The organism is Marinobacter sp. AN1 (genome assembly GCF_026013985.1).
Classification (GTDB): Bacteria; Pseudomonadota; Gammaproteobacteria; order Pseudomonadales; family Oleiphilaceae; genus Marinobacter; species Marinobacter segnicrescens.
Genome location: NZ_CP110342.1, coordinates 4181906 through 4297248, shown reverse-complemented (window position 1 = coordinate 4297248; position 115343 = coordinate 4181906). Strand labels below are relative to the sequence as shown.

Sequence of the window (115343 nt, the reverse complement as noted above, 5' to 3'; positions counted from 1 at the left end):
TCCAGTAGGACTCGATTACTCAACTCACGCAATGAATACGATTAAAATCCTTTAAAAATAAAAAGTTGCAGATGTGCCGGGATGGCTTCTCGTACTTATGGGTGGTGATTCGCAATTTCAAGGGCCGTTAGTCACGACAGAACCGGCAACCGGTGCCGGTCGTATGTCTTCGCAATCAGCCGGTTGGAGTGTAAAGGTTATGCAAACCCCTGTTTTTGCGACACGTAGTGGTGGTTTCGGTCACCGTATCTGGGTATTTTTGACGGTACTCATTCTTGCCGGTTGCGCCAGTCCGTCCATTGACGACTACAGCAATCGTGCACCTGAGCTGGTTCCGGATCAGTTTTTCCGGGGATCGCTGATCGCCCGGGGAGTGGTCAAGGACTTCTCGGGTGCGGTCATTCGTACCTTTGATGCGGACATCCAGGCCAGCTGGGACGACGCTGGCGTCGGTACCCTGGACGAAGTGTTCCGGTTCGACGACGGCGAGGTAGATACCCGGGTCTGGACCCTCACCCCGGAAGACGGTGGTTACCGTGCAGAGGCCGGGGACGTTGTGGAGCCGGGCTTCATGACCTGGCGTGGCAACGCCCTCAACATGAATTATGTCCTGCGGGTACCATACGGAGACGGCACCATTGATGTACGCATGGATGACTGGATGTACCTGGTGACACCGGACACCCTGATCAATGAGACCGCCATGAGTAAGTGGGGCATACCGGTGGGAGAAGTCGTGCTGGTCATCAGGCGCACCGGTGATACCGATAACAACTGAAACTGATGTAAACAGGTAGTCGTTCCTATGTGGAAACAGTGGCTGACCGCCATCGTGCTGGTGGCAATTGCAGTGGGTGGCGCCTGGATCTGGCGCTCCATGGACTCCGGGACGGGTGCCGAAGAAAGTACCCAGTCCTCCGCCAGTGCCGTGAATGTGGTATCGCCGGAACGGGATATGGTCCGTGACCAGGTCAGCGCAGTGGGCAGCCTGCAGGCACTGGAGGCAGTGGAACTCACCACCGAAGTCAGCGGCCGCGTGGTGAAACATAACCTGGCGGCCGGCCAGCGTGTGGACAAGGGCGAGCTGCTGCTGCAACTCGATGATCGCCAGGCTACGGCGGACCTTCGTGTTATCGAATCACAGCTGGCCGACGCCCGTCGCCAGTTCGAGCGTGCCAACCGGCTACGTTCCAACAACAGTATTTCCCAGTCCCAGGTGGACGAGTTGCGTACCGCGGTGGACGTGGCCCTCGCCGAGCGGGAGGCTGCCCGTGTGCGCCTGGAGAACCACCGGATTGTCGCTCCCTTCAGTGGCGTGCTGGGTCTATCGGACCTGAGCGTGGGCGCCTATGTGACGCCCGGTACCGCCATCACTACGCTGGATGCAACGGATCAGATGGAGCTCACCTTCTCGGTACCGGAACGCTTCCTGGGGCAGGTGTCCCTGGGCCAGGTGGTCCGCGGTAACTCCCCGGCGTGGCCGGAGGAGATATTCCATGGCGAGCTCGTGGAGCTGGGCACCCGCATCAGTGAACTGAGCCGGTCCCTGCCAGTGCGGGCTCTGATTGATAACCCGGAAGGCCGGTTACGCCCCGGCCAGTTCATGTCCGCAAGCCTGACCCTGCGCGAGCGCGAAGCGTTGGTCATTCCGGAACAGGCGGTGCTGATTCGGGGTGACGACAAGTACGTGTTTCTCGCCGAAGACGGCGTAGCCCAGCGTACCCGGGTAACACTGGGCTCGCGCATGCCAGGACTGGTGGAAGTGGTCAGTGGTATCAGCGATAGTGACCGGGTGATTATTACCGGCCAGGATCGCCTCAGCAGCGGCGACCGGGTGGAAATCAAGGATGAAGGCAACGCCATACCGGATAACCGTTTCCAGGCCATGGAGTCCTGATCCATGGTGCTGTCCGATGTGTCCATCAAGCGACCGGTCTTTGCCACGGTACTCAGCCTGCTGATCGTGGTGTTCGGGGTTGCTGCCCTGCTGGATCTGCCGGTGCGGGAATACCCCGACATCGACCCTCCGATCGTCTCCATATCTACCGATTACACCGGCGCGGCTGCGGAAGTGGTGGATACCCAGATTACCCAGATCGTAGAAGGTGCGATCAGTGGCATCGAAGGCATTCGTTCAATCGAGTCCTCCACCGAACAGGGTGAATCCCGCACCAGTATTGAGTTCAACATCTCCCGGGATGTGGACATCGCCGCCAACGACGTACGTGATGCCGTATCCCGTATTGCGGATCAACTACCGGAAGAAGCCGACGCCCCGGTCGTCCAGAAGGCCGATTCCGATGCCCGGCCCATGATGTGGATAACCCTGCGCAGTCAAGTCTGGGACAGCGCCGAGCTGAGTGACTTCGCGGACCGGGTTTTGGTCGACCGCCTGTCAGTGCTTGATGGCGTGGCCGATGTGCGTATCGGGGGTGAACGCCGATATGCCATACGGGTATGGCTGGAAAGGGACCGGCTCGCCGCGCGGAATATTACCGTGGCGGAGGTGGAGCGGGCCTTGCGGGCCAATAATGTGGAGTTACCGGCGGGGTCGGTGGACTCGTCCACCCGTAACTTTACGGTACGTGCCGAGGGACGCCTCAGTGACGTGGAACAGTTCCGTAACCTGGTCGTGCGCCGTGATAACAACGACCTGATACGGCTGGGTGAAGTGGCTAACGTGCAGATGGGCGTGGAGTCGGATGTCAGTCGCCTGCGGGCGAACGGTGAAACCGCCATAGGCATGGGCGTTATTCGCCAGTCCAAGGCCAATACCGTGGCCGTCTCCGATGCCGTGCGGAAAGAACTGGTGAATATCCGGGAAACCCTGCCGCCGGAGGTAACCATCGCCGAGAGCTACGACGAGTCCATTTTTATCCGGGCATCCATCCGGGAGGTCATCACCACCCTGGCCATTGCGGTGTCCCTGGTGATCCTGGTGATTTTCCTGTTCCTTCGTTCCTGGCGGGCCACGCTGATTCCCGCGGTGACCATACCGGTAGCCGTTATTGGCGCCTTTATCGGGCTGGGTTTCCTGGGCTTCTCCATCAACGTGCTCACCCTGCTGGCCATTATCCTGGCCATCGGCCTGGTGGTGGATGATGCCATCGTCATGCTGGAGAACATCCAGCGTCGCATCGACAACGGTGAGCCGCCATTACTGGCATCGTTCCGTGGCGCCAAGCAGGTGGCCTTTGCCATCATCGCAACCACGCTGACCCTGGTAGCGGTGTTTATCCCCATATCCTTCATGGGCGGCAACATCGGCCGCCTGTTTGCCGAGTTCGGTTTCACCCTGGCCGCAGCGGTGGTCTTCTCCAGCTTCGTCGCGCTGACCCTGGCCCCCATGCTTTGCTCCAAGTGGTTACGGCACAGCCCGGAATCCGCTGAAGGCCATCGGCTGTGGGCGGCCAGCGAGAAGGCCCTCAACGGCCTGACAAACGGATATTCCCGGCTGCTGCGGTTTTCCCTGCGCCAGCCCGGGCTGATCATCGGCCTGGGCCTTGCCGGTCTGGTCGTGGCCGTTGTGGTTTTCCCGAAGCTGCCCCAGGAGCTGGCACCCATTGAGGATCGTGGTGTGATTATCATGCCGACCGACGCACCCCGGGGGTCGACGGTCGAGTACACTGACCACTACGTTCGCCAGGCGGAAGAGAGACTGCTGCCCTACCTGGACGAAGGCATTGCCAACCGGTTGCTGTCCATCGTCGGTTTCCGGGATGAAGAGGACAATGCTTTCATGATCATGGGCCTGGAGGAATGGGACCAGCGGGATGTAAAGCAGCAGCAGATCACCAGCGAGATCCGTAACAAGCTGTCCGATATTTCCGGGGTGCGGGTAATTGCGGTCAATCCGCCGGGTCTTGGCCAACGGGGCTTTAACCAGCCGGTAGAGTTCGTGGTAGCGGGGCCCGACTATGATGCAGTCCAGCAGTGGAGTGAGGAAATCGTCAGCAAGGCGAAGGAAAACCCCCGGCTTCTCAACGTTGATACCGATTTCGAGCTGACCCGTCCGGAACTGCGAGTCACCATTGACCGTGAACGGGCAGCGGACCTGGATATCACCGTGGAGGATGTGGGCCTGACCCTGCAGACCATGCTGGCGTCACGCCAGGTGACGACCTACCTGGACCGGGGACAGGAATACGATGTGATCGTCCAGGCTACGGATGCGGACCGGGCGACACCGTCCGACCTGAGCCAGATTTTCATGCGGCCGAGGGAGGGTGGCGACCTCATCCCCCTGGCAGCCCTGGTGAATATGGAGGAGATCGGCGCCAACCCGGATCTGCGCCGGATTGATCGCTTGCCGGCGGTGGTCATCAGCGCCTCGTTGGCGGATGGCTACGACCTGGGCAGCGCCCTGAATTACCTGAACAACCTGGCAGCTGACAACCTGCCCCCGGAAGCCCGGATCAGTTACAAGGGGCTGAGCCAGGAGTTCCAGGAATCCTCCAATGCCATCTATCTGACCTTTGGCCTGGCGTTCATCATCGTCTTCCTGGTGCTCGCGGCCCAGTTTGAAAGCTGGATCCATCCCCTGATCATCATGCTCACGGTACCCCTTGCGGTCACCGGCGCGTTGATGGCCCTGTACTGGTCAGGCATCAGCCTGAACATCTACAGCCAGATCGGCATCGTTATGCTGCTGGGCCTGATGGCCAAGAACGGGATTCTGATGGTGGAGTTCGCCAACCAGTTGCGGGATCAGGGCTATAACGTGCGGGATGCGATCCTGGAAGGCTCGATTCTGCGCTTCCGGCCAGTGCTGATGACCACCATATCCACGGTGTTCGGTGCGGTACCCCTGGTGATCGCGACCGGCGCCGGTGCAGAGAGTCGCGCCGCTATTGGTATGGTGATCCTCGGTGGCCTGGTGTTTGCCACCACCCTGACCCTGTTCCTGATTCCCGTGCTGTATGACCTGCTTGCCCGGTTTGCCAAGTCGGCTAACGCGGTTGAGAGGGAGCTGGAGCGGGAGGAACAAGCAGAACGGTCTGGCGGTAATGGCGCCTTTTCAGCTGCCCAGAGCCCGGAACGGCCCATCGAATGACGTCATGGCACACCTTGCTCATCTTCGGGCTGGATGTGCGGTACTTTGACGTGTCGGTGGGTTCTTGTCTCAATTAACCCGGAATTCTGTGGATAAAATCATGGATAATCTGGGAATGAACTTTTGATAAATTCAAATTTTATCTTTAAAAACAATAAATAAGAGGTTTAAAAGTTCCATTTTTGAGCTTGTCGTTCTGTGGATAACTCTCTTGAAAAGTTTTGTGAACAGTTTTTTTCAAGCCCATGAATTACCGGGATAATTAGGTAAATTCACGTACCTCAACCAAGCCGCCCTCTACAATCCCGTCCTGTCTGGTTAAAATTTACCCACTGACACTGCAAAGCCATTGCACTTGCAGGTATACTGCCCTGCTGATTTTTTCCCCGCTTTCGAGGTGATTCTGTGGATTTTCCGACCCGTTTCGACGTCATTGTCATTGGTGGTGGCCATGCCGGTACCGAGGCCGCCCTGGCCGCGGCCCGCATGGGCTCGCAGACACTGCTGCTGACCCATAACATCGAGACCCTGGGCCAGATGTCCTGCAACCCGGCCATTGGTGGCATCGGCAAGAGCCACCTGGTCAAGGAAATCGACGCCCTCGGCGGCGCCATGGCGAAGGCGACGGACCACGCCGGCATACAGTTCCGTGTACTTAACAGCCGCAAGGGACCGGCGGTGCGTGCCACCCGCGCCCAGGCTGACCGGGTGCTGTACAAGGCGGCAATCCGTGAGATCCTGGAGAACCAGCCCAACCTGATGCTGTTCCAGCAGGCTGCCGATGACCTGGTGGTGGAAAACGACCGGGTGACCGGGGTGGTTACCAACACCGGCATTCGCTTCAATGCAAAAACCGTTGTGCTCACCACCGGTACCTTCCTGGGTGGCGTTATCCACATCGGCATGCAGAACCATGCCGGCGGTCGTGCCGGCGATGCGCCCGCCAATGCGCTGGCAAAACGTTTACGGGAGCTGCCCTTTAACGTCGGCCGCCTGAAAACCGGCACCCCGCCCCGCATTGACGCCCGCACGGTGGATTTCTCAGTGATGGACGAACAGTGGGGTGACAACCCGACGCCGGTGATGTCCTTTATGGGCTCCCGGGACCAGCATCCCCGTCAGGTATGCTGCTACGTCACCCGCACCACTGCCGAAACCCATGACATCATCCGCAGTGGCTTTGACCGCTCGCCCATGTTTGCCGGTGAGATCGAAGGCGTGGGTCCCCGGTACTGTCCCTCCATCGAGGACAAGGTGAATCGGTTTGCAGACAAGGACTCCCACCAGATCTTCGTGGAGCCGGAGGGGCTGAATACCCACGAGCTCTATCCCAACGGTATCTCCACCAGCCTGCCGTTTGATATCCAGATTGCGGCGGTGCGTTCGATCCCGGGTTTCGAGAACGCCCATATTACCCGTCCGGGTTATGCGATTGAGTATGATTACCTGAATCCCCAGGATCTGCGTCATACCCTGGAGACCAAGTTTATTGGCGGCCTGTTCTTCGCCGGCCAGATCAACGGCACCACCGGCTATGAAGAGGCTGGCGCCCAGGGCCTGCTCGCGGGTCTGAATGCTTCCCTCCAGGCCCAGGACAAGGAACCCTGGTATCCACGCCGGGACGAAGCCTATATCGGCGTACTGGTGGATGACCTGATCACCATGGGCACCTCCGAACCTTATCGCATGTTCACCAGCCGCGCGGAATACCGTCTGATCCTGCGCGAAGACAACGCCGACCTGCGACTGACCGAAGCCGGTTATCACCTGGGCCTGGTGGATGAGGCGCGCTGGTCGCGCTTCAATGAAAAACGGGAGGCCATCGCCATTGAGCGCCAGCGCCTGGAAACCACCCGTATCCATCCGGACACGGATCAGTCATCGATCGCTGATGGCTACCTGAAGCAGCCAATGAACCGGGACAATACCCTGGCGGAGCTGCTGCGTCGGCCGGAGATCAGCTATAGCGAGATCGCCGAGATCGGCGGTCAGCGTGCCGGCGCCGATGACGTTGAGCAGCAGGTGGAGATTGAGATCAAGTATGAAGGCTATATTTCCCGGCAGGAGGATGAGATCGAGCGCCTGCGTCGGAACGAGGAAACCCGCCTGCCGGATGACTTTGACTTTGATGCTGTGGGCGGCCTGTCCAATGAGATCCGCCAGAAACTCAAGGACGTGCGCCCGGAAACCATCGCCCAGGCCTCCCGCATCCAGGGCGTAACCCCGGCCGCGGTCTCCCAGTTGCTGGTGCACCTGAAAAAGCGGGACCTGCTCCGCAAGCAGTCGGCCTGACGGAGGGCCGGCATGAGCGAGGCATTATGGCAGCGGCAATTGTCCGATGGACTGGCCGCCATGGAACTGGACTTGTCCACAGGCCAGCAACAACAACTGCTGGCCTTTCTGGCGCTGCTGAACAAATGGAACCGGGCGTATAATCTCACTGCTGTGCGGGAGCCCCGCCAGATGGTGCCCCGGCAATTGCTCGACAGCCTGACCCTGGTGCCCTTCCTCAGCGCGGACCAGGTACTGGACGTGGGCGCCGGCGGTGGCCTGCCGGGGATTCCCCTGGCGATTGCCTGCCCCGGGCGTCAGTTCACCCTGCTGGACAGTAACAGCAAGAAAACCCGCTTCCTCACCCAGTGCAAGCTGGAGCTTCGGCTGGATAACGTTGAAGTGATTCATGGTCGTGCCGAGGATTGCGAGCTATCGCAACGGTTCCGGCAAATTACCAGCCGGGCCTTTACCGCACTGCCCAACCTGGTGACCTGGTGCGCAGACCTGCTGGCGGGTGACGGCCAGTTCCTTGCCATGAAAGGTCAGTTCCCGGATGATGAAGTGTCTTCCCTGCCAGCAGGCTGGCAGCTGGCCGAACACCATCGCCTGGACTACCCGGGCTGCGATGGCGAGCGCCATTTGCTGGTGATCAGCCGGATATCGGCACCACAGGATTCCACAACAGGAGGCTAGCCATGGCTCGCGTTATCGCCGTGACCAACCAGAAAGGAGGGGTCGGCAAGACCACCACCTGCGTCAATCTGGCGGCCTCCCTGGCAGCCACCAAGCGCCGTGTACTGTTGGTGGACATGGACCCCCAGGGGAATGCCACCATGGGCAGTGGCGTGGACAAGAATGGTGTGCAGCTGTCCGGCTATGACGTACTGACGAAACGGGCCGGTGCCAGCGAGGTAATCGTGTCTGTGGAAAACGGCGGCTTCGACCTGCTGCCGGCCAATGGCGATCTCACGGCGGCGGAAGTGGAGCTGATGAACGAGATCGGCCGCGAACACCGGCTGCGGCTTTGTCTGAATACCATTCGTGAAAACTACGATTACATCCTGATCGACTGTCCGCCTTCCCTGAATCTGCTGACCGTGAATGCCCTGTCCGCTGCAGATACCGTGCTGATTCCCATGCAGTGCGAGTACTACGCCCTGGAGGGCCTGGCGGCCCTGATGAACACGATCGAGCAGATCCAGGAAACGGTAAACCCGGACCTGCAGATCGAGGGCATCCTTCGTACCATGTACGATCCCCGCAACAGCCTGACCCTCGACGTGTCTGGTCAGCTGTCGGAATACTTTGGCGACAAGGTCTACAAGGCCGTGATCCCCCGCAATGTCCGGCTGGCAGAAGCGCCAAGTTACGGACTGCCTGCCCTGAAGTATGACCGCGCCTCCAAGGGTGCGGTGGCATACCTGGCCCTGGCCGGTGAGATGGTTCGGCGCCATGGCAGCCGCAAGACGACGGGCAGCGTTGCGGTGTAACATAGGGCGCCTTGACGACCGACGAATTCTTCATTGTGGATAAATGACAACGACCATGGCGGCAAAGAAACGAGGATTGGGTGAACGGGGTCTCGGTGCCCTGCTGGCGAACTCCCGGGTGAACCTGGAAGAGGAACCCCGCAGCCACGATGGCGAACTGCGGGAGATTCCCATCGACCTGATCCAGCGTGGCCGCTACCAGCCCCGCCGTGATATGGACCCGGCTGCCCTGCAAGAGCTGGCGGACTCCATCCGGCAACAGGGTATCATGCAGCCGGTGGTGGTCCGCCCGGTCCAGGAAGGCCGCTATGAGCTGATTGCCGGCGAACGCCGCTGGCGTGCTGCCCAGCTTGCGGAACTGGACCGCATGCCCGCGATTGTCCGTGAAGTGCCGGACGAAGCTGCCATCGCCATGGCGCTGATCGAAAATATCCAGCGTGAAAACCTTAACCCCATCGAGGAAGCCTTTGCCCTGCAACGCCTCCAGGACGAGTTCGGGCTGACCCAGGCAGAGGTCGCAGAAGCGGTCGGCAAGTCACGCACCACCATTACCAACCTTTTGCGCCTGATTGGCCTGTCTGAAGACGTGCGTATCATGCTTGAGCATGGCGACCTGGAGATGGGGCATGGCCGCGCCATGCTGTCACTGCCACCGGAGCAGCAACTGCAGGTTGCCCGGCAGGTCGTCGCAAAGTCCCTGTCCGTTCGTCAGACGGAAGCGCTGGTGCGTCGGATACAGAGCGAAACACCCGGAAAGAAGCCCCGTAAGGGCGCCGTTGACCCCAACATCCGGGCGTTGCAGGATGACCTGGCCGAACGTCTCGGCGCCCGGGTCTCTATCGATCATGGCCAGCGAGGCAAGGGTAAACTGGTTATCGAATACAGTTCGCTCGATGAACTGGATGGAATCCTGGGCCACATCCGCTGATCGTCATTTTATTTTGCCGGCTTTGCACTTCCCTTTTTGAAACAGGTTTTCATATGGAATACCACATCTCGTGATAAGAAGTGGTATCAGGCACAAGTTGTGTAAATCGCGTCAGAAGGGCGCCTGAAGTGGCCAAAAAACCACCAGATTTTCGCACTGCCTGAGTTGAACAGCTTTCGGTTAACACATATAATTCCCGCGCTTGGAATAGCGGCAGGTTTTCAGTCATGGCAAAGTCCGGACATCGTCTTAACCGGGTGCCGCTGCTCCGCTGGCTGGTCATTGAAACGACAGCCATCGTTGTGATGGCCCTCTTGTGGGCCACTCAGGGTGTTCTGGCCGGTTATTCCGCCCTGGTTGGCGGTCTTATTTTTCTGGTGCCAAACACCTGGTTTGCCTACCAGGTTTACAAGGTTGAAGGGGCACGGAACATGTCCCGGATGGTAGGTAACCTGTTCAGGGCGGAGTCGATCAAGATCGCCCTTACCGCAGTCTTTTTTGCGGCCGTTTTCAACTTGATGGAGCCGATCCATGTGCCGGCTCTGTTATTCACTTTTGCTGTGATGGTTGTGATGGGCGCAGCCCTGCGCTGGTTCATGCGGCCAAAACCACAGCGATGACTGGACGAGAAGCAGTATGGCAGCTGATACCCCAGTAGATTACATAAAGCACCACCTCACCAACCTGACCTATGGCAAGTTGCCTGAAGGCTATGAGCGTGCGGACGGTTCCGTGGTCGAGGAGACCACCTGGACCATGGCCCGTACCGCCCAGGAAGCCGCAGACATGGGCTTCATGGCCGTGCATGTGGATACCATGGGCTGGTCTATCGCCATGGGCGTGCTGTTCCTCGGTCTGTTCCGCTTTGCCGCGAAGAAGGCCACATCCGGCCAGCCTGGCGGCCTCCAGAACATGGTTGAGATGACCGTCGAGTTTGTTCAGGGCATTGTCCGTGACGTCTTCCACGGCAACAATCCTCTGATTGCACCGCTGGCGCTGACCATGTTCGTGTGGATCCTGCTGATGAATACCCTCAAGCTGATCCCGGTCGACTACATTCCCACTATCGCCCATGCCATGGGGCTTGAATACTTCAAGATTGTTCCGACTACCGACCCCAATGGCACCTTCGGTATCTCTATCGGTGTGTTCCTGTTGATCCTGTTCTACAGCTTCAAGGTCAAGGGTCCGGGTGGCTTCCTCAAGGAACTGTCGTTCACGCCGTTTAATCACTGGGCGCTAGTGCCTTTCAACCTGGTGCTGGAACTGCTCGCGCTGATCATCAAGCCGGTCAGCCTCGCACTGCGGCTATTCGGTAACATGTACGCCGGTGAGGTTGTGTTCATCCTTATCGCTCTGCTACCACTGTGGATCCAGTGGACGCTGAACGTGCCCTGGGCGATCTTCCATATCCTGGTTGTTACCCTGCAGGCCTTTATCTTTACAACGCTGGCTGTGGTCTACCTCAGCGCAGCACACGAAGACCACTGATACATTTTCAATCAATAACCCTTAACCATCTGAGAAAACTGAGGAGCCTTCAATGGAAATGGTATTTATCGCAGCTGCACTGATCATCGGTCTGGGTGCCCTGGGCGCTGGTATCGGCTTTGGTCTGCTGGGCGGCAAACTGCTCGAGTCCACTGCACGTCAGCCGGAAATGGCTAACCAGCTGCAAACCAAGACCTTCATCATGGCCGGTCTGCTGGACGCGGTACCCATGATCGGCGTTGGTATCGCGATGTACCTGATCTTCGTTGTTGCTGGTTAATTTCGGCCGTCAAGGACGGGCGCCAGAGACCGGCGCCCGGTTTTACGGACACCAGGACGCAACGAATAGCTAGAGGTATATTGCCGTGAATATAAACCTTACGTTGATAGGGCAATCGATTGCCTTCGCTATTTTCGTCTGGTTCTGCGTCAAGTACGTCTGGCCTCCGATTACCGAGGCCATGAACGCACGCCAGAAAAAAATAGCCGATGGTCTGTCTGCTGCAGACCGCGCTTCGCTGGACCTTGAGCTGGCTCAGGAAAAGGCCGCCCAGGAACTGCGCACCGCGAAGGAAGAAGCCGCTGCCCTGATCGAACAGGCCAACAAGCGGGCAAGCCAGATTGTCGAAGACTCCAAGAGCGAGGCTCGCACCGAGGGTCAGAAACTCATCGATCAGGCCCATGCTGAAATCGAGCAGGAACGTGTCAAGGCGCGTGATGCCCTGCGGGCTGAAGTGGCTGCCCTGGCCGTCGCCGGCGCCGAGAAGATCCTGGAAAAATCTGTCGATGCCAACGCACACAGCGAGATGCTGGACAAGCTCGCTGCCGAACTTTAAACGAGGTTCATCATGGCAGAACTGACAACGCTGGCACGCCCCTACGCCCGGGCAGCCTTCGAGACTGCGGAGAGCCAGGGTTCCCTGGCTCACTGGTCCGAGGTGCTGACACTGGCCGGACAGGTGACTGCCAACAGCGACGTGAAAGAGCTTCTCGCGCATCCGGGTGTCGACCGGTCAACCAAGGCAGACATCATTCTCGAATTTGCCGGTACCGAGGTTTCCGAACCGGTCCGCAACTTCTTCGCCATTCTCGCTGAAAGAGGCCGTCTCGCGCTGCTTCCGCAAATATCCGAATTGTTCCGCAAGTTCCGTGCGGACCTGGAACGCACCGTCGAGATCGATGTCACCGCAGCCTTTGAGCTGACGGAAGAACAGCAACAGAAACTGGCCGAGGCCCTGTCGAAGAAACTCGAGCGGCAGGTAACGCTTTCCACCCAGGCAGACAAGGCCCTGATCGGCGGCGTTATCGTACGCACCGGCGACATGGTGATCGACGCCTCTGTACGTGGAAAGCTGGAAAAACTCGCCGACACACTGGGCGCCTGATTTCAGCACAAGGTTTGAGGACAAAGGCATGCAGCAACTGAATCCATCCGAGATCAGTGACATCATCAAGAAGAGAATCGAAAAGCTCGATATCTCTTCCGAAGCAAAGAATGAAGGCACCATTCTGTCGGTTTCCGACGGTATCGTGCTGATCCACGGTCTTGCCGACGTCATGTACGGTGAGATGATTGAATTCGCCAACGGCACCTTCGGCATGGCTCTGAACCTGGAGCGCGATTCCGTTGGTGCGGTTGTACTGGGTGACTACGAAGACCTGGCCGAGGGCCAGAAAGTCCGTTGTACCGGTCGTATCCTGGAAGTCCCGGTTGGCCCGGAACTGATGGGTCGCGTGGTCGACGGTCTGGGTAACCCGATCGACGGCAAGGGTGATCTGGGTACGTCCCTGACTTCCCCGGTCGAGAAAGTGGCGCCCGGCGTTATCGCCCGTCAGTCTGTTGACGAGCCGGTTCAGACTGGTCTCAAGGCCATCGACACCATGGTGCCGATCGGTCGCGGTCAGCGTGAGCTGATCATCGGTGACCGTCAGATTGGTAAGACCGCTGTCGCCATCGACGCGATCATCAACCAGAAGAACACTGGCATCAAGTGTATCTATGTGGCAGTGGGCCAGAAGCAGTCCTCCATTGCTGCCGTAGTGCGCAAGCTGGAAGAGCATGGCGCCATGGACCACACCATCGTGGTCGCCGCCGGTGCCGCCGATCCTGCATCCATGCAGTTCCTGGCTCCGTACTCCGGTACCTCCATGGGCGAGTACTTCCGTGACCGTGGTGAAGACGCCCTGATCATCTATGATGACTTGTCCAAGCAGGCTGTGGCCTATCGCCAGATCTCCCTGCTGCTGCGTCGTCCGCCGGGCCGTGAAGCCTACCCGGGTGACGTTTTCTATCTGCACTCCCGTCTGCTGGAGCGTGCGTCCCGTGTCAATGCGGACTACGTTGAGAAGCTGACCAACGGTGAAGTGAAAGGCCAGACCGGTTCCCTGACCGCACTGCCGATCATCGAGACCCAGGCTGGTGATGTTTCTGCGTTCGTTCCGACCAACGTGATCTCCATCACTGACGGTCAGATCTTCCTGGAAACCAACCTGTTCAACTCCGGTATCCGTCCGGCGATGAACGCCGGTATCTCCGTATCCCGGGTTGGTGGTTCCGCCCAGACCAAGATCATGAAGAAGCTCGGCGGTAACATCCGTCTGGCCCTGGCTCAGTACCGGGAACTGGCGGCTTTCGCCCAGTTCGCTTCCGACCTTGACGAAGCAACCCGTAAGCAGCTCGAGCACGGTCAGCGCGTTACCGAGCTGATGAAGCAGAACCAGTACAGCCCGATGACCGTTGCGGAAATGGGCACCGTACTGTTCGCAGCTAACGAAGGCTTCCTGGACGACGTCGATGTCGAGAAAGTGGTCAAGTTCGAAGCGCAGCTCCTGGACTGGATGCGTGCCGAACAGAAAGAACTGCTCGACAAGATCGGCGCTGAAGGGAACTACAACGACGATATTATCGCCGGCCTGAAAGCTGCTCTGGAGAAATTCAAGACCACTCAAAGCTGGTAAATCCCCTGGCCCGCCCCGTTGCGGGCCAAGTGGTTCACATGAGTGTCTAACTTGAAAAGGCAGTGACTTATGGCCGTCGGAAAAGAAATACGTAACCAGATCGGAAGCATCAAGAGCACGCAGAAGATCACCTCCGCCATGGAAATGGTGGCGGCGAGCAAGATGCGTAAGGCTCAGGAACGTATGCAGGCGACCCGCCCGTATGCGGAAAAGATGCGTCAGGTTATTGGGCATATCGCGCTGGCCAATCCGGAGTACCGTCACAGTTTCCTGATGGATCGTGAGGTTAACCGGGTCGGTTTCATCGTGATTTCCTCTGACCGGGGACTGTGTGGTGGCCTGAACAGTAACCTGTTCCGGCTGCTGGTCCGTGAAATGCGTGACTGGAAAAACAAGGGTGTTGAGTCCGACATCTGTGCAATCGGTCAGAAAGGCGCCTCGTTTTTCCGCAACTATGGCGGCAACGTTGTCGCGGCACTGACCCACCTGGGCGACACCCCCAGCGCGGAACAGCTTATCGGTAACGTCAAGGTAATGCTGGACGCGTTCGAGGAAGGTCGTATCGACCGGCTGTACGTGGTTCACAACGAGTTTGTGAACACCATGACCCAGCAGCCGAAGGTGGAGCAGCTGTTGCCCTTGCCGCCGAGCGAAGACGAAGAGATCAGAAGCCAGTGGGATTATCTCTATGAGCCTGCCGCGGCTCCAATCCTGGATGGCCTTCTGCCACGTTACATCGAGTCCCAGGTTTACCAGGGCGTGGTGGAAAATCTGGCCTGCGAACAGGCTGCCCGGATGATTGCCATGAAGAGCGCAACCGACAACGCCGGCAGCATTATTGATGAGCTCCAGTTGGCCTATAACAAGGCCCGTCAGGCAGCCATCACCCAGGAAATTTCGGAGATTGTGAGCGGCGCGGCTTCGGTCTGACCCGGATCACGATCCAACTGGCTTTAGTGACTATTGAGATAACGAGGAACCGAGCATGAGTAGCGGACACATCGTTCAGATCATTGGCGCGGTTATCGACGTGGAATTTCCGCGTGACTCCGTACCCAACGTGTATGACGCACTGCTGCTTGAAGGTGGCGAAACAACTCTGGAAGTCCAGCAGCAGCTGGGTGACGGCATTGTTCGTACCATCGCCATGGGCAGCACCGAAGGCCTCAAGCGTGGCCTGAAAGCAGAAAATACCGGCAAGCCGATTTCGGTGCCGGTTGGTACCCCCACTCTGGGCCGTATCATGGACGTTCTGGGCCGTCCCATCGACGAACAGGGCGAGATCGGCGAAGAAGAGCGCTGGGGAATCCATCGCAAGGCTCCGGGCTATGCCGACCAGGCGGCCTCCGCCGACCTGCTGGAAACCGGCATCAAGGTTATCGACCTGATCTGCCCGTTCGCCAAGGGTGGTAAGGTTGGCCTGTTCGGTGGTGCCGGCGTGGGCAAGACCGTAAACATGATGGAACTGATCAACAACATCGCGAAAGAACACTCCGGTCTCTCCGTATTCGCGGGTGTTGGTGAGCGGACCCGGGAAGGTAACGACTTCTACTACGAAATGAAGGAGTCCAACGTTCTCGACAAGGTGGCCATGGTTTACGGCCAGATGAACGAACCCCCCGGAAACCGTCTGCGGGTAGCACTGACCGGCCTGACCATGGCCGAGAAGTTCCGTGACGAAGGTCGTGACGTACTGTTGTTCGTTGACAACATCTACCGTTACACGCTGGCCGGTACCGAGGTATCCGCTTTGCTTGGCCGGATGCCTTCCGCGGTAGGTTACCAGCCGACCCTGGCCCAGGAGATGGGTGAGCTGCAGGAGCGTATTACCTCCACCAAGACCGGCTCTATCACTTCTATCCAGGCGGTATACGTGCCGGCGGACGACCTGACTGATCCGTCTCCTGCCACCACATTCTCTCACCTGGACGCAACCGTGGTACTGAGCCGTGACATCGCCTCCAAGGGTATCTACCCGGCGATTGATCCGCTGGATTCCACCTCCCGCCAGCTGGATCCGCTGGTGATCGGTGAAGAGCACTACGAAGTCGCCCGTGGCGTGCAGACCAACCTGCAGCGTTACAAGGAACTGAAGGACATCATCGCCATCCTGGGTATGGATGAACTGTCAGAGGAAGACAAGCTGACCGTTGCCCGCGCCCGTAAGATTGAGCGTTTCCTGTCCCAGCCGTTCCACGTTGCTGAGGTATTTACCGGCTCTCCCGGCAAGTACGTTTCCCTTAAGGAAACCATCAGCAGCTTCAAGGGCATTCTCAATGGTGACTACGACGACCTGCCTGAGCAGGCCTTCTATATGTGCGGTACCATTGAGGAAGCGGTCGAGAAGGCGAAGGAACTGAAGTCCAAGGGTGACAAGTAAGTCACCCTCCCTTCGCTGACCGACCTGAGAGGCAACCGAGATGGCTATGACTGTACATTGTGACGTCGTAAGTGCCGAAGAAAAGATCTACTCCGGCCTGGTGGAAATGCTGATCGCCAATGGCACCGAGGGTGAGTTGGGTATCCAGCCCGGCCACGCACCGTTGCTGACTGCGCTGAAGCCCGGCCCTGTCCGCTTCTTCAAGCAGGGTGGTGAGGAAGAGATCATCTATGTCTCGGGTGGCTACCTGGAGGTTCAGCCCTCCGTTGTCACCCTGCTGGCTGACACCGCTGTCCGTGCCAAGGACGTGGATGAAGCCGCAGCGCTGGAAGCCCAGCGAGAGGCCGAGAAGGCACTGGCGAACAAGACTGGTGAGTTCGAGTACTCTCGCGCCGCTGCCGAACTGGCAGAGGCGGTTGCACAGCTCCGTACCCTGGAAAAGCTGCGCAAGAAAGTACGCTGATACCGTTCCTCTGGAACGGGCTCACCCGGGCCGCATCATCGTGGCGTACCGGCCGGATTTGAATCTGGCGGGTACTGTCATCGTGAGTGCGGCTTTTTTTGTTAGAGAATGACCCGATTACACAGAACTCAGGGACCAGCCATGACAGCCCCGCTCCACGTGATCATCCTGGCCGCCGGCCAGGGCTCCCGCATGAAATCCAGCCTGCCAAAGGTACTCCACAAGGTGGCTGGCAGGTCCATGTTGCACCATGTCATGGATACCGCCCGCACACTGGGCGCGGAAGGCATCCACGGTGTTATCGGCCATGGTGCAGATCAGGTAAAAGCGGTCACTCCGGCGGCTGACGTCACCTGGGCGTTGCAGGAGCAGCAGTTGGGTACCGGCCATGCTGTGGCGCAGGCGTTGCCGGTGGTGCCCGATGGAGCCGTTGTGCTGGTCCTTTATGGCGATGTGCCGCTCATCAATCCGGAAACCCTGGTGGCCCTGGTGTCCCGGGTGAACCAGCAGAGCCTTGGGCTGCTCACTGTCGACCTGGCCAACCCGGATGGTTATGGCCGCATCCTGCGAAATGAGCAGGGCAAGGTGATCGCCATCGTTGAACAGAAAGATGCAACCGAATCCCAGAAAGCGATCTGTGAGGTGAATACTGGCATCCTGGCGGTGACCTTGGATCACCTGAAGCGCTGGTTGCCGCAACTGTCCAACAGTAATGCCCAGGGCGAGTATTATCTGACCGATATTATCGCCATGGCGGCGGGGGAAGGCATGACCATCGAAGTGGCCCAGCCTTCCCACGAACAGGAAGTGCAGGGTGTGAATAACCGTCTGCAACTATCAGTGCTGGAGCGCTGGTATCAACGCTGTGAGGCGGAGCGCCTGATGACCGAAGGCGCCACTCTGGCCGATCCGGACCGGATCGACGTGCGGGGTAACCTGACCGTCGGCCAGGATGTGCTGATCGATGTGAACGTGGTGTTTGAGGGCGAGGTAACCCTTGGTAATAACGTGTCCATCGGCCCTAACTGCCTGATCCGGGACGCCCGGCTGGCTGATAACGTCACCGTGCACGCCAACTCCGTGATCGAAGGTGCGGACGTGGCCGAGCAGTGCCAGATCGGCCCCTTTGCCCGGTTGCGCCCGGGCACGCGCCTGGCCCGTACTGCGAAGGTGGGCAACTTTGTGGAAACCAAGAAGGCCGAGGTGGGCGAGGGTAGCAAGATCAATCACCTGAGCTACGTCGGCGACGCCACCCTTGGCCGTAATGTGAATGTGGGTGCAGGCACCATTACCTGTAATTATGATGGGGTGAACAAGTTCCAGACGGTGTTGGGAGATAACGTATTCGTGGGTTCCAACACCGCGCTTGTAGCACCGGTCTCGGTGGCAGCGGACGCGGTTATTGGCGCCGGTTCCACCATTACTACCGACGTAGCGGAAAAAGACCTGGCCGTGGCCCGAGGTCGACAACGGAATATCAAGGGCTGGAAGCGGCCTGAAAAGAAAGCCTGACCTGACTCAAGAGCGGAAGAATCTTATGTGCGGCATTGTTGGAGCAGTCTCGCAAAGGGACGTTGAAGGGATCCTGCTGGAAGGGCTGCGACGCCTTGAATATCGGGGTTACGACTCCGCCGGCCTGGCCACCCTGAACGGGGAAGGTAACATCCACCGGGCCCGTGAACTGGGCAAGGTGGCCGCGCTCGCCGACTCCATTGCTGCCCAGCCATCACCGGGCCCGATCGGCATCGCCCATACCCGCTGGGCGACCCATGGCGAGCCTTCACGTATCAATGCCCACCCCCATATGTCCGGCGATCGCCTGGCCATTGTCCACAACGGCATCATCGAGAACTATCAGGAACTCCGGGAAGCGCTGCGGGCAGAGGGCTACGAGTTTACCTCCCAGACCGACACTGAAGTGGTTGCCCACCTGATCGAAAAGCAGTACCGCAACGAGCAGGACCTCTTCAAGGCCGTTCGTGCGGCGATCAGCCAACTACGCGGGGCCTTCGCCCTGGCAGTCCTCCATGCGGATGAACCGGACCACCTGGTGGTCTGCAGAGAGGGTAGCCCGCTGGTGATTGGTGTGGGTATTGGCGAAAATTTCATCGCTTCCGATCAGCTGGCACTGTTGCCGGTCACCGACCGTTTCATGTTCCTGGAGGAAGGGGACATTGCCGATGTGCGCCGGGATCGGATCGATATAGTCGATCGGAACGGTCAAACCGCCGAGCGGGAAGTGACCCGTTTCGAACACGGCCATGATGCGGCCGACAAGGGTGAGTATCGCCACTATATGCTGAAGGAAATCCACGAGCAGCCGGCGGTTATCAAGGCCACCATGGAAGGCCGTCTCACCGACAGCCACGTGCTTGAGCAGGCCCTGGGTACAGACGCTGGAAAATTGCTGGAAAATGTCCGTCACGTCCAGATCATCGCCTGTGGTACGAGTTACCACGCTGGCATGGTCGCGCGCTACTGGATCGAGGAGCTGGCGGGTGTTCCCTGTTCCGTGGAAGTGGCCTCCGAGTTCCGCTACCGCAAGCACGTGATCCAGCCGGACACCCTGTTCCTCTGTATCTCCCAGTCCGGCGAAACCGCCGACACCCTGGCCGCCCTGCGCCAGGCCAAGAAGGCGGGGTTCCGCGCCGCCCTGGCGATTTGTAACGTACCGGGCAGCTCACTGGTGCGGGAGTCGGACCTGGTGATCATGACCCAGGCTGGCCCGGAAATCGGCGTGGCCTCCACCAAGGCCTTTACCACCCAGCTGACTGCACTGCTGATCTTCACCCTGGCTCTGGCCCGGCACAATGGCCTGTCGGAGGAAAAGGAAGCCGAAATCGTCCAGGCCCTTAAACTGGTACCTGGCCAGGTAGCGGATGTACTCGCGCTGGATGACGCCATCGCCGAGCTCAGCGAAGCCTTCGTGGACAAGCACCACAGCCTGTTCCTGGGGCGTGGCTCCCAGTTCCCGGTGGCCCTGGAAGGCGCCCTGAAACTGAAGGAAATCTCCTACATCCACGCCGAGGCCTACCCGGCCGGCGAGCTCAAGCACGGCCCCCTGGCACTGGTTGACAGTGAAATGCCCGTGGTCACCGTTGCCCCCAATAACGACCTGGTGGAAAAGCTCAAATCCAACCTGGAGGAAGTCCGCGCCCGGGGTGGTGAGCTGTTCGTCTTCGCTGATCGCGAGGCCGATGTGAAGTCCGAAGACGGCATCCACGTCATGCAGATCCCATCGGTCCATCCGATTACGGCACCCATTGTCTTCACGGTACCGCTGCAGCTGCTGTCCTACCACGTGGCAGTACTGAAGGGCACGGATGTGGACCAGCCCAGGAACCTGGCGAAAAGTGTGACGGTGGAGTAAGTAAGGATTGTCCGAATTGAATAGGATGCCCGGGGCCTGAGAGTGATTTCAGGCCCATTCTTCATGAAGAAGACTGACTCAGGGAAGTCCCCCAGACCACAAGGAGGTCATTATGGCGTTCTACCACACCCAGTCCGAGGTCCGGCTGGCCGTTACCCGCTTTCTTGAAGTTGCCTACAACACAGACGGTGAAGTTACCTCCAGGCTATTGAAGTCGACCGGCCCAGTGACCGTTGCTGTCGATCATCACGGGAATGCCTCAATCAGCGGAAATGCTGGCCGACTAACCTTTAGTGTTTCGGAAGCTTTGCAGGACCTGGGCATGCAATTGCGCGTAGCGGATGTATCAATGCATGTCGATGATGAGGGCATGATTGAATTCACCGCCAATTTCCGCTTTTTGAGAGCGGCAAGCGCGAGCACCCGTGGTCGCATAGATGTTGAAAAGCTAATAACCTCCTGCTCTGGATTGCTTTGCCGTGCTGCAAGAGCCCTGAAAGGCGCAGGAGCAGCCAGAGATAAACAGCTGCAGGAGGCGCTCCAATGAAGCCTCGCATACTGCTGGATTTTGCTCTGATTGCTTCAATATCGCTGGCAACTGGCTGCACCACAAAAACAACCACGCCGGAACTTGCCTGGCAGTCATACCTGGAATTTGAGCAAGGGCTCGAAAAAGAAGGACTCGACTTGGATTTCGAGCCGTACTTTACAGCTAGCGCGTATGCCGATATTGCGGAGGCGGATGCCGATGACCTTCCCTATGTGAAGGAGATGCTAGCCTATCCCTGGTATTTTGAGGAGACTTTCTCTCACTCGGAAAAGCCGATGCCCAATGGTAGCTGTCTGACAATCAACGGCAGAACCGACCATGGTGATATTGGCTCCCTTTCGATCGAGTTCCTCGAGCGGAACGGCCTGAAGATGAACGAAGCCAACCTGTTGTTTGTTGATTCGATGGATGAGCTACCCAGCCAGGCCCAGTGTCCGGACGAGAGCCGACTCTGAACAGCCGCAGGCTGGCCCCAAGGGCAACGCACAGGGATGTGCTTTGCAAAGGCTTTGGCGAGGATGGACTGGGTAAGGTTGTTGACACATAAGTCCGTTCAGGTGTCGAAAAAGTTGCTTACCCTGCTGAATAGCTTGGCAGCGTCGTGATCCTCCGCCAGAACCGCACAGCCAACTCTATTCCTCTGCCAATAATTCGTTGCGCCAAGGTCCGGCGAGTTTTTATTGGCTGGCACAAGAATGAGCGATAAGGTGGGTACGCTCTTGATGTCTCGAAGGGAATCCCGGTAGATATGAGCGGACGCCATTGAATCCAGGATTCTTGCTTTGCTCGCAGTGTACTTGCTGTCGAGACATATAAATGTCCTCTTCTCACCCTCCACGATTTCTAACAGCATGTCTGGTCGCCGCTCCCTGGAAACTGAGAAGTACCCGTATCGGTTTGGTGTTTCAAGGGACGGACAAGTCATCTGGAAAAAGAGAGCTATTCGCTTCGAGCCCGATTGGCCCCGGAGAATCAGATCTGCAGATACCGGGCTCTGCTCCAATTGCCACTCGTAATCCGGGTATCGGGATTGGAGAGCCTTCGCGAAAGCCACAAAACACCAAACCTCATATATCTCCCATGTGGGCGCAAGGTAGTGCTGCTCATCGCCCCCCATATCCGAGAGGCCCTGGCGCAAAATTCGGATGCCAGCCAGATAGGTCATGTTGTAGTGCGGATGGCCGGAAACGGCATTGAGATCCGCAACCCCTCGTTTGCCGATGCTCGCACTCACGAAAGGCTCGCTCCGTGCGATTCGCCCCAACTGCTTGTCTATAGATTTTAAAAAACGAATACGCCGCGGTAACCGCACTTGTAGGTCGGTTTCCGTTTCCGGTCCTGAAACCCTCAAGTCTTGAAGCTCTGAAAGCATGGATCGCACAAGCCTGCGCACTTCGATCAATTGGCGCGTCATCAGCCGGTTAGCAGGGTTATCCATGGATGGTTCATGAAAGGGAACATCCAGATTGCATTGCTCCGGAGCAAGAGGTGGTTCAGCGTCAAGGTCTCCGGATAATGCTGAAAGCAAGGCAGGGTTGGCGGTCAAGCGCTGTACCGTAATTCGATCAATCCTTTTGGCCATATGAAGCGGCATCTGTTCACGGCGGCTGCTCAGTCGAACGATAGGCCGGTGTTGGATAGCCCTCAGTCCAGATAGGTAACGATCAATGAACTGCCGAAGTCTGGCATAACGAAGCCACAGCGAAACGAACCCGGACCGACCGCTTAAGTTTTGCATAGCCGGTTCAGTTCCAGTGGCCAACTGCGGCATGAAATCGATGATCTGTTGGAGATATTGATTGAACTGATCTCGACCGGATTTATGTGGAGCTGGGGATACGTCTACCTGATAGCGAATCGGATGTGACAATTCAGGCAACTCCAGCTCCAGGCCAACCTCGCCGGCGAAAAAGCCCGGTTCCCAGACCCAGTTTTGCCCGGTGTCATCCACATTCAGTAGGGCATCATCGACATAGCACCTGGCATTTTGATCAGGAATGCCGATCAGATAGGTTTGAGCTTCACTCAGCTCCAGCAGAGTCCGCTCAGTATCCAGGTAACCGAGCGGTTCGTTTGCGGCCGTTGACGCGAAAACGGGTAGTTTCATATCAGCGCCAGAATCGCATCATTCCAGTATCTGCAAGGTCAGATTTCAGTGACTCAACTTTGGCACGGCATCGCTTCAGGTCGTAGTCAGCCAGAACCGAAATCAGCTTCACCAAGGACTCGTGCAGCCTCTGGCTCTCGGAGCCCCTCAACTTCGGAAGCACCCGTGCGTAGATAACATCGTCCAGCGCTTGGGATAGCTCGATGTCAGGCGTTTGCTGTGCCAGAGAAAGGTAGGACAACACATCTTCCACGGTGCGCCAGCCAAAGTGCAGTCGCTCGGTTTCCAGTGCTGCGAGAAGATCAGTGAGGCAACTTTTCACCCGAGCCAGAACCTGCTCATTCAGTCCGAACTTTTGCCAGTTCGGATAAGACTGCAGATTGATATCCCAGAACTCCATGGTAAACGCACGATCCAGCACTTTGTCGGAAATGCCATGGGTGGTTTCGTCCATGTTGACTGTGCCGATGAAAGCCACGTTACTGGGGAATGGGATAGTGTTTGGCACTCCATCAAAGGATTTTCCTTCATTATGCAGTCGCAAGTGTTCCCCTGTTTCCATTGCAGACAGAACGGGGGCGAAATACTGCTCTGGGTGAGACAGGTTCATCTCGTCCAGGATCGCAATGAAAGGTTGGCCAGGAGAATTGGCGGCTTGAAGCAGAAAATCCAGCAATGGGGAGCGTACATAGTTGTCCGGCCGTAATGGGTTAATGTGTCCGAACAGTGGGGATGGGTCATACCACCCAGGCTGCACCGCCTGGACAAACACATGCTTGTCTGCCGGAAGCCCGAACTGCTCCGACAGCGCTTGCCCATATCGTTGAGCCAGAAGTGTTTTACCTGACCCAGACAGGCCAGCGAGGATGGCAAAATGCCTCCGTTCGTGGGACCACAGTCCAAAATGTAGCTGGCTTACGAGTCTGGCAGAAAAAGCAGTGCTGGCAGTTACGGCTTTGATGAGGGAGCCTTGATCGATACAACCTATATCCAAAGACGCGTCATCGCCATCTACTGCATCACCCTCTTCCCCGAGATCCTCGGGATCGAGGAATTCCGGCTCCCAGTGAATCTGGGCTGCCCATTCCTTGCCGGTTTCAGTGAGTGAGAACAGCCCATTCTCCGAGTTTTGGACCAGATCAAAGCCTTTTAGCCATTTGATGATGCTTCCGGGCATAAAGTTCGAGGTCCAGCCGGAATTCACCTTCCTAAGCAGGCTGTATAGCTGACGGCTGGTTTGGTCTTCTTTCCCCAACGCCAAAAGAACGTGATCGATACCGAGCACCCGTGTCAGAAAGATCGGGATCAGTTCTCGGGGATCTTTAGTATCCAGATACAGCTGTCCACGAGTGGTTTTCGTGACAATACCTTCGTGTTCCTCGATGACATAGAACTCATTCTTCAGAACATTTACCGTCGTCCGCAGGCTGCTCTCCCGGTAATCTGGAAACTCCGACCTGAGAAAATCAATGAGCTCGTCACGTCGAACTCCATCCTCAACAAAGCTCAGTGCTTTGATCAGGGTAGCAATACCGCCACGAATGCTCGTCAGGCCCTTACGTCTTTGAATCGCAGGCAGCGGTTTCAGCTTCACTTCACCCTTATCATCAGCCTCCTCAGCCACCGTTTCGGTATGGGAGCCCTGAACATGCCCTTCATAGACAAACCAGGGCAGTGTCATACGTTCGGCAAGCGCCTTGGATGAGCTTTCTACCGGGCCCAATAGCTGTTCCAAACGCCGCATCAGATCATGTTGGCAAGTGACCACTTTTGGCCGGCGGGAGGAATCGCCAAACCAGGCCCTGTGACATTCCTGAGCCATAAGGTCATAGGTGATAGTGCTGAAATAGCGTGGGTAGAGGGCGGCCATTACCCGACAGATTTTCACCCACGCAATCCGATTAGTGTACTTCTTCATCCGTGTAGCGATTTCGTCATGGAAGGCTTGGAGCCGCGTGATTCGGGCTTCCGAACTTTCAGGTAGTGGCTTTAGCGACTCCCCCGCTATCCAGGATCTGAATTCAGGATCCTCAAGAGCGGCTGATATATTGACCGTACCCATTCCCACACCACTGACGGCGTTCTCCTCCCAAAGCTTCTGCTGAAATTCGAGAGTTTTGCGGGTCTCCAGATCTGCCCCTTCAACATACTCAAGAAAATCCGCCAAGCTGGAAAGCCACTCAGGATTTCGCTCACTGGGGGAGATGCCGTCCAGAATGGTTTTGAGTTCTGTGTCTTTAGAGAGATCGGAGTGCACAAGCTAATCCTTTTATTCTTGGGGAGGTGTTCGGGTACCGGGTTTTGGGAGGCCAGATTGAAGGCCGTCAATGTGCTCGAATAAATCAGCGTTGACCTCCTGCCACAGCGGATCAAGGATGAATTCAATCCCCTCGCGCCTAGCCATTTTGGCGGCTGGAACGAAGTCGCTGTCTCCGGCCACCAGAATGATCGTATCCACCTGCTGCTTGAGTGTCAGTGACGCGATATCGATGCCGATCCGCATATCTACGCCTTTCTGATGGAGCCCCAAACTCACGGTACCGCCATCCAGAGAGCTCCAAAGGTCTCTCAAATTTAAAAGGCTTTGTGTCTGTTCGGGAGTTAGGGTGAGGTTTGTCTCATCTGGCATAGCATCGCCCTCAGGCGAAGGAATTTGATCAAGCGCAGACAGCCACTCACGGGTTTTCAGGAGCTTTTTTGTATATCGGGGATTAATGGTCCAGTCGCGATCCTTATTCACTTTGCCCAGCCTCAGAGCAACTTTTCGCTGCTTTCTGAGTGCATCAAACAGTTCGTGACGGTACTTGGCGACATCGGACTTGGCAAAATCGATAGCACGATTATCGATGGGATGGTGGGCTTTGCCGTCATAGGGCAATGCATCGTAGAAGAAGATCCGGTAGACATGCTGGTGCCACTGTCGGCTACTATCGCCAGTCAGAAACCTGATGTGCTGCTTGCACATGCGGCGGATGCAGTCGGTTACCTTGGTTACGGTATCGCAGCCATCGGCATTGACGAGTTTGGGAAGGCGTTTAAGGAAGAAGCCACCATCGATAAGGATGGCAATGTTGCGGTGGCTCATGGCTGACTCCCGAAAGCAGGGATTTTCGAGAGCCTAGAAATAAGAAAGCCCCAGGGGATCGGCGCACCCTCCGGATGTGTGAGGGGGCTTACTGCCAAGGGGCGGATGTGTTGCGAAGTTTGGTAGTCAGACCCGCTGTTGTCAAGTGTCCTTGACGGGATATGCCGATAACGTCCGTGTTGCATGATGTCGCCTTTTCTCTCAGATTATTTTTAAATCTCTGAATTACAGAGGTTAGTTCAGAGGGAAGTTAAACGGTAGTCCGCTTGCTTCGGGTTTTCTTCGCCGGCTTCAACACCGCCCGCTCCGCCTTGATTCGCTCCAGCAGCGCCATTGCCCGGTAAGCTCGCCCCTACAAAATTGCCGGGAGCAATTTTGGACAGCCTTACTGACCAACCCTGCGAACACTGATCACTTCTTCCTCAATAATTGCCTGTCCTTTGCTGGGACATACAATTATTTGCGGGTTATATGCGTACAGGTACAAGTAACCATCGGTTACTTGCCAGACCGAGCCATCAGATAGCTGGAATAGCTCATCCCTTTTGCCCAGAAATGGAACGGGTTCGATGATTTCTGCTTTGAAGCATTCCTGAGCCCGCTGAGGAATCCTGGCCCCTACCTCAACCCTCGGTCTGCGTGCGTTATCCGTTGCGTTCGGGGAGCCCGCTGTAGCCTGACAATGGGCTATCATTGCCCTGAACTCAGGCACCGTCATCGTTGCCTGGTGTTTCCAGCTGCCTGTTGCCAGAGTCCTGCAAGCTGGATTCTTAGGGTCGTGGGGGCGACTGAGCACGGCGCAAGCCTGGGTCTCAAGCCGGCGTTGAACAACATTTCCGGTTGTCGCATTACACGGGTGGCCGGGGCCACGTGAAGCTGTATTTCGGCTTTCCCGGCTAGCCGGAGCGTCATTGGCTACCGGCAGGTCCGGGCCTATTTTCATGCCTTTACCGGAATCCCAAACCCTCACATCCTCTTTTTTCTGGTCCAGCTGAGGGCAGTTCCCCTGAACGTAGGAAACTGAACCGTCTGCGGCCACGCATTTTGAAACGGCGAGCGCATGCGCGGAGAACACGAAAAGCAGACAGCAGCATACAGCCAGCCACATCCGGCTATACCTGAACGACGATACCTGACGACTCACCGCCATGGGCCTTTCCTCCCTTTACGACTCTCTGGCATTATGATTTCTGTCCAGCCAGTGGCATTTTTGTGATGAGTGATTTGCGGAATCTCAGGATTTAGCCCGTTCCCGTGTTTTCTTCGCCGGCTTTGCGGCCGACCGCTCCGCCTTGATCCGCTCCAGCAACGCCTCCGCACTGTTCTCCCCGCTGATCAGCTCCGGGTTGTCCTTGCGCCACTGCTCGGTGAGCTCACCCCGGAACGCCTTGGCCAGGATCGACTGGGTGAGGTTGTTGACGCGGGTCAGGGCGTTGTTGACCTGTTGTTCGATGCGGTCGGCATGGGCGAAGAGCTGGGCTACCTGCCGGACGATCTCGGTTTGTTCGGAAACTGTTGGAAGCGCCACCTTCATTAATTTCAAATCTTTGCCAGAGATTCCCTTTTGTCCGGACGTTGATTTCACGAGAGAGTAAATATACTCGCGAGCCTCAAAGCTTGCGGCGAATATTTCGAGAAATTCGGGGATTACTTGCGCTTTGTCCACCCGTACACGAATCAGCTTGTCTGGATAGAGAAGAGTGTCGTGGTTGAGTTGCGAAACTCGCGCGCAAACGCCGACAAACTCGATACTTCCGTTATACCGAGTGAACAGTAAATCATTAGGTTGGAGCGAATAGCGTTTCTCGTCTTTTTCCGACACTTCTAAGTGCCGGATATCAACTTGATCTAATGAAAACGGCCTAACAGAACTGATTCGTAAAATTGGGTGTCCGCGTCCATCTTCATTTGGTTTCGGAGATAGCCCGTTGCGCATCTCGTGAATGATTTCTGATAGTTGGCGGCTTTCGTAAGGAAACTGGGAGTTATTCCGTTTCCGCCACTCCTCCGTCAATCGTCCACTCACCGCCGCAGCCAGCACGGACTGGCGGAAGCGTTTGAGGATTTGCGGGATGCGTTCGAGGCGGGCTTTGGTGTTTTCCACCTGGGCCAGTAGGGTGTCGAGTTTGTCGGCGATGGCTTTTTGTTCGGCAAGGGGTGGTAGAGGTATCACAAGGCCTTTTAAAGTTGCCGCTTTGATACCGCTAACCGTAGTGCCTGTTGAATTTAGCTTAAGTGTTTTTTGGAAGTCAGGGCTTCTCAATGCGTAGTGTGCAAAGCGCCCCATGGCTTTGGAAAAAAATTGCAGACAAATGACGCGCTGGGCTATCGCAAATTTTTCTGTGATGTCGAGCAACGCGACATTCCCCATCGGAGCTTCTGTCGTAATTACTACATCACCCTCTTTCGGGATTCCGCGAGTCATCCATTCATCATAATCAGCTATTGCAATATATTCTCTTGGCTCTTTTTTAATGTAGCCATCTCGAACATTTTTTGCCGTAATAAGCGGAAGTCCCTCTGTTTTTTTCTTCGGCGTTTTACCTCTGTAATCGATGAACTTGGCTAGTTGATCTAGCCGCTCTGTTCTCCAGCAGTCAGGCAATTTCGTATCACTCATGAGGGTGCCTGCCCTCTAGCGCCATCAGCAATTTGTTCAGGTCGAGGAGAGCCCCATCTAGCTCGTCTTTCATCTCCTGAGCTAGAGTGCCAGGTTCCGGCAAATTGGCCGCATCCACACTATCGCTGTCCTTCAACCAGGAAATATCCAGCGAGTCACCCTTGTGTTCGGCAATCCACTGGCGGCTGAAGCTGCGCCAGCGGCTGTGGGCCAGGCGGGGGTCGATGCCTTCGTTTTCGTCGCTGTGTTCGGGCAGTTCGATGGCTTCGGAATGGAAGCTGTATTCGCCTTCGGTGCGGCCTGATGGATGGGCGTTGGCCGCTCCCCCCTCTCCCCCGGCCCCTCTCCCACCGGGGGAGAGGGGGGAATAGACGGCTTCGAAGGGGGCCAGGTGTTGCTCGGTGAAGGGCGTGCGCTTGCCGAAGCTGGGCATGTTGGTGCGCAGGTCGTAGACCCAGACGTTTTCGGTGCAGTTTTCTTCCTGGTATTTGTCCTTGGCGCTGCCTTTGGTAAAGAGCAGCACGTTGGTTTTCACGCCCTGGGCGTAGAAGATGCCGGTGGGCAGTCGCAGGATGGTGTGCAGGTTGCACTTGTTCATTAAGTCCCGGCGCACGTCGGTGCCCACGCCGGCTTCAAACAGCACGTTGTCCGGCAACACCACGGCGGCGCGGCCACCGGGTTTGAGGTTGCGGTAAATGTGCTGCAAGAAGGCCAGCTGCTTGTTGCTGGTTTTGTAGGTCAGGTCGTCGCGGGTGATGCTGGCGTCGCCGCCCTTGCTGGTGCCGAAGGGCGGGTTGGCGAGGATCACGTCGGCCTTCTCCAGCCCGGCGCCGGTCTGGCCCAGGGCGTTGCCCAGATGCACCACGCCTTCGTCATCCCCTTCCATGCCGTGCAGCAGGCAGTTCATCAGCGCCAGGCGACGAGTGCCGGGCACCAGTTCGATGCCCACGTAGGCCTTGGTGGTCTGAAAGGCTTTCTGTTCGGTGGTCAGGTCGTACAGGTCGTCGGTCTGGCCTTTGATGTATTCGTGGGCGGCAATCAGAAAGCCTGCGGTGCCTGCGGCCGGGTCCTGGATGTGCTCGCCGGGCTGTGGCTTCACGCAGCGCACCATGGTGTTGATCAGGGCGCGGGGCGTGAAGTACTGGCCGGCGCCGGATTTGGTTTCGTTGGCGTTCTTCTCCAGCAGGCCTTCGTACAGATCGCCCAGGCCGTCTTTCTGGGCGCTGAACCAGTCGATCTGGTCCAGGGTCTTGATCATCTGTTCCAGATGGCGCGGCTCCCGCAGGCGGGTCTGGGCATCGGCGTAGATGGCGCTGATCAACGGGTCGTCGTGTACCAGATTGCCGTCGCCGTCCTTGCCCGTGGACAGGCTGAGCAGGATGCGTTTGTAGTCGTTCAGCAGGTTGATGCCGGATTTGCCGTTCAGGTCGCTCCAGCGGCAGCCTTCCGGCAGCGGGTGCTTTACCAGGGTGCCAAAGTCCTTGTTCTCATGGACCATCTTGATGAACAGCAGCAGCACCAGTTCGGTGACGTAGTCCGAGTAGTTGATGCCGTCGTCTCGCAGAACGTCGCACAGGTTCCAGAGTTTTTGGACGATGTCGTTGTTGATCATGGGTAATCCTTGGAAGGGCGCTCCTGCTTTGTCAGCGCCTTATGTATAAAAAATCCGGAAATCTGTGCATGTGGCGGTCGACATGATAAGAAAAGCCGATCTTCTATGCATGTCATTCAGATGGTGTTCAGGCACTCTGCTGCGGCCACATCGCCTCATTCAATTCATCCAACACCGTATCCAGCTGCTCCCCCAGCACTTTGTTCATCTGCTTCGCCCCGCCATCATCGGCGAACCGGTGGTTTACAAACTCCCGGTCGATGATGACTTCGTGCACCAGTTGCTTGGCCAGCCGCTCCAGCCATTTGCGTTGGTTCGGGGTCCAGTTGTGCTGGGTGTAGATACGGTCCATGGCTTCGGCCACGCGCTGTTCGAAGGGAATCAGCGCCTCGCCCAGGGCGGCGCGGCGGATGTAGCCGATGATGCTGGCGGCGATGTCTTTGTTGGTCTGGTTGCGCACAGCGCTTTGCAGGCGGGCTTCAGAGTAGCCGTGGTTGTCCAGTAGCAGTTTTACTTCCCGTAGCTGTTCCCGGGTGAGGTCACGGGGTTTGTTGACCACCACGGCCAGGGCGGCAGACTGGTTGAGCTGCTGTTTGATGAACTCGTTGAAGCTGTCCAGGTAGTCTTCCGGCTTGTCATGCTCGCCGTAGCTTTGGATACGCTCGCGGATTTCGTCTTCGTGGTCGGAGATCAGCGGCATGTATTCACTGCCCACCAGGGACTTCACCTCGGCCAGCTGGTTCAGCAGGCCGCTGTGTTGTTTGATGAATTCCGAGGCCTGACGCGGGCCGAGCTGGTGCAGGTGCTGGTGCAGGGATTTGGGTTCCACGCCCCAGCTCTGCTGCAGTTCGTCCAGCTTCTGTTTCAGTGCCGGGCGGCTTTCCGCTTTGTTGTCGGCCTTGCGCAGCACCCGCATGAGTTTCTGGCTGAGCTGGCTAAGTACCACATCCGCGTGGCTTTCATCGGGCTGTTCGCCGGGGCTTGCGAGGGCCTTTTCCAGGTGCTCGTCGTCGGTGAGTTCATCCACCAGTTGCTCCAGGGTGATGTTGGGGTCTTTCACCAGGGGCTTCATGGTGTTCACATCCTGCAGGGCGGCGTAGATGTCCACCGGGTCGTAGATGCGGAACACGGTCTTGCCGATCTCGTCGCAGCGGCGGGTGGCGCGGCCGATCATTTGCTCGTACAGAATGCGTGAGCGCACCCGGCGCATGAACACCAGGTTGCAGATGCGTGGCACATCGATGCCGGTGGTTAGCAGGTCCACGGTGATGGCGATATTGGGGTAGCGCTCGTTCTTGTAGCGGCGGATGAGCTGATCCACCTTGTCGCTCTGACCGGTGATCTTGGCCACGGCGGCTTCGTTGTACTGGCCGTTGTAGAGGTCTTTGAAAGCTTCGTCCAGCAGGCGTTTCACCATATCCGCATGCAGGTCGGTGGCGCAGAAGATCATGGTTTTCTCGTCGCCGAACGGGTCCAGCTCCTGCACCAGTTGTTCGCAGATCACCCGGTTGAAGTTTTCGTTGATCACCCGGCGGTTGAAGGCGTCCACCTCGAAGTTGAGTTCATCCTCCAGCTCGGTGGTGTCCACTTCCCCGGTCTGGGTGTTGATGACTTCCACCGGCTTGCCCTTCTCGAAGGTAATGCCGTTCTGGCTGAGCAGGGTTTCGTAGCGGATGGGGGGCTCGTGGTCGATCAGCCAGTCGTCCGCCACGGCTTCCCGGTAGGAGTAGGTGTAAACGGGTTTGCCGAAGATTTCGCTGGTGTGCTTGGCCGGGGTGGCGGTCAGGCCGATCTTTACGGCGTCGAAGTAATCCAGTACCCGGCGGTAACTGGAGAGGTATTGGCTGGTATCCCGCAGGGCCAACTCGCCTTCCGTCATTTCCTGGTCCAGGGTGTAGCCCCGGTGGGCCTCGTCGATGATGATGCAGTCGAATTGATCGATGGGCGGCGGGTTGTCGCTCATGAAGATGCGTTTGACCATGGCCTGCACGGTGGCGACCTGGACGCGGGTTTCCGCTTCGGCGGCCATGTCGCCCAACTCGGCCACGTTGTAGATCTTGCTGAGCGTGTGGTTCTGCTCTAGCGGTGCTTCGTTGAAGGCATCAATGGCCTGCTGGCCCAGTGCGGTGCGGTCTACCAGAAACAGGATGCGGTGGAAGCGCTCGGCTTTCAGGAAGCGGTACATCAACCCGATGATGGTGCGGGTTTTACCGGTGCCGGTGGCCATGGCCAGCAGTGCGGTGCGCACGCCACGGGCCAGGGCGTGTTCGGTGGCGACGATGGCGTTCTGTTGATAGTCCCGCAGTTTCAGGTAGCCGAAGGGCTCTTCCTTTAACAGCTTCTCGGCGTTTTCCTTGTCCCGTTCCAGCAAATCCAGCAGGCCGCCGGGGGTGTGGAACTGCGGCAGTGCCCGGCGCAGGTTGCTGGGCTCGCGCACATCCCGGAACCAGGTGCCGGACTGTTCCGCCAGTTGCGGAATATAGGGGCGTCCGTTGCAGGAATACACGAAGGGCACGTGGTAATGGCCGCTTTCATCGGCGGGCCAGGCGATGGTGCGCCCCATCAACTCCCAGGCACCCACTAACGGAGCGTCTACCTTGAAGCCTTTGCTGTAGCGTTCGGCCTGGCGGATTTTGCCGGCGACGTTGGTGTTCTCTTTCTTGGCCTCTACCACTGCGATGGGCGTAAGGCCTGCAAACAGCACGTAATCGGCCCGGCCCTTCTCGCCATTGTGATTGGTGGGCCATTCGGCAATCGCGCGATAGGTGCCTTTCTCCGGGCGGGCGCCTTTCTGGAAGGTGATGTCCTGGCTGTCGGCTTCCCAGCCCGCGTCCTGCAGTTGTTGGTCGATGAGGATGCGGGTGAGTTCTTCGTTCAGTACCAGGGTGTCGGTAGCGGCTTTGGTCTGTTTGGCTACCTGCTGGCGCTGCTGATTAACGGTTTGTTCGCCCTGCTCCGTGAGCTGTTGTTGCAGCGCTTTGATCTTTTGCTCGTAGGCTTGTTGCTGTTGGCTCAGGGCTTGTTCGTGCTGGCGGGCCTGTTCCGCCAAAGCGCGGGATTCTTCATCCATGGCGAGCGCCAGGGCTTCGTATTCGGCTTTTTCTTTCTCAATCAGCTGGCTGAGCTGCTGGCTGCTGTCCAGCGCCATGTTGGCGTGTTGCAGATCGTGGCGGAGCTTTTCGATGTCGCCCTGAAGCTGGCGTAACTGTGCGCTGGGGTCTGCTGGGGGTATAAATGGGCCGGGCTTGAAGCTGGCACCGGCTTTACCGAAGGAGCGGTGAAACCATATAGCCAGGGCCCGCGCCACTTTCAGCCCATCCATGGCTTCTTTGTGTTGGGTACGGAACTGGTGAGTGGCTTTGTTGCCTTCAATCCGCAGGATATGGAACAGTTCTTTGATCTGCGGTTCCAGGCGCAATTCCCGGTTCAGGCGATAAAGCAGTTCGGACTGGCTGGTTTGTTCGTCAAACTCAATACCGGACAGCGCGGCCAGGTGTTGGGCCAGGGCTTCGCCAAGCTGGCGGAGTTTGATCAGGGTGGTGTTGGGGTCGCTGGCGAAGGCGCGTTCGGCAGATTCGGCCAGTTCCATGAACAGTGAGTCGTGTTCGGCCAGAAATCCAAAATTCGCCGAGTGGTTACTGCTCCCTTGCACGGCCTGCTCCCGATATTAGCACCTATTAACGAATGATGAGTGCCGCGTCGGGCACTCATCATAGTTGCCGGTTAACTTGCTAACCTGTCGGTAACTTTATCAGCGGAGTCTGGCAGAGGCCAATGATTAACCGGCTTCCCGCAACTCCCTCGCCGCAGCCACCATATTCTCAAGGGCCGGTATGACTTCTTCCCACTGCCGGGTTTTCAGGCCGCAGTCCGGGTTTACCCACAGGCGTTCTGCCGGCACCCGTTCCGCTGCCTTGCTCATCAGGCTGACGATCTGATCCCGGGACGGAATGTTCGGTGAATGGATGTCATAGACTCCCGGGCCGATTTCGTTCGGGTAGCGGAACGCCTCGAATACATCCAGCAGTTCCATGGCGGAGCGGGAGGTTTCGATGGTGATGACGTCCGCGTCCATGCGGGCGATGTCTTCAATAATGTCGTTGAACTCCGAATAGCACATATGGGTGTGGATCTGGGTAGTGTCCTTCACGCCGTTGGCGGTGATGCGGAACGCATCGATAGCCCAGTCCAGGTAGTCCTGCCACTGTGACCGGCGCAGGGGCAGGCCTTCCCGCAGGGCGGCCTCGTCAATCTGGATGATGTTGACGCCGGCGGCCTCCAGGTCCAGCACTTCCTGGCGGATGGCCAGGGCCAGCTGGAAGGCGGTGTCACGCCGGGGCTGGTCGTCCCGCACAAAGGACCAGTTGAGGATGGTGACCGGGCCGGTAAGCATGCCTTTGAGGGGCTTGTCCGTAAGGGAGCGGGCGTAGGCAATCCACTCCACGGTCATGGGACCGGGGCGGTGGATATCACCATAGAGAATCGGCGGTTTTACACAGCGGGATCCGTAGGATTGCACCCAGCCGAAGCGGGTGAAGATATAGCCTTCCAGCTGTTCACCGAAATACTCCACCATGTCATTACGTTCCGCCTCACCGTGGACCAGCACGTCCAGCCCCAGCTTTTCCTGTTCGCGGATGGCTCGCTCGATTTCTGTCTTCATGGTCGTGACATAGTGTTCCCGGCTGATTTCCTGCTTGCGGTACGCCAGCCGCGATTTGCGGATGTCCGTGGTCTGCGGGAAGGAGCCGATGGTGGTGGTGGGATAGCGGGGCAGCTTCAGATGTTGAGCCTGCTTGTTCGCCCGAATGGAGTAGGGGCTCTTGCGCTGGCCCAGCTCCGGCGTGATGGCCTGCACCTGCTGTCTGATGTCCGGATTATTGACCCTGCCTGATGCCCGCCGGCTGGCAATGGCCCGGGCGTTATCGGCCAGGGGTCCTGCCACAGCGTCAGTCCCCTCATTGAGGGCGCTTTTCAGCACACGGAGTTCGTCCAGTTTCTGGGTGGCGAAGGCAAGCCAGCTGCGGATCTCAGGATCCAGGTCGCTCTCCAGGGCCAGGTCCACGGGTACGTGGATCAGCGAGCAGGAGGGGGCCAGCCACAGGCGGTCACCGAGCTTGTCGTGGACCGGTGTCAGCCATTCCAAAAGACCGTTGAGGTCCGTCTTCCAGATATTGCGTCCGTCGATCACCCCCAGGGACAGCACCTTGTGGGGGGGCAGCCAGTCGACCACCACCTGCACATCCTGTTTGCCCCGTACCGCGTCTATGTGGAGACCGGCCACTGGCAGGTTGCAGGCCTGCTGCAGGTTTTCCGCGAGGGTGCCGAAATAGGTGGTTAGTAGCAGTTTGCTGCGGCTTCCCTTGAGGGCGTGGTAGGCGGTTTCCAGGGCTGCTTTCCAGTCGGCGTCCAGTTCGGTGACCAGGACGGGCTCATCCACCTGAACCCAGTCCACCCCCAGGTCCGCCAGCTGATCCAGCAATTGCCCGTAGACCGGCAGCAGGCGCTCCAGCAGTTGCAGGCGGTCGTCGCCTTCCCGGGCCTTGCACAGCCACAGGTAGGTGACCGGACCGATAATCACCGGCTTGGGGGACACACCGGCACTGCGCGCCTCGGCATTCTGCTCTAACAGCCTCTGGTTGTTGAGGGAGAACGACGTGTCTTCGGACACTTCCGGGACGATGTAGTGATAGTTGGTGTCGAACCACTTGGTCATCTCACCGGCCGCAATGCCGCAACCGCAGTCCGCCGGTGACCGGCCCCGGGCCACGCGGAAGTAGTGGTCCAGTTCGCTGCCCTTAAGTCCCTGAACCCGCTCCGGTAGATGGCTCAGGGTGAAGCTCATGTCCAGGACATGGTCGTACAGGGAAAAGTCCCCCACCGGCGCGTAGTCCAGGTCGGCCTGGGTTTGCCAGTTCTGCTGCCGCAGGTGTTTCGCCGTGTTCAACAGGTCGTCCGCGGTGGTTTTCTGCTTCCAGTAGTCTTCCAGTGCGAATTTGAGTTCTCGCCGGGTGCCGATGCGGGGAAACCCGAGGTTGTGTGTCAGTGCCATGGTGGTGCTCCTGTTAATCAATAAGTGGCAGGAGCATAACCACTGCAGTTCATGACGAAAAATGGTTAAATGTCACCAATCCATGACATTGATTCATAAATAGCCATGATCGAACGAAGCCATCTGAAAATCCTGCGGGAAATCGACCGCCAGGGTTCCCTGACCGCTGCCGCCAGGGCATTGCACCTGACCCAGTCCGCCCTCAGTCACAAGATCACCCGGCTCGAGCAGCTACTGGGTACGCCCTTGTGGCAGAAGGAAGGTCGGGGCCTCAAGCTCACCCAGGCTGGTGATTACCTGTTGCAACAGGCCAACCGCCTGCTGCCCCAGCTGGAACGGGTGGATGAGCGCCTGTTGCAGTTTGCCCGGGGCGAACGGGGGGCGCTGAACATTGGTATGGAGTGTCACCCCTGTTACCAGTGGTTGCTGAAAGTTGTGGACCCCTTCCTGGCCCGGTGGCCAGGGGTGGATGTGGACGTCACCCAGAAGTTCCAGTTCGGTGGCATGGCAGCGCTGTTCAACCATGACATTGACCTGCTGGTGACGCCAGATCCGATCGTTCGGGAAGGGATTCACTTCGAGCCGGTGTTTCCCTACGAGCAGGTGCTGGTGGTCAGCCGTGATAGTGAGCTTGCCGGGCTGGAACGGGTAACCCCGCAGCAGGTGGCCGCCCAGACCCTGTATACCTACCCGGTGGCCATCGAGCGCCTGGATATCTTCCAGCAGTTCCTGTTGCCTGCCAGTTGCCTGCCCAAAAAGCACAAGGTACTGGAAGCCACCGAGATGATGCTGCAGATGGTCGCCGCCGGCCGGGGCGTGGCCACGTTACCCCTTTGGCTGGTGGAAGAATACGCTGAGAGCCTGCCAATCACGCCAGTCAGGTTGGGTGAACAGGGCATTCACAAGCACATCCACCTGGGCGTTCGAACGGCAGACCTCGACGACCGCCACACCCGGGCGTTTATCGAAATGGCGGGTGAAACCTCGCTGGTGTGATCCTGATCCCTCTGTCGCTCAGCATGGTTGTTGTCGGTGGTTTCTCTGTATATAGTGTTTATGTTCTTGGCGTAATACCAGATATTGTGATTAATTGATGATCAGTCTGGTATTGGGAATCCGGTGAGAGTCCGGAACTGACGCGCAGCGGTATTGGGGAACGAACGGGCATCATGACACTGGCACACGCCGGGAAGTCGCCCGCAAGGCCGAACCGGAAGGTTTACGCCCCTGAGTCCGAAGACCGGCCAAGGACAGAGTGCTGTGCCTTCGCGTTTTAAAGGCGAGCGGACGGGTTCCAGTTTTTTGCCACGGAATCCACGGAAGAACACGGAAAAAGCAAAAGACCAAGACGTTATTGGTCCACGAAATCCACGAAAGAACACGAAGTTGAAACAACCAGACCTGTTTGTTCAGTAATCATTTTTTTCGTGTTCTTTCGTGGGTTTCGTGGCTAAAAATCTTTTCATCTTTTTCCGTGTTCTTCCGTGGATTCCGTGGCTAACCAACCCCTCCTGCAACGCGAAGCCAGCAATACCAACGCGTTGTAAAGGAGAACACCCATGTCCACAGCCCTGGCCGAAGCACCCCCAGCCACCACGGAATCCCTCCAGGTGATCAAGCGCAACGGCACCCTGGTGGGTTTCGACCCCTCCAAGATCAGCGTCGCCGTCACCAAGGCCTTCCTCGCCGTGGAGGGTGACCAGGCCGCCGGTTCCGCCCATATCAACCATGCCGTCAAAGCCGTGACTGAGCAGGTGGTCCAGGCCATCAGTCGTCGCCTTAAGGCTGGTGGCAAGGTGCATATCGAGGACATCCAGGACCAGGTGGAGCTGGCGCTGATGCGGGGCGAAGAGCAGAAAGTCGCCCGCGCCTACGTCCTCTACCGGGAGGAACACGCACGCCAGCGGGCGCTGGACGAGCCAGTGGAAGCGCACCCGCACCTGACCGTGAAGAAGGCGGATGGCACATCAGCGCCGCTGGATCTGGGCCTGATGAAACTGCAGGTGGAACAGGCGGCTACGGGTCTGCAGGGCATCAATGGCGAATCCCTGGTGGAAGACGCCCTGCGCAACCTCTACGACGGTATCGAGGAAACCGGGGTACTGTCCGCACTGATCATGACCGCCCGTGGCCGTATCGAACAGGAGCCGGACTACAGTGCGGTCACCGCCCGTTTGCTGCTGGAACAGATCCGCCTGGAAACCGCCGGGGCGCTGAACCTGCCCACCACGCTCTCGCTGGCGGAGGTTTACCCACAGGCGCTGACTGCGTTTATTCACGAAGGCATCCGCTACGAACTGCTGGACGAAGCCCTCGCCGCCTTTGACCTTGAACGGCTGGGCGCCGCCCTGAAACCGGAGCGGGACCAGCAGTTTGGCTTCCTTGGCCTGCAGACCCTTTACGACCGCTACTTCCTGCACTGGAACAAGGCCCGCCTGGAGTTGCCTCAGGTGTTCTTCATGCGGGTGGCCATGGGCCTGGCCCTGCGGGAGGATGACCCCAACACCCGCGCCATCGAATTCTATGAGCTGCTGTCCAGCTTCGACTACATGGCCAGCACCCCCACGCTGTTCAACAGCGGTACCCGCCATTCCCAGCTGTCCTCCTGCTACCTGACCACCGTGCAGGATGACCTGGAGAGCATCTACGGCGCCATCCGTGACAACGCCATGCTGTCCAAGTGGGCTGGCGGCCTTGGCAACGACTGGACCCCGGTGCGGGCCCTGGGCTCCCACATCAAGGGCACCAACGGTCAGAGCCAGGGTGTGGTGCCGTTCCTGAAAGTGGTCAACGACACCGCCGTGGCGGTGAACCAGGGCGGCAAGCGCAAGGGCGCCGTCTGCGCCTACCTGGAAAGCTGGCACCTGGACATCGAGGAATTCCTGGAGCTGCGCAAGAACACCGGTGACGAACGCCGCCGCACCCACGATATGAACACCGCCAACTGGGTGCCGGACCTGCTGATCGAACGCATGCGTGAAGATGGCGACTGGACCCTGTTCTCCCCCAGCGATGTGAGCGACTTGCACGACCTGTACGGTAACGCTTTCCGGGAACGCTATGAACACTATGAACAGCTGGCGGAACAGGGGGAAATCACCCTTTACAAGACGGTCTCCGCCAAGCAGCTATGGCGCAAGATGCTTACCGTGCTGTTCGAAACCGGCCATCCCTGGATCACCTTCAAGGACCCCTGCAACCTGCGTTCACCCCAGCAGCATAAAGGGGTCGTGCACAGCTCCAACCTGTGCACCGAAATCACCCTCAACACCAGCGAAGACGAAATCGCCGTGTGCAACCTGGGTTCCGTGAACCTGGCGGCCCACGTGCAGGATGGCGAGCTGGACGTAAAACGGCTGGAGCGGACCGTCACCACCGCCGTACGCATGCTCGATAACGTTATCGACATCAACTACTACGCGGTGCCCCAGGCGAAGAACTCCAACCTCAAACACCGCCCGGTGGGTCTGGGTCTGATGGGCTTCCAGGACGCCCTCTACAAACTGGGCGTACCCTACGCCAGCCCGGAAGCGGTGGAGTTCGCTGACGTGGCCATGGAACAGCTCAGCTACTTCGCCATCCGTGCATCCGCCACATTAGCCGGTGAACGTGGCGCCTACGGGAGTTACGAGGGTTCCCTGTGGGACCAGGGCATCCTGCCCATCGACTCCCTGGACCTGCTGAGAGCGAACCGTCGCGACGGCGACGTCTCGGTCAACACCGAAACCCGGCTGGACTGGACCCCCGTTCGGGAGCTCGTTGCCAGCAACGGCATGCGCAACAGCAACGTCATGGCGATCGCCCCCACGGCCACCATCTCCAACATCGTCGGCGTCTCCCAGTCCATCGAACCGGCCTACCAGAACCTGTTCGTCAAATCGAACCTCTCCGGCGAGTTCACCGTGGTGAACCCTTCACTGGTCCGTGACCTCAAGGCTGAGGGCCTTTGGGACAACGTCATGGTCAACGATCTCAAGTACTTCGACGGCAGCGTGCAACAGATCGACCGCATCCCGGCGCAGCTGAAAGCCCGCTACGCCACGGCCTTTGAAATCGATGCGAGATGGCTGGTGGAAGCCGCCGCGCGACGTCAGAAATGGCTCGACCAGGCCCAGAGCCTGAACCTGTACATGGCCGAGCCCAACGGCCGAAAACTCGATGAACTGTACCAGCTGGCCTGGGAGCGGGGCCTGAAAACCACCTATTACCTGCGCTCCCTGGGTGCCACCGGTGCTGAAAAAACCACCCCGGTCGCCGCGCCACAGCCGCAGGTGTGTTCCATTGACGAGCCTGATTGTGAGGCTTGTCAGTAACTGATTTTTTTAGCCACGGAATCCACGGAAGAACACGGAAAATAGCGAAAGGCAAAAACGTTACGGGCCACTAAACCCACGAAAGAACACGAACAAAGATTCACTACGAAAAGAAAAAGGCTTTGTTGTCTTTTACTTTCGTGTTCTTTCGTGGGTTTAGTGGCTAAAAAGATCCTTTCATCTTTTCTTTTTTGTTTTTCCTTCCGTGTTCTTCCGTGGATTCCGTGGCCAACAAATTCTTTAAGCGGAGAAACTCCATGCTCAACTGGGACGACGAACCAAAAATCACCCCGCAAGCTGCAAACCCCGTAGGCCCGGCCCCGGTCAATGTCGATGATAAACGCGTCATCAACGGCGAAACCGACATCAACCAGCTGGCGCCGTTCAAGTACCCCTGGGCCTGGGAGTACTTCATGAACGCCAACAAGAACCACTGGACCCCCCTGGACGTCAACATGGCCCAGGACGTCCACGACTATCACCACCGCCTAACGGCCCCGGAAAAACACGTCTACGAGAACGTGCTGGCCTACCTCACCACTTCCGATATCCTCGCCATGCGCAACATCGGCCTGGCGGTGATGGAGAAAATGAGCGCCCCGGAACTGCAGATCTACCAGGCCCGCCAGGTGTACGAGGAAGCCATGCACACCTGGGCTTACCAGCACTGCATTGAAACCCTCAACCTGGACCAGAGTGAAATCTACAACCGCTACCGGGTGGTGCCGGAAATCAACGGCAAGATCCAGATGGCCAACCGCCGCCTGGACGCGGCCATGCGCTCCGACCTGAACCTGCGCAACCGGGATGACCTTCAGGAATTCATCATGTCCTATCTGTTCTTCGCGGCCGTGTTCGAGGGTGCCTGGTTCTACAACGGCTTCAGCCCCATCTTCGCCCTGCAGCGCCGGGGCCTGATGCGGGGCACTGGCGAGCAACTGCAGTACATCCTGCGGGACGAAGCCATGCACTTCTCCTTCGGCCTGAAAGTGGTCAACCAGATCCTCGACGAGGAAAACATCACCCTCGATCCCAAGGCGGTGCAGGACATGTGGGATGAGTCGGAAGCGGCAGAGAAAGCCTATGCTGACTATATCCTGCGGGATCCCATCCTCGGCTATTCCGCCGAATACCACAGCGAGCAGTTCCGGTTTGTCGCCAACCGCCGGGCGAGAACCGTGGGCCTGGAAGAGCCGTTCCCCGGGGCGAAGAACGTCTCCCCCTGGCTGGACGAACAGGCCACCCTGCGCAAGGAGAAGAACTTCTTCGAGACCCGGGTGATCGAGTACCAGACCGGCGCGCAGCTGGAGTGGTAGGTCATTGGGCTGCGTCGCCAGGGCTTCAGGGAAACGGTCATTGGCAGTTACACTGTCGCTGAACCCGAAGCGTGAGACCCCATGCCCAGATCCTACTACCGCCGCGGGCCGGATCACCGCGGCGGTACCACGGTTACCTTCCTCGACGTTCGGCGCCGATTTCAGTTCCGCACCATCGAGATCGGCCGCTGGGTCACCGAGCCGGAAAAACAGCGTAGCGCCGCCCTGTTCTACGACGCCCTGTGCGATCTGATGACCATCCTGGGTGGCACCGAAACCCTCATCTCCCTCCGGGGTACCCTGGCCCTGCAATACGGCATCGGCGGCCAGCCCGGCGTATCCGCCCACTACACCCCGGCCACCCGCAGCTTTGCCCTGGCCAAGAATGCCGGTCCCGGCAGTATCGCCCATGAGTGGTTCCACGCCTTTGATCACTACATTGCCGACAAGCTGTTTGAACAAGGCAGCAAAGGCGCTTTCGGCTCTACCCTATGGCTGACCCGGGACGACCCGGTTTCACACCCCCTCAACCAGCGCCTGCAGGCCTGTTACAAGGCCATTCTGCTGAACCCGGCCGGCACCGGACCCAGCGCGCTGTTCCTCCAGTCCGCGAAAGCCGACAAGGCCGCCGGTGTCCTCTACTTCAGCAAGCCCGAAGAACTCTGTGCCCGGGCCTTCGAGGCGTTCGTGCAGGACGCCGACTTCAAGAACGAATTCCTGGTAAAGGGCACCCGGGAAACCGACGAAGCCAGGATGGGGCTGTACCCGCGGGGTGAGCAGCGGGAGGCGATCAACTGCGCCTTTCAGAACTACTATTTCAACCTTGGTCATGCACTGCAGCGGATCAAGGTCTGAGGAGCGGGATTGAAACACACAGGCTGGTATATTGCATTCAGGTTGGGTGTCTGACGGCTATGCTATCAGGTATGGACCAGAGTCCGACCAGAGGTTCGTGTGACCCGCGAACCGTGCGCCCGGCTCCATGCATTTGCTGGTGAGAGGTAGAATAATTGGCCTACTACATAACAAAAGTCTTGGTAACTGCGGTTCTGGTTGTGCTGATCTCGGAGATATCAAAACGCAGTTCATTTATCGGGGCGGTTCTTGCATCCGTGCCTTTGACCTCTGTTCTGGCATTGCTTTGGTTATACATCGACACCGGGGATATCGACAGGGCCAGCGAACTTGCCAGCAGCGTATTCTGGCTGGTCATCCCATCTTTGGCATTATTTGTCGCTCTGCCGTTACTCCTTAAGCAAGGTGTCAACTTCTACCTCAGCCTCGCGGTATCGATTGGCATTACCACAACCTGTTACTGGTTAATGATCATTGTTCTCCACCATTATGGCGTAGAGCTTTGAACTATCGATCATTGCGTTTGGGGAGATATCCATGCGCTTGATCCTGGTCAGTCTGCTGCTCGCAACCCTGTTAACCGGCTGCGCCAACGTCTCACGTTTCGAGAAAGGACCGTTGGTGGCCCATGGTGAAGAAATTGATGGCTCCGGCGAACCTCTTTATTACGTGGTAGGGATAGATTTGGGGAAAGCAGGGGATTCAAGGCCTTTGGAGGCTCTGCTGAGACTGTCACCGGACAGTCCACCGGTTTCCATTGGTGCTCTGCGACCGCAACAGGTTGCCCGTTACCTGCCACCCTTTGTACCGCCTCCACAGTGGCCTGACTCATGGAAGCAAAAATCCAGAGAGAACGATGCCTATACGGGGGGCGGATTCCACATCGTGTTCAGGGAGGGACGTCTGTTGTCGGTCGGTATCTGTTCCCATTGCGCCGGGCAAAGGGAGGAGCCGGTAGTTGGCACGCCGGATGGTCAGCATTGGTACGCCTTGCCGCTTACCCGGCAGCAGGTCATCGACGTATTTGGTCATCCGGACTGGGTACATAGAGTGAATGAGGTTCGATACTGAGTGAGGTGAAGACATGCTGGAAGCAGAGCCAATGAAACCATCTCGTGTTACCGCAACCCGCCTGGTGCCATCGCTTGCCTGGCTGCTGGCCTTTGCCCTATTTGCTCTGCTTTATATCTCCCTTCGGGACGTTTTCCCCCACGGCGTGGGGTGGTTTTTCAAGGTCATCCCTATTGCACTGCTCCTAAAATTGGTGGTGGCAAAGGGCGCGGGGAGAACCCGTAACTTCCTGATTGCCGCGCTGGTGCTCTCGGGAACCGGGGACATTCTGCTCAGCCTGGACGGCCTGTTTATTCACGGGCTGGGCGCCTTCCTGCTGGCTCAACTGACTTACACAGCGTTATTTCTCACACAGTTTCGCTGGCGGGTGGGTCGATTGCCCTGGGCGGCCGTGATCCTTGCCTACGCCCTGGCCTGCACCCTGTTTATCATTCCACAGACTGGTGACCTGCAGCTGGTAACTTTGGTTTATATGATTGCCATCAGCCTGATGGCGATCTCCGCCGGTTTCCGGGATGACAGTCAATTTCTCTGGGTTGCCCTGGGTGCGCTGATCTTCATGGTCAGCGATACCCTGATTGCCATCGACAAGTTCGTCTCGCCCTTTGCCGGATCGGGTGTCGGCATTATGGTCACCTACTATGCCGCCCAGTTGCTGATATGCGCTGGTGTGGTCAGGCATGGCCGTGACCCAGGCGGTTAGATTTTTTTCCCCGTTGCTTCCTGCGATTAGTCGAAATGCTTACCCCTGATGCATATGATTGGCGTACATGAAGAAACCGCCGAGAGAACGATGACGAAAACAGCAGGGCCATCAAGCAGGAAGAGTTACACCTACCTGGGAACGGTTGATGACTCGGTGTTCCGCTACAAGTGGGATATCGACATTGACCTGAAATACCTGAACAACATGCTCCTGCGCAAGGCGGTCATGGGTGAGCGGATTGTGCTCAACGATGGCTATCTTCTCAACCTGCCTGCGGCCCGCGAGGCCCTGTTGAATCCCTCGAAATCACCCCTCAAGCTCCTGATCGAACAGAATTTTGTCCGCATTTTGCAGCGTAACGAGTCCCTGGCCGAGTTGCCGGAAGCCATGGCTTCCCAGGGTGTGGAGTCCTTTGAAGGTCTGCGCAAATCTGCCGAATGGAGCGACCTTGGCCCCATGCTCAAGCGTTGGGAGCCGGTATTGCAGCAATATCAGAATTTCCTGCCCTGGCCGAAAAAGGATATCAGCCATGGCTTCACCCTGATGATGCAGCGATTACAGGGGCACACGGTGCAGGGTCTGGGGCTGAACCATGTCAGTGATGACCTCTGGCGCCGGGTACTGGAGACCTACCTGGAGCAATCAGAGCAATCCCATGCCGCAGCGAGAACACGGTGGGAAAACCTGGTGCTCGAACTGGCCGGACAGGAGCCGCAAGCAAAGTCCCTGGTGAACGAACTAATGGGCCTGGCCAACCAGGTTTACCACTACAACTTCGGCGTATGCCTTTCTGCGGTCAGTGACCCGGCCCAGGCAGGCAGTTCCCTGGACTCATCCACCATCGCGGTTGAAACCCGATACAGCCCGGCTTTCGCCGACCTGTTGCAGGTCGATTCCGTTATGGACACCGTAACGTTTGATGCGCCAACGCTGAAGCTGCCAAGGCGGGTTCCGGTGGACGCCAGGGATTTCTGGGAACAGCTGGTGCGGCCGGATACCGAGCTGGGCGAGAAACGGGCGGGTTTCGTCGACAGTTATGAGGCTTATCTCAATGGTGAAATCGACCGCAAGCAACTGGAAGATATTGCGGATGACTATTCCCGCAGGCTTCTTCGCAGTTGTGGAGAGGTGGAAACCAGGTCAAGGACCGCCCGACTGGGTCGCACCGCCATGAGTCTCGGTTTTGTCGGCGCCGGGACGCTACTGGGGGGACCGGTGTTTGCGTTGTTGTTATGGGTGGCTGAGAACGCCGCGGTCCCCACCGTGATGAAAGTACTGCGACGCAGGGGGCAGGAGGTTGAGCTGCCGGTTGCAGGGAGCAAATCCCGAACCCCGGAACCGGTAAACGCCGGTGGTGCTGGTACCCAGTTGGCGTCTGTTCAGCTGGACCCGGCGAAGGCGTCCGAGCTGGTCAGTCAGATCAGGGACTTTGGCTAGTGTGCCTTTATCGCCATTTCGTGTGCCGCTGAGAAGCTGGGTACTCCTGCTTGGGGGCAGGAACCTTTTCATGGAACTGTAGTTACCTGCCGGTCCGCGAGAACCATGGCCCGGACCGGTCAGAGGGCCCCGTCCCGCACACTTTCCATGACCACGAACGTGCTGGTCTGCAGCACGTGGGGCAGGGCTGAGATTTGCTCCCCCAGCACCTGTCGGTATTCGGCCATGTTGCGGGTGCGGACTTTCAGCAGGTAATCGAAGTTGCCGGCAATCATGTGGCACTGCTCGACGGCAGCAATGCCCCGGACCGCCTCGTTAAAGGCGGCCAGGGCCTTGCTGCTGGTGTCGTTAAGGGTCACCTGGGCGAAGGCGATATGGCTCATACCCATGCGGGTCTGGTTGAGCAGGGCGGTGTAGCCGGTGATATAGCCCTGCTCCTCCAGCCGACGCATGCGAACCTGGCAGGGGGTCTTGGACAGCCCCACGCGGGAGGCCAGCTCGGTGATGGTAATGCGGGCGTTTTTTCTGCAGTTCCCGCATGATGGAATGATCGATACGGTCTGGCTCGGTCATAGGCTTTCGTTGTTGGTGGTTTAAAAACCGGTGGTCGATTACCTGCGTACCTCCCCATAGCGTTCTAGACTGAAATTTGTACAGGTTTGACGTCAGGCATTCCCGGATCAGTCACCTGGAAAACGGTTGGTTAAGGTCACTTTTCCTGTAATTTACAAAATCAAAGTCCATATTATAGTTCAATTCGGTATAAAACGGGCTTATTTACTAATGTATAGAATTAATACAGGAGAATGGCCTGCCCCCCTGTCGGTAGAATGCCTGCAAGAGAGACACATGACGATGAGGTTACCGCTATGAAACCGCAGCAGTCAGAGAAACCGACACTGGCCGAAAGCCGCCAGGCTGTCCGCAACTACTATCTCGCCGATGAATATAAGGTGATCCATGAACTGATTGCGGAGGCCGGCCTGACAGCGGAGGAGCGCCGTGCCATCACCGACCGGGCCGCTGACCTGGTGCGGGATGTCCGTTCCAGCGCGCGCTCCACCATCATGGAAAAATTCCTGGCGGAGTATGGCCTGACCACCAAGGAAGGGGTGGCCCTGATGTGCCTGGCAGAGGCCCTGCTGCGGGTGCCGGACAACATGACCATCCACGCCCTGATTGAGGACAAGATCACCTCTGGTAACTGGGGAGCCCATGTGGGCAAGGCGTCGTCCTCGTTTATCAACTCCACCACCGTGGCGTTGCTGATGACCAGCAACCTGCTCAAGGATTCCGAGCGCCAGAGCGTGGGGGACACCCTTCGGAAGATGGTCAAGCGTATGGGCGAGCCGGTGGTTCGTACCGTCGCCGGCCAGGCGATGAAGGAGATGGGCCGTCAGTTCGTATTGGGCCGGGACATCGAAGAGGCTCACAAGGAAGGCAAGGAGTACGTGGCCAAGGGCTACACCTATTCCTATGACATGCTGGGGGAGGCGGCGAGAACCGACGCCGATGCCCTGCGTTACTACGATGCCTACGAGAACGCCATCGACTATATCTCTCGGTTCTGCGATGGCGATGTGCGCAAGAACCCGGGTATTTCGGTCAAGTTGTCCGCACTGCTGGCGCGCTATGAGTATGGCCAGCGTGACCGGGTCATGAACGAGTTGATGCCCCGGGCCCTGAAACTGGCCAAGAAGGCCGCCGCTGCCAACATGGGCTTTAACATCGATGCCGAGGAACAGGACCGGCTCGACCTGTCGCTGGATGTGATCGAGGCGATCCTGTCCGACCCGGAACTGGCTGACTGGGAAGGCTTTGGGGTGGTTGTGCAGGCCTTCGGCAAGCGTGCGTCGAAAACCCTGGACTGGCTCTACGCGCTGGCGGAGAAGCTGGACCGTCGCATCATGGTGCGCCTGGTCAAGGGCGCCTACTGGGATGCGGAGATCAAGCGCGCCCAGGTGATGGGCCTGACCGACTTCCCGGTGTTCACCCGCAAGGCCTGCAGTGATGTCGCCTTCCTCGCCTGCGCCCATAAACTGGTGAACATGGCGGATCGCATCTATCCCCAGTTTGCCACCCACAATGCCCATTCGGTGTCCGCCATCCTGGAGATGGCCCGTACCGCTGGCCTGGACAACTACGAATTCCAGCGCCTGCATGGCATGGGGGAGTCCCTGCACAACGAAGTCATGAAGAGCAGCGGCGTGCCCTGTCGCATCTATGCGCCGGTGGGTAAGCACAGCGACCTGCTGGCCTACCTGGTGCGGCGGTTGCTCGAGAACGGTGCCAACAGCTCCTTCGTCAACCAGATCGTTGACACCAGTATTACCCCGGAGGAGATTGCCCGTGACCCCATCGAGACCGTGGAGTCCCTGGGGGAGAACCTGTCCAGCAAGGCCATCGTCAAGCCGGCGAAGATATTCGGTGAGCAGCGTCGCAACTCCAAAGGCTGGGATATTACCGACCCGGTCACTATTGGCGAGATCAACCGCGGCCGCGACCGATACCGGGATTTCCAGTGGCAGGGTGGCCCGGTCACCCTGAACGGTCCGGCGGGTGGTGACAGCCAGGAAGTGCGTAACCCGGCGGATCCCGATGACCTGGTGGGCCAGATTACCTGGGCATCGGAGCAGGACATCGATGTCGCCATTGATGCCGCACAGCAGGCATTCGGGGACTGGTCGGCACAATCGGCGGCCGACCGCGCCGCCTGCGTTCGCCGGGTGGGTGATCTCTATGAAGAGAACGCCCACGAACTGTTTGCCCTCACCACCCGCGAGGCCGGCAAGTCGTTGCTAGATGCAGTCGCCGAGATCCGCGAGGCGGTGGACTTCGCCCAGTACTACGCCAACGAGGCGGAACGCTACGAAGGCAGTGGTGCCCCCCGGGGCGTTATGTGCTGTATCTCACCCTGGAACTTCCCGCTGGCGATTTTCACCGGGCAGATCCTGGCCAACCTGGCGGCGGGCAACACCGTGGTGGCCAAGCCGGCGGAGCAGACCTCATTGTTGGCCGTCCGTGCCGTAGAGTTGATGCATGAGGCAGGTATTCCCAGGGGAGCAATCCAGTTGCTGCCGGGCACTGGCAGCACGGTAGGTGCCGCCCTGACGGCCGATCCGCGTATTGCCGGTGTCTGCTTTACCGGCTCCACCGCCACGGCCCAGCGTATCAACCAGTCGATGACGGAGACCATGGCTCCGGACGCGCCGCTGGTGGCGGAAACCGGCGGCCTCAATGCCATGATTGTGGATTCCACGGCACTGCCCGAGCAGGTGGTCAGGGACGTGCTTGCCTCGTCCTTCCAGAGTGCCGGTCAGCGCTGTTCCGCCCTGCGTATGCTCTACGTGCAGAAGGACATCGCTGACCACTTGCTGGAGATGCTCTATGGTGCCATGGACGAACTGGGCATCGGCGACCCCTGGCAGCTGTCCACCGATGTGGGGCCTGTGATCGACGAAGACGCCCAGAAAAAGATCCAGGATCACTGTGATTACTTCGAGCAACAGGGCCGGTTGCTGAAAAAGGTTCCGGTGCCGGACAAGGGCCGGTTCGTGTCACCGGTGGTACTCAAGGTGAGCGGCATCGAGGAGATGGAGGAGGAGATCTTCGGCCCGGTGCTGCATGTGGCGACCTTCGAGGCGAAGGATATCGACAAGGTCGTCGATGCCGTCAATGCCAAGGGCTACGGCCTGACCTTCGGTATCCATAGCCGTGTGGACCATCGGGTGGACCAGATTTCCAGGCGCATCCACGTGGGCAACACCTATGTGAACCGCAACCAGATCGGTGCCATTGTCGGCTCCCAGCCGTTTGGTGGCGAAGGGCTGTCCGGTACCGGCCCCAAGGCGGGAGGGCCGCAATACGTGCGTCGCTTCCTGCAGGGGGACATCCGGCGGTGCCCGGCGCCGGAGGCCGGTGCCGTTGATGCCAGCGCCCTGACCGACTTGATAAAAGAGGCGGACAAACCGGCGCTGAAAGCCCCCGCCGAGCGCATGGCCGCGCTGACGCCGATATTTGGTGAGGCACCGGCACCACTGGACGCCGAGTCGGAGGAGTTGCCAGGTCCCACCGGTGAACTGAACTGCCTGTCCAACCATCCCCGCGGCCTGGTGCTGTGCCTGGGCCCGGACCGGGAGAGTGCGCTGGAGCAGGCGGCCACGGCCCTGTCCCAGGGCAACCGCGTGGTGTTGATCGCGCCGGGGGTCGAGGACACCGTGAAGAAGGCGGCGGAGGCGGGCCTGCCCGTAGCTGGTCGTGACGGTCTGCTGGTGCCTGAGGCCCTGGCCACCGTCGATGGTTTCCACGGCGTGGCCACCTGCGCCGAGACGGATCTGCTCAGGCAGTATCGCCAGGCCCTGGCAAAGCGTGATGGGGCGCTGTTGCCGCTGATCACCGAGCACACCCTGGATCAGCGCTATGTGATCGAGCGGCACCTGTGCATCGACACCACCGCCGCCGGTGGTAACGCCAGCCTGATTGCCTCAGCGGAGTAACTCCGCAGCGGGAGCATGGACGCTCCTCGCATTCCTCTGCATCCCGGATTAAAGTGGCAGATCGTTACCCGCTGCATCGTCCGGAGTCCCGGAAGCTTCATGGCCTATCTCAGCCTTTTCATTGCGGCATTTGCCGCTGCCACCTTCTTTCCGTTCCAGTCGGAAGCGCTACTGGTAGGGCTGCTGGTGGCAGATACCTACTCGATAGTGGGGCTATTGCTGGTGGCCACCGTTGGCAACGTGCTGGGTTCGGTGGTGAACTGGTATCTGGGGCTGTATATCGAACGGTTCCGCTACCGGAAATGGTTTCCCTTCAAGCCTGCCAGCCTGGAAAAAGCCCAGGTGCACTACCACCGCTGGGGGCACTGGTCGCTGCTGATGAGCTGGGCGCCCTTTATCGGCGATCCGCTGACGCTGATCGCCGGTATCATGCGGGAGCCCTTCTGGCGGTTCGTGGCAATCGTTACCCTGGCCAAGGGCGGGCGTTACCTGATCACCGCCATGCTCACCTTTGGCTGGCTGAACAGCGGCTCAACGTGACGCCAGGAAGCCCCGCCAGCCTCCCAGCTGGGTAATGTCCTCCGCGCCTTCCAGCCCCACGGGCTCGCAGATAAAGCCGGTCACCCAGCGCCCGTCAGCCAGCTCCACCTTGCCGATACCCAACGGAGCCGGGATTCCCGCCACAAAGCTGCCGAACCGGTCTGCCGGTACCCGCCAGATCTCCACGGGTATTGCGGTGCCGGTATTGTCGTCCCGGATCAGGCCCGGACGCAGTGGCGGGCCGCCGGCCAGCCGATACATGCGATAGGCGCTTGCGGTTTCGGTAGTTTCCACGAGCACCGCATTCCGTTCGGTAAGCTGGTGGTTCAGGGGCAGGCCGGACAGATGCGCGCCGCAGACCAGCACATCGATGGTGCCTTCGGTAGCCTCAAGGGCCGCACTGTCGAGTAGGTCAGTCAGCGCTCCGACGGTATCGGTGGCAAGTGGATGCAAGCGACTGGCCAGGGCCAGCAGGACCTCGTCCTGAAAGGCCGGCGCAAACAGGGTGCAGCCCAGGGGCAGGCCGTTATCAAGGAGGCCGGACGGCACCGCGACGGCACTGTAGTCCAGCAGGTTCATGAAGTTGGTGTAGGTACCCAGGCGGCTGTTCAGGCTGACCGGGTCGGCGTTTACCTGTGCCCGGGTATAGATAGTGGGGGTGCTGGGTGTGACCATCACGTCCACCTGTTCCCAGACCCGGTCTGCCTGCTTTTTCAGTGACTGGAGCCGGTAGCGGGCGGCGAACGCGTCCCTGGCACTCCCCCGGGTCCCCTGACTGATAATGTTCCGGGTCACCGGCAGCAGTGCGTCTGGCTGGTCCTGGATCAGCGGGCTGGTGGCCAGGTACCGTTCCGCCACCCAGGGTCCTTCATAGAGCAGTTTTGCGGCGTCCAGGAAGGGCTGGAAGTCCACTTCGACCGGTTTACCACCGAGGCGTTCAAGCTGCGCAACGGAACGGGCAAACAGGGCCCGGGCGCCGTTATTACCATCGAAGTCCAGCTGGTGCTCGAGGGGAACCCCGAAAAGGAACTCCCCTGCTATTGGCCTGCGGCCAATGGGTTGGGGGCGTTGCCACGGATCAGCGGAGTCGTTGGCCGAGGCTATGGAGAGCAGGGTCTGTGCCTGCTCTGCCGAGCGCGCAAAGATCGATACACAGTCAAGGCTCTGGCAGGCGGGTACGACGCCACGAACACTGAGCCGACCCAGGGTTGGCTTGAGACCGACCAGGTTGTTGAAGGCCGCCGGCACCCGGCCGGAACCGGCGGTGTCGGTGCCCAGGGCAAAGCTCACCAGGCCGAGGGCGGTGGCTACGGCGGAACCGGAAGAGGAGCCACCGGAGATATAGTCCGGGTCGAAACTGTTGCGGCAGGCCCCCCAGGGTTCCGGTGAGCGGGTACCCACCAACCCGGTGGCAAACTGGTCCAGGTTGGTCTTGCCGATGGGTATGGCGCCGGCATTGACCAGGGCTTCCACCACAAAGGCATGGCACTCCGGCTGGTAGCGAAAGGCTTCACAGGCAGCGGTGGTTGGCATCCCCGCCACATCGATGTTGTCCTTGACCGCAAAGGGGATGCCATACAGCGGAAGGTCACCGGGTTCCGACTGGCTCAGTCGCTCCAGGTAGGGTTCCAGTTCTTCCAGGCTGGCCAGGTGGATCCAGATGTTGCGGTCGCTGTATCCGGCGGCACGTTCCAGCACATGGGAAACGACGGCGGCGGGAGTCAGGTCACCGTTGCGGTAGGCCTGCAGCAGGGCCGGGATATCGAGTTTGATGGTGGTGGTCATCACGGGAGCCTCATGCAGAAAGGGCCCGTGCCGTTTCCGACACAGAGGTTTCGATGGATTCGTAGAGCTGCTGGTCGGTCTGGCCGATGGGCAGGTCGTAGGTGATGGTGGCGCCGAAGGCTTCCGGTTGTTGAGGATCGTTGCGGACCTTGTCGAACACCAGCAGTCGGGTGCCAAGATAGAAGCCTTCGTGCAGGTCGTGGGTGACCATGAAGATGGTGGTGCCGGTCTCCCGCCAGAGCTTCAGTATCAGTTGGTGCATGTCCCGGCGGATGCCGGGGTCCAGGGCGCCGAAGGGCTCGTCCAGTAGCAGCACCCGGGGGCGCATGATGAACGACTGGGCAATGGCCAGCCGTTGTTGCATACCGCCGGAAAGTTCGTGGGGCCATTTGTTGGCGGCGTGGGCCAGGCCCACGGCCTCGATCATCTGATCCACCTTTGCCAGCGCTTCCCGCCGGGCCTTGCCGAACAGCTTGCCGAGAAACGGTTTCTGTTCCAGTTCCAGGCCCATCAGCACGTTCTGGCGCACGGTCAGGTGCGGAAACACCGAGTAACGCTGGAACACGATGCCCCGGTTGCGGTCCGGCTCGCCGGGGAAGGTGTCACCTTCGAGCTGAAGGTCTCCTCGGGTGGGCTGTTCCTGCCCGAGTAACATTTTCAGGAAGGTGGACTTGCCGCAGCCGGAGGCCCCCACCAGGGTGCAGAATTCCCCCTGCTCCACGGTCAGGTTGAGGTTTTCCAGCACCACGGTGTGGCCGTACTCCTTCCACAGTTTATTGACGGTGATAAAGCTCATCAGTGGCCTCCGGCGTTGTACCAGGGGAACAGGCGGCGGTTGGCCAGCCGTAGCAACTGGTCGATGATGATCGCCAGCAGCGTAATCCACAGCACGTAGGGGATGATCACATCCATCGCCAGGTAGCGACGGACCAGGAATATGCGGTAGCCCAGGCCCTGCTCGGAGGCGATGGCCTCGGCGGCAATGAGAAACAGCCAGGCGGGGCCCAGACTCAGGCGAACGGCATCAATCAGTCGTGGCAGCACCTGGGGCAGGGCCATGCGGGTCACCACCTGCCAGCTGTTGGCCCCGAGGGTCTGTATCTTGATGAGCTGCTCCTGGGGTAGCTCTCGTACCCGTTGGGCGACGTCCCGCATCATGATGGGGGCGGTACCGATGACGATCAGCATCACCTTGGACAGCTCGCCCAGCCCAAACACGATGAACAGGATAGGCAGTATCGCCAGCGGGGGAATCATCGACAGGGCCGACACCAGTGGTGCCATGCCAGCCCTGACCACCGGCAGGATGCCGTTAAGTAGCCCCACAACCAGTGCCAGCGAGGCGGCAACGCCCACGCCAATCCCCAGCCGTTGCAGGCTGGCGGTGGTGTCCTGCCACATCAGGTACTCCCCGCTGCGGCGGTCTTCCTGGAACGCCATGCGGTTAACGGCACTGGTCATCTGTTCGAGGCCGGGCAACAGCTTGTCGTTGGGGTTATTTGCCAGCCGTTCCTGGGAGGCGGTGCCATACAGCAGTACGATCAGCACGAAGGGCAGTAACCCCAGAAACAGGGCGGTAGTCCGGGCAGGGTGGCGGTTGATCAATCGCATCAATAGGCTCCTTAAGCAACACGGCAACGGAATCGCTGTGGTTCTTCGATCTCCCGGGCTTTTGTCCCGCCGTGTAACCTCGCAGAGGTCGGTCACTCTCGGACCAGCCATTCAGGGCTATGCCCTGAACCGGAACCCTAGTCACCTATTAGTCAGCCTGTAATTCCGCATCCCTGAGTTGCGGGTGTTGCTGTGACTGGATCTGTGTGTCGTTATGGGGAGAAATTGCACGGCCCGTGCCAGACCGGAAATAAACTCTCAATTTATTGATTTATAAAGCTTCGGAGAGGTTTATCGCGAATGCCCGGTTATCGCTTCTGGTCTGGGCGCACTCATTTGGTGCAATGATTGCCCTGCGCTGCCCCCCGGGAGGGCGCTAACCGAAGGTACCCTGCCCCGATTCGGACAGCACTTCCGTCATGGCTCGAAACATCTGCACCATTACGGCCGGGTTACGCCCAGGTCCGCCTGCAATATGCCCCCAGTCTGACTCGATCACGTCCAACCTGGCACCGGGCATCAACGCCGCCTCCCGGCCGGCATCTTCCACGGTGAAATACAGGTCGGTGCGGCAGGGCAGAAGGCGTGCCGGCATGGTGATGCGGGACAACGCCCGGGGCAGGTTGTCACGATTGCCGGGGAACCGGCCAACGGATCCCCGCTGCCAGGCATCAAGGACTGACAGCAGATCATTGGCATCCTGGGCGAGGTGGTCCTGTTCCCAGAACTGCAGCAGTGCTTCGACGGACTCGAACCCCAGTGCCTTGTCCCCGCCGTTGCGGAAGAATGCCTGGGAGTAGGCCCAGCCGGCATAGACCCGGGCGAAGGCCCTGAGCCCGGCCTCCGGTGGGCGGTTGTAGCGGCCTTCCTGAAAGGACGGATCGGCTTTCAGGGCGGCCTTCACTCCCTCAAGGAACAGCCAGTTGTGGGGCGAACATTCTGCGGTGCAGCAGCTGGCCACCACCGCCCGCACCCGGTCCGGCCAGGCCGCTGCCCACTGCAGGGCCTGCATGCCCCCCATGGACCAGCCCGCTACCAGTGCCAGGGAGGCACCGCCGAACACATCATCCACCAGTCGTTTCTGCAGCGCGATATTGTCGTACAGGGTCAACCGGGGGAAGCCTGCGCCGCCCTGGTCACCGCGGGTGTTGGAAGGCGAGGATGACTCGCCCGCGCCCAGCATGGCCGGGATCACAATGCAGTAGCGTTCCGGGTCCAAAGGGCTATTGCCATCCAGCAGGGGGTAGTTTCCCGCGGCTGCACCACCGTAGTACGTGGGTAGCAGAACCAGGTTGTCTTTTGGTGCATTGAGGGTGCCGATCTGATGGTAGACCAGGCGGGCATCCCTGAGGGATCCGCCTTCAGACAGTTCCAGGTTCGATACCCTGAATTCTTTGATTTTCCAAGATGTTCTGTTCATTCCCGGATTCCTTTGGAAGCAATTCTGAAATCACGCCAATCCATTTACATACACACTGGCATGTAAGTTGAATGGAAAGTCCGTGCCAGATTCCAGCGGTGCCGGAGCCCCGGTGCCAGACCAACACAACGGACAACGGAACATCACCATGTCAGACACCATGACCACCCAGAACCTCAAACAGCAGCTGGCGGATGCCGGCGTGAAGTACGCGATTGCCAGCTATGTGGACATCCACGGCATCAGCAAGGGGAAATTTGTCCCCATCGCCCACCTGGGCCAGATGATGGAAGGCTCGGAGCTCTATACCGGCGCGGCGCTGGATGGGGTACCCCAGGACATCTCCGACGATGAAGTGGCGGCTATGCCGGACGCCGCGGGTGTCGCCATCTGCCCCTGGAACCGCCAGCTGGCCTGGTTCCCGGGCAACCTGTATCTCAACGGGGAGCCATTCGAGGCCTGCTCCCGGAACATCTTCCGTCGCCAGCTCGATGCCGCCGCAGATATGGGCTATCGCTTCAACCTGGGCATCGAGACCGAGTTCTTCCTGTTCCGGGATACCGAAGACGGGGGCTTTGCACCGGTGAGCGAACGGGATACCGCCGGCAAGCCGTGCTATGACCCCCGCACCATGATGGACAACCTGGCGATCATGGACGAGATCGTGGAGGCCATGAATGAACTGGGCTGGGATGTGTATTCCTTCGACCATGAAGATGCCAACGGCCAGTTCGAAACCGATTTCCGATACGCCGACGGCCTCACCATGGCGGACCGGTTCGTGTTCTTCCGCATGATGGCCAACGAGATTGCCCGCAAGCACGGGGCCTTTGCCAGCTTCATGCCCAAGCCCTTCGCCGACCGCACCGGCAGTGGCGCCCACTACAACATGTCACTGGCGGATCTGAAGACCGGGGAAAACCTGTTCGAGGCCAACGGTAACGATGCCCATGGCTGCGGCATCAGCAAGCTGGCCTACCACTTTATTGCCGGTGTACTGAAACACGCCGGCGCCATCAGCGCGGTGATTGCCCCGACGGTCAACAGTTACAAGCGCCTGGTACGCCAGGGCAGTATGTCCGGTTCCACCTGGGCGCCGGTCTTCCAGTGCTATGGTTCCAACAACCGCACCAACATGATCCGCATCCCTGGTGTCGGTGGCCGCATCGAGTGCCGCGCAGCGGATATTGCCTGTAATCCCTATCTGGGCAGTGCCCTGATACTGGCCGCAGGCCTGGAAGGCATCCGTGAACACCTGGACCCCGGCGCCCCCCACCACGAGAACATGTACAACTACAGCGACGCCGAGATTGCCGACCAGGGCATCGAATACCTGCCGCGGAACCTGGGTGAGGCGGTGGAAGCCTTTGAGGCAGACCCCCTGTCAAAGGCGGTATTCGGCGAGGCCATGTTCAACAGCTTTGTACAGTACAAGCGGGGCGAGTGGGAAAGCTACCAGAACCATGTGTCGTCCTGGGAGGTTGAGCGGTATCTGAAGATGTTCTGACCAGCTCAGAAGTGATTCAGTCGAGAACCCCATCCTGGTTGATGGGGTTTTGCTGTATGGGCTAACCCTCAACCAGGTCAGACAGTACGACTGGCCGTCAGCAGGTTCCAGAATTTTCTCTGAAAGAAAGACATTTCCTGTTCCAGCGAAAACAGCTCCGGTAAGAACAGCCAGCTCTGGGTAATCCCCATCAGGTAGGTGTAACTCAGCAAACCCAGCTTTTCCGGGTCTTCGTCGGTGTCCAGCAGCCCTTTGCTGACTGCGCTGGCAATCAGCGACCGGAAGAGGGTGACGATGGACCGGGTCAGCTCCCGCTCCCGCGCCAGGGTCCGGCCCATGGCTTCGGTCAGTTCGGTTTTGTTGAGCAGGATCTCGAAGGATTGCCGGTACTTGCGGTCGTTCGCCAGCAACCACAGCCAGCGCTCGATGAAATGATCCATAGCGTCAATGGGGGTATTGGCCATGGCCCGGCATTCCGCCACCAGAGCTTCCAGCGGCTCCTGGGAATATGAGAGCACCGCTTCGTAGAGGTCATCCTTGGAATCGAAGTGCCAGTAGATCGGGCCGCGGCTGAAGCCGGCTTCCCGGGCGATCCGGCTCAGGGTGGTGAGTGAATAACCGTCGCGGCTGAACAGGGTCAGTGCGGCTTCCAGAACGGCCTGGCGGGTTTTTTCGGCGTCTTCCTTGGTACGGCGCATAAGGTCGAGTCAGATGAGGCTTGCGAAAGGCACGAACTGAATCGTGCCCTCCATGCTGTGGTCAGGCAAGCGTTAAAGCTCCCCGTCTGCCGCCATTTGCATGTAGCGGTCATTGAACCGGAACTGTACGTTACCCTCGTCGCCCATGACGGAACCATCCGGGAACTCGATACCCACGAAGTCGGGACTCATGGCGCCCTGGCCCAGCAGGCCCTTGTCGAAGGAGAACTGGCGAACGCTGTCCATCGCCTCGCGGGCTTCCTCGCTGTTGATGAATTCCACCGAGTTGGCTGGTTCCCAGAACATCCGCATGCCTGAGAGTTGAGCCTCATAACCGGCCCGGTCAGTACCGGAAATCTCGCCCAGCATGGCCCGCGCCTCGCGGCCCTCGTCACTGTCGGAGCGCAGGATGTCCATGGTCTCGAACCAGGCGCCCACCAGGGCCTTGCCCAGGTTCGGGTTGTCTTCGAGCGTGTCGGTGTTCACCAGGGTCAGATCCTTGATATGCCCGGGAATCTGATGGGAATCAAACAGCTGGGTGGTACCGGGATAGTTGTTCACCTCCGCCAGCAGAGGATTCCAGGTGGCCACATGCCGGACATCATCCGTCTGGAAAGCGGACACCAGGTCGGCGTCGGAAATATTCACCACATTGATGTCCCGCTCTTCCAGCCCCACTGAATCCAGTGCCCGCACCAGCAGGTAGTGGGACACTGACAGCTCCACCAGGTGAACCGTCTCACCTTCCAGATCCTCAATGCTGGTTGCGTCCTTGGACACAAGGCCGTCGTTGCCATCCGAGAAATCCCCCACAATCAGTGCCGTGGTATCAATACCGGAAGCGGCGGGAATGGACAGTCCGTCCATACTGGTGGCGACCACGCCATCAAACTGGCCGGCGGTGTACTGGTTGATGGACTCGATATAATCGTTGACCTGGACGATATCCACCTCGATGTCGTACTTGTCCGCCCATTTTTTCATGATGCCGCTGTCCTCAGCATACTGCCAGGGTACCCAGCCGGCGTAGATGGTCCAGGCGATGCTGAAGGAATCCCTCTCCTGTGCCAGGGCACTGAAAGACAGGGAGCTGGCAAGGAGGCCCGCTCCCAGAACGGCGCTGATTTTCTGGGTCAGTTTACGTGTTTTCATGATGCTCTCCCCGGGCTTTGCCCGTTATTGAAAGACGTTTCGGATTCAGTTGCTGATCTCTTCCACAATCACCACGGGGGTGCCCGGCGATACCGCCTGGCCCGCATCGCGGCGGATTTCCACCACCCGCCCGCTGACCGGGCTGAGCAGTTCGATCTCCATCTTCATGGACTCCACCACCGCCACTGGTCGCTGGGCACTGATTTCGTCCCCTGGTTTCACCAGGCATTCCCAAAGGTTGCCGGCCACGTGGCTTTCCACCGCGTGCTGGCCGGCCGGCAGGTTGGTGGTGTCGTCTTCACCGGTGTCCTCAATGGGCGTTTCGGCGCTGAAGTTGATCTGGCCGGACTCGATCCAGCGTTGCAGCTCCTCATCGAAGGCCTGCTGGCGGTGGGCCGTGAAGTCGCGGATTTCCCTTTCGTTTTCAGCCAGGAAACCCTCGTAGTCCTTGAGGTTAAAGCGCGTTTCCTCGATACGGATGGGGTAGTCGCCATTGGGAAAGTCGCGGCGGATCTGCTTGAGTTCGTCGCTGCTCACTTCATAGAAGCGCACCTGGTCGAAGAAACGCAGCAGCCAGGGCTTGCCGGGTTCGAAGTGTTCTGTGGTGCGGTAGCGGTTCCACATTTGCAGGGTGCGACCGACAAACTGATAGCCACCGGGCCCTTCCATGCCGTAGATGCACAGGTAGGCGCCGCCGATGCCCACGGAGTTCTCCGCAGTCCAGGTGCGGGCCGGGTTGTACTTGGTGGTGACCAGACGGTGGCGGGGGTCCAGGGGCGTGGCTACAGGCGCACCCAGGTACACATCCCCGAGGCCCATGACCAGGTAACTGGCGTTAAAAACGGTTTTCTTGACCTCGTCAATGCTGTCCAGGCCGTTGATGCGGCGGATAAATTCCAGGTTGCTGGGGCACCAGGGCGCATCCTTGCGCACCGACTGCATGTACTTGGCGATGGCGGTATGACAGGCCTCGTCATCCCAGGACAGGGGCAGGTGCACGATGCGGGCGGGCACGTCCCACTCCGGTTGTTTCTCAAGGGCCTGCTCGGCGCTGATCAGCAGTTGCAGCAGTTCCTGTTGGCCCAGCCGCTGGCTGTCGTAGTGCACCTGCAGCGAACGGATGCCGGGTGTCAGCTCCAGGATGGCCGGATGGGCCTGCTCCCGCAGCCACAGCATCAGGGCGTGGGCGCGGAAGCGGAGCCGGATATCCAGCTCCATGGGGCCATATTCCACCAGCACATAGTTGTCGCCGGCGGCGCGATAGACCACGCCGGTTTCATGTTCGTCGGTGGAGAGCGTGGCGAGTATCGGGGTTTGCGGCCTGATTGGCGTAATGCGGGCGGACGCGGCGGTCAAGGTGGCGATGGATTCATCCAGGGCTTCCCGCAGGGCCACGGCCTGATCCTGGCTGACCGGCACGAACTGCACCTTGTCACCGGCCTTGAGCTGGCCCAGCTTCCACAGGTCGGCGCTGATCACCGTGACCGGGCATACGAAGCCGCCCAGGCTGGGGCCATCCGGCCCCAGGATGACCGGCATATCACCGGTGAAGTCCACGGTACCCACCGCGTAGGCATTGTCGTGGATGTTGGACGGGTGCATGCCGGCTTCGCCGCCGTCACTGCGGGCCCATTCCGGTTTCGGGCCGATCAGGCGTACGCCGGTGCGACTGGAGTTGTAGTGAATCTCCCATTCGCTGTCGAAGAAGGTGTCGATGTCAGCCTGGGTGAAGTAATCCGGGGCTCCGTGGGGACCATAGGTCACGTGCAACTTCCAGGTCTTGCCCATGGTGGGTTGCAGGCCCTTGCCCAGTTTTGCCTTGTCCACTGGCGTGCACTGCGGCAGCTGGAGGACATCCCCGGCCCGCAAGGCCCGGCCACCGTGGCCACCGAACTGGCCAAGGGTAAAGGTGCTGCGGGAATCCAGGTAGGGCGGGCAGTCCAGCCCGCCCCGGAACAGCACGTAGGCCCGGGCGCCTTCGCCGGTGGTGGCCCCCAGTTTCAGGGTGGCCCCGGCGGGGATGTCCAGTACCTCCCAGAAAGGCACTGGCTCGCCATCCAGGCTGGCGTCCAGCGATGCGCCGGTCAGCACAATCTGGGTAGCCCGGTTGAATGCCAGTGTGGGGCCCTTCAATGTGATTTCCAGGCCGGCCGCACTTCCCTCGTTGCCCAGCAGGCGGTTGCCCAGGCGGAAGGAGTAGCTGTCGAACGGCCCGGATGGGGGTACCCCGATTTCCCAGTAGCCGATGCGCCCGGGGTAGTCCTGGATGGTGGTCATGGTGCCACCGCTGACCACATCTACGGTGGAGGGCCGGTAGTTGAACTCGTTCAGGGTGCGGGTGAACAGCCGGCCCTCCACGAACCGCTCATCCGCCAGTACCTGGCGCACGTAGGTGCGGTTGGTTTCGATGCCGTAGAGCTGGCTGTCGTCAAGGGCCTGCATCAAGCGTGTGCGGGCGCTTTCCCGGTCAGCCTCATGGACAATGACCTTGGCCAGCATGGGGTCATAGAGCGGCGAGACTTCGGTGCCCGGTTGAATCCAGGAATCGATACGCAGGCCGGCATCCTGTGGCCAGCTGACATTGGTAAGCAGTCCGGCGGAAGGCTGGAAATCCTTGTTGGGGTCTTCGGCATAGATCCGTGCCTGGATGGCATGGCCCTCTGGAGTCAGGCCGGCGGCCTGGTCGCTGAGGTTGGTCAGGGTGCCGGCGCCCAGTTCCACCATCCAGCGCACAATGTCCACGCCGTATACGGCCTCGGTCACGCCGTGCTCCACCTGTAAGCGGGTGTTCACTTCCAGGAAGTAGAACTCGGTGGTATCCGGGTCGTAGATGAATTCAACGGTACCGGCACTACGGTAGGCGATCTGTTCTCCAAGGGCGCGGGCGGTGGCATGCATGCGCTGGCGGACCTCATCGGACAGCCCCGGCGCCGGTGCTTCCTCGATCACCTTCTGGTTGCGGCGCTGGGCGGAGCAGTCACGTTCCCCCAGTGCGGCCACCGTGCCCTGGCCATCGCCGAACAGCTGCACCTCGATATGGCGGGCGCGTTCCACGAACTTTTCCAGGAACACCCCGCTGTTGCTGAAGTTGTTCTGGCTCAGCCTCTGTACGGATTCGAAGCTCTTCGACAGGTCGTCATCACTGTAGCAGCGGGACATGCCGATACCACCCCCGCCGGCCGTGCTTTTCAGCATCACCGGGTAGCCGATGCGGACGGCTTCCGCCCGCGCCTGGTCCAGTCCGGTCAGCAGACCGGTGCCGGGCAGCAAGGGAACGCCCGCCGCTTCCGCCAGCGCACGGGCGGTGTGCTTGAGACCGAACTGTTCCATCTGCTCGGGGGTCGGCCCCAGGAAGACGATGCCCTCGGCCTCGCAGCGACGGGCAAAGCCGGCGTTCTCGCTGAGAAAGCCGTACCCGGGGTGCACGGCCTTTGCGCCGCTTTCTGCCATTATGTGGAACAGCTTGTCCTGGTCCAGGTAGGTCTCAGCGGCGGAACCCGCCCCCAGGGACCAGGCTTCGTCAGCCTGGCGAACGTGGAGGGAGTCCGCATCGGCTTCGGCATAGACCGCGACGGACTGAATACCCATGGCTCTCAGGGTGCGTATGATCCTGCAGGCGATGGCGCCACGATTGGCGATCAGGACCTTGTCAAAACAGGGTTTTGTCATTTCCATACCAGCACCTCGATGGGTGTGGGGTTCCAGCCATTGCAGGGGTTGTTCAGCTGTGGGCAGTTGGAAATCATCACCAGAACGTCCATCTTTGCCTCCAGCTCCACGTACTTGCCAGCGTCGGAAATGCCGTCGGCGAAAGTCAGGCCGCCGTCGGCGGTCACCGGCACGTTCATGAAGAAGTTGATGTTGTGGGTGATGTCCCGCTTGCCCATGCCTAGCTCCTCATGCTCGGTGACGGCCACCAGCCAGCTGTCGCGGCAGGCGTGCATGCACTTTTTCTCCAGGGCATAGCGGGTGGTGTTGCTCTCCGCCGCGCAGGCACCGCCGAGGGTGTCGTGGCGGCCGCAGGTATCGGCGGTGATCTCCAGCATTACGTTGCTCTCGGACGACATGAGCTTTGAGCCGGCGGTGAGGTAGACGTTGCCCTGCTCGCGGATGGTGTCCACGGCGCTGTAGCGCTCGGTGGGGTTATCGGCGTTGTAGAACAGGGTATCGGCGGCCTGGTTGCCCTCCAGGTCAAGGATGCGAAGGGTTTCGCCGGCTTTCACCACTTTCAGGAAGTATTCGCCTGCCGGCACGGTTTCCCGGAAGGCGGCGTTGTCGGGGTTGAGCTTGCTTTCTCTGATCATCTCCGGCCTCCGGTTACTGGAACAGGTGGTACAGGGCGTTATTAGCGAAAGCCCGGGTGGCTTCCGGCGACGAGGTCTTGCAGGGATCGGCGTCGGTCACCGGGGCGGCCCGGAAAAGCTGGTAACGTAGCGGGTGGCTGGGATATTCCGGGGCCGGGTTGAGGGGATGCGGGCAGGTATGAAGCACCACGATGGTGTCCATCTCGAAGCGCAGATCCACGGTGGCGCCGGCGTGTGAGTGACCACTCACATAGCTCAGATTGCCCTTTCCATCGACCTGAACCTTGCTGAACCAGTTGAGGTTGGCGGTGAGGTCCTTCTTGCCCAGACCGTACTTGGCCAGTTCGTTAAGAAAGCTGGTGAGGCCGTTGCGGTGATAGTGATTGTGGGCCTGCTGATAGGTTTTCTTACCCCAGCGTTTTTCGACCAGGTGGGCGTTGCAGGTACCGGAGACGGTGTCGTGCCAGCCCAGGTCATCACGGATGATGGAAGCGAACACCCGTCCCATGTCGGAGAGCAGCACATGACCCCTGGTGAGCAGGAAGGTGTGCTGGTTCTTGAGGGTATCCGGCATGTTGTAACGTTCGAGGGGATTCTCGGGGTTGTACATCAGCATGCCGACATTGGCACCGCCGGTTTCATCGATCAGTCGCAGGACATGGCCACGGCGCATGACAAAGGACCAGTGGGATCCGCCGGGAATCAGATCGTCGTAGAGGGGAGCTGCAGTTGCGAGCATCGCCTTTTCCTCCTGGTTCGGGTTGCAAAAAAACGAGAGGCGTCAGTCACTGAACGATCCTCCCGGGCTTTTGTCCCGCCGTGTAACCTTTGGAAAAGGTCGTCAACTCTCGGACCAGTCACCTGCCTGGCATCAGCAGATCGGAACCCTAGTTGACCTGTTTGTCAGATTGTCGCGCTTTGATATGTGGCTCAGTACCAACGTCTCGCTGCGTACCGTGACCCTATCAAGCTCCATGCCATGTGAAGCATGTTGTTGATAAATATAGATTATCCTTGATATTGGTGAGATGTATGGCCCAGTTCGATAAACGGGATCGCACCGGGTTGGTGCGCCTGGTCCGTATGGGGGCAACGCAATGCACCAGGATAATCGCCCTTCTGCACATCCCTTCATGAATATCAAGCACATTTGCCAGCGCATCTGGTAATATGCGCGCGCCCGTTAAAAGACTCGCCCTATAGAAGTGATAGATAAATGCCATCGACTGTATTCGGCGGTTTCGCCGCCAATTTCCTGGGGAAGGCTCCCGTCTGGTACAAGCAGCTGATTCTGTTGTTCCTGGTGATCAACCCGATCGTGGTGGTCATGTTCGGGCCTGCGGTCGCTGGCTGGCTGCTGGTCGGGGAGTTCATTTTTACCCTGGCGATGGCGCTGAAATGCTACCCCCTCCTGCCTGGCGGCCTGCTGGCGGTGGAGGCCCTGCTGATCGGCATGACCACGCCGGAAGCGGTCTACCACGAGCTGCTGATCAACTTCCCGGTCATCCTGCTGCTGATGTTCATGGTGGCAGGCATCTATTTCATGAAGGAACTGTTGCTGGTCACCTTTACCCAGATACTGGTGGGGGTACGGTCCAAGTCAGCACTTTCATTACTTTTCTGTGCGGCCGCAGCCCTGTTGTCGGCCTTTCTGGACGCGTTGACGGTTACCGCAGTGATTATCAGTGTGGCTGTGGGCTTCTATTCGGTATACCACAAGGTGGCCTCGGGCAAGGGTTACCAGCAGAAAGACCATAATGCCAACAGCGATGCTGAAGTGATCGAGCTCCATCGAAACGACCTCGAACACTTCCGCGGTTTTCTGCGCAGCCTGCTGATGCATGGTGCCATCGGTACGGCCCTCGGTGGCGTCGCTACCATGGTTGGTGAGCCCCAGAACCTGCTCATCGCCAAGACCGTAGGCTGGGACTTTGTGACCTTTTTCGAGCATATGGCGCCCGTCAGCCTGCCGGTCCTGGGTGCTGGTCTGTTTACCTGCTGGGCACTGGAAAAGGTGCGCTGGTTCGGTTACGGAACCCGTCTGCCGAGGGCTGTGCGCCGGGTGCTGGAAGAATTCGCGGATAACGAGAAAGCCAAGCGCACCAAGTCTGACCAGGCTGCCTTGTGGATCCAGGCATTCGCCGCCGGTGTACTGGTGGTGGGGCTGGCGTTCCACCTGGCGGAAGTTGGGTTGATTGGCCTGCTGGTGATTATCCTGATCACGTCCTTTACGGGGGTGACGGATGAGCACCAGATTGGCAAGGCATTCCAGGAGTCGTTGCCGTTTACTTCATTGCTGGTGGTGTTCTTTGCAGTGGTTGCGGTCATCCACGACCAGCATCTGTTCAAGCCGATTATCGAGTTTGTGCTCAGCCTGCCGGAGAGCCAGCAGCCGGGTATGTTCTTCATGGCTAATGGTCTGCTGTCGATGATCAGTGACAACGTCTTTGTGGCAACGGTCTATATCAGCGAGATCAAGCAGGCCCTGGAGGCCGGTGCCATCAGTAACGAGCACTTCCAGACACTGGCGGTGGCCATTAACACCGGGACCAACCTGCCCAGCGTAGCCACGCCCAATGGCCAGGCCGCTTTCCTGTTCCTGCTGACCTCCGCCATCGCCCCACTGGTGCGGTTGTCCTATGGCCGGATGGTCGTTATGGCCTTTCCCTACACCATCGTGATGGGGATCGTCGGGCTGCTATGTGTCATTTACCTGGTGTAACACAACCGTAACGTGGGGGATTGACCAGGCCCTCACCGCAGCCTATGTTGCTATAAGCAACAGCCCGTTTGCGGTTGCCGGTCGTAAAGGATAATCACCATGGCAAGGTTGCTATTGATGGTCTGGTTGCTGGTCCCACTTCTGGCGACGGGCGCGGGCGCTCCACTGACGGTCGGTTACGTGGATTTTCCCCCTTACCAGTTTCGCAACACCGACGGGCAGCCGGACGGCCGCTTTGTCGAACTCACCCGCAAGGTTGCCCGGGAGGCTGGTTACGAGCTGGAGTTTCTCTACCTGCCCACCGCCCGGGTGTATTACTACCTGGAAACCGGGGCCATCGATCTGTGGCAGGGGTTTTCCGACAATCCGGCCATGGGGGACAAGGTGCTCGAGAGTGACAGCAGGCCGCTGCGGGTAGCCTATGGTGTCTGGTACCTTTCCGGAACGCCCGAGCCGGGTCACTTCCAGGACCTGTTCGGCAAGACCCTTATCACCATTACCGGCTACAACTATGCCGGCCTCGCCAGCTACCTGAGCCAGACTGAGGTCATCCGGGCCATCAACACCAATAACCATGATTCTGCCCTCGACATGCTCGAACGCGGTCGCGGTGACTATCTGTTGGACTATCAGGAGCCGGTTCTCGACCTGCTGATGGCCAAGCCGGTTCGTGGTATCCGGTTCACCCCCATGTGGGTCCGTGACGCGGCGTGGCTGTTCTCAAGTGCCAGCGAGAACGCATTTCAATGGCGACAGGATTTTGATGAAGCCTGGGACCGGCTGGTCACTCGGGGCGAGGTGTTGCCCATTGAACGCGCTGGCCAGTCACGCAGGATGGAAGGCCTGCCACTGTAACCATACATCAGCGCCGGCCCAGACTGATATCGCCATACCAGGCCGTTGCCGCTCCCCCGGTATTGTCGGCGTCGGACATGATGGCAACGCCCACCAGCGGTGGCGGGTTGTCCCCAAAGGCTTCGCGGTAGTCAGCCACAATATCCCGTTCAATAGTGACCCACTGCCCCAGCTCTTCCTCGCCGGAATTCACGGCAATCATCATGGTGTCGTCCGTGAACGGGTTGGCGACGATGTCGCCTTGTGGCAGGCGATTTGCCCAGATGTAGTTCAGGGCCTTGCCGGGAAGTTCTTCCCCAAACAGGGCGCTGACCGTCTTGCGTTTTGCGCGCTCGAACCAGCCAGCCTTTTCCGGCTCGAACTCGAAAGCTACGTAGATCCGCGCCGGGTAGTCATCACCGGACTTGCGGCGGGCATCGCCCTTTTCCAGGGTATTGCCGACTTTCCAGCGCCAGCGCAGGATCAGTGAATCGCCCGGTTCCAGGGAAACCCGTGTGATCAGGCCGGAGGCACTGTTATCCGCCCGAGCCTGTACCACCTGTCCCTGGTCCGGGTCGGAGACCAGTTCATACTGGCTGTGGCGCCCGATACCCGGGAACTCCAGGGGTTCCCAGCCGTGCTCGGTGGTAAGCGCTGGCAGTTCCGAGAACGGGGGAATCGGGTTTGAGGGTTGTCCCCAGGCACTGGTATACACGGCCAGGAACAGAAGCACCGCTATCGGTTGCCAATAGTGTACGGTCATGGTCAAGGGCTCCGTCTGGTGTCGGTACAGGACATTTCAGGTATACCATCCTATTCTACGATCAGGCGTAGCCCCGCCGATGACAGCGGCGGCTATGGCTACTGAACCTGGTTGCAGGAAAACCCGTACCAAGGACTATCAGCATGGCATCCGATGACCACAACGGCGACTATGACCCGGACCTGGTGATGGAAACCATCCCGGATGTACGGGATGGTCTCACCCGCACCGAACGCATCATTCTCCACGTGCTGAACCAGGCGCAACAGGAGCGCAATGGCCGTAATGTGCCCACGGTCATGCTATACGGGCGGGTGCTGGAATACGTCAATCTCAGCGAGGCCGAGCTGCATGTCTATCTGGATCGGCTTGGCGTGAAGGGCAAGGTGTAAGTCCCTGTCACTGCTATTGGTGTCTGTCCCGCTCCGGTGGCAAGATGGTTCACCACGCTGAATTCCTTCACGAAGCAGCAAGCGAGAGTATCACTATGACCGAGAATACCTACACACCCCCGAGAGTTTGGAAATGGGACAGCCAGGGCGGCGGTAAATTCACCAACATCAACCGCCCCATTGCCGGCCCCACCCACGACAAGGAACTGCCAGTGGGCAAGCACCCGCTCCAGCTCTACTCCCTGGCTACCCCCAATGGCGTGAAAGTGACTGTCATGCTGGAGGAGTTGCTGGAAAAGGGCTTCGAGGGTGCGGAATACGACGCCTGGCTGATTCGCATCATGGAGGGTGACCAGTTTTCCAGTGGGTTCGTGGATGTGAACCCCAACTCCAAGATTCCGGCCATGGTCGACCACAGTGTGGATCCTTCGCTACGGCTGTTTGAGTCTGGCTCCATCCTGCTCTACCTGGCGGAAAAGTTCGGCGCTTTCATACCGAAAGATATTCACGGTCGTACTGAAACCCTCAACTGGCTGTTCTGGCAGATGGGCAGCGCGCCGATCCTGGGCGGCGGGTTTGGCCACTTCTACGCCTATGCACCGGAAAAGTTCCAGTACCCCATTGATCGCTACACCATGGAGGTAAAGCGCCAGCTGGACGTCCTGGACCGGCAACTGGCGAAGCACGAGTTCGTGGCCGGCAATGAATACACCATCGCCGATATGGCCATCTGGCCCTGGTACGGCCAGCTGGTGACCGGCACTATCTACGAGGCCCAGGAGTTTATCGAGGCACACAGCTACACCAACGTGGTGCGCTGGAGCAAGCAGCTGCAGTCTCGCCCCGGCGTGCAGCGCGGCCAGATGGTCAACCGGGCCTGGGGCGACCCCGCCGGCCAGTTGCTGGAACGCCATGACGCGAGCGACTTTGAGTTGCGTACGCAGGACAAGTTGGACGACGACAAGGGCTGACCCCGCCCGGGCACGGGCCCTTCCGTTCGTGTTTACAGTGTTTGCGGGGGCCGGATATGGATGTATCCGGCCTTCGCACGGCGGCGGTAGCCATACCAGGGAGTAGGTCCATGACCGGCAAGGGCAAATCAATCCTGTTTCTGATCAACCGCCTGCGGGAACGCCTCTGGTTCCGGCCGGCGGTGTTCAGTATCAGCTCCCTGGTGGCGGTGTTTGCTGCGGGCTGGGTCGACAGCTCTGGTCTGGGTGGCTGGCTGCCGGATATTGAACGGGATACCGTGGAAACGCTGCTGTCCATCCTCGCGGCCAGCATGCTGGTGATCGCCACCTTCGCTGTCGGTTCCATGGTATCCGCCTATACCGCTGCCACCAGCAGCGGGACACCCCGCAGTTTCAATTTGGTGTTGCGGGACGATATCTCCCAACTCGCACACTCCACCTTTATTGCCGCCTTTATCTTCAGTGTTATCGCCAGGGTCAGTCTTGAGGAGGGCTATTTTGAGGGTGATGGCTACTTTGTGATCTTCTCGGCCGCCTTGTTTGTGTTCGCCATGGTGGTCCTGGTGTTCGTTTACTGGGTGGACAGCATTGCCCGTCTGGGCTTGCTGGGGCCGGTGATTGACCGGGCTGAACGGGCAACCCGGGCGGTGCTCAAACAGAATCGCCGGCGCCCCTGGCTGGGCGGCGTGGCCGGGGAAGGACCTGTGCCGGAGGGCACACCGGTACTCACGAACACCGTGGGTTATGTTCAGGAAATCAATGTCGAGGACCTGCAGGCCTGGGCCAAGGAAAACCATGCGAGGGTCAGGGTCATCGCACTGCCGGGCAGTTTCCTGTCACCCAGGGCAGAAATGGCACGGGTGTGGTTTCCTGAGACCGCACCAGAGCGGATCGAAACGGACCAGCTGGCGGCGTGCTTCACCGTGGACCGTGACCGGGTATTCGATCAGGATCCGGGCTTTGGCTTCGTGGTGCTGTCTGAAATTGCCATGAAGGCGCTTTCTCCGGCAGTGAATGACCCGGGCACAGCCCGCAAGGTACTACAAACCATGTTGCGGCTGCTTGATGAATGGTGTCAGCCGGTTCCGGCTGGATCGGTGGAGACTCCGTTCGACCGGGTGGAGCTGCCTGCGGTGGATGTGGGCAACCTGTTTAACGGCGCGTTCACCGGCATTGGTCGCGACGGCGCCGGTACGGTTGAAGTTGCCGTAGCCTTGCAGCAAACCCTCTCGGTGCTCGTAGCCAGCCACGACCGTGATGTGGCGGAGGCAGCCTTGCGACACAGCGCCATGGCACTTGCCCGAGCGGAACAGACCCTGAGCCTCTCGCAGGACCTGGAGGCGGTACGCGCCGCCAGCCCGGGACACGGACAAGCCTGAGCCACTGTTTTTGATGCTGGTTTTCAGGTGCCAGGTTTGCGCAGGGTCATGATGGCTCCCGCAGCAACCAGGTTAGCCGCGATACTGCCGATAATGGCCAGGGTATAGTTCTGGGTCAGGTCGTAGGCATAGCCTGCCGCGGTCGGTCCGACCAGGGTGCCCAGGGCCACGCTGGTATAGAGCACACCAATAATACTGCTGATGTGCCGGCCACCGAAATAATCCATCACCAGGGCGGGCATCAGGGCGACGAACCCCCCATAGAAGGTACCGAAGGTCAGGCCGAAAATGGCCAGTGGTACCAGGGTGTCCGATACCAGCCAGATCAGCAGGGTAACCGCCATACCGGCAAAGGCGAGGATCAGCGCCAGCTGACGGCCGATGCGGTCAGCCACATTGCCCAGCAGGAAGCGCCCCACCGTACTGCCCACCCCCACCATGCCCAACAGGAAGGCGCCCTGACCGGCCGACATGCCCTGATCAGTCGCGAAGGGCACCAGGTGCACAAATGGCACGAACAGTCCGAACGAAGCAATCAGTCCGGCGAAGTACAGTGTCAGGAAAGGTCGTGACCGCACCGCAACCCGGAGCTCGGTGCCCTCGAAAGCACCGGACGCAGCAGCTGGCAGCGCGGGACCGCCATCTGGAGCCAGGCCTTTACTGCGGGGATCGTTGACGAACAGCAGTGCCATGGTGATGCCTACCAGGGCAGAGAGTATGCCCAGCGAGATATAGGCCGTACGCCAGCCAACAGTGCCAATCAGCAGCGCGGCCAGTATGGGCATCAAAAGGGTGCCGAATCCAATACCGCTGACAGCGAGACCCGAGGCAAACCCGCGCCTGCGGGCGAACCAGCGCTGAACCGTTCCCACCGACGGCACATAGGAACATCCGACCCCGAGACCCACACCGAGACCGTAGGCCAGGTAGACGTGTAGCAGGTTGTCTGCAAAACCTGCCAGCACCAGCCCCGCCGATACAAAGACCATACCTGCAATGGCCATGGGCCTGGTACCGAACCGGTCTGCCAGTGGCCCGGTGACTACCCCAAGGCTGAAATACAGGAATCCTGCCAGTGAGAATACCAGTGAAACGGCGCCGCGGGAGGCGCTGAACTCCTGCTGCAGGGCATCCACAAAGGCGCTGAAACTGTAGGCGGCACCAAAACCCACAAAGGTGACCGCAAAGGCGGCGGCCACCACGAACCAGCCGTAGAACAGGGGCTTACGGCCAGGGGGTTCATCTTCCAGGGAATGGGCGTCAAAACCTGTCTTTTCGGTGGACATGGCAGAGTCACTTAATGGATAGCTTGTTGTTGTTTTTACCGGTTCATATTGGCCCCGGGCTGCAGTTTGTGCAAGCTGTCGATAAGGATCGTCCGCCTGTCACACTACTTTGGCACTGTGCTGCGCCCTGACGATAACCAACCCCACGAAAACCACTTCCATCTTGACATCAGCACGTTCCGAGTTTCTCGCTGGTTTAGTCTTGTTCATCAGACCCTGCCGGTACAACGACAGATATGGAGCCCGATCGCAGGTATTGACAGGCGTCCGCCTTTGTATGATAGTCATCATATTACGAACATCATATAAAGGGGATTGCTCATGAATACCGAAGGATATATTGCGCAGCGCTCATCCCGGAGAGAGGCCGGAGGGCCTTCCGCCGACAAGGTTTTCCAGCAGTTGATACAGCCTCGTCGGGTTCCGGCCACGGAGCCCGAGATGCACTTGCTGGCCGGGGCAACTCGCGTCAACACGGTATTCAGGGGGGACAGGGTGGCGATCTGGCGGTGGGGTCACAGGGGGCCCGCTGTGCTGATGGTTCATGGTTGGGACAGTCGGGCGAGTCACCTGGGCAGCTTCGTTGAAGCGCTGTTGGCAGCAGGCTACCAGGTTGTGGCATTTGACGGCCCAGGTCATGGGGAGTCCGGCGGTCACCACAGCAATGTGGTGCTGCTGGGACAGGCGATACTGCAGGTGGTAGCGACGGCGGGCCCGGTGCAGGCCGTGATTGGTCATTCCATGGGGTCGCCGGCCTTATTGTATGCGTTCGCCCACGGCCTGGAAGTTGGTGCCAGTGTTCATCTGGCCGGGCCCAGTTCTTTCAGGCGGGTCCTTGAACGCACCGCATCACAGACCGGGCTGGACGCCGGGGGGCAGAGGGCACTGATGACGCTGATGGAGGCCGAAACCGGTATTCCTGTTGAAGCAATGGAACTGTCGCACCTGGCCCGGGGCCTGCGACATCCCTCCCTGCTACTACACGACCCGGAGGATCGCGAGGTTCCCTACGAGGAAAGCCGCAAACTCGGGGCAGCCTGGCCGTTGTCGACCCTTCATGCGGTATCCGGAGTGGGTCATCGTCGCATCCTTGGCGACAGGTCTGTGGTGGGGCTCAGTGCGGATTTCCTGCGGCGGACCCTACCTGTGAATGGCGCCAGTATGCAGGAGACCAGATCATGACTGGCCCTGAGCACGACAAACCAATGCCCATGCTGGCTATCCAGCTGATCGCTGTGATGATGGCCGTTCTGGCCTATCGTATGATCAGCTCACCAACGGCGGGGCTGGTGGAGGTCACCAGGTAAGTTTTGACCGTTCACGGCGCAGTGTTCCGCCTGGTTAGCGAGGCAAACCAGGCGGGATGCTAACGGGGGCCCATTCGCCGTTTTTCTGCCCTCCGCATCCAGTACCAGGCGATGAACGCCACAATAGACACCGCAAGGATAATGATGGTTGCCAGGGCGTTGATTTTCGGCGACACACCCATCCGCACTGACGAGAACACCACCATGGGCAGTGTGGTGGCCCCCGGGCCGGAGACAAAGCTGGCGATGACCAGGTCGTCCAGGGACAGGGTGAAGGCCAGCAACCAGCCGGAGACCAGGGCCGGGGCGATCACCGGCAGGGTGATCACGAAGAAGGTCTTCAGCGGTGTGCAGCCCAGGTCCATGGCGGCTTCTTCCACCGAGCGGTCCACTTCCCGCAGGCGCGAGCTGACCACCACGGCCACGTAGGCGCTGCAGAACGTGGTGTGGGCAATCCAGATGGTGGCCATGCCCCGGTCCACCGGCCAGCCGATCAGCTGGGCCATGGCCACGAACAGCAGCAACAGCGATAGCCCGGTGATCACCTCCGGCATCACCAGCGGGGCGGTGATCATGCTGGACAGAAGGGTGCGTCCGCGCATACCCCGGAAGCGGGTCATCACGAAGGCGCACAGGGTGCCCAGGCACACGGCCATGCTGGCGGAGTAAAAGGCAATGCGCAGGCTCATCCACACCGCCGACAGGATCTGCTGGTCGCGGAACAGTTCGCCGTACCAGTGGGTGGAAAACCCGGCCCACACTGACACCAGCCGCGAGGCGTTGAACGAGTAAACGACCAGCACCATCATCGGCAGGTACAGGAACAGCAGGCCCAGCACCAGCATGGCTTTCGAGAAGCTGAGCTTACCCATGCTTTTCCATCTCCCGTGCCTGGAACCGGTGGAAGAACACGATGGGAATCAGCAGCAGGGCCAGCATAACGATGGCCAGCGCGGAGGCCACCGGCCAGTCGCGGTTGTTGAAGAACTCCTCCCACAGCACCTTGCCGATCATCAGGGTATCGGGCCCGCCCAGCAGCTCCGGAATCACGAACTCACCCACCGCCGGGATGAACACCAGCATGGCGCCGGCGATGATGCCGGCCTTCGAAAGCGGCAGGGTAATACGCCAGAAGGTGGTCAGGCTGCGACAGCCCAGGTCGGAGGCCGCCTCCAGCAGGCGCACATCCAGCTTCACCAGGTTGGTGTAGATGGGCAGCACCATGAACGGCAGGTAGGCGTACACAATGCCCAGTACCACCGCGAAGTTGGTGTTGAGCATACGCAGGGGCTCACTGATCACGCCGAGCCACAGCAACAGGCTGTTGAGCAGGCCCTGGTTACCGAGGATGCCCATCCAGGCATAGACCCGGATCAGGAACGAGGTCCAGGATGGCAGCATCACCATCAGCAGGAACACCAGTTGCCAGTGCCTTGGCGCCCGTGCCATGGCATAGGCCATGGGGTAGCCGATCAGCAGGCAGAACACGGTCGCCAGAAACGCGGTTTTCACCGAGCCCCAGTAGGCGGCGATGTACAGGCTGTCCGAGGCCAGGAACAGGTAGTTGCCCAGGTTGAGGACGATGGAAAAGGTATCGTCCACCCAGCGCACCACCGGCTCGTAGGGTGGAATGGCCATCACGGCGCTGGAGAAGCTGATTTTCAGCACCAGCGCAAAGGGCAGCAGGAAGAACAGCATCAGCCACAGGAAGGGGATGCCGAACACCACCCGGCGGTGGAACAGTACCGCTCGCACCCGCTCCATGACCGGGGTCGGAATCAGTTTCGGGATCACGGTCTCAGTTCCACAGCAATATCGGGCTGGAGGCTTCCCAGGACACGAAGACCTGATCCCCCCAGGTGGGCCGATCGCCGCGACGCTCCACATTGGCCATGGTGGCCTGTACCCGTTTACCACTGGCCAGCTTCACGTAATAGGAGGTGATGTCCCCCAGGTACGCGATGTTGTCCACGGTGCCCTGGCTCCAGTTGCTGTCGCCTTCGGGCCGGTCGGTGGTCAGGTAGATCTTCTCCGGGCGCAGGGCAACCAGGGTGTCGGTAGTTTCTGCCGGCGTGGTGACGCCCCGGTCGATGAATACCGGTGCGTCCAGCAACTCGCTGGTCAGCGTGATACTGTCCGCCTCGTCCGCCTGGATACTGGCCTCGAAGATATTCACCGAGCCGATAAACTCCGCCGTCATGCGGCTGTTGGGGCTTTCGTAGATATCAATGGGTGAGCCCACCTGGGCAATGCGGCCGTTGGCCATGATGGCAATGCGGCTGGCCATGGTCATGGCTTCTTCCTGGTCGTGGGTGACCATCAGGCAAGTGGCGCCAACCTTTTCCAGGATGTCTACCAGCTCGAGCTGCATCTCGGTGCGCAGTTTCTTGTCCAGTGCGCCCATGGGCTCGTCCAGCAACAGCAGTTTCGGGCGCTTGGCCAGCGAACGGGCCAGGGCTACACGCTGTTGCTGTCCGCCGGAAAGCTGGTGGGGTTTGCGCGTGGCATAGGATTCCATCTTCACCAGCCGGAGCATGGCGGCAACCCGGTCGCGGATCTCAGCCTTCGGCAGCCGGTCCTGTTTCAGGCCCATGGCGATGTTCTGCGCCACCGTCATGTGGGGGAACAGGGCATAGGACTGGAACATCATATTGGTCGGCCGCAGGTAGGGGGGCAGGTTGGTGATGTCCTGTCCATCCAGCACGATATGACCGGCGTCGGGTTTTTCAAAGCCTGCCAGCATACGCAGCAAGGTTGACTTGCCAGAGCCGGAACCACCGAGCAGGGCGAAGATCTCGCCCCGGTGAATGTCCAGGCTGACGTTGTCCACCGCCAGCGTGCTGTCGAAGCTCTTGGAGATACCCTCGATGCTGAGTAACACCTCCGCCTGCGCGGAGGTGTTGTTGCTCTCGGCCACCCTTAGCGTCCAGACTTCACGCTGGTCCAGGTGCGGGTCATCAGGCGCTGGGCGTCCTGGGGCCGGCCTTCCATCAGGTACAGCTTCTTCATCACCTCGTCGGTGGGGTAGATGCTGGTGTCGCTGAGGATCTCTTCATCGACAAACTCGTTGGCAGCGCTGTTGGGGTTGGCGTACCACACGTAGTTGGTGATGTCGGCGATGATTTCCGGACGCATCAGGAAGTTCATCAGCTTGTGGGCGTTCTCCACGTTGGGCGCACCAGCGGGGATGGTCATCATGTCAAACCACAGCACCGCGCCTTCTTTCGGGATGGTGTAGAGGATGACGTTGCCGTTGTTGGCTTCCTCGGCCCGGGCAGCGGCCTGCAGGATGTCGCCAGAGTAGCCGGCGGCCACGCACAGGTCACCATTGGCCAGGTCGGCAATGTAACGGGAGGAGTGGAAATAGGTGATGTTCGGGCGCACGGCCTTGATCACCTCGCCGCCCTTTTTGATGTCGTCGGCGTTGTTGCTGTTGGGGTCCAGGCCGACATAGGCCATGGCGGCCCGCACCATTTCCTCACCGGAATCCAGCATGGCAATGCCGCAGCCGCCGGCGGCCAGTTTGCCGGTCACTTCCGGGTCGAACACCAGGGCCCAGGAGTCGGTGGGAGCATCGTCACCCAGGATCTCCTGGATGCGGGCCTCGTTGTAGCCATAGCCATTGGTGCCCCACAGGTAGGGAATGGCGTACTGACTGCCCGGGTCGACCTTTTCCAGTTGCTTCATGAGGTCCGGATTCAGGTGGGTCATGTTCGGCAATTTGTCGTGGTCCAGGGGCACAAAGGCCTGTGCGGAAATCTGCTTGGCCACGTAATGGTTGGAGGGTACCACCAGGTCATAGCCGGAACGGCCGGACAGCAAGGCCGCTTCCAGGATTTCGTTACTGTCGTAGACGTCGTAGATGACCTTGACGCCGGTCTCTTGGGTGAACTTCGCCAGGGTGTCCTCGGCGATGTAGTCCGACCAGTTGTAGACACGAACCTCGCCAGACGCAAGGGCGACAGAGGAACCAAGGGATACAGCAATAGCGGCCGCCAGGGCCGCGGGCTTACACAACTTCAACATGGGTGTTGTCCCTCACTGAAAGGGATGAAAGCAACGCGTGCCAGGGAGGGATTCCCTGATGCACACAGTGTTGTGCAGGTCTGCTGAGGGTGGCCTTTTGGCAGCCGGGGAAGGCGCCGGAGACTCCTTTAAGGCTTGTCCTGGAAACGGCGGTGGAGAACCGTCCGTATTCGCGCGATATGTATCACGAGTTTTTGCGGGGCGCTATTAAAACTTACATGCCCGGTATGGTGATTTGTGCTTATTCGAACAAAGTCACTGCGGCGATGCCGTTACCTCCGCTTGCGGCGGGGCCGACCCTTTGCGCCAGCGTATACATGGCCCTTCGGCTACGGCATATGCGTATCTTGCAAAAACACCCGGAACACAGGATAAAGAACGGTGAGACACGTCTGTGCCGGCTATTCCGCGCAGGTTGAGTGCAAGTTCCGAAAGGCTTTCCTATGGGTTCTGGTTCTGCGAGCGTCGAGGCTTTCCTCAAGGCGCATCCCGAGCTGCAGTTCGTCGACCTGCTGATTCCGGATATTAATGGCATTGTCCGCGGCAAAAGGGTGGATCCGTCGACCCTGGGCAAGGTATTCGAGCGGGGCATTGCCCTGCCGGCTTCCATCTTTGCCCTCAATATTCAGGGCACCACCGTGGAGGAAACCGGCCTGGGCCTGGATATCGGCGAGGCCGACCGGATCTGCCTGCCCATCGATGCCACCCTCACCATGGAACCCTGGCAGAAGCGGCCCACCGCTCAGCTGCTGCTGACCATGTATGAGCTCGATCGGTTAACCCCTTTCTTCGCCGACCCCCGGGTTGTGTTGCAGAATATTGTTGAACGTTTCGCCGACCTTGGCCTGACCCCCGTCGCCGCCTATGAAATGGAGTTCTACCTGATTGACCAGGAGAACCTGGCGGGCCGGCCCCAACCACCCAAGTCTCCGATTTCCGGCAAGCGTCCGGCGGGTACCCAGGCCTACTCCATCGATGACCTCGACGAGTACGCCGAGCTGCTGGCGGATGTGCTGGATGCGGCCCATGAGCAGGAACTGCCCGCCGATGCCCTGGTGGCCGAGTCGGCTCCCGGCCAGTTCGAGGTGAACCTGCACTATGTCAACGACGCGGTACGGGCCTGCGACCACGCCACCCTGCTCAAGCGCCTGATCAAGAACGTGGCCTACGACCATGAGATGGACACCACCTTCATGGCCAAGCCCTACCACAACCAGGCCGGCAGCGGCATGCACCTGCACGTGAGCCTGGTGGACCGGGACGGGCACAATGTCTTTGCCGGCGATGCCGAGCAGCCCAACGACATACTGCGCTGGGCGGTAGGCGGGCTGGTGGCCACCATGAACGATGCCATGGCGCTGTTCTGCCCCAACATCAACTCCTACCGCCGGTTCAGTCCAGAGTACTACGTGCCCAGCGCGCCCACCTGGGGTGTGGACAACCGCACCGCCTCCCTGCGCCTGCCCGGTGGCGATCCCGAGGCCCTGCGCATCGAGCACCGGGTAGCCGGCGCCGATGCCAACCCCTACCTGCTGATGGCGGCGGTACTGGCGGGCATCCACTACGGCATCACCAACCGCATCGAGCCACCGCCCATGACCGTGGGCAATGCCCATGAGCAGCACGAGGCGAGCCTGGTGAACAACCTGCGGGATGCGCTTCGGGAGCTGGGTCAGTCGAAAGTCATGGAGAGCTATCTGGGCCACGACTTCCTGGACGTATTCGTGGCTTGCAAGGAGCACGAACTGAACGAGTTCGAGATGACGATCTCGGACCTGGAGTACCTCTGGTACCTCCACACGGTCTGATCAAGTCGGTTCATCCACAAACAAAAACGCACCACGAGGGCGCCGCTTTTGTGTGCCAGGCCGGCTCAGTCCAGGGCGATCCAGGTAGCCTTCAGCTCCGTGTACTTGTCAAAGGCATGCAGTGACTTGTCACGACCGTTGCCGGACTGCTTGAAGCCGCCAAACGGGGCGGTCATATCGCCACCGTCATAGTGGTTGATCCAGACGCTGCCGGCACGCAGGGCCCTGGCTACCTTGTGGGCAGTGTTGAGGTTGGACGTCCACACTGCGGCTGCGAGGCCGTAGATGGAATCGTTGGCAATGGTGATGGCCTCATCGACACTGTTGAAACCGATCACCGACAGCACCGGCCCGAAGATCTCTTCCGAAGCGATACGCATTGGGTTAAGTACGCCGTCAAAGACCGTCGGTTCGACGAACAGGCCACCGGTGTCTTCCATGATTCGTTTGCCGCCCTGTACCAGTTTCGCTCCCTCTGCCTGCCCGATACTGATGTACCCAATAACACGGTCCAGCTGGGCCTGATCGACAATCGCGCCACAGGTGGTGGCCGGGTCCAGTGGATGGCCCGGGTGCCAGCTTTTCAGGGCGTCGCAGACCATGTGCACGAACTCATCGCGAATGCTCTCCTGAACCAGCAGCCGGCTGCCAGCGGTGCATACTTCGCCCTGGTTGAAGGCAATGGCACTGGCGGCTTCGGCAGCGGCCTTCTTCAGGTCCGGCGCATCGGCAAAGACGATGTTGGGGCTTTTGCCGCCGGCTTCCAGCCAAACCCGTTTCATATTGGACTGACCGGCATAGATCATCAGCTGTTTGGCGACGTTGGTGGAGCCGGTGAATACCAGGCAATCCACATCCATATGCAACGCCAGGGCCTTGCCCACGGTATGACCGAAGCCGGGCAGCACGTTGAATACGCCGGCGGGAATACCGGCTTCCTCCGCCAGTGCCGCCAGGCGGATGGCAGTCAGCGGGGATTTTTCCGAGGGCTTGAGGATCACCGAATTGCCGGTAGCCAGGGCCGGCGCGATCTTCCAGGACGCCATGATCATGGGGAAGTTCCAGGGCACGATGGCGGCCACCACGCCCACGGGCTCCCTGGAGATCATCCCGATCTGGTCATGGGGAGTGGCGGCCAGCTCGCCGTAGACCTTGTCGATGGCTTCGGCGGTCCAGCGAATGGTACGGGCCGTGGCGGGCACATCCACCGCCCGTGAATGGGCGATTGGTTTGCCCATGTCCAGGGTTTCCAGCAGCGCCAGTTCGTCGCCGTTGGCTTCGATCAGCTCCGCGAAACGAATCAGCACACGTTTGCGTTCCGTGGGCGCGAGCCGGCTCCAGCCACCCTGCTCGAAGGCCTGACGGGCGGCAATGACAGCCTGCTCCGCGTCGGCCTGGTCACAGCTGGCTACCTGAGCCAGCTGCCGGCCGTCTACCGGGCTGATGCAGGGGAAAGTTTCACCGCTAACCGCCCATTGGCTGGCACCGTTGATGTAGGCGCGGCCTTCAAACCTCAATTGGTCAGCGAGCTGTTGCCATTGTTGCCGGGTGACGGGTGTGGATGTGTCAGACATGGTAGCCTCACAGGCATTGGGAACGGGTGATATCTGGCGAACTATCGGGTTTCCTTACGGTGCCTGCTATAGGTAGAAGAACGTGTCTTCCCGCTTGCCCAGCGCTGGCATAGACTTGCGGCAATATCGTCCCTGATGGCGCTGATCCATGACCCACTTCCCTCCGGTTCCCTCCTATTACGCCGCTTCTGCCAATCCCGCGCCGCAACGCCCTTCGCTCAGGGGTAGCTGCGAGGCGGATGTCTGTGTGGTGGGTGCTGGTTATACCGGCCTGTCCACGGCATTGTTCCTGGCGGAAGCGGGCTTCAGGGTGGTGGTGCTGGAGGCAGCCACAGTGGCATGGGGCGCGTCCGGTCGTAACGGCGGCCAGATCGTTAACAGCTTCAGCCGCGACCTGGACACCATCGAGCGCCAGACTACTGCGGACCACCTGAAGCTGCTGGCCGGAATGGCGTTTGAAGGCGGCCAGATCATTCGTGAGCGGGTGCGTCATTACGATATCAACTGTGACCTGAAGGACGGGGGAATCTTCGCTGCCCTCAATCCACGTCAGCAAAAGCACCTGGAATCCCAGCAAGCCCTGTGGCGCCGGTTTGGCCATGACCAGCTGGAGCTGCTGGACCGGGACGGCATCCGCACCCGGGTGGGCACCGATCGCTATGTAGGCGGCGCCATCGATCACTCCGGTGGCCATATCCACCCGTTAAACCTGGCCTTGGGCGAGGCAGCCGCGCTGGAGTCGCTGGGCGGCGTCATCCACGAGCATTCCGAAGTGACCGAAATTCGCCACGGTCAGCCAGCCATCGTGCAAACCGCCAACGGGGAAGTGAGCGCCCGCTTCGTGGTACTGGCCGGCAACGCCTACCTTGGCGGCCTGGTGCCGGAACTGGGCGCCAAATCCATGCCCTGCGGCTCCCAGATCATCGCCACGGAACCCCTGGATGAGGCACTTGCCAGGAGCCTGCTACCCCACGATGACTGTGTGGAAGACTGCAACTACCTGCTGGACTACTTCCGGCTGTCTGGCGACAGACGGCTGATCTACGGGGGCGGCGTGGTCTACGGTGCCCGTGACCCGGCCAATATCGAGCGGCTGATCCGCCCCAATATGCTGAAGACCTTCCCTGAGCTGGCCCACGTCAAGGTGGACTACGGCTGGACCGGCAACTTCCTGCTGACCCTGTCACGACTGCCCCAGATGGGCCGCCTGCATGACAATGTGTTCTATTCCCAAGGCTGCTCCGGCCATGGTGTCACATTCACCCATGTGGCGGGCAAGGCCCTGGCGCTGGCCATCCAGGGCCAGGCGGATCGTTTTGATGCCTTCGCCAGTCTTCCCCATTACCCGTTCCCGGGGGGACGAGTTTTCCGGGTGCCTTTCACCGCCATTGGTGCCTGGTACTATGCAATGCGGGACCGGTTCGGGGTGTGATCTGGGTCGGCGTCGGCATTTCTGTATCCCGGGGCTATATTTCAGACTCTTCGGTCCGGGTTATCCGGCATCTTCTCCTCTTTCGGAAGTGACGGCGAGAGTGCGAGGCTGAGCCTCCGTTCGAAGGCACACTGCCCTCCACACGATATGGCGCGTGACCGCGATATAAGGGTGATTGGTGACAGCCTTACTGGCGCTGCTGCAACACGAAGCGGTTAATGGCGGGTACGCGTTCGAAATCCCGAAACATCTGCCGGATGTCCTCGTCGTTGCAGAGACCTGGTTCATCCACCCAGACAGTAGTAAACCACTTTTTGGTAATGGTAAATGAACCGGCGCACTCGTTGTAGCCATGGTTACGGAAGGTTTCAGCCCATATTTTATTTGCCACGTAAGAACCGGCAAACATGCCTGCGAGTCCGACAATGACGAGCGGCCCGACCACCCTATTGAGTTTATCTGAGGTCGATCGAGGGTAAGGGCGGCCACGGATGCCCACAGCCATACAGGCCAGACCTATCATTAGCAGGCCGAGGAACCCCAGTGGAGCTAGATAGAAAACGGTATAGCCTTCTTTCTCCAAAAAAAGGGGTGTCTGGGACTGCAGCGCCTCTGCGTAGCCGCTATGAATCGTGTGGATAAACCAGAATGCCCCGCCGATCAACAAGAGTGCTAAGGCTGTAAACCCGATACCGCCAAGTAACGCGCCTTTTGGATTAATTTGACTAGAGGTTGCCGAGCTAATAGCCATAACCACCTCCGCCTCTCAAGAACCTGCGAATGAATTCCAGGTTGCCTTGTGGGGTATCGAAATAATAATGAAAGTCTCGGTTGACTCTTTCGGTGGTAATAACCCAGTCTTTTCGACTTTCAACGAGCGCTTCCGCTATCTTTTCAGTGATGCCATAACGTTCGTCGATCGCGTTTAATGCGAAACCTGCAGCAATTGCCACGATAATGCCAAGCCCGACCGGGATTACGGCGGCTATTGCGAAACCCGCCATACTCACGACCGCGGGAAGGACTCCACCAATAAAGTACGCTGCGCCTGCTGCTAAAAAGCCTTTGACAATATCCGTTGCGATATGGGCCAATACCGACTCTAACGTTTGTTTTTGGTCAATGAACAACCACTCCGCGGTTCGAATAGCCGGACTGAGGATCAGAGTTAGCAGTGCACCACTTTTCAAGGCAGCATTGGCCGCCGAAATGCCTACTCCCATTCGAATCACTTTGGGATTGCTTAGTCCATAAACGGGCGCATTGAGGTATCTCCTGAAACCGGCGTACCCTGAAAATACTATGAGCTGCTTACCTTCTCTTTGTATGATCTTGTAGGTGCCAAAAATTGAACCTGAACGGTGCATATCTGCGCCGAGTTTTGCTAGAACAATGGCGGATGAAGCCGTCCCTGTATGGTCGCGGACCATGTCCAGTGCGACTCCAGTGACTTCTTCGAACAGAATGGCGGTCTGTTCATCTGAAAGATTTTTGGCTTTTTGAATATTGACCCACACGCCGGTCAGTTCCCGGGCATTGAGAACATGAATGTCAGGCCGATTACTAGCGAGCTGCTCTTTCAGATCGGTCCGTAACTGTCGCTCTTGGGCAAGTTCACGTGCGCGTCGCATGCGGGGGGAAGGCATAGGCGATCTCCATATCAGTTGGTGTGCTTAATCCATTAAGTCGTGCAATTGTTGTTGCTTGAAAGCCCAACGTCAATGGCGGCTTCGGAGGGTTGCGGATTCGTTCCAAACCTCTTGGGTCACGCCGCCCAAAGCCCCGTGGGATTGTCTGATCGGATAAGCTGTTCAGACCAACGTAGTGCTTGGGAGAGTGCAGGCTTCGCCCCTGGAAGAAAATTCATAACTGGTGGTTTATCCTAGTGCTCCCTCAAGACTACCAAGGAGCCACCCCCCGATGAGCAACCTCCCCCAACTGACTGATGCCCTGCTGACCCTCGAAGACCGTGTCGCGGTGCTGACCCTGAACCGTCATGACCTCCGCAACGCACTGACCGGTTCCAACCTGATTGACGATATCGTCGCCACTGCCGATTGGGTGAACCATTGTAACGATGTCTCTGTGCTGGTCATCACTGGCGCTGGTTCGGCATTCAGCGCTGGTGGTAATGTCCGCGACATGGCGGAGCGGGGCGGCGACTTCGCGGGTGATGTGGCTGAGTGCTCGGACCGGTACCGCAAGGGTATCCAGCGTATTCCCCTGGCCCTGCAGGCGGTGGAAGTGCCTATTATTGCTGCCGTTAATGGGCCGGCTATTGGTGCCGGCTTTGACCTGGCCAACATGGCCGACGTGCGCATTGCGTCCGAGAAGGCGAAGTTCGGCGAGACCTTCCTCAACCTGGGCATTATCCCCGGCGATGGCGGTGCCTGGTTCATGCAGCGCCTGATTGGCTATCAGCGTGCTTTCGAGTTGACCCTCACAGGCCGTGTGGTGGAAGCAAAAGAGGCCAAGGAGCTGGGTATCGCGCTGGAAGTGGTGCCTGCTGACGAGTTGATGCCCACGACCATGAAGATGGCCACCCGAATCGCCAGCCAGCCGCCGAAAGCTACCCGCCTGACCAAGCGCCTGATGAAAATGGCCCAGCGCATGGAGCTGAAGGACTTCCTGGACCTGTGTTCCGTCTTCCAGGGCATGTGCCACAACGAACCGGAACACCTGGACGCAGTGAACCGCATGCTGGAGTCCATGGCGAAGAAGTAAGTCACGGGCGGGACGTCCGGGTGGATTCTGGTAACCTGTCGTTTTACCAGACCTCCACAATAACAAGGACAACCCATGACTGAAGCGCTTTTTCAGCGAGACGGCGACCTGTATCTGCCAACGCCCGCCTGCGGCAGCCCCTGGAGCCCGGGGCAACTGCATGGTGGGCCGGTGGTCGGGCTGATGGCCCATGCTGTGGAACAGGCGTCGGACAATAATGATCTGCACCTGTCACGACTCACCGTGGACCTGCTGCGAGCTGTCCCCAACGCTCCATTGACGGTGACTACCCGCCTGGTGCGCGGCGGCAAACGGCTGCAGATCCTGGAGGCGTCGTTATTCGCCGGGGAGGCCGAGGTGACCCGGGCGAGTGCGCTGTTCCTCGAGAACCGACCGGTTACTGTACCGGATCAGGGGCAATTTCAACCAACAGAGCTGGAGCCTCCGTCCTGGCCAGTGGAGGCCAGCATTGCCGAAGCCGGTGGCTGGCAGAACCGTTATTCACCAGTGGGCCTGCATAGTACGGCCAAGGCCGTGGTTATCGAAGGCGTTGATGGCAGCGGGCAGGGCGTGGCCTGGCTGAAACTACCGCTGCCGCTGGTCCAGGGTGTGGAAACCAGTCCTACCGTTATGGCGGCCACACTCTGTGATTTCGGCAATGGCGTCGGTCAGCTGAACCTGTCCAGCGAGCTGGGCTGTATCAATACAGACGTCACCCTCTACCTTCATCGGAGCCCGGTGGGCGAATGGTTGGGGCTGGATGCCCGCAGCCGGATGCAGGGCACCGGTGTTGGCCTGGTGGAAACGACGCTGTTTGATCGCCAGGGGCCGGTGGGCAAGATACTGCAGGCGATCATTACCATGAAGGCGCCCGGTTAGATTCACTGGTCCACCAGCTCGGCCAGGGTTTCACCCATAAGCCGGTAGCCGCTTTCACCTGGATGATAGCCATCGGCCGCCAACAACCCGGCATCGGTGACGGCCGGGTAGCCGAGGTGGACGAAGGCTTCCGGCTGCGTCCGGGCAAGCGCCCGGTAGACACCATCCAGCTGCCGTGCCCGCCAGCCCATGACCTGCCGCAATGGCGATGGAAGGGCGGTGAAGCGGTGCATGGGCGGGACGCTCAGTAATCCCAGTGGTGAATCGTAGCGATTGCGCAGCTGCTCGCCCAGGGTCACCAATTGCTGCCGGAACCGGCTGCGGGGTGTCAGGGCTGTGGTGTCATTCACCCCCATGCTCAGCAGGACCAGGTCCGCCTCGGGCAGGGTGTCGATATCCAGCTGTGCCATCAGTTCGGCGAGGGTGGCGCCATTGATGCCGAAGGTATGCCACTCCGTGACCCGACCGGTACGTTCATGCAGCCGTCTCGCGAGCTGACTGGCCAGCCCCTGGTTGTGGGTCTGCACCCCAACCCCGGCGGCGGTGGATTCGCCGATCACCAGTACGCGCCTCTCAGGAATGCCTTCCCCGTACTGCCCGAATGGCTCTCCGCTGGCCTCCGGTAGCCTCACCGTATTGCGTCGCGCCTGTTTGCCCTGATAGATGAGCACGGGTGACAGGCCAGCAGTGGTCAGCCAGAAGGGCAGGTGCATGATGGTATCCCCGTGAACGAATGATGATGGCTTGGAAGAATGCTATGACTCTGGCGTCGGATCAAGCGCAAGGGGAGTGTTGCGTCGTTCTTGAAGAGTGACATCCAGGCCATGGGGTACAGGGCGTGGATGTCACTCGTTCGCCTACGCCGTAGCGGCGTTCATTTGCTCCGCCAGCTCATCGTCCAGCTGATTGGCTCGCTTGGCTGCCGGGCGACTTTCCATGCGGTCCACATAATTCTGGAACACTTCGTTGGGTGGCAGGTTTTTCTGCATCGTTTCCCACCACAGATAGCTGCTGACCAGTACGTCGGCAGCGGTGAACTGTTCCCCGCAGATGTACGGTCCCCTGCTTAGAGCCTGCTCCAATGTCCGGATAACGTCGTCCAGGCGGCCGCTACCGACCGCCTGGACGTTGCTATCATCAATCCGCCAGTCGTAGGCCCTGGCACTGGTGGCCATTTCGAACGGTCCTGCCATGAAGAACAGCCAACGGTAGTAAGGGCCGCGTTCGGGGCTATTGGCGGCCGGTGCCAGTTGCTTCTCGGGAAAGCGGTCTGCCAGGTAGGCACAGATGGCGGCGACCTCGGTGACGACTGTGTCGCCGTGCCGGATGGCAGGTACCTTGCCCATGGGGTTGATGGCCAGGTAGTCAGTGCTTTTCATCTCAGGACCGAAGGCCATCACCTCGGTGTGGTAGGGAATAGCCAGTTCTTCAAGCATCCAGCGTACGACACGACCGCGGGACATGGGGTTGGTGTAGAAGGTGAGTTCGGACATGACGGTGGTCCTCTTCCTTGTTGGGTTTTACTGCTTGCAGGACCAGATTAGAGTGGATATAGGTGAAAAGACGTCCTATATAGGCGGCACAGTCAAAATTTAATCATCGGCCTGCGGATGCAGGTAAGGATGGCCATCATGTCCGGACCCACCACCCGCGTACTGGCAGCGCTGGAGCTGCTGCAATCCCGCCGCCAGATCAGTGGCGCCGAGCTGGCGAAGTGCCTGGAAGTGGACCGCCGGACGGTGCGGCGCTATATCTCGGTACTGGAAGAGCTGGGCATTCCCGTCACCACTGAACAGGGCCGCTACGGAGGCTATCGCCTGGTGGCCGGTTTCAAGCTGCCCCCCATGATGTTCACCGACGAAGAAACCCTCGCCGTTGCACTCGGGTTGCTGGCGGCCCGCCAACTGGGGCTGGCGTCCTACGCACCGGCCATCGCGGGGGCAGAGGCCAAGCTGGAGCGGGTCATGCCGGACAACCTGAAGCGGCGGGTGAGAGGTATCCGTGATACCACCCGGGTCGTTCTGCCCCGGGGTGAGCCCAGCCTGGACGACCAAGCCTTGCAGGTACTGACCCGGGCCGCCGAGGACAGCTGCCGTGTTACTTTCAACTATCATTCCCCGGAGCATGGTCCGATGGCCCGTGGCATTGATCCCTACGGCGTGGTCTTCCGCCAGGGTCGCTGGTATGTCATCGGCTTCTGCCATCTGCGCCAGGCCATGCGTTCTTTCCGGCTGGACCGTATCAGCGAGGTCACCTCTCAACGGGAAACTTTCAGCCGCCCGGCCGGTTTCGATCCGGCGGTCTTCCTGCAGGAGAGCTTCTCTAACTGGGGGCAGGCTCACAAAGTGAAAGTCCTGCTGCACACAGATCGAAACCACCTGGCGAGACTGGGCACGTTCACCGCAGAGTGCGCAGGGTCGTTCGAAGACTGTGAAGACGGCCTGCTTATGCACACCCAGACCGACAGCCTTGAATGGTTTGCCTGGTGGCTGGCGCAGTTGCCAGTCCGGTTCACTATTCGCGAACCCGAGGGCCTCAAGGCGGCAATGCGCCAGCACGCGCTGCGATTGATGGAAGCGTGTGGAAACGCGTCATTGCAGGCGGGCAACGCTAGTCAAGTTTGTTAACCACCGGCAGGTTCAGCGCCAAAGTGGTTAGCCCCGTCATTGTGCGGTTGCGGAAGGGACAGGGTAGGCTTTATGACCAATCACTTGCTCAAATTATTGGCTTGAACTAATTTTCAAGACCAGAGCTCGTTTCGAGTTGGTTCCCGAAGCCCGGAGTCAAGCGATGTCAAACCCTCAGAGTGATACCACCGTGGCCGCCAGTGCAGCCTCGCTTACCATCGGTGGGCTTTTTTGCCACCAGGCTCGTTACCACCCCCGCCGTGTGGCCCTGCAGGACGCCAATGGCGAGTACACCTACGGGGAAGTCAACGAGCGTGTGAACCGCCTGGCCAACTGGCTGACGGAGCGAGGGTTGAGACGTGGGGAACGGGTAGCGGTCCTGTCCGAGAACCGTATCGAATACCTGGAAGCGATGCTGGCCGCGGCCAAGCTGGGCGCCATAGTCGCGGCTCAGAACTGGCGTCTGGCTGCAGGCGAGCTTGAGCACTGCATCCGGCTTACCGAGCCGCGAATAATGCTCGTCTCAGAGCGGCACGCGCCGGTGCTCGCGGATGTAAACCACGACGTTACCACCGTTCTGCGATTCGGCCAGGATTACGAGTCGGCGCTGGCTGGGGCGTCCATCGCAGAGCCGCCGAACGCTGCCCAGGGGGAGGACGGTCTGCTGATCCTGTACACCAGCGGAACCACCGGGCTGCCCAAGGGAGCGTTGATCAGTCACCGTGCCGAGATTGCCCGTGGCCAGACGTTCTATATTGATCACGAAATCGAACGGGAGGACGCTTTCGTCGCCTGGGCGCCGCTGTTCCACATGGTGTCTACTGACCTGTCATTGGCCGCACTGTGCCGCGGCAGCAAGGTAATCGTGCAGGATGGTTACGATCCGGACGCACTGGCCGCCGTGGTCGGTCGGGAACGAATCGGCTGGCTGGTGCTGATGCCAGGCATGATCGAGTCTTTCATAGAGGCCATGGGACGTGGCGGTATACAGCCGTCGGGTGTGAAGTCCTGCGGCTGTATGGCTGACCTGGTGCCGCTGCACCAGATCGCCGAAGTCACCCGGCTTCTGGACGCACCTTACGTTAACAGCTTTGGTTCCACAGAGACCGGCTCGGGGCCGGCCACCGCCGGGCTCATCGCCCCGGGCACGGTCGCGAAAAACCTGTCCAAGGTACAGAGCTCTTACTGTGAGGTCCGCCTGGTTGACGCCGATGACCAGGAGGTGCCGGATGGCGAACCCGGGGAACTGGCCATCCGCGGTCCTTCACTGTTCAGCGGTTACTGGCAAGCGCCGGAGGTGAACGCCAGGGATTTCCGGGGTGGCTGGTTCCACATGGGAGACATGTTCGTGCGCAATCCGGACGGAACGCTGGACTTCGTGGACCGACGCAAGTACCTGATCAAGTCCGGCGGTGAGAACATCTATCCGGCCGAAATTGAACGTGTTCTGCTCGCTGATGCCCGCATTGCCGACGCGGTGGTGGTGCGCACGCCAGATGCCCGTTGGGGAGAAGTGCCGGTAGCCTTCGTCGTGCCAGCCGTCGACAATCTGACGGAGGACGACGTTCTGGCGTGCTGTCGTGGCCAGATCGCTGGTTACAAGATGCCCAAGGGTGTCCGTTTCGTGACTGACGCTGATCTGCCGCGCAGCACCACGGGCAAGATCAAGCGCCATGAGCTGGAGGCGCAACTGAAAAAGCCCGAGGCTGTCTGAACGCCGCCACGTTTTCGCAGCTGATTCGCCGGGGCGCGATCACCTTTGCCCCGGCCTGTTACCGAAGATCCTGTCCGGCAGTGTTCCTAACCTGCCGAAAATCGCTCAACGACTGACAGCGCCTGGTCTTTGAGCTCCACCACAACCACTGTCTGCAACTTCTCCAGCTGACTCTGTAACATCCCGATAGGCCGGTTGCCTTCCAGGGTGAGGGCGATATCCAGCGAATCACCGACGTTTTCCATGGCCATTTTTGCAATGCGGAAACCGCGAACCCGCACCACCTGGCACAGGCGTTCCAGGGCGGCGGCTTCCGGGGTCATGCGGCAGTGAATCTGGTAGCTGGCGGCCGGTGGCTGAGGGTTCATGCTACGTACTCCTTGTTGCTTCGTGGGCGATGGGTTTCATCGATCATGTCGGTGTTGCGGCGCCGGGTTTTACAATGGGCCAGACGTTTTCTTCCCGGGCGATCGCGACGTGCAGCAGCATCGGGCCCTGGTAGGCCAGCAGGGTTTCGATGCCACGGCGGACCTGGTCACTGCGGTTGATGTGCAAGGCGTGGATATCGAATGCCTTCGCCATGGTCAGGAAGTCCGGGTTGTCGTCCAGGTCGATCTGGCTTTCCCGATTGTTGTAGAACAGCTCCTGCTGCTGCCGGACCATGCCCAGGCACTGGTTATCCAGGATGATGATCTTCACCGGCAGCTGGTAACGGCGGATGGTAGCCAGCTCCTGGGCGTTCATCATGAACGAGCCGTCGCCGGTGACGTTGATCACCGTGCTGGCCCGGTTGGCAAACTGTGCACCGATGGCTGCCGGCAGGCCAAATCCCATGGTGCCCAGGCCGCCACTGGTCAGGTGATGGCGGGGATGGTCAAAGTCATAGTACTGGGCGACCCACATCTGGTGCTGGCCAACGTCGCAGGCAATAACCGTGTCGTCGGCGGTGATGCGGGAGAGCTGGCGAATAAACGCCGGGCCATGGATGGGGGCGTAGGGGTCGTCGTTATCCGCTGCATGGAAGCCACCGGTGGTGTGCCAGTGGCGGCAGGTTTGCTGCCAGTCGCTGATAGCCAGGGGTGACGTTTGGACTTCCCCCGTGAGAGCCCGCAGAATCGTTGTCAGATCACCCATAAGGGTAAGATCCGCAGGCCGCAGTTTGTTGAACTCGGCGGCATCGGCGTCGATATGAATGGTCCTGGCACTGGGAGCAAATGCCTCCAGCTTGCCCGTGGCCCGGTCATCCAGGCGGGCGCCGATCACCAACAGGAGATCGCACTCAGCGACTGCCCGGTTGGCCGCCCGGGAGCCGTGCATGCCCAGCATGCCCAGATCGTTCGGTGCCCGCTTGCCGGCGTTACCCAGTCCCTTGAGGGTGGTCACACCGGGTAGGCCAGAGGCCTCCGTAAAGGCCCGGAAGGCGTCTTCCGCATGGGCCAGTGAGATGCCGCCCCCGCTGTATAACAGGGGTCGCTGACTGGCCTTGAGCATTGCCATTACCCGGGAGGCGTCAACAACCTCATCGACACCCGGGGTCCCATGAACGGCCGGCGCAGGGCCGACCTCTGCCAGCAGGATATCCTTCGGAATGTCGATCCAGACCGGGCCGGGACGCCCTTCGCTCGCCAGTTTGAAGGCTTCCTCCAGCACGCCCGGAAGTTCGTCGGCCTGCTCCACCAGGTAGCTGTGTTTTACGATACCCAGGGCCATGCCCAGCATGTCCGTTTCCTGGAAGGCATCGGTGCCGATCAGGGCGGAAGGCACCTGACCGGTGATAACCACCATGGGAACCGAGTCCCGGTGGGCATTGGCCACACCGGTTATGAGGTTGGTGGCACCAGGGCCGGAGGTGGCAATGCATACGCCGGTCCTGCCGCTCGCACGGGCATAGCCGTCGGCGGCGAGGGCGCAGGCCTGTTCGTGGCGGCACAGCACATGCTCCACCACTGCATCGTCCACCAGGGCATCGTATAGCGGCATGATACAGCCGCCGGGGTAGCCGAAAACCGTGTCGATGTGGTGGCGGTGGAATGCCTCCAGGATGTGCTGTGCGCCGTTCATGGTGTCTTCCCTTTGCTTTTTCAGGTGCAAAAAAAAGCCCCCGGAACCTTTCGGTGCCGGGGGCCTTGGTGTTCGTCTGGTCTGTCAGTCAGTCAACCGTCTGTCCACGCAAAAGCCCCCGGATGGCACCACGACCACCAGGACTAGCTTCACGATTACGACAACGGCGTTCAGATTCATGGGTATGGAAATCGATCTGTTTGACAGTAGATCTGAATCTAACGCGGCCGGAGCCATTGCGCAAGCCTTTTGGTCATTAGGCGCAAACGGACCCTGTCTGTTGCCGGTATTACGCAACCGTAAGGGCGCTGGGCACAAACGCGCCATGGCCACTGCTAGGCTGAACGGGAGAACGTGATTGGTTTATCCGGTATCGGCGGGCAACGCCGAGGAGGGAGCTCGAATGGAGAATGTGAGTCCAGGCAAGACAGCCCAGCTCTATCGCATGGTGATGGCGGAACATCTCTGCCCGTTCGGGATGAAGAGCAAGTTCCTGCTCGAGCGAAAGGGCTATACGGTGGAAGACCACCCTCTCACCAGCCGGGATGAAGTGGACCGGTTCCAGGACGGGCATAACGTGGATACCACGCCCCAGACCTTTATCGATGGCCAGCGTATCGGCGGCTATGACGAACTGAGGGTCCACTTTGGCCTCGACGATCCGGATGACGACACCAGCTATCAGCCCGTCATCGCGATATTCGGAACTGCGTTGCTGATGGCCATTGGCATTATGTGGTTCTTCGACCATGCCGTTTTTTCCCTGATGACCGTCGAGAAATTCGTCGCCATAGCGATGATCCTGCTGGGGTTGCAGAAACTGCAGGACGTGGAAAGCTTCAGCACCATGTTCCTCAACTATGATCTGCTGGCACAGAAACAGGTGGCTTACGGTTATCTGTATCCGTTTGGCGAGACCCTTGCGGGCATTCTGATGATGGCCGGGGCTTTGGTCTGGCTGGCAGCCCCCGTTGCACTATTTATCGGCACGGTAGGGGCTTTTTCGGTGTTCAAGGCTGTGTATATCGACCGGCGGGAACTCAAATGTGCCTGCGTGGGCGGCAACAGCAACGTGCCCCTGGGGTTTGTCTCGCTGACGGAGAACCTGATCATGATAGCCATGGGGTTGTGGATGCCGTTGCGGATGTACGTGATGTGAATCGGCCGCTGTCCCGGCCATGCAGCCGTAGGAGAACCTCGCAGGGATGGTATAAGCTGGAGGGCGTCTGTTGCTGACCGAAGCGCGAGGTGTCCCGGTTGAAAACTGTGGTGGTGCTGATGGTACTGGCCGGCTTGCTGGCTGCTGGCGTGGCCGGGTGGCATGAGCCCGAGCCCCTGGAAGAAAGACTCGTCCGGATACAGGCGCAGGAATCCCTGCCGGGTATCACCGGAGTGGAAGATTTGCCGGTGGAGTTGCAGGCGGCCCTGCTGGACCTGTCTGACGATCCCCTGGTGTCGCTGAAAGCGAGGGGAGCGGTGCTGCGGTATCCGGACCTGGCCGCGCAGGTGTTCCCGTTGTACGCCTCGGAGCCGGAGTTCCGGGATATCCTGGGCCGATATGGTGAAGCCGTGCTGCCGCCGGTGGCACACTTTATCGACAACCCGGTGGCGACCATTGAAACCATGAATACCCTGTCCCGGCACTATGACCAGATAAGGGAATTTGTCGGAAGTTTTCAGCCTTCCCGCACCGAGAGCGCCACGCCTGTTGAGCCAGAACAGGATGAACCCGCTCCGGAACTGACCCCGGAACAGCGTGGCTGGTATGCCGTGAACTTTATTGAAGCCGAGGGCCATGGCTTTCTCGGCCAGTTCGAAGTAGCGGATGATGGTTCGGTTCACTGGATCCAGACCGAGCGTATCACCGAAGGCGTCACTGATTTTTTTACCAGCGGTATCCGTACCCTGGAGACCCGTCAACGCACCGGCGAGGAAATCCGCTTGTCTGACATTGGCTGGGCATCGGTGGACGTGCTGGTATTTGCCAGCGCGGTAAAGGTACTACGCGCCGGCCGGGCCGCGGCAGCCACCACTCGAGGGGCCGGGTTATCGACCCGCTCCGCCGCGCTGGCGGCGCGGGTGACCGGTGCCGGAAGAATGGTCCTGCGCAGTGCCCGTTATGCCCGTTGGCCGCTGGTCATCGGCGCCGGCTACCTGGTGATCCGCCATCCGGTGGTAATCAGCGATGTGCTGGCCGAAATTGCCCGGGTTGCGGGCCTGCCCACCTGGCTGGTGCAGTGGGCAGGCTGGATGCTGATCCTGTTGCCGGTGCTGATCCTGCTCCGCTGGCTGATGTTGCCACTGGCGGCGCTGTTGCGGGCGCTGGTGCCTGTATTGCTGTGGCTTGGCGGCCGAGGGCATCGGGCCGGCAGTCTGCGCGAGCGGGCCTGGTGAGTATGGCGAATGACACAGCGGGCCGTGGCTCCGTTGTGTCCCGGTGGACGCAGAGGGAGAGCACTGGCCCATGCTGAACGGAATCTGGCTCGGCTTCTTCCTGGCCGCCTTTGCAGCTGCGCTGTGGCAGTGGCTGGGGCATAACGACCCGGAAGTGTTCAGCCGGCTGGTGACCGCGCTGTTTGATATGGCCGAACTCAGCGTGGAGATTGTACTGGTGCTGGCCGGCACCATGACCCTGTGGCTGGGGTTCCTCGCCATCGCTGAAAAAGCCGGCCTGGTGGACGTGCTCGCGCGGTTGCTGGACCCCCTGTTCCGGCGCCTGATGCCGGAAGTGCCCAGCGGACACCCGGCCATGGGCCACATCACCATGAACTTCGCGGCCAACGTGCTGGGCCTGGATAACGCCGCCACGCCCATCGGCATCAAGGCCATGCACTCCCTACAGGAACTCAACCCCAGCAAGGATACCGCCAGCAACGCCCAGATCCTGTTCCTGGTGTTGAACACGTCCTCCCTTACCCTGCTGCCGGTGACCATTTTCATGTACCGGGCCCAGCAGGGCGCGGCCGAACCCACGGCCGTCTTCCTGCCCATTCTGCTGGCCACGTCGGCCTCCAGCCTGGTGGGGTTGCTGACTGTGTCCCTGGTGCAGAGGCTGAAGCTCTGGCACCCGGTAGTGCTGGCCTACCTGGTAGGTGGCGCTGCCGCCCTTGGCCTGCTGCTGACCACACTGGCAGGTATGTCTGCCCAGGCCCTGGAGGCCACTTCGACCCTGGTGGGCAACCTTACCCTGTTCGGGATTGTGGTGGGCTTCCTCGCCATCGCGGCGCTGCGCCGGGTGAACGTGTACGACGCCTTTGTCGAAGGCGCCAGGGAGGGGCTTCAGGTGGCCCTCAGCCTGCTGCCCTATCTCGTGGCCATGCTGGTAGCGGTGGGGGTTTTACGGGCCAGTGGGGTGCTGGAGGCGGGGCTGGACGGCTTCCGCTGGCTGGCAGACGCACTGGGTTGGGACACCCGGTTCGTTGATGCCCTGCCCACGGCGTTTATAAAGCCGCTGTCCGGTAGTGGTGCCCGGGCCATGATGATCGAAACCATGGATAACTTCGGTGTGGACAGCTTTCCGGCCCTGATGGCAGCCACCATGCAGGGCAGTACCGAGACAACCTTCTACGTTCTGGCGGTTTACTTCGGCGCGGTGGGTATCCGTCGTATCCGTCATGGTCTGGCCTGTGCCCTGCTGGCGGACCTGGCAGGCATCGTGACTGCCATTGGCGTCTGTTACTGGTTCTTTGGTTAGCCAAAACCGGATTGATAGCCGAAATTCCGGACTTTTAACCAGTATTTCCCGCGCGTTTTATTGCCATTCCGTCACTTGGACTGTTGCGACCCCGTTGCTAGGTTTATTGATAACGTGATCGGCATCACATATCACGTTGCCTGGTCCGGCCCCTGACGGTCGGCCCTTTCCCAGGAGTTTATGGAATAAGGAGTTCACTATGAAACGCACACGTCTGGTTCGCGCAATGGGCATTCCCCTGATCGCCGGTTCAATGGCGTTCGGCCTGTCCGCACAGGCAGCCCAGGGGCTCTACTCTGCGGATGAATTGATGGATGCCGACGTTTATGACAGTAACGGCGAGGAAATCGGCGAAGTGGAGGACATCCTCATGAGTGATGATATGTCCGTCCATTCACTGGTCATCAAGACCGGCGATGTGCTGGGCCTCGGCGGCCGTGACGTGGTTGCCGAGCGTGGCAGCTTTACCGTTCGCATGGAGCAGGACGATAAGGATGACGACGAATTCGATGACCAGGACTACGAAGTCCACATGGCGTCCACCAAGGACGAGGTGAAGTCGCTGCCGGAGTACGACGAAAGCTGGTGGAACCAGACTCGTCAGGGGCTGAGACAGGCCTGGGAGAACACCAAGGAAACCAGCCGCAGTGCCTGGGAAGACACCAAGCAGGCTACATCTTCCGCATGGCATAACGTGAAGGAAGGCGCTGATAAAATGTCTGATCGCGCCGAAGACGCAGTCGATAACTGATTCGGCCATCCACGGGGGAGCAGGGCTCCCCCGGTTCACCTTACCCTGCCGCAGCTGCTCCTGCTGGCTTCTGGTATCTACGACGTTTGGAGTAGTGGCCGTAACGGCGACACTGGTCTAGATTTATCCTGATCCATTGATTGATAAAGACAACAATCCGATCAGGGAAGGACCCGACCATGACCAGAACCTCCGTCTTCAGATCTGCTACTGCACTTCTAGCTGCTGCCTCCCTTGGCCTGTCCATGACCGCCCAGGCGGAAGGCAAGTACATCATGGGTACGGCCACCACGGGTGGCACCTATTACCCGGTGGGTGTGGCTATCTCCACACTGATCAAGGTAAAGCTTGAGCCCACGGAGAATATCTCCGTTTCTGCTATCAGCTCCGCCGGCTCCGGTGAGAACCTAAAGCTGATGGACGAGGACCAGGCTCAGTTCAGCATCCTCCAGGGGCTCTATGGTGCCTGGGCGTGGGATGGAACCGATCCGGTACCCAAGGCCTATAAAAATGTTCGTTCCGTGTCGATGCTATGGCAGAACGTGGAGCACTTCGTGGTTCGCAGTGAACATGCGGACACAGGCACCATCGACGATATGGAGAACCTCTACGGCGAGACCTTCTCCATTGGTGCCCGTAACTCGGGCACTGAGGGTTCGGGGCGCTTCATTCTGGGCAAGGTAGGCGTTGACCTGGATGAGATCGAAATGGCTTACATGGGCTACGGCCCGAGCGCCGACTCGCTGCAGAATGGCAATATAGATGGCATGAACATTCCCGCCGGCGTGCCGGCCTCTGCGGTTACTCGGGCCTACGCCAACATTGGGGATGACATTGTTACGCTGAATTTCACCGAGGAGCAGCTGGCAGACGTCAACAGTGACTTCGAGCTGTGGTCGGCCTACGAGATTCCGGCGGGCACCTACCCCAACCAGGATGAAGTCATCAACACCATTGCCCAGCCGAACATCCTTGCCGTGCGGGAAGACGTCCCTGAGGAAGACGTCTACCTGATCACCAGGACCATTTACGAGAACCTGCCGTTCCTCAACAACATCCATGCGGCCACCAAGGCCATGGCGCTGGAGAAGGCGATCGTTGGTCTGCCCATGCCGCTGCACCCGGGCGCCCAGCGGTTCTATGAGGAGCAGGGCATCGAGATCCCCGATCGTCTGAAAGCGCAATAATCCTGCGATCAACAGGGGAAATCGTGTGTGACACAATCACACAGTGACAATGCCGGGGCCGAAGCCCGGCTGGAAAAGATCCGCGAAGAAAGTCCGAAAGAGGCCCCCGAGCGCCTGGAACACCCGGTCATTGGCCGGGTGATTTTTGTGCTGGCTATCGGCATTGCCCTGGTCCACCTCTGGTTCAATACCTTCTCCACGTTATCGGAGCTGTGGACCTCGGCACTGCACTTTGGCCTGTTCGGACTGCTCTGCGCCCTGGCCATGCCCCTGATTCGTAGTGAGCGGGCAGGGGTTCAGCGTGCCGTGTTCTGGGTCGACCTCGTCCTTGGGCTGGCGGCGCTGGGGTGTGCGCTCTACCTCATGGGCTTCGAGGACGCACTCTACGACCGGGGTGTGGTTTTCTCCACCGCCGACTGGGTGGTGTCTATCATTGCGGTGGTGCTGGTGCTGGAGTTTGCCCGGCGCACCACCGGCTGGTTCATCCCCTGCCTGTGCATGGTCGCACTCACCTATGTCGCCTGGTGGGGACAATATGTGGATGGAGTGTTCAACTTTCCGGGCCTGACCTGGGAGACGGTGCTCTACCGGTCCTGGATGGGTGGGCAGGGCATGCTCGGCTCCATTGCCCGCATCTCCTGGACCTATGTGTTCATGTTCATCCTGTTCGGCGCCTTCCTGGTGAAGTCCGGCGCCGGGGATTTCATTATCGACCTGGCCCGCTGTGCGGCGGGCCGGTTCGTGGGCGGGCCCGGGTTTGTGGCAGTGTTCTCCTCCGGCCTCATGGGCTCGGTGTCCGGTTCCAGCGTTGCCAATACCGTGTCCACCGGGGTGATCACTATCCCCCTCATGCGCAAGGCGGGCTTCCCGGCCCGCTTTGCCGGTGGTGTGGAAGCCGCAGCGTCTACCGGCGGGCAGCTGATGCCGCCGGTGATGGGGGCCGGGGCGTTTATCATGGCGTCCTATACCCAGGTGTCCTACCTGACCATTATTGGCGTGGCGGCCCTGCCGGCATTGCTGTATTTCCTGTCCGTGGCCATGTTCGTGCGTATCGAAGCCAAGCGCAGCCATGCGGTGAAACTCGAGGATGAGAACTCGGAAACCTTCGGCCAGGTGTTGAAGGGCGGCTGGCATTATCTGTTGCCCCTTGTGGTGCTGGTGGCAGCGCTGATCTACGGGTTCACGCCCACCTATGCTGCCGGCATCGCCATCGTGTCGGTGGTGGTGTCATCCTGGATTGCCCGCAAGCCGATGACGCTCAGGGATATCATGGACGCCCTCGCCCAGGGCAGCCGCAATATCATGACCACCGCGATCCTGCTGATCACCGTCGGGCTCATTGTGATGGTGATTTCCACCACCGGCGTTGGCAACACCTTTTCCCTGATGATCACTGACTGGGCCGGTGGCAGCCTGCTGGTCACCATCGTATTGGTGGCGCTGGCTTCACTGATCCTGGGTATGGGGCTTCCGGTGACGGCGGCCTACATCGTATTGGCGACACTCTCTGCGCCCGCCATCTATCAACTGATTGCCCAGAGTCAGCTGATCGACCTGATGGCCAGCGGCAACCTGCCGGAGCAGGCCCGGGCAATCTTCATGCTGACCGCGCCGGATGCGGTGGAATTGTTGGGGGCCCCCATGGAGCGGGCCCAGGCGGCTGCGATGCTGGCGGAAGTGCCGGAGAACTTCACCGGCCAGTTACTTGAGCAGGCCCTGTCGTCGCAAGCACTGACCATGGCGCTGGTGGCGGCCCATATGATCATTTTCTGGTTGTCACAGGACTCCAACGTGACTCCGCCGGTCTGCCTTACTGCCTTCGCAGCGGCGGCCATTGCCGGCACCCCCCCAATGCGCACCGGTCTGACCGCCTGGAAGATCGCAAAGGGCCTGTACATCGTGCCCCTGCTGTTTGCCTATTCACCACTGATTTCCGGCACACCGTTGGAGATGATCACGGTGTTCACATTTGCCCTGTTCGGCATCTATGCCATTATTGCCGGCCTTGAAGGGTACCTGGAGCATCCCCTGCAGTGGTGGCTGCGGGTGTTGATGTTCCCCGTCGGAGCACTGATGTTATGGCCCCATGGCATGATCTGGATCGACCTGGCCGGCGTGGTGATCTTTGTCGCCCTGCTGGTCTGGAGTGCCCGCCAATCTGGTCCGGTCCGGGCATTGGCTTGATCCAGCGCCGGGGTTCGATGCCCCGGCAGTCCTGCCTCAGGAACTGTTGGCTGCCGGATTTGATTCGCCGTTGATCCTCAGTGGCGAGAACAAGGGCGCCAGGCCCTTGGCATCATCGATAAACAACTGAAGGTGGGGGAACGGAATCTCGATTCCCGCCTCGTCCAGGTGTTCCTTGATTTGCTCCAGGATCTCAGCGGCAATCCGTGGCTGAATATCAATATCCTCAGGAAGGATCCAGATCAGGACTACCAGGTTGACCGAGGAATCACCAAGTCCTTCCATGGCAACCCGGGGCATCATGTCGCCGGTTTTCAATACCTTGGGATGGGCCTCCAGGATGGGAAGGATGACCTGCCGGGCTTCCCTGGCGGACTCCTTGTAGGCAATTCCGAGTTGGATCCGCACCCGGGTGGGGCCTTCAGCGCTGTAGTTGACGATCTCGGACGATGCCACGCTGTCGTTAGGGATCATGGTGAAAATATTATCACGGGTTCGCAGCCAGGTGGTCCGGAAGGCAATTTTCAGAACCTTGCCTTCCTGGTCATTGATCCGGACCCAGTCGCCAATGCGGAAGGGGCGTTCGATCAGCAGGGTCACCCCGGCAATAAAGTTGGACAGTGTGGACTGGGCAGCAAAGCCAACCGCAATGCCGACAATGCCCAGGCCAGCGATAACCGACCAGACATCGAACCCGAACTGCGCCAGTACGGTAACCGAACCCATCACCAGCACCAGTACCAGCAGGGAGTTCCTGAGAAGTTGCTTTAGCGAAGGGTCAATCTGGTGACGGGCATGGGTAACCTCGACGGCACGGGACAGCAGCACCCACGCGACGTAGAAGCCCAGTGCGATCACCCCGGCCTGGGCTATACCCTTGAGCAGGATCCCATCGCCACCATACTGGGCAGCGATAGCGACGATGGCCACCAGGGCCACTACGTATCGTAAGCCGGTCCTGATGGCATGGTGTATGGCGCCGAGGCGATTAATTCTGCCCAGGATCAGCCGAAGACCCAGGCTTGCGAACCAGTACAGCATTGCGGCCAGGACAAGCAGTATCGCCGTCACCAGCAACTGCCCCATGAGCCAGCCCAGTGTTTGCTCCCAGCTGGATCCGCTGAGTCCGAGCGCTTCCGCTGTGTCACGAAGATTGTTTAAAAGCTGTTCCTGTAGGATGCTCCACATGCAAGGTTCCTGCTCTGGTTATAGACTGCTTCCTGTAGTGGGCTGCTGCCATTGAAAACCACCCGGTAATTGCCACCGATGGTTTGCGAGCCCTACAGACCTTCGCTTATACCTTCGAGTATAGTTATCACGGCGATCCTGCCCGGATTTATGACACGTTTAAGGACAGAGAATGACCCTCATGGAGGCTATGGCCCTGGTGGCTATTGGTGGGGTCGCAGGCTTCATCAACGTACTTTCCGCAGGCGGCTCCATGCTGACCCTGCCATTGCTGATGTTTCTTGGCCTGCCGGCCCAGGTGGCCAATGGCACCAACCGTGTGGCGATTACCCTGCAGAGTGTGACTGCCGTGGGCAGCTTCCTTCGCGCGGGCCACAGCAACCTGGCTGTGAGTATCCGCCTGGCCATACCCGCTGTGGCCGGCTCGCTGCTCGGGGCCTGGACCGCTAGCTGGATCCCCGAGGCGATCTTTGAAGGAGTACTGATTGCCGCGATGATCGGGGCGTCGGTGTTCATGCTCCTGCCCCAGCCCCGACTGGACACCCGGGCACTGACCCCGGACCGGCTGGGACTGGTGGAGTACCTGGCATTATTCCTGATCGGCCTGTATGGCGGGTTTATCCAGGTGGGGGTTGGGGCGCTGTTTATTGTCGTGCTTTACCGCATGCTGAAGATAGACTTGCCCCAGGTGAATGTCATCAAGGTGTTTATCATCCTGGTCTATACCCTGCCTGCCCTGGCAATCTTTGCGACGAAGGGCCAGGTGCTGTGGGTCACCGGACTCGTCCTTGCCCTCGGCAACATGGCCGGTGCCATGATGGCCGTAAAAGTGAACATGGGGCCCAAAGGCGCCCAATGGATCAAATGGCTCACCCTGGTCATGGTCGCGGCGATCCTGCTACGCCTGATTCTGTACTGAACAAGGTCACTTGGCAGGATAGCGAATCAGGCAGGTGGGATCCTAAAGCCCCCGCAACCACTCCGGCCGCAGCCGTGCCCGCTCTGGTGTATGGATAGCCGTGCGTACCTGTTCCAGCATGCGGGCCTTGTCCCGGCCCAGGGTGCCTTTGAGCACCAGGTAGTTGGACGCATGGTCGCTGCGAAAGACGGTCTGGTTCAGCTCAAGGTTTTCCAGAAGCTTCTCGGCCTCCAGGAACAGCTCCTGCTGGTCGAGGGGCTCGAAGTCCGGGAACTGCTCCTTGTAGCGGTCCATCCCCTGGGGAAAGCTCACGACGAGGGTCGACAGGAACTCCGGCTGGGTGTCATTCATTAACCGGGCCGAATTGACGGCATGCTGGTCGCTCAGGCTCTTACCGCCGAGGCCGTTGAGGATCATCACCGAGCGCTTGATGCCCGCTTCCCCGATCTTGAGCAGGGCATCCTTCGTGGACTCGTAAGTCTCCCCCTTGTTGACCCGGCGCAGCACCTCATCATCACCGGACTCCGCACCGATATAGAGCATGTGCAGCCCGGCATCGTGCAATTCTTTCAGTTCCGACACTGACTTGCGCTTGAGGTTGCGGGGCAGGCAGTAGGAGGTAACCCGGTGAACATCGGGGAGATAGTCGCGAATGGCCTCGAGAATCTTCAGCAAGCGGTGAGTGGGCAGGATCATTGCATCACCATCGGCAAGGAATACCCTCTGCACGATCAGGCGCTCGCCGCATTTGCGGATTTCCTCGAGTACTTCGTCCTCATCACGGGCGCGGAACTTCTTCTGGGGCGCCGTGTACATCTACCCGCAAGTTCTATTTTAAACGTACCAAAACTAAATTTGTCTTCTGGAATCAGATAGCTAGTTTTGGTATATATACCAAATTAATATACTAAAACCAAAAGCGAGATCCATAGAAGCCAGCAGAACTAACACAGATTGAAGCCACGCCCGTGTCAGGTACGGAGGTCTGCTGAGGGCTCCGTCAAATCTAGCAACAAGTCTTTTGGGGAGCACTGAAGACAATCTGCTAGTTGATACAGTCGTTCGATCGTTACGTTAACCTCACCTCTTTCGATTTTCCCTACATAGCTCCTATCGATCCCTGCCTCATATGCAAGGCGCTCCTGGGACAGCCCTTTCGATTTCCGAATCGCTCGAAGGTTTCGACCAAATGCTTCGCGAACAACAGAACCCATTTCTTGCCCTCATAAAAGACAAGACTATGGTTTCTTGAGGCATACGGAGCCACGGCATATACTACCCATTTTCCAGGATCGATCAGATCGACCTAATGGCCATCGGACCTCCATATGAGCGAAAAACAGCAACTGCATGCCGATGAAATCTTGATTGAACTTTTACGAACTCAGTCTGGCACTCCTTTCTCGAACACCGAGATCCGGGATCTCTATCTTAGTCGTATACCTCACGAACAACGGCCGTCCGCCAATCAACTACGCAAGCATATCTATAGGGAGCTTCTACGGCTTGAAGCAGCCAATCTCATTGAGCGCTACGAAGGGTCTACAGGGCGGGGTTGCAAGTTCATCTACCGACTAGAACACGATGGCGCTACCTTGGTAGCGAGACCATCTCCCTATGTCACGGAAGATAAGCAAGGCGAGTCGACGATGGATAGGGAAACCCGCCGCTCGCTGCAAGACGAGCTTGCTAACAGGAAAATTGAACTAATTGCGAGCATTGGTGAAGCAGAGGAATACCAGCGACTTTACAATAAGTACCCAGCACTGCGTAGCGCCGTAAAGACGCAGTACCTGGAATCTCGCGAGAGAAGTACCAAACTTTTAGGTCAACTTCGAGCCGTAGAGTTGGTAATCGCCAAGATTGGATCTCCCGCATGACTCAGTTGCGTCCCTGGCAGACGGAGTGCGTTGACGAAGCTCTACAAGTATTTGAATACAGAACACATTTTCTGTGTCACGCAACACCAGGAGCAGGCAAGACCATTATGGTGGCCTCCGTGGCCAAAACCCTTTTGGAAAGAAAGAAAATAGACTTCGTCTTATGCTTTTCTCCGTCAAGGGCAGTCTCGCAGAGCGTTGAATCAACCTTTGGCCAGTTCTTGGGGCGAACCTTCAACGGCCAGATTGGAGCTGCTGGCGGCTCCTACACATACCAGTCAATGAGAACCCTGCCTAAAGAGTTGTGGCGGGTGTTGAGCGAGCACAACGTGCTGGTGATATTGGATGAGATCCACCATTGTGCTGGTCACCGATGGGACGATCTTATAATTGGCAACAGTTGGGGCCGAACGATTCTTGATAGAATTCAAGGTAAAGCCACCTTCACAATAGCGTTGTCAGGCACCCCATGGAGAACAGATGATCATCCAATCGTTCTCTCTCGCTACATGCAGCCCGACGGAAAGCTCCATTGTGATTACGAATACGGATTACAGCGCGCAGTTTCTGAGGGTGTTTGCCGTGAACCAAGAATTGTGCTGACTGACAATCGAGAAATCAGTCTGAGATCATCAGAGCTTGGCTTTAAAAACTTCACCAGTATCCAGGAAACCATTAAGCAGGGACATGTTTCGTATCCCGAATTTCTGTTCAGGGATGAAGTGATCGACCATTTAATTTCGGAAGCGTCAATAAAACTGTCGGACATCAGGAAGCAGCGCCCTTCAGCCGCCGGTCTTGTTGTCGCAGCTACTGTGGCCCACGCAGAACAGGTTGCTCGTCGACTTTCAGCTCTTGGAGAAAAGCCAGTTCTAGTCACTTACAACACGCCCGACGCCAATGAGGTTATTTCAGACTTCAAGCATTCGTCTGATAGCTGGATTATCTCCGTAGGAATGATCAGTGAAGGAACAGATATTCCGAGATTGCAAGTATGCTGCCACCTTAGCAGAATACGAACAGAGCTCCATTTCCGGCAGGTGCTTGGTAGAGTTCTTAGATGCCAAGCAGGAGAGCCCGCTGATTTAGGGGGCTGGCTTTACGTTCTTGCGGAACCCAATTTAACAGAGTTTGCATACAGAGTTGGTGATGACCTACCCGGGCAGAGGGTTGTGTCATTCTCACCAAAATTTTCAAAGCTTGATCTAAAAGAAACAAACGGGGCCGGGGCGTTGCTGCCGGATAATATCCCGTCCATACCGAATGATCCTGGTATCGATCTTTCCGGCTCTTGGGTCGGAGCGGCGCAAGGATTTGAAGGTAGGAACGCAGCAGATTTGCGCTTAAGTAATCAGTATTGGAGTGAGGTTTTGTCGCTATTTGATAAGACATTGACGTAGACTTTATAGAATATTTAACGTTAGATTTAAGCCAACTAAAGCGTAGCCGGTGACAATCAGTAACTTTCTCAACCATCGTCGACATTTCGGTAAAACTATACCTTTAAACCAACGCTGATTTGACGCACCAGGCCGCCTTGGTCAGGATCCCGGCACAGGATCCGTCAGCAGGTGCGAGCGAATTGATCCACCGGGGATACCACATAGGGCAATTGGCGTCCGAAACCACTCGGTTGCTAAGGACTCATGGCCGTATAGAGTCAACCGTACTAAGTTTTCATAAAAGACCAACAATAGGTCGATCCGTTCCACGGTATCTGAAAGCAGTCTAGCGAGCTCCCACTGAAACCAATAACTTATAACTGATTACTATATTGTTCAGTAAGTGCAGTTGTTCATCTCAAATCATTAAAAGCTTCCATTCTCTGAGCATTTATCATTACCTAATCTATTGAGGGACTCTACCATTTTTATGTATGTCAGGTTTTTGATAAGCCTGATTGGTTCTTGCTTCAATGCTCGCTATCGATTTTCCACAAAAACTCCATGAATTCAAGGCTTAGCCAAAAATCCTTAATCGTTATTTGAAAACAAACGGCTCATCTATCAGATCTCACTTAACTCACCCACGATCTTAACAACAAACGTTGCATGCATGAATATGCCCTCTAAAACGTCCTTGCACAACGATTTCCAGCGCCGAAAAGTACCGGTTTTAAGTAATCGCTTAAAAGAAAGTTCCAGAAAATCTTGAAGAATTGTATTAATGGTGGTTGCTGGTATTCCCTTTTAACACTGAAAGCTGAATGGCAAGCCCCCGATACAGTAGACGCCTGATAGCGTTACACTAAACGCAAATCTACAGGTGTTGATGATGAGCGCAAAGCGATACTCCGAAGAATTCAAAATCGAGGCGGTGAAGCAGGTCACGGAGCGCGGCTACAAGGTATCCGACGTGTGCCGGAGACTCGGGATCACCTCCGGCAGTCTGTACAAGTGGATCAAGCTGTATGGCGATCCTGGAAGCCAGCACCAGCACATCACGGAGCAGCAGGATGAGCTTCGTCAGCTGCGGGCCGAACTGCGCCGGGTGACGGAGGAACGCGACATATTAAAAAAGGCCGCAGCGTTCTTTGCCAAGGAGTCCGAGTAAAGTATCGCTTCATCAGGGCTCACCAGAAGGAGTTCCAGGTCCGTGTCATGTGCCGCGTGCTGAAGGTCCACTTCAGTGGTTTCTACGCTTGGCTACATAGCCCTGAAAGCCCACGTGCCAAGGCCAATCGCCGGCTGGTTGGGTTGATCAAACAGGCCTGGCTCGAAAGTGGTGGCGTGTACGGGTATCGGAATATCACCCTGGACCTGAAAGACCTCGGCGAGCGGTGCAGCAAGAACCGGGTGTACCGGCTCATGAGAAACGAAGGCATCCGCGCTCAGCGCGGTTACAAGCGCCACAAGGGCTATTACGGTGGCAAGCCAGCTCACGTTGCACCGAATCATCTGAATCGTGAATTCGAAGCTCAGAAGCCGAACGAGCGGTGGGTAACCGACATAACCTACATCCGTACTCATGAGGGCTTCCTGTATCTCGCGGCAGTGCTGGACCTTTTCTCCCGACAAATCGTTGGCTGGTCTATGAAATCGAGAATGTCGACGGACCTGGTTATGGACGCACTATTGATGGCTTCCTGGAAGCGCCGGCCCAAACAGGAGGTTCTGATCCACTCCGACCAAGGCTCCCAGTATACGAGTCGGGAGTGGCGAGACTTCCTGGATGACCATCAGCTCAAGCCCAGCATGAGTCGGCGCGGTAACTGTCACGATAACGCCGTTGCCGAGAGCTTCTTCTCGTTGCTCAAGAGCGAACGGGTGAAACGTAAAATCTACAAAGATCGGGAAACAGCCCGCCAGGATATCTTCGATTACATCGAGATGTTCTATAACCCGGTTCGCCGGCACGGCAACAACGGCGGGCTGTCTCCCGTAGACTTCGAAAAGCGGTATTTTAAGCAGCTGTCAGGTGTCTAGACTATCGGGGGCTTGCCATTCCTACAATGAGGCAAACGGAGAACGACATGAAGAAATCACGGTACAGCGAGTCACAAATCGTCAAGATCCTGAAGGAGGTCGAGGGCGGTCGCCTAGTCAAGGAGGTGTGCCGGGAATACGGCATCTCCGATGCGACCTACTACAACTGGAAATTCAAGTACGGTGGTATGGAGGCCTCGGACGTGAAGCGCCTCAAAGAGCTGGAAGAGGAAAACCGCCGCCTGAAGCAGATGTACGCCGAGCTCAGTCTCGACCATAAGCTGCTGAAGGATGTGATCGAAAAAAATGTATGGTCCGCTCCCCTTTTGCAAGGCAGACCGATGATCAGTGACAGTTCGCAAAAATGTATCCGGCCTCTCATGAGTCAGGCGCTTTTGACGCCAAGGCCATGATGAATATCCGCACATAGCGTTTCCAAATAGCTTCGAAGGGCTCAGAGCCCGCTTTTTTGTCCCGGATTTACGCTATGCCGACCGACTGTTTGCTCATCTTGTTCATACCATCGCAAAACTCTGAATGGGTGTGATTTGTTTAACAGCCTGCTGGGCTGGCTGGTTGAACCTGTTCGTAAGTCGCCGCGGGTCGAGTGAGAATAACCCACGCGATTCGAGCCAATTTATTGGCCAAAGCGACAACAACCTTGTTGAACGGCATTCGTCTTTCAAGGTTGGTGATCCACGCCCCAAGACGGTCCTTTTCTCTGTTCAGATGCAGAGTGCAACTACGAGCACCATGTATCAGCAAGCGTCTTATATATGGGTTGCCAGATTTACTGATGCCACCGAGGGTGGTTTTACCTCCCGTCGAATGCTGCTTTGGAACTAAACCCAGCCAAGCCGAGAAATCACGGGCTTTATAGAATTGAGCCGCGTTACCAATTGCAGCGATGATAGCCGTCGCAGACAGCGCCCCAATGCCAGGTACGGATTGGAGTCTACGGGCTGACTGATCCTGAGAGGCCCAGGCTTCAATCTGGGAGTTGATTGATTTGAGGCGTGTCTCAAGGCCAAGAAGTTCGTCCCAGAGTTCGTTTATCAAAGCAGCCATTGCCGGCGAAATTTCCGCAGACGAATCGCTTAACACGGCTGGAAGTTGGCTTTTGAAGTTGCCAACACCGGTGCGCAGAATAATGCCTTCCTCTAATAAGAAACCACGCATTTGATTGATCAAACGAGTTCGCTGATTCACCAAACGGTCGCGCACTCGGTGAAGAGCCTGAAGGTGCAGCTGAGATTGGGTCTTGATCGGTACCGGTCTCACCGACGGGCGCTGACTGGCCTCAGCAATCGCCAGCGCATCATTGGCGTCGTTTTTCTGATTCTGGACGAAGGGCTTCACATACTGCGCTGGTAGAATTCGAACCTGGAAGCCCAAGCCAGTTAGTTTACGCCCCAGCCAGTGAGCGCCTGCACAAGCCTCCATCGCCACGACACAGGGCGGCTGATTGGCAAAGAACGTCACAATTTGTGTTCGTCGGAGCTTTTTGCTGACGACTCGTTTTCCGTCAGCATCAAGACCACAGACGTGGAACAGTGATTTGGCCAGATCGATTCCGAAAGTGACAACGCTTTTGTTGTTTGACATGGCTGCTCTCCTTCGTTGGCGTGCCTCCCAAAATTATGGAAGGTGGGAGCGGACCATTCCATTAGCTGTAAAGCCAGCCGTTCGACGAGAACTGGTGGATTACCTCAAGCAGGCTCATGGCGTCAGCCTACGTCGAGCCTGCCGAATCGCTGGCATCAGTGACTCTGTGTACCGGTATCGACCGGATACGGCTCGCGATGCACCGGTGATTGCGGCGCTTCAGAGCGTCACTGAACGCTATCCCGCTTACGGCTTCAGCAAGCTGTTCAAGGTGCTGCGGCGATGGGGGCATGGCTGGAATCACAAGCGAGTCCATCGGCTGTACTGTGCACTCAATCTGAACAAACGTCGACGAGGCAAGAAGCGGCTTCCAACCAGAAATCCCGAGCCATTGGCGGTACCAAGCACGGCCAACCACTGCTGGTCCATGGACTTCATGAGCGACAGCTTGTTCTGTGGCCGGCGGTTCCGGACGTTTAACGTGGTCGATGATTTTAACCGGGAGGTGCTGGCGATCTAGATCGACGTGAATCTACCGGCCCCAAGGGTCATTCGGGTCCTGGAGCGCATCATCGCCTGGCGAGGCTACCCGGCCAGGTTGCGAATGGATAACGGCCCGGAGTTCATCTCCATCGCCTTGGCAGATTGGGCGGAACAGCACGGCATCTCGCTGGAGTTTATCAAGCCAGGCAAACCGACTCAGAACTCCTACGTGGAACGCTTCAACCGGACTTACCGGGACGAGATCCTGAATATGTATGTCTTCTGGAATCTCACCGAGGTTCGGCAACTGACCGAATCGTGGATGGCCGAATACAACGACGAGCGTCCCCACGACTCACTGGAAGATCTGACGATATGGGAATATTTGGCGATACACCAAAAGGCGGAAAACTCTAATCAGCAGCACAACTGAAACAGGGATGTTTACACTGGTAGCTCCGGCTAGGAAAATGTAAATATGGATAACAAACAGGACTACATCACGCTCTCAGCTGAAGATCTGCGAACCTTTCAGAACGTCGGGATCGAGAAAGAGGATATCGCCAACATCATTCATGAGATGGTGCTTTACTTAACGGGTCCGTCCAGGGCGGCCGTCACTAAAAGGGCGGTTGGGTCGCCCCCCAAAAAACGGGCCCGCTATGAGGGCGCGGGCGAAGCTAACCCAGATGCGCGCTCACATGCTCTGGCGTGTCTACGGCAGGAACTCTTTTCATTAATCAAGGTATAAATACAGTCGAAATTCGTTATCGATAACCCGTGCGGGCCGCTAAGACTGCAAGTATTGGTACCGACCACCCAGCAGCGTGCGCAGGCCGGCGTTGGCAAGTTTGTCAGTAAGAGGTGGTTTTTCATCCACCATTATGGAAAGGTTCCATTTTCAGAGTCTTTATCAATACCTAATGTGCCGCGAGAACTTCAGCTTCCGCAACAGGCGCCAGGTCCTTGGTACTCCTGACCGGCTCACACACCAGTGGCGCCGGTATATGCGTTTTCATCAAATGCGCAAAGGCGTCCGTGTGATGAAAATCCGGATCCAGCCACAGATCAAAGTCCTTCGGCCTCAGCATCAATGGAATGCTCTTGGGATGAATGTGACTGAACCGTGGGTGAGGCGGCAGCGTTATCACAGTGAAGGAGCTTACCTGTTCCTCCCCAAAGTGCCAGGATTGCCATAACCCGGCCAGAGCCGTGGCTTCCCCCTCTGGGTGTATATTATAGACCTGCTTCCCCTGCCACTCGTGGAATGCGCTGACAGGGACAACGCAGCGGTGGGAGGGATAGACCTTCTTCCAGAGCGGGCTGGAAGTGAGCCGGTCACTGCGTGCGTTAAAGGTGTGGAATTTCGGGTTTGGCCGGTAACCATGTCCCTCCGGACGGGGCTCGATTAGCAATGACCAGATACCGGGCTCCAGATAACGGTCACTACCGGCCTCCATCACGAATTCGCCGATACCGCCAGGTGGTACATTTAACTGAGGGCGTGGAGCAAAACCTGGTAGGCCCAGTTGCCCCATCAGCTCCTGTACCTCAGGCGAATCCGTTACATTGTAGCGACCACACATGGACAGCCTCCCCTGAATCCACCAGCCCAGTTTAGTGAATGTAGTCGAGACAACATACCTCACACGCAGAAAACGAGAAAAGGCTGAAACAACGAGCTGCCGTCGCCCGTAGCTGAGTGGCCCCGCACATTCTTTGGCCCGCCTGGAACCGATCAACTCACCGGTGGCAACTGGTGCCAGTCGGTCGTGTACGCCGGGGACAGGTGTGAACGTCGCATTGCATAGGCGTTGTTACCTGCCTGCCTTGCGGTGGGCAGGGCACCCCGGGATTGTCGGTTGATTCTATCCATTAACGCCATAAGCCGCTCGGACCGGGTACCACCCCCAGTCACAGCCGGTTCTGCTTCAAACAAATCCGCTTGTCGTACCGACGTAGTTACCAGTTCGCTCACAAGAACGCCCGCTTTGGCGTAACTGGTGTCCTTGGCGGTAGACGGATCTCAATAGCTTCAACGCCTCATTCACTATGACCCATGCATCCTGGCTCGGGGTGATGAGCCTGGTCGTGACACTCCTGGAGTACTGAGGTACCTCAGGCCTGAATGGATTGGTCCGAATAAACACCATGATCTCGCCAGCGAACTGGTCGCCGCCCCTGAGCTTTTCGCATACCCGGGTGGCAAATTAAGCGACAGCTTCTTCCAGGTCCTTCAGTTGTGACAGTGGCTGACCGAAGGACCGGGAGCACATGATCTGTTTTTTTGGTTGAGGTGCATCTTCCCAGGGTAAACAGGGAATGCTGTTCAACTCGCGTGCCGTGCGCTCCAGTACCACAGAAAACTGGTTTTGCAATGTGGCAGGGTCTGCCTCGGCCAGTTGCAACGCTGTGGTGATACTCATGCTTTCCAGGCGAGCCGTTATCCGGCGCCCGACACCCCACACCTCACCGACTGGGACTCTTTCCATGAGGCGCCTTTGCGTGATTGCATCGGTCAGGTCCACAACCCCTCCGGTCGCGCGGTACTTTTTGGCGGCGTAGTTCGCCAGTTTTGGTCAAGGTTCGGGTCGGCGCAATCCCGACACAGACGGGCAGCCCGACGTTCTGGTACACGGTGTCTTTTACCTGCCGCCCAAACTCTTCAAAGGGAAGTACCCGGTCGATTCCGGTGAGATCCAGGAAGGCCTCGTCGATTTAAAGGAAAGGAGACCATCTATGGACATAGCTCCATGCGTAATTACACTGCATTTTTCGAGTTGCCTTCGACTGTCCATAGACATAGCACTTTTAAGCACGATTTAGGCCCGTCTTGTCCATACCATGCGAAAGGCAGAGCGCGGAAAGCAGATGCGGAGTTTGCCTGAGGGCCGCTTACGAGCCCAAGCTGTGTAAAAACTCCCGCGACGGCTCGCTTCGTCAAAAACTGATCCAAAAATCGCGCTTCTTACATCACGACATTGCTCGTGATGAGCAGGTAGGTCATCTGAGGCGTGAAGTTCAGTGTGGTCGCAAAGCGAACATTCGGATCTGAGTCGCAAGGTTCTGCTTTGACTATGGAGTGCCTAGTTTTAGATATGTCCGCAGTAACGGTGTAGAACCCATCCCTTGTAAACCCCCCCCTGTTTCAATTGCACCGCAAATGTTAACCGGCGTTGGGTTCTTGTTGGTGAGTGGGACTTTCGTGGTGAGTTACACTTTCAGCTGGCCCGGGCGCACTTTCCCTCTCCCACCATGCAGTAAACTCCTGAGTTTGACTATCGAAGTAGACTGGTTGACCAATCATCGGTGTCCAGAGCGAGTAGTCATAATCCTGGCTGGCTGTTTCCAGGCGCTTGAATGGGTCATCCCAGTCGTGCTGCGATATTGTGAATCGTCCAACATGCGCTGGCGTGAGGGCGAGTGCCCCAAGGTCATTGGCTGCCTGAGCCGCTTGTTCGGGGTTCATGTGGATATTGGCCCAACGAGGATCGTATTGGCCAGCGTCCAACGTCACCCAGTCAAACGGGCCGTACTGCTCGCCGATGTCCGTGAAGTGTGGGCCGAATCCAGAATCGCCACTAAAGAACAACCGATGTTGTGGTGCGATCAGTGCAAACCCCACCCATAATGCCTGATTCTTGCTGAAAAGCCGTCCAGAGTAATGACGCGCGGGCGTGACTATGATCTGTAACCCGGGCGCCACTTCAAAGCTGTCGTTCCAGTCCGCCTGGACGATCTGTTCTCTCTCATAGCCCCAACCTGTGAGATGAGCCCCAATCCCGAGTCCCGCAATCACCTGGTCAACTTTGGACCGCAATGCCATAACGCTCGGGTAGTCGAGGTGATCGTAATGGTCGTGTGTTATCAGTAACAGGTCGATCGGGGGCATATCGTCTGCGGTATAGACATCCGTGCCGTCAAAGGCAGTCACAGTCATCGGCACAGGCGATGCGTTGGTGCTGAAGACTGGGTCTATCAGGATGCGCTGCCCGTTAAGCTGAACGTAATAAGATGAGTGCCCCAACCATATGACAACGTCCCTGGCAGGATTCAAAGCGTGTAAATCGGTTTTGACCGATGGCAGCGCCACCGGGGGCCGAGTGTTGTCATTCCCGCCTATCAGATTCTCCAACATCATAGAGAGTTGGGACTGATCGGTGGTCAGCATGGGTGTCTCTATGAGGTTTTTGAATTCACCATCGGTGTAGTTCGGCGAATCTTGGATCTGTCGAAGCCTCTCACCTTCTGGTATTTGACCAAAAACCGGGTGTTGCAGGTAACCCACGCCACTGAGGACCAATACACCTACAACAATCGAAGATAGTTTAAGCACAGTCATGATTTTAAAAGCTTTCCTTGTTGCTACGGTCACCTGACCAGTTTTATCTACAATGTGGAGGTGTCCATGACGAAACGATACTTTACGTCACCCTTCAGCATTCGCTCATAGGCTTCATTGATCTCGTCAGCCCGTATCATTTCAATGTCAGCGACAATGTTGTGCCTGGCACAGAAATCCAGCATTTCCTGAGTCTCAGGAATACCGCCGATCATGGACCCTGCCAGTGAGCGACGCTTGAAAATCAAATTGAACACTTCCGGTGCAGGGTGTGGAGAGGCGGGTGCACCGACGAGTGTCATGGTGCCGTCTCGCTTTAGGAGTGTGAGAAATGCGTCCAGTTCATGTGGGGCAGCGACCGTGTTGACAATCAAGTCAAAGCTTTTGATGTGGCCAGCCATCTCATCGGGCTGCTTCGATACGACGACCTCATCCGCACCCAGCGCTTTGGCCATCTCGCGCTTGGCCTCAGACGTTGTAAAAGCCACAACATGGGCACCCATGGCGTGAGCCAGTTTGATACCCATATGGCCAAGCCCGCCAATGCCCACGATACCGACTTTCTTGCCCGGACCGGCTTGCCAGTGGCGCAAAGGGGACCATGTCGTAATACCAGCGCATAGAAGTGGAGCGACAGCGGCAAGCTGCTCCTCCGCGTGGCGGATACGCAACACATAGCGCTCATGTACGACGATTTTTTGGGAATAACCGCCTAGCGTATGTCCAGGAGCGTCTGGCGTCGGGAAATTGTAGGTACCGATCATGTTGTCACAGTAATTTTCCAGCCCTTCGCCGCATTCTTCGCAATGCTTACAGCTATCTACGATACAACCGATTCCAACGAGGTCTCCTTTCTTGAAGTCAGCGACATGCTCGCCGACTGCGGAAACGCGGCCTACAATTTCATGACCGGGTACGCAGGGATATAACGTGCCAGCCCACTCTGAGCGAACCTGGTGAATATCTGAATGGCAGATACCACAGAACGCAATGTCGATCTGAACATCATGGGCACCCGGTGTGCGACGTGTAATGTTCATGGAGGCCAGCGGCTGTTCTGCTGAATTAGCACCAAAAGCTTTGATTGTCATAACGTTTTCCCAAGTAGTTGCTGATCATTCAATTTGTAGCTTGCACCGCTTCCACGCGTTGCGAGCCCTGAAGACGAGAAGTCGCCCCGGTCAAGCAGGCTGCAATCAACAGCAGCACCGCACTGGTCATGAAAGTGCTCTGATAACCACTGGCATCAAACAGCAAACCGCCAACCGTGGAGCCCATTGCAATAGATAACTGAATGACGGCTACCATCAAGCCGCCACCAGCTTCCGCGTCCTCAGGAAATGTTTTGGGGACCCACGCCCACCACCCGACAGGTGCGGCAGTCGCAATCAGCCCCCATAAACCCAGCAACGCAGTAACCGCGGCGGTCCAGTTGCCCAGATAAATTAGGGATACAGCGGTGGCCGCCATTAGAATGGGGATGCCAATTAGCGTCGGGTAGAACCCATTCTCAAGCACGATGTTCACCAACATAGTGCCCAC

Annotated in this window: 95 protein-coding genes, 5 pseudogenes and 3 riboswitches (1 of these 103 cut by a window edge); of the genes and pseudogenes, 58 read left to right on the top strand and 42 right to left on the bottom strand. The window is 58.7% G+C overall.

The features are described from left to right. Positions 1 to 199: 199 nt before the first annotated feature. From LJ360_RS19825 to LJ360_RS19730, 20 genes are all read left to right on the top strand, one after another. Positions 200 to 778 (top strand): DUF3833 domain-containing protein, encoded by a 579-nt coding sequence (locus LJ360_RS19825; protein WP_264994876.1) that lies wholly within the window; start codon positions 200 to 202, stop codon positions 776 to 778. Between the two features lie 27 nt (positions 779 to 805). After that, positions 806 to 1897, top strand: coding sequence for an efflux RND transporter periplasmic adaptor subunit (locus LJ360_RS19820; protein WP_091850812.1), 1092 nt, complete (start codon positions 806 to 808; stop codon positions 1895 to 1897). A 3-nt stretch (positions 1898 to 1900) separates the two neighbouring features. After that, the gene (locus LJ360_RS19815) at positions 1901 to 5053 is read left to right on the top strand and encodes an efflux RND transporter permease subunit (protein ID WP_264994875.1); all 3153 of its coding nucleotides are present in this window, start codon (positions 1901 to 1903) and stop codon (positions 5051 to 5053) included. A 405-nt stretch (positions 5054 to 5458) separates the two neighbouring features. Next, entirely contained in the window at positions 5459 to 7345 is a 1887-nt protein-coding gene (gene mnmG, locus LJ360_RS19810) for a tRNA uridine-5-carboxymethylaminomethyl(34) synthesis enzyme MnmG (protein ID WP_091850818.1), read from the top strand. Between the two features lie 12 nt (positions 7346 to 7357). After that, positions 7358 to 8020 carry a 16S rRNA (guanine(527)-N(7))-methyltransferase RsmG gene (gene rsmG / locus LJ360_RS19805; protein WP_264994874.1) on the top strand — a complete coding sequence of 221 codons (663 nt, stop codon included), beginning with the start codon at positions 7358 to 7360 and terminating at the stop codon, positions 8018 to 8020. A gap of 2 nt (positions 8021 to 8022) precedes the next feature. Then, positions 8023 to 8817 (top strand): ParA family protein, encoded by a 795-nt coding sequence (locus tag LJ360_RS19800; RefSeq protein WP_091850824.1) that lies wholly within the window; start codon positions 8023 to 8025, stop codon positions 8815 to 8817. A 55-nt stretch (positions 8818 to 8872) separates the two neighbouring features. Then, a complete protein-coding gene (locus LJ360_RS19795) occupies positions 8873 to 9745 on the top strand; it encodes a ParB/RepB/Spo0J family partition protein (RefSeq protein ID WP_091850826.1) in 873 nt (290 codons plus the stop codon). 227 nt (positions 9746 to 9972) lie between these two features. Next, positions 9973 to 10365: an ATP synthase subunit I gene (locus LJ360_RS19790; protein ID WP_091850829.1), complete on the top strand. Its 393-nt coding sequence runs from the start codon at positions 9973 to 9975 to the stop codon at positions 10363 to 10365. Between the two features lie 16 nt (positions 10366 to 10381). Then, complete coding sequence (gene atpB, locus LJ360_RS19785) at positions 10382 to 11236, top strand: F0F1 ATP synthase subunit A (RefSeq protein WP_091850832.1); 855 nt, start codon at positions 10382 to 10384, stop codon at positions 11234 to 11236. A 52-nt stretch (positions 11237 to 11288) separates the two neighbouring features. Then, positions 11289 to 11516 (top strand): F0F1 ATP synthase subunit C, encoded by a 228-nt coding sequence (gene atpE, locus LJ360_RS19780; RefSeq protein WP_091850834.1) that lies wholly within the window; start codon positions 11289 to 11291, stop codon positions 11514 to 11516. Positions 11517 to 11601: 85 nt separating this feature from the next. Then, positions 11602 to 12072 (top strand): F0F1 ATP synthase subunit B, encoded by a 471-nt coding sequence (locus tag LJ360_RS19775; protein ID WP_091850837.1) that lies wholly within the window; start codon positions 11602 to 11604, stop codon positions 12070 to 12072. A gap of 12 nt (positions 12073 to 12084) precedes the next feature. Then, a complete protein-coding gene (locus LJ360_RS19770; protein ID WP_264994873.1) occupies positions 12085 to 12621 on the top strand; it encodes a F0F1 ATP synthase subunit delta in 537 nt (178 codons plus the stop codon). Positions 12622 to 12649: 28 nt separating this feature from the next. Beyond that, positions 12650 to 14194, top strand: coding sequence for a F0F1 ATP synthase subunit alpha (gene atpA / locus LJ360_RS19765; protein WP_264994872.1), 1545 nt, complete (start codon positions 12650 to 12652; stop codon positions 14192 to 14194). 69 nt (positions 14195 to 14263) lie between these two features. Further along, positions 14264 to 15124, top strand: coding sequence for a F0F1 ATP synthase subunit gamma (gene atpG / locus LJ360_RS19760; protein WP_091850846.1), 861 nt, complete (start codon positions 14264 to 14266; stop codon positions 15122 to 15124). A gap of 55 nt (positions 15125 to 15179) precedes the next feature. Then, positions 15180 to 16574: a F0F1 ATP synthase subunit beta gene (gene atpD / locus LJ360_RS19755; RefSeq protein WP_091850849.1), complete on the top strand. Its 1395-nt coding sequence runs from the start codon at positions 15180 to 15182 to the stop codon at positions 16572 to 16574. 40 nt (positions 16575 to 16614) lie between these two features. Further along, positions 16615 to 17037 carry a F0F1 ATP synthase subunit epsilon gene (locus LJ360_RS19750; protein ID WP_091850852.1) on the top strand — a complete coding sequence of 141 codons (423 nt, stop codon included), beginning with the start codon at positions 16615 to 16617 and terminating at the stop codon, positions 17035 to 17037. A 141-nt stretch (positions 17038 to 17178) separates the two neighbouring features. Then, positions 17179 to 18549 carry a bifunctional UDP-N-acetylglucosamine diphosphorylase/glucosamine-1-phosphate N-acetyltransferase GlmU gene (gene glmU / locus LJ360_RS19745; RefSeq protein WP_264994871.1) on the top strand — a complete coding sequence of 457 codons (1371 nt, stop codon included), beginning with the start codon at positions 17179 to 17181 and terminating at the stop codon, positions 18547 to 18549. A gap of 25 nt (positions 18550 to 18574) precedes the next feature. After that, positions 18575 to 20407: a glutamine--fructose-6-phosphate transaminase (isomerizing) gene (glmS, locus tag LJ360_RS19740; protein WP_264994870.1), complete on the top strand. Its 1833-nt coding sequence runs from the start codon at positions 18575 to 18577 to the stop codon at positions 20405 to 20407. A 112-nt stretch (positions 20408 to 20519) separates the two neighbouring features. Beyond that, positions 20520 to 20954 carry a hypothetical protein gene (locus tag LJ360_RS19735; protein WP_264994869.1) on the top strand — a complete coding sequence of 145 codons (435 nt, stop codon included), beginning with the start codon at positions 20520 to 20522 and terminating at the stop codon, positions 20952 to 20954. Beyond that, positions 20951 to 21412: a hypothetical protein gene (locus tag LJ360_RS19730; RefSeq protein WP_264994868.1), complete on the top strand. Its 462-nt coding sequence runs from the start codon at positions 20951 to 20953 to the stop codon at positions 21410 to 21412. Before LJ360_RS19735 ends, LJ360_RS19730 begins: the two co-directional genes overlap by 4 nt. Before the next feature lie 98 nt (positions 21413 to 21510). Here LJ360_RS19730 and LJ360_RS19725 read toward each other — a convergent pair whose 3' ends face one another. The 7 genes from LJ360_RS19725 to metE all read right to left on the bottom strand — a co-directional run bounded on the left by LJ360_RS19725 (position 21511) and on the right by metE (position 36433). Next, positions 21511 to 23064 (bottom strand): restriction endonuclease-like protein, encoded by a 1554-nt coding sequence (locus tag LJ360_RS19725; protein ID WP_264994867.1) that lies wholly within the window; start codon positions 23062 to 23064, stop codon positions 21511 to 21513. A 1-nt stretch (position 23065) separates the two neighbouring features. Further along, entirely contained in the window at positions 23066 to 25321 is a 2256-nt protein-coding gene (locus LJ360_RS19720; protein WP_264994866.1) for an McrB family protein, read from the bottom strand. Positions 25322 to 25333: 12 nt separating this feature from the next. Continuing rightward, positions 25334 to 26149, bottom strand: coding sequence for an NYN domain-containing protein (locus tag LJ360_RS19715; RefSeq protein WP_264994865.1), 816 nt, complete (start codon positions 26147 to 26149; stop codon positions 25334 to 25336). Between the two features lie 1234 nt (positions 26150 to 27383). Beyond that, the gene (locus LJ360_RS19710) at positions 27384 to 28769 is read right to left on the bottom strand and encodes a restriction endonuclease subunit S (RefSeq protein WP_264994864.1); all 1386 of its coding nucleotides are present in this window, start codon (positions 28767 to 28769) and stop codon (positions 27384 to 27386) included. Further along, positions 28762 to 30381: a type I restriction-modification system subunit M gene (locus LJ360_RS19705; RefSeq protein WP_264994863.1), complete on the bottom strand. Its 1620-nt coding sequence runs from the start codon at positions 30379 to 30381 to the stop codon at positions 28762 to 28764. The genes LJ360_RS19710 and LJ360_RS19705 overlap by 8 nt, the downstream gene beginning before the upstream one ends. Before the next feature lie 127 nt (positions 30382 to 30508). Continuing rightward, entirely contained in the window at positions 30509 to 33970 is a 3462-nt protein-coding gene (gene hsdR, locus LJ360_RS19700) for a type I restriction-modification system endonuclease (RefSeq protein WP_264996073.1), read from the bottom strand. A 189-nt stretch (positions 33971 to 34159) separates the two neighbouring features. Then, the gene (gene metE, locus LJ360_RS19695; RefSeq protein WP_264994862.1) at positions 34160 to 36433 is read right to left on the bottom strand and encodes a 5-methyltetrahydropteroyltriglutamate--homocysteine S-methyltransferase; all 2274 of its coding nucleotides are present in this window, start codon (positions 36431 to 36433) and stop codon (positions 34160 to 34162) included. Positions 36434 to 36538: 105 nt separating this feature from the next. Between metE and LJ360_RS19690 the strand changes: the two genes are divergently transcribed. The 8 genes from LJ360_RS19690 to LJ360_RS19655 all read left to right on the top strand — a co-directional run bounded on the left by LJ360_RS19690 (position 36539) and on the right by LJ360_RS19655 (position 46131). Continuing rightward, entirely contained in the window at positions 36539 to 37429 is an 891-nt protein-coding gene (locus LJ360_RS19690; RefSeq protein ID WP_264994861.1) for a LysR family transcriptional regulator, read from the top strand. Positions 37430 to 37479: 50 nt separating this feature from the next. Next, a riboswitch (cobalamin riboswitch) is annotated at positions 37480 to 37697 on the top strand. Positions 37698 to 37992: 295 nt separating this feature from the next. Further along, positions 37993 to 40746: a ribonucleoside-diphosphate reductase subunit alpha gene (locus LJ360_RS19685; RefSeq protein WP_264994860.1), complete on the top strand. Its 2754-nt coding sequence runs from the start codon at positions 37993 to 37995 to the stop codon at positions 40744 to 40746. Between the two features lie 257 nt (positions 40747 to 41003). Continuing rightward, a complete protein-coding gene (locus tag LJ360_RS19680) occupies positions 41004 to 42062 on the top strand; it encodes a ribonucleotide-diphosphate reductase subunit beta (protein WP_264994859.1) in 1059 nt (352 codons plus the stop codon). An 81-nt stretch (positions 42063 to 42143) separates the two neighbouring features. Next, on the top strand, positions 42144 to 42917 hold the full coding sequence (locus LJ360_RS19675; protein WP_264994858.1) for a CLCA_X family protein: 774 nt from the start codon (positions 42144 to 42146) through the stop codon (positions 42915 to 42917). A gap of 155 nt (positions 42918 to 43072) precedes the next feature. Then, positions 43073 to 43423: a DUF3147 family protein gene (locus tag LJ360_RS19670; protein ID WP_248234726.1), complete on the top strand. Its 351-nt coding sequence runs from the start codon at positions 43073 to 43075 to the stop codon at positions 43421 to 43423. Positions 43424 to 43454: 31 nt separating this feature from the next. After that, positions 43455 to 43988: a hypothetical protein gene (locus tag LJ360_RS19665; RefSeq protein WP_264994857.1), complete on the top strand. Its 534-nt coding sequence runs from the start codon at positions 43455 to 43457 to the stop codon at positions 43986 to 43988. A gap of 31 nt (positions 43989 to 44019) precedes the next feature. Further along, positions 44020 to 44691, top strand: a complete 672-nt coding sequence (locus LJ360_RS19660; RefSeq protein ID WP_264994856.1) for a lysoplasmalogenase — start codon at positions 44020 to 44022, stop codon at positions 44689 to 44691. A 90-nt stretch (positions 44692 to 44781) separates the two neighbouring features. Next, entirely contained in the window at positions 44782 to 46131 is a 1350-nt protein-coding gene (locus LJ360_RS19655) for a hypothetical protein (protein ID WP_264994855.1), read from the top strand. A 119-nt stretch (positions 46132 to 46250) separates the two neighbouring features. Here the strand turns inward: LJ360_RS19655 and LJ360_RS19650 are convergent. Next, positions 46251 to 46704, bottom strand: a pseudogene (locus LJ360_RS19650) (Lrp/AsnC ligand binding domain-containing protein). Between the two features lie 296 nt (positions 46705 to 47000). Here LJ360_RS19650 and putA point away from each other — a divergent pair. After that, the gene (gene putA, locus LJ360_RS19645) at positions 47001 to 50627 is read left to right on the top strand and encodes a bifunctional proline dehydrogenase/L-glutamate gamma-semialdehyde dehydrogenase PutA (protein WP_264994853.1); all 3627 of its coding nucleotides are present in this window, start codon (positions 47001 to 47003) and stop codon (positions 50625 to 50627) included. A 99-nt stretch (positions 50628 to 50726) separates the two neighbouring features. Continuing rightward, positions 50727 to 51167, top strand: coding sequence for a YqaA family protein (locus LJ360_RS19640; RefSeq protein ID WP_264994852.1), 441 nt, complete (start codon positions 50727 to 50729; stop codon positions 51165 to 51167). Here LJ360_RS19640 and atzF read toward each other — a convergent pair. The 4 genes from atzF to LJ360_RS19620 form a co-directional block, all read right to left on the bottom strand. Further along, positions 51159 to 52952, bottom strand: a complete 1794-nt coding sequence (atzF, locus tag LJ360_RS19635; protein WP_264994851.1) for an allophanate hydrolase — start codon at positions 52950 to 52952, stop codon at positions 51159 to 51161. The genes LJ360_RS19640 and atzF overlap by 9 nt on opposite strands. 10 nt (positions 52953 to 52962) lie before the next feature. Then, the gene (locus tag LJ360_RS19630) at positions 52963 to 53748 is read right to left on the bottom strand and encodes an ABC transporter ATP-binding protein (RefSeq protein ID WP_091850901.1); all 786 of its coding nucleotides are present in this window, start codon (positions 53746 to 53748) and stop codon (positions 52963 to 52965) included. Continuing rightward, the gene (locus tag LJ360_RS19625; protein ID WP_264994850.1) at positions 53748 to 54563 is read right to left on the bottom strand and encodes an ABC transporter permease; all 816 of its coding nucleotides are present in this window, start codon (positions 54561 to 54563) and stop codon (positions 53748 to 53750) included. The genes LJ360_RS19630 and LJ360_RS19625 overlap by 1 nt, the downstream gene beginning before the upstream one ends. A gap of 48 nt (positions 54564 to 54611) precedes the next feature. After that, a riboswitch (guanidine-I (ykkC/yxkD leader) is annotated at positions 54612 to 54715 on the bottom strand. 224 nt (positions 54716 to 54939) lie between these two features. Next, positions 54940 to 55983 carry an alpha/beta fold hydrolase gene (locus LJ360_RS19620; RefSeq protein ID WP_264994849.1) on the bottom strand — a complete coding sequence of 348 codons (1044 nt, stop codon included), beginning with the start codon at positions 55981 to 55983 and terminating at the stop codon, positions 54940 to 54942. A gap of 148 nt (positions 55984 to 56131) precedes the next feature. Between LJ360_RS19620 and glnT the strand changes: the two genes are divergently transcribed. Next, the gene (gene glnT, locus LJ360_RS19615) at positions 56132 to 57490 is read left to right on the top strand and encodes a type III glutamate--ammonia ligase (RefSeq protein WP_264994848.1); all 1359 of its coding nucleotides are present in this window, start codon (positions 56132 to 56134) and stop codon (positions 57488 to 57490) included. A gap of 77 nt (positions 57491 to 57567) precedes the next feature. Here glnT and LJ360_RS19610 read toward each other — a convergent pair whose 3' ends face one another. The 5 genes from LJ360_RS19610 to LJ360_RS19590 all read right to left on the bottom strand — a co-directional run bounded on the left by LJ360_RS19610 (position 57568) and on the right by LJ360_RS19590 (position 64383). Next, the gene (locus LJ360_RS19610; RefSeq protein WP_091850933.1) at positions 57568 to 58188 is read right to left on the bottom strand and encodes a TetR family transcriptional regulator; all 621 of its coding nucleotides are present in this window, start codon (positions 58186 to 58188) and stop codon (positions 57568 to 57570) included. A gap of 72 nt (positions 58189 to 58260) precedes the next feature. Continuing rightward, positions 58261 to 59340 carry a putative urea ABC transporter substrate-binding protein gene (locus LJ360_RS19605; RefSeq protein WP_264994847.1) on the bottom strand — a complete coding sequence of 360 codons (1080 nt, stop codon included), beginning with the start codon at positions 59338 to 59340 and terminating at the stop codon, positions 58261 to 58263. Between the two features lie 45 nt (positions 59341 to 59385). Then, positions 59386 to 63009 (bottom strand): urea carboxylase, encoded by a 3624-nt coding sequence (gene uca / locus LJ360_RS19600; protein WP_413774439.1) that lies wholly within the window; start codon positions 63007 to 63009, stop codon positions 59386 to 59388. Next, positions 63006 to 63644 (bottom strand): urea amidolyase associated protein UAAP2, encoded by a 639-nt coding sequence (locus LJ360_RS19595; RefSeq protein ID WP_264994845.1) that lies wholly within the window; start codon positions 63642 to 63644, stop codon positions 63006 to 63008. Before LJ360_RS19595 ends, uca begins: the two co-directional genes overlap by 4 nt. Before the next feature lie 13 nt (positions 63645 to 63657). Further along, entirely contained in the window at positions 63658 to 64383 is a 726-nt protein-coding gene (locus tag LJ360_RS19590) for an urea amidolyase associated protein UAAP1 (RefSeq protein WP_264994844.1), read from the bottom strand. A gap of 57 nt (positions 64384 to 64440) precedes the next feature. Then, positions 64441 to 64546, bottom strand: a riboswitch (guanidine-I (ykkC/yxkD leader). A gap of 314 nt (positions 64547 to 64860) precedes the next feature. Between LJ360_RS19590 and nhaB the strand changes: the two genes are divergently transcribed. Both nhaB and LJ360_RS19580 read left to right on the top strand, forming a co-directional pair. Beyond that, positions 64861 to 66366 carry a sodium/proton antiporter NhaB gene (gene nhaB / locus LJ360_RS19585; RefSeq protein WP_091850949.1) on the top strand — a complete coding sequence of 502 codons (1506 nt, stop codon included), beginning with the start codon at positions 64861 to 64863 and terminating at the stop codon, positions 66364 to 66366. Positions 66367 to 66465: 99 nt separating this feature from the next. Next, entirely contained in the window at positions 66466 to 67221 is a 756-nt protein-coding gene (locus LJ360_RS19580; RefSeq protein ID WP_091850952.1) for a substrate-binding periplasmic protein, read from the top strand. Between the two features lie 7 nt (positions 67222 to 67228). Here the strand turns inward: LJ360_RS19580 and LJ360_RS19575 are convergent, their stop codons facing one another. Further along, positions 67229 to 67963, bottom strand: coding sequence for a DUF3047 domain-containing protein (locus LJ360_RS19575; protein ID WP_091850955.1), 735 nt, complete (start codon positions 67961 to 67963; stop codon positions 67229 to 67231). 143 nt (positions 67964 to 68106) lie between these two features. Here LJ360_RS19575 and LJ360_RS19570 point away from each other — a divergent pair, with 143 nt between their 5' ends. From LJ360_RS19570 to LJ360_RS19560, 3 genes are all read left to right on the top strand, one after another. Continuing rightward, positions 68107 to 68355 carry a hypothetical protein gene (locus LJ360_RS19570; RefSeq protein WP_091850958.1) on the top strand — a complete coding sequence of 83 codons (249 nt, stop codon included), beginning with the start codon at positions 68107 to 68109 and terminating at the stop codon, positions 68353 to 68355. A 95-nt stretch (positions 68356 to 68450) separates the two neighbouring features. Continuing rightward, positions 68451 to 69326 carry a glutathione-dependent disulfide-bond oxidoreductase gene (gene yghU / locus LJ360_RS19565; protein ID WP_264994843.1) on the top strand — a complete coding sequence of 292 codons (876 nt, stop codon included), beginning with the start codon at positions 68451 to 68453 and terminating at the stop codon, positions 69324 to 69326. Between the two features lie 110 nt (positions 69327 to 69436). Then, complete coding sequence (locus LJ360_RS19560; RefSeq protein ID WP_264994842.1) at positions 69437 to 70705, top strand: DUF2254 domain-containing protein; 1269 nt, start codon at positions 69437 to 69439, stop codon at positions 70703 to 70705. Positions 70706 to 70728: 23 nt separating this feature from the next. Here the strand turns inward: LJ360_RS19560 and LJ360_RS19555 are convergent, their stop codons facing one another. Continuing rightward, positions 70729 to 71991: an MCT family MFS transporter gene (locus LJ360_RS19555; protein WP_264994841.1), complete on the bottom strand. Its 1263-nt coding sequence runs from the start codon at positions 71989 to 71991 to the stop codon at positions 70729 to 70731. A 117-nt stretch (positions 71992 to 72108) separates the two neighbouring features. Here LJ360_RS19555 and LJ360_RS20080 point away from each other — a divergent pair, with 117 nt between their 5' ends. The 3 genes from LJ360_RS20080 to LJ360_RS19545 are packed head-to-tail and all read left to right on the top strand — an operon-like array spanning position 72109 to position 73298. Beyond that, positions 72109 to 72300 (top strand): hypothetical protein, encoded by a 192-nt coding sequence (locus tag LJ360_RS20080; protein ID WP_413774438.1) that lies wholly within the window; start codon positions 72109 to 72111, stop codon positions 72298 to 72300. A gap of 12 nt (positions 72301 to 72312) precedes the next feature. Then, complete coding sequence (locus tag LJ360_RS19550) at positions 72313 to 73173, top strand: alpha/beta fold hydrolase (RefSeq protein WP_264994840.1); 861 nt, start codon at positions 72313 to 72315, stop codon at positions 73171 to 73173. Beyond that, positions 73170 to 73298, top strand: a complete 129-nt coding sequence (locus LJ360_RS19545; RefSeq protein WP_264994839.1) for a hypothetical protein — start codon at positions 73170 to 73172, stop codon at positions 73296 to 73298. Before LJ360_RS19550 ends, LJ360_RS19545 begins: the two co-directional genes overlap by 4 nt. Before the next feature lie 59 nt (positions 73299 to 73357). On the opposite strand, the gene LJ360_RS19540 is transcribed toward LJ360_RS19545, so the two are convergent. Genes LJ360_RS19540 through LJ360_RS19525 form a run of 4 tightly spaced genes read right to left on the bottom strand, consistent with a single transcriptional unit; the run spans position 73358 to position 77324 of the window. Beyond that, the gene (locus tag LJ360_RS19540; RefSeq protein WP_091850972.1) at positions 73358 to 74170 is read right to left on the bottom strand and encodes an ABC transporter permease subunit; all 813 of its coding nucleotides are present in this window, start codon (positions 74168 to 74170) and stop codon (positions 73358 to 73360) included. After that, the gene (locus LJ360_RS19535; protein ID WP_091851026.1) at positions 74163 to 75062 is read right to left on the bottom strand and encodes an ABC transporter permease subunit; all 900 of its coding nucleotides are present in this window, start codon (positions 75060 to 75062) and stop codon (positions 74163 to 74165) included. The genes LJ360_RS19540 and LJ360_RS19535 overlap by 8 nt, the downstream gene beginning before the upstream one ends. A gap of 34 nt (positions 75063 to 75096) precedes the next feature. After that, positions 75097 to 76215, bottom strand: coding sequence for a polyamine ABC transporter ATP-binding protein (gene potA, locus LJ360_RS19530; RefSeq protein WP_264994838.1), 1119 nt, complete (start codon positions 76213 to 76215; stop codon positions 75097 to 75099). Positions 76216 to 76217: 2 nt separating this feature from the next. Continuing rightward, positions 76218 to 77324 carry a polyamine ABC transporter substrate-binding protein gene (locus LJ360_RS19525; protein ID WP_264994837.1) on the bottom strand — a complete coding sequence of 369 codons (1107 nt, stop codon included), beginning with the start codon at positions 77322 to 77324 and terminating at the stop codon, positions 76218 to 76220. A gap of 443 nt (positions 77325 to 77767) precedes the next feature. Between LJ360_RS19525 and LJ360_RS19520 the strand changes: the two genes are divergently transcribed. Then, positions 77768 to 79132: a glutamine synthetase family protein gene (locus tag LJ360_RS19520; protein ID WP_264994836.1), complete on the top strand. Its 1365-nt coding sequence runs from the start codon at positions 77768 to 77770 to the stop codon at positions 79130 to 79132. 65 nt (positions 79133 to 79197) lie between these two features. Here LJ360_RS19520 and LJ360_RS19515 read toward each other — a convergent pair whose 3' ends face one another. Further along, complete coding sequence (locus LJ360_RS19515; RefSeq protein WP_264994835.1) at positions 79198 to 80706, bottom strand: aldehyde dehydrogenase; 1509 nt, start codon at positions 80704 to 80706, stop codon at positions 79198 to 79200. A 148-nt stretch (positions 80707 to 80854) separates the two neighbouring features. On the opposite strand from LJ360_RS19515, the gene LJ360_RS19510 reads away from it, so the two are divergent. After that, positions 80855 to 82138 carry an FAD-binding oxidoreductase gene (locus LJ360_RS19510; protein WP_320108778.1) on the top strand — a complete coding sequence of 428 codons (1284 nt, stop codon included), beginning with the start codon at positions 80855 to 80857 and terminating at the stop codon, positions 82136 to 82138. A 187-nt stretch (positions 82139 to 82325) separates the two neighbouring features. Here the strand turns inward: LJ360_RS19510 and LJ360_RS19505 are convergent, their stop codons facing one another. After that, positions 82326 to 82889 (bottom strand): hypothetical protein, encoded by a 564-nt coding sequence (locus tag LJ360_RS19505; RefSeq protein ID WP_264994834.1) that lies wholly within the window; start codon positions 82887 to 82889, stop codon positions 82326 to 82328. Then, a complete protein-coding gene (locus LJ360_RS19500; RefSeq protein WP_264994833.1) occupies positions 82879 to 83784 on the bottom strand; it encodes a hypothetical protein in 906 nt (301 codons plus the stop codon). The genes LJ360_RS19505 and LJ360_RS19500 overlap by 11 nt, the downstream gene beginning before the upstream one ends. A 274-nt stretch (positions 83785 to 84058) precedes the next feature. Here LJ360_RS19500 and LJ360_RS19495 point away from each other — a divergent pair, with 274 nt between their 5' ends. Next, the gene (locus LJ360_RS19495; protein ID WP_264994832.1) at positions 84059 to 84862 is read left to right on the top strand and encodes an enoyl-CoA hydratase-related protein; all 804 of its coding nucleotides are present in this window, start codon (positions 84059 to 84061) and stop codon (positions 84860 to 84862) included. 75 nt (positions 84863 to 84937) lie between these two features. Next, entirely contained in the window at positions 84938 to 85741 is an 804-nt protein-coding gene (locus LJ360_RS19490) for a thioesterase family protein (protein WP_264994831.1), read from the top strand. 2 nt (positions 85742 to 85743) lie between these two features. On the opposite strand, the gene LJ360_RS19485 is transcribed toward LJ360_RS19490, so the two are convergent. Together LJ360_RS19485 and LJ360_RS19480 are read right to left on the bottom strand one after the other, a co-directional pair. After that, on the bottom strand, positions 85744 to 86454 hold the full coding sequence (locus LJ360_RS19485) for an SGNH/GDSL hydrolase family protein (protein ID WP_264994830.1): 711 nt from the start codon (positions 86452 to 86454) through the stop codon (positions 85744 to 85746). 144 nt (positions 86455 to 86598) lie between these two features. Then, the gene (locus tag LJ360_RS19480) at positions 86599 to 87234 is read right to left on the bottom strand and encodes a glutathione S-transferase family protein (protein WP_264994829.1); all 636 of its coding nucleotides are present in this window, start codon (positions 87232 to 87234) and stop codon (positions 86599 to 86601) included. A gap of 138 nt (positions 87235 to 87372) precedes the next feature. Between LJ360_RS19480 and LJ360_RS19475 the strand changes: the two genes are divergently transcribed. Both LJ360_RS19475 and LJ360_RS19470 read left to right on the top strand, forming a co-directional pair. Next, positions 87373 to 88368: a helix-turn-helix transcriptional regulator gene (locus LJ360_RS19475; protein ID WP_264994828.1), complete on the top strand. Its 996-nt coding sequence runs from the start codon at positions 87373 to 87375 to the stop codon at positions 88366 to 88368. 163 nt (positions 88369 to 88531) lie between these two features. Next, positions 88532 to 90082: a class I adenylate-forming enzyme family protein gene (locus LJ360_RS19470; protein ID WP_264994827.1), complete on the top strand. Its 1551-nt coding sequence runs from the start codon at positions 88532 to 88534 to the stop codon at positions 90080 to 90082. Positions 90083 to 90168: 86 nt separating this feature from the next. On the opposite strand, the gene LJ360_RS19465 is transcribed toward LJ360_RS19470, so the two are convergent. Continuing rightward, positions 90169 to 90450, bottom strand: a complete 282-nt coding sequence (locus LJ360_RS19465) for an ACT domain-containing protein (RefSeq protein WP_264994826.1) — start codon at positions 90448 to 90450, stop codon at positions 90169 to 90171. Next, a pseudogene (gene ilvG / locus LJ360_RS19460) lies at positions 90447 to 92143 on the bottom strand (acetolactate synthase 2 catalytic subunit). Before ilvG ends, LJ360_RS19465 begins: the two are co-directional and overlap by 4 nt. A gap of 403 nt (positions 92144 to 92546) precedes the next feature. Here ilvG and LJ360_RS19455 point away from each other — a divergent pair. From LJ360_RS19455 to LJ360_RS19430, 6 genes are all read left to right on the top strand, one after another. Beyond that, positions 92547 to 93302, top strand: a complete 756-nt coding sequence (locus LJ360_RS19455) for a MauE/DoxX family redox-associated membrane protein (protein ID WP_218144845.1) — start codon at positions 92547 to 92549, stop codon at positions 93300 to 93302. A gap of 89 nt (positions 93303 to 93391) precedes the next feature. Beyond that, positions 93392 to 94537: a hypothetical protein gene (locus tag LJ360_RS19450; RefSeq protein ID WP_413774384.1), complete on the top strand. Its 1146-nt coding sequence runs from the start codon at positions 93392 to 93394 to the stop codon at positions 94535 to 94537. A 70-nt stretch (positions 94538 to 94607) separates the two neighbouring features. After that, positions 94608 to 95837: a nucleoside recognition domain-containing protein gene (locus LJ360_RS19445; RefSeq protein WP_091855161.1), complete on the top strand. Its 1230-nt coding sequence runs from the start codon at positions 94608 to 94610 to the stop codon at positions 95835 to 95837. 199 nt (positions 95838 to 96036) lie between these two features. Beyond that, positions 96037 to 96588 carry a PRC-barrel domain-containing protein gene (locus LJ360_RS19440; protein WP_264994824.1) on the top strand — a complete coding sequence of 184 codons (552 nt, stop codon included), beginning with the start codon at positions 96037 to 96039 and terminating at the stop codon, positions 96586 to 96588. Between the two features lie 179 nt (positions 96589 to 96767). Then, positions 96768 to 97775, top strand: coding sequence for a TAXI family TRAP transporter solute-binding subunit (locus tag LJ360_RS19435; protein ID WP_264994823.1), 1008 nt, complete (start codon positions 96768 to 96770; stop codon positions 97773 to 97775). Between the two features lie 27 nt (positions 97776 to 97802). Then, on the top strand, positions 97803 to 99959 hold the full coding sequence (locus tag LJ360_RS19430) for a TRAP transporter permease (protein ID WP_264994822.1): 2157 nt from the start codon (positions 97803 to 97805) through the stop codon (positions 99957 to 99959). A gap of 36 nt (positions 99960 to 99995) precedes the next feature. Here the strand turns inward: LJ360_RS19430 and LJ360_RS19425 are convergent, their stop codons facing one another. Next, complete coding sequence (locus LJ360_RS19425; protein ID WP_264994821.1) at positions 99996 to 101147, bottom strand: mechanosensitive ion channel family protein; 1152 nt, start codon at positions 101145 to 101147, stop codon at positions 99996 to 99998. Positions 101148 to 101319: 172 nt separating this feature from the next. Here LJ360_RS19425 and LJ360_RS19420 point away from each other — a divergent pair, with 172 nt between their 5' ends. Continuing rightward, positions 101320 to 102066, top strand: a complete 747-nt coding sequence (locus LJ360_RS19420) for a sulfite exporter TauE/SafE family protein (protein WP_264994820.1) — start codon at positions 101320 to 101322, stop codon at positions 102064 to 102066. Positions 102067 to 102108: 42 nt separating this feature from the next. On the opposite strand, the gene LJ360_RS19415 is transcribed toward LJ360_RS19420, so the two are convergent. Together LJ360_RS19415 and LJ360_RS19410 are read right to left on the bottom strand one after the other, a co-directional pair. Further along, a complete protein-coding gene (locus LJ360_RS19415) occupies positions 102109 to 102882 on the bottom strand; it encodes a radical SAM protein (protein ID WP_264994819.1) in 774 nt (257 codons plus the stop codon). 155 nt (positions 102883 to 103037) lie between these two features. Then, a complete protein-coding gene (locus LJ360_RS19410) occupies positions 103038 to 103280 on the bottom strand; it encodes a helix-turn-helix domain-containing protein (protein ID WP_264994818.1) in 243 nt (80 codons plus the stop codon). Between the two features lie 114 nt (positions 103281 to 103394). On the opposite strand from LJ360_RS19410, the gene LJ360_RS19405 reads away from it, so the two are divergent. The 4 genes and pseudogenes from LJ360_RS19405 to LJ360_RS19390 form a co-directional block, all read left to right on the top strand. Then, a complete protein-coding gene (locus tag LJ360_RS19405) occupies positions 103395 to 103946 on the top strand; it encodes a hypothetical protein (protein ID WP_264994817.1) in 552 nt (183 codons plus the stop codon). Next, entirely contained in the window at positions 103943 to 105346 is a 1404-nt protein-coding gene (locus LJ360_RS19400; RefSeq protein WP_264994816.1) for a DEAD/DEAH box helicase, read from the top strand. The genes LJ360_RS19405 and LJ360_RS19400 overlap by 4 nt, the downstream gene beginning before the upstream one ends. An 874-nt stretch (positions 105347 to 106220) precedes the next feature. Further along, positions 106221 to 107371 (top strand): IS3 family transposase gene (locus tag LJ360_RS19395; protein ID WP_413774383.1). Its coding sequence is split into 2 segments (ribosomal slippage): positions 106221 to 106458 and positions 106458 to 107371, totalling 1152 coding nucleotides; the frame shifts between segments, so codons are not numbered across the junction. Positions 107372 to 107418: 47 nt separating this feature from the next. Continuing rightward, positions 107419 to 107676: pseudogene (locus tag LJ360_RS19390) on the top strand (transposase); the annotation flags it as partial. 247 nt (positions 107677 to 107923) lie between these two features. Here LJ360_RS19390 and LJ360_RS19385 read toward each other — a convergent pair. Then, entirely contained in the window at positions 107924 to 108976 is a 1053-nt protein-coding gene (locus tag LJ360_RS19385) for an IS110 family transposase (RefSeq protein WP_264994814.1), read from the bottom strand. Between the two features lie 64 nt (positions 108977 to 109040). Here LJ360_RS19385 and LJ360_RS19380 point away from each other — a divergent pair. Both LJ360_RS19380 and LJ360_RS19375 read left to right on the top strand, forming a co-directional pair. After that, positions 109041 to 109892: pseudogene (locus tag LJ360_RS19380) on the top strand (IS3 family transposase); the annotation flags it as partial. A 45-nt stretch (positions 109893 to 109937) separates the two neighbouring features. Continuing rightward, the gene (locus LJ360_RS19375) at positions 109938 to 110210 is read left to right on the top strand and encodes a hypothetical protein (RefSeq protein ID WP_264994813.1); all 273 of its coding nucleotides are present in this window, start codon (positions 109938 to 109940) and stop codon (positions 110208 to 110210) included. A 169-nt stretch (positions 110211 to 110379) separates the two neighbouring features. Here the strand turns inward: LJ360_RS19375 and LJ360_RS19370 are convergent, their stop codons facing one another. From LJ360_RS19370 to LJ360_RS19335, 8 genes and pseudogenes are all read right to left on the bottom strand, one after another. Continuing rightward, entirely contained in the window at positions 110380 to 111045 is a 666-nt protein-coding gene (locus LJ360_RS19370; RefSeq protein WP_264994812.1) for an SOS response-associated peptidase, read from the bottom strand. Positions 111046 to 111197: 152 nt separating this feature from the next. Then, entirely contained in the window at positions 111198 to 111335 is a 138-nt protein-coding gene (locus LJ360_RS19365; protein ID WP_264994811.1) for a DUF4113 domain-containing protein, read from the bottom strand. A gap of 55 nt (positions 111336 to 111390) precedes the next feature. Next, positions 111391 to 111612 carry a hypothetical protein gene (locus LJ360_RS19360; protein WP_264994810.1) on the bottom strand — a complete coding sequence of 74 codons (222 nt, stop codon included), beginning with the start codon at positions 111610 to 111612 and terminating at the stop codon, positions 111391 to 111393. A gap of 57 nt (positions 111613 to 111669) precedes the next feature. Next, positions 111670 to 111951, bottom strand: coding sequence for a hypothetical protein (locus LJ360_RS19355; protein WP_264994809.1), 282 nt, complete (start codon positions 111949 to 111951; stop codon positions 111670 to 111672). After that, a complete protein-coding gene (locus tag LJ360_RS19350) occupies positions 111929 to 112147 on the bottom strand; it encodes a hypothetical protein (RefSeq protein WP_264996071.1) in 219 nt (72 codons plus the stop codon). The genes LJ360_RS19355 and LJ360_RS19350 overlap by 23 nt, the downstream gene beginning before the upstream one ends. A 478-nt stretch (positions 112148 to 112625) precedes the next feature. After that, entirely contained in the window at positions 112626 to 113801 is a 1176-nt protein-coding gene (locus LJ360_RS19345) for an MBL fold metallo-hydrolase (protein WP_264994808.1), read from the bottom strand. A gap of 47 nt (positions 113802 to 113848) precedes the next feature. Further along, positions 113849 to 114892, bottom strand: a complete 1044-nt coding sequence (locus LJ360_RS19340; protein ID WP_264994807.1) for an NAD(P)-dependent alcohol dehydrogenase — start codon at positions 114890 to 114892, stop codon at positions 113849 to 113851. 28 nt (positions 114893 to 114920) lie between these two features. Continuing rightward, positions 114921 to 115343, bottom strand: a pseudogene (locus LJ360_RS19335) (MFS transporter) (it continues 772 nt past the right edge of the window).

What these genes read in the sequence shown, in the direction of transcription:
- hsdR (WP_264996073.1), bottom strand. Translation starts at nt 33,970, where the DNA reads ATGGAACTGGCCGAATCTGCCGAACGCGCCTTCGCCAGCGACCCCAAC.
- LJ360_RS19545 (WP_264994839.1), top strand. Translation starts at nt 73,170, where the DNA reads ATGACTGGCCCTGAGCACGACAAACCAATGCCCATGCTGGCTATCCAG.
- LJ360_RS19500 (WP_264994833.1), bottom strand. Translation starts at nt 83,784, where the DNA reads ATGCCTTCCCCCCGCATGCGACGCGCACGTGAACTTGCCCAAGAGCGA.
- atpE (WP_091850834.1), top strand. Translation starts at nt 11,289, where the DNA reads ATGGAAATGGTATTTATCGCAGCTGCACTGATCATCGGTCTGGGTGCC.
- LJ360_RS19630 (WP_091850901.1), bottom strand. Translation starts at nt 53,748, where the DNA reads ATGAGCTTTATCACCGTCAATAAACTGTGGAAGGAGTACGGCCACACC.
- LJ360_RS19820 (WP_091850812.1), top strand. Translation starts at nt 806, where the DNA reads ATGTGGAAACAGTGGCTGACCGCCATCGTGCTGGTGGCAATTGCAGTG.
- atpA (WP_264994872.1), top strand. Translation starts at nt 12,650, where the DNA reads ATGCAGCAACTGAATCCATCCGAGATCAGTGACATCATCAAGAAGAGA.
- LJ360_RS19660 (WP_264994856.1), top strand. Translation starts at nt 44,020, where the DNA reads ATGAAACCATCTCGTGTTACCGCAACCCGCCTGGTGCCATCGCTTGCC.
- LJ360_RS19425 (WP_264994821.1), bottom strand. Translation starts at nt 101,147, where the DNA reads ATGTGGAGCATCCTACAGGAACAGCTTTTAAACAATCTTCGTGACACA.
- LJ360_RS19625 (WP_264994850.1), bottom strand. Translation starts at nt 54,563, where the DNA reads ATGCGATTGATCAACCGCCACCCTGCCCGGACTACCGCCCTGTTTCTG.
- LJ360_RS19480 (WP_264994829.1), bottom strand. Translation starts at nt 87,234, where the DNA reads ATGTCCGAACTCACCTTCTACACCAACCCCATGTCCCGCGGTCGTGTC.
- LJ360_RS19790 (WP_091850829.1), top strand. Translation starts at nt 9,973, where the DNA reads ATGGCAAAGTCCGGACATCGTCTTAACCGGGTGCCGCTGCTCCGCTGG.
- LJ360_RS19535 (WP_091851026.1), bottom strand. Translation starts at nt 75,062, where the DNA reads ATGGAGCGGGTGCGAGCGGTACTGTTCCACCGCCGGGTGGTGTTCGGC.
- LJ360_RS19730 (WP_264994868.1), top strand. Translation starts at nt 20,951, where the DNA reads ATGAAGCCTCGCATACTGCTGGATTTTGCTCTGATTGCTTCAATATCG.
- LJ360_RS19685 (WP_264994860.1), top strand. Translation starts at nt 37,993, where the DNA reads ATGTCCACAGCCCTGGCCGAAGCACCCCCAGCCACCACGGAATCCCTC.
- LJ360_RS19640 (WP_264994852.1), top strand. Translation starts at nt 50,727, where the DNA reads ATGGCCTATCTCAGCCTTTTCATTGCGGCATTTGCCGCTGCCACCTTC.
- LJ360_RS19375 (WP_264994813.1), top strand. Translation starts at nt 109,938, where the DNA reads ATGGATAACAAACAGGACTACATCACGCTCTCAGCTGAAGATCTGCGA.
- yghU (WP_264994843.1), top strand. Translation starts at nt 68,451, where the DNA reads ATGACCGAGAATACCTACACACCCCCGAGAGTTTGGAAATGGGACAGC.
- LJ360_RS19750 (WP_091850852.1), top strand. Translation starts at nt 16,615, where the DNA reads ATGGCTATGACTGTACATTGTGACGTCGTAAGTGCCGAAGAAAAGATC.
- LJ360_RS19665 (WP_264994857.1), top strand. Translation starts at nt 43,455, where the DNA reads ATGCGCTTGATCCTGGTCAGTCTGCTGCTCGCAACCCTGTTAACCGGC.
- LJ360_RS19505 (WP_264994834.1), bottom strand. Translation starts at nt 82,889, where the DNA reads ATGGCTATTAGCTCGGCAACCTCTAGTCAAATTAATCCAAAAGGCGCG.
- LJ360_RS19575 (WP_091850955.1), bottom strand. Translation starts at nt 67,963, where the DNA reads ATGACCGTACACTATTGGCAACCGATAGCGGTGCTTCTGTTCCTGGCC.
- LJ360_RS19800 (WP_091850824.1), top strand. Translation starts at nt 8,023, where the DNA reads ATGGCTCGCGTTATCGCCGTGACCAACCAGAAAGGAGGGGTCGGCAAG.
- LJ360_RS19440 (WP_264994824.1), top strand. Translation starts at nt 96,037, where the DNA reads ATGAAACGCACACGTCTGGTTCGCGCAATGGGCATTCCCCTGATCGCC.
- LJ360_RS19360 (WP_264994810.1), bottom strand. Translation starts at nt 111,612, where the DNA reads ATGGTGTTTATTCGGACCAATCCATTCAGGCCTGAGGTACCTCAGTAC.
- LJ360_RS19525 (WP_264994837.1), bottom strand. Translation starts at nt 77,324, where the DNA reads ATGTTGAAGTTGTGTAAGCCCGCGGCCCTGGCGGCCGCTATTGCTGTA.
- LJ360_RS19385 (WP_264994814.1), bottom strand. Translation starts at nt 108,976, where the DNA reads ATGTCAAACAACAAAAGCGTTGTCACTTTCGGAATCGATCTGGCCAAA.
- LJ360_RS19705 (WP_264994863.1), bottom strand. Translation starts at nt 30,381, where the DNA reads ATGATCAACAACGACATCGTCCAAAAACTCTGGAACCTGTGCGACGTT.
- LJ360_RS19370 (WP_264994812.1), bottom strand. Translation starts at nt 111,045, where the DNA reads ATGTGTGGTCGCTACAATGTAACGGATTCGCCTGAGGTACAGGAGCTG.
- LJ360_RS19725 (WP_264994867.1), bottom strand. Translation starts at nt 23,064, where the DNA reads ATGAAACTACCCGTTTTCGCGTCAACGGCCGCAAACGAACCGCTCGGT.
- LJ360_RS19520 (WP_264994836.1), top strand. Translation starts at nt 77,768, where the DNA reads ATGGGTTCTGGTTCTGCGAGCGTCGAGGCTTTCCTCAAGGCGCATCCC.
- LJ360_RS19365 (WP_264994811.1), bottom strand. Translation starts at nt 111,335, where the DNA reads ATGGATAGAATCAACCGACAATCCCGGGGTGCCCTGCCCACCGCAAGG.
- LJ360_RS19550 (WP_264994840.1), top strand. Translation starts at nt 72,313, where the DNA reads ATGAATACCGAAGGATATATTGCGCAGCGCTCATCCCGGAGAGAGGCC.
- atpG (WP_091850846.1), top strand. Translation starts at nt 14,264, where the DNA reads ATGGCCGTCGGAAAAGAAATACGTAACCAGATCGGAAGCATCAAGAGC.
- atpD (WP_091850849.1), top strand. Translation starts at nt 15,180, where the DNA reads ATGAGTAGCGGACACATCGTTCAGATCATTGGCGCGGTTATCGACGTG.
- LJ360_RS19605 (WP_264994847.1), bottom strand. Translation starts at nt 59,340, where the DNA reads ATGAAAACACGTAAACTGACCCAGAAAATCAGCGCCGTTCTGGGAGCG.
- LJ360_RS19675 (WP_264994858.1), top strand. Translation starts at nt 42,144, where the DNA reads ATGCCCAGATCCTACTACCGCCGCGGGCCGGATCACCGCGGCGGTACC.
- LJ360_RS19510 (WP_320108778.1), top strand. Translation starts at nt 80,855, where the DNA reads ATGACCCACTTCCCTCCGGTTCCCTCCTATTACGCCGCTTCTGCCAAT.
- rsmG (WP_264994874.1), top strand. Translation starts at nt 7,358, where the DNA reads ATGAGCGAGGCATTATGGCAGCGGCAATTGTCCGATGGACTGGCCGCC.
- LJ360_RS19735 (WP_264994869.1), top strand. Translation starts at nt 20,520, where the DNA reads ATGGCGTTCTACCACACCCAGTCCGAGGTCCGGCTGGCCGTTACCCGC.
- glmU (WP_264994871.1), top strand. Translation starts at nt 17,179, where the DNA reads ATGACAGCCCCGCTCCACGTGATCATCCTGGCCGCCGGCCAGGGCTCC.
- LJ360_RS19445 (WP_091855161.1), top strand. Translation starts at nt 94,608, where the DNA reads ATGCTGAACGGAATCTGGCTCGGCTTCTTCCTGGCCGCCTTTGCAGCT.
- LJ360_RS19465 (WP_264994826.1), bottom strand. Translation starts at nt 90,450, where the DNA reads ATGAACCCTCAGCCACCGGCCGCCAGCTACCAGATTCACTGCCGCATG.
- uca (WP_413774439.1), bottom strand. Translation starts at nt 63,009, where the DNA reads ATGACAAAACCCTGTTTTGACAAGGTCCTGATCGCCAATCGTGGCGCC.
- LJ360_RS19340 (WP_264994807.1), bottom strand. Translation starts at nt 114,892, where the DNA reads ATGACAATCAAAGCTTTTGGTGCTAATTCAGCAGAACAGCCGCTGGCC.
- LJ360_RS19715 (WP_264994865.1), bottom strand. Translation starts at nt 26,149, where the DNA reads ATGAGCCACCGCAACATTGCCATCCTTATCGATGGTGGCTTCTTCCTT.
- LJ360_RS19590 (WP_264994844.1), bottom strand. Translation starts at nt 64,383, where the DNA reads ATGCTCGCAACTGCAGCTCCCCTCTACGACGATCTGATTCCCGGCGGA.
- LJ360_RS19580 (WP_091850952.1), top strand. Translation starts at nt 66,466, where the DNA reads ATGGCAAGGTTGCTATTGATGGTCTGGTTGCTGGTCCCACTTCTGGCG.
- LJ360_RS19355 (WP_264994809.1), bottom strand. Translation starts at nt 111,951, where the DNA reads ATGGAAAGAGTCCCAGTCGGTGAGGTGTGGGGTGTCGGGCGCCGGATA.
- LJ360_RS19690 (WP_264994861.1), top strand. Translation starts at nt 36,539, where the DNA reads ATGATCGAACGAAGCCATCTGAAAATCCTGCGGGAAATCGACCGCCAG.
- LJ360_RS19825 (WP_264994876.1), top strand. Translation starts at nt 200, where the DNA reads ATGCAAACCCCTGTTTTTGCGACACGTAGTGGTGGTTTCGGTCACCGT.
- LJ360_RS19410 (WP_264994818.1), bottom strand. Translation starts at nt 103,280, where the DNA reads ATGGGTTCTGTTGTTCGCGAAGCATTTGGTCGAAACCTTCGAGCGATT.
- LJ360_RS19470 (WP_264994827.1), top strand. Translation starts at nt 88,532, where the DNA reads ATGTCAAACCCTCAGAGTGATACCACCGTGGCCGCCAGTGCAGCCTCG.
- LJ360_RS19485 (WP_264994830.1), bottom strand. Translation starts at nt 86,454, where the DNA reads ATGCACCTGCCCTTCTGGCTGACCACTGCTGGCCTGTCACCCGTGCTC.
- LJ360_RS19495 (WP_264994832.1), top strand. Translation starts at nt 84,059, where the DNA reads ATGAGCAACCTCCCCCAACTGACTGATGCCCTGCTGACCCTCGAAGAC.
- LJ360_RS19400 (WP_264994816.1), top strand. Translation starts at nt 103,943, where the DNA reads ATGACTCAGTTGCGTCCCTGGCAGACGGAGTGCGTTGACGAAGCTCTA.
- atpB (WP_091850832.1), top strand. Translation starts at nt 10,382, where the DNA reads ATGGCAGCTGATACCCCAGTAGATTACATAAAGCACCACCTCACCAAC.
- LJ360_RS19655 (WP_264994855.1), top strand. Translation starts at nt 44,782, where the DNA reads ATGACGAAAACAGCAGGGCCATCAAGCAGGAAGAGTTACACCTACCTG.
- LJ360_RS19795 (WP_091850826.1), top strand. Translation starts at nt 8,873, where the DNA reads ATGGCGGCAAAGAAACGAGGATTGGGTGAACGGGGTCTCGGTGCCCTG.
- LJ360_RS19420 (WP_264994820.1), top strand. Translation starts at nt 101,320, where the DNA reads ATGACCCTCATGGAGGCTATGGCCCTGGTGGCTATTGGTGGGGTCGCA.
- LJ360_RS19560 (WP_264994842.1), top strand. Translation starts at nt 69,437, where the DNA reads ATGACCGGCAAGGGCAAATCAATCCTGTTTCTGATCAACCGCCTGCGG.
- LJ360_RS19555 (WP_264994841.1), bottom strand. Translation starts at nt 71,991, where the DNA reads ATGTCCACCGAAAAGACAGGTTTTGACGCCCATTCCCTGGAAGATGAA.
- LJ360_RS19490 (WP_264994831.1), top strand. Translation starts at nt 84,938, where the DNA reads ATGACTGAAGCGCTTTTTCAGCGAGACGGCGACCTGTATCTGCCAACG.
- LJ360_RS19515 (WP_264994835.1), bottom strand. Translation starts at nt 80,706, where the DNA reads ATGTCTGACACATCCACACCCGTCACCCGGCAACAATGGCAACAGCTC.
- glnT (WP_264994848.1), top strand. Translation starts at nt 56,132, where the DNA reads ATGTCAGACACCATGACCACCCAGAACCTCAAACAGCAGCTGGCGGAT.
- LJ360_RS19595 (WP_264994845.1), bottom strand. Translation starts at nt 63,644, where the DNA reads ATGATCAGAGAAAGCAAGCTCAACCCCGACAACGCCGCCTTCCGGGAA.
- LJ360_RS19405 (WP_264994817.1), top strand. Translation starts at nt 103,395, where the DNA reads ATGAGCGAAAAACAGCAACTGCATGCCGATGAAATCTTGATTGAACTT.
- nhaB (WP_091850949.1), top strand. Translation starts at nt 64,861, where the DNA reads ATGCCATCGACTGTATTCGGCGGTTTCGCCGCCAATTTCCTGGGGAAG.
- LJ360_RS19570 (WP_091850958.1), top strand. Translation starts at nt 68,107, where the DNA reads ATGGCATCCGATGACCACAACGGCGACTATGACCCGGACCTGGTGATG.
- atzF (WP_264994851.1), bottom strand. Translation starts at nt 52,952, where the DNA reads ATGACCACCACCATCAAACTCGATATCCCGGCCCTGCTGCAGGCCTAC.
- glmS (WP_264994870.1), top strand. Translation starts at nt 18,575, where the DNA reads ATGTGCGGCATTGTTGGAGCAGTCTCGCAAAGGGACGTTGAAGGGATC.
- LJ360_RS19475 (WP_264994828.1), top strand. Translation starts at nt 87,373, where the DNA reads ATGTCCGGACCCACCACCCGCGTACTGGCAGCGCTGGAGCTGCTGCAA.
- LJ360_RS19770 (WP_264994873.1), top strand. Translation starts at nt 12,085, where the DNA reads ATGGCAGAACTGACAACGCTGGCACGCCCCTACGCCCGGGCAGCCTTC.
- metE (WP_264994862.1), bottom strand. Translation starts at nt 36,433, where the DNA reads ATGGCACTGACACACAACCTCGGGTTTCCCCGCATCGGCACCCGGCGA.
- LJ360_RS19815 (WP_264994875.1), top strand. Translation starts at nt 1,901, where the DNA reads ATGGTGCTGTCCGATGTGTCCATCAAGCGACCGGTCTTTGCCACGGTA.
- LJ360_RS19455 (WP_218144845.1), top strand. Translation starts at nt 92,547, where the DNA reads ATGGAGAATGTGAGTCCAGGCAAGACAGCCCAGCTCTATCGCATGGTG.
- LJ360_RS19435 (WP_264994823.1), top strand. Translation starts at nt 96,768, where the DNA reads ATGACCAGAACCTCCGTCTTCAGATCTGCTACTGCACTTCTAGCTGCT.
- LJ360_RS19345 (WP_264994808.1), bottom strand. Translation starts at nt 113,801, where the DNA reads ATGACTGTGCTTAAACTATCTTCGATTGTTGTAGGTGTATTGGTCCTC.
- LJ360_RS19540 (WP_091850972.1), bottom strand. Translation starts at nt 74,170, where the DNA reads ATGGGTAAGCTCAGCTTCTCGAAAGCCATGCTGGTGCTGGGCCTGCTG.
- LJ360_RS19710 (WP_264994864.1), bottom strand. Translation starts at nt 28,769, where the DNA reads ATGAGTGATACGAAATTGCCTGACTGCTGGAGAACAGAGCGGCTAGAT.
- putA (WP_264994853.1), top strand. Translation starts at nt 47,001, where the DNA reads ATGAAACCGCAGCAGTCAGAGAAACCGACACTGGCCGAAAGCCGCCAG.
- LJ360_RS19415 (WP_264994819.1), bottom strand. Translation starts at nt 102,882, where the DNA reads ATGTACACGGCGCCCCAGAAGAAGTTCCGCGCCCGTGATGAGGACGAA.
- LJ360_RS19610 (WP_091850933.1), bottom strand. Translation starts at nt 58,188, where the DNA reads ATGCGCCGTACCAAGGAAGACGCCGAAAAAACCCGCCAGGCCGTTCTG.
- LJ360_RS19680 (WP_264994859.1), top strand. Translation starts at nt 41,004, where the DNA reads ATGCTCAACTGGGACGACGAACCAAAAATCACCCCGCAAGCTGCAAAC.
- LJ360_RS19620 (WP_264994849.1), bottom strand. Translation starts at nt 55,983, where the DNA reads ATGAACAGAACATCTTGGAAAATCAAAGAATTCAGGGTATCGAACCTG.